Source organism: Micromonospora sp. NPDC048894 (assembly GCF_040649765.1).
GTDB lineage: Bacteria > Actinomycetota > Actinomycetes > Mycobacteriales > Micromonosporaceae > Micromonospora > Micromonospora antibiotica.
In genome coordinates this window covers 1-115343 of record NZ_JBEZFY010000018.1, presented here as the reverse complement: position 1 = coordinate 115343, position 115343 = coordinate 1, and the positions used below count along the sequence as shown (strand labels likewise).

The 115343-nt window shown below is 72.4% G+C and carries 96 protein-coding genes, 6 tRNA genes and 1 pseudogene; 44 read left to right on the top strand and 59 right to left on the bottom strand.

From position 1 onward, the window contains the following. Window positions 1-165 precede the first annotated feature (165 nt). From AB0C22_RS28545 to AB0C22_RS28530, 4 genes are all read right to left on the bottom strand, one after another. Window positions 166-1080: an NAD(P)H-binding protein gene (locus AB0C22_RS28545; protein WP_357538012.1), complete on the bottom strand. Its 915-nt coding sequence runs from the start codon at window positions 1078-1080 to the stop codon at window positions 166-168. A gap of 131 nt (window positions 1081-1211) precedes the next feature. Then, a complete protein-coding gene (locus AB0C22_RS28540; protein ID WP_357538010.1) occupies window positions 1212-4394 on the bottom strand; it encodes an AAA family ATPase in 3183 nt (1060 codons plus the stop codon). Window positions 4395-4522: 128 nt separating this feature from the next. After that, a complete protein-coding gene (locus tag AB0C22_RS28535; RefSeq protein ID WP_357538008.1) occupies window positions 4523-8227 on the bottom strand; it encodes a hypothetical protein in 3705 nt (1234 codons plus the stop codon). A 25-nt stretch (window positions 8228-8252) separates the two neighbouring features. Further along, the gene (locus AB0C22_RS28530) at window positions 8253-8684 is read right to left on the bottom strand and encodes a hypothetical protein (RefSeq protein WP_219468973.1); all 432 of its coding nucleotides are present in this window, start codon (window positions 8682-8684) and stop codon (window positions 8253-8255) included. A 441-nt stretch (window positions 8685-9125) separates the two neighbouring features. On the opposite strand from AB0C22_RS28530, the gene AB0C22_RS28525 reads away from it, so the two are divergent. Then, the gene (locus AB0C22_RS28525; RefSeq protein WP_357538006.1) at window positions 9126-10085 is read left to right on the top strand and encodes a class 1 isoprenoid biosynthesis enzyme; all 960 of its coding nucleotides are present in this window, start codon (window positions 9126-9128) and stop codon (window positions 10083-10085) included. 352 nt (window positions 10086-10437) lie between these two features. Continuing rightward, entirely contained in the window at window positions 10438-11016 is a 579-nt protein-coding gene (locus AB0C22_RS28520) for a hypothetical protein (RefSeq protein WP_219468968.1), read from the top strand. 19 nt (window positions 11017-11035) lie between these two features. Here the strand turns inward: AB0C22_RS28520 and AB0C22_RS28515 are convergent, their stop codons facing one another. From AB0C22_RS28515 to AB0C22_RS28500, 4 genes are all read right to left on the bottom strand, one after another. Next, window positions 11036-13102, bottom strand: a complete 2067-nt coding sequence (locus tag AB0C22_RS28515; protein WP_219468965.1) for a hypothetical protein — start codon at window positions 13100-13102, stop codon at window positions 11036-11038. Window positions 13103-13275: 173 nt separating this feature from the next. Further along, the gene (locus AB0C22_RS28510; RefSeq protein WP_219468962.1) at window positions 13276-13470 is read right to left on the bottom strand and encodes a helix-hairpin-helix domain-containing protein; all 195 of its coding nucleotides are present in this window, start codon (window positions 13468-13470) and stop codon (window positions 13276-13278) included. A gap of 139 nt (window positions 13471-13609) precedes the next feature. Next, complete coding sequence (locus AB0C22_RS28505) at window positions 13610-13906, bottom strand: hypothetical protein (protein WP_219468959.1); 297 nt, start codon at window positions 13904-13906, stop codon at window positions 13610-13612. A 491-nt stretch (window positions 13907-14397) separates the two neighbouring features. Beyond that, window positions 14398-15594: a helix-turn-helix transcriptional regulator gene (locus AB0C22_RS28500; protein ID WP_219468956.1), complete on the bottom strand. Its 1197-nt coding sequence runs from the start codon at window positions 15592-15594 to the stop codon at window positions 14398-14400. A 134-nt stretch (window positions 15595-15728) separates the two neighbouring features. Between AB0C22_RS28500 and AB0C22_RS28495 the strand changes: the two genes are divergently transcribed. Beyond that, window positions 15729-15911 carry a hypothetical protein gene (locus AB0C22_RS28495; protein ID WP_219468953.1) on the top strand — a complete coding sequence of 61 codons (183 nt, stop codon included), beginning with the start codon at window positions 15729-15731 and terminating at the stop codon, window positions 15909-15911. Window positions 15912-16048: 137 nt separating this feature from the next. On the opposite strand, the gene AB0C22_RS28490 is transcribed toward AB0C22_RS28495, so the two are convergent. Both AB0C22_RS28490 and AB0C22_RS28485 read right to left on the bottom strand, forming a co-directional pair. Then, window positions 16049-16120 (bottom strand) — tRNA-Val (locus AB0C22_RS28490). Between the two features lie 57 nt (window positions 16121-16177). After that, window positions 16178-16825 carry a TIGR02611 family protein gene (locus AB0C22_RS28485; protein ID WP_208569870.1) on the bottom strand — a complete coding sequence of 216 codons (648 nt, stop codon included), beginning with the start codon at window positions 16823-16825 and terminating at the stop codon, window positions 16178-16180. A 272-nt stretch (window positions 16826-17097) separates the two neighbouring features. On the opposite strand from AB0C22_RS28485, the gene AB0C22_RS28480 reads away from it, so the two are divergent. Continuing rightward, window positions 17098-17529: an SsgA family sporulation/cell division regulator gene (locus tag AB0C22_RS28480; RefSeq protein ID WP_053653619.1), complete on the top strand. Its 432-nt coding sequence runs from the start codon at window positions 17098-17100 to the stop codon at window positions 17527-17529. Window positions 17530-17696: 167 nt separating this feature from the next. Here AB0C22_RS28480 and AB0C22_RS28475 read toward each other — a convergent pair whose 3' ends face one another. Continuing rightward, window positions 17697-18473, bottom strand: coding sequence for a glucose 1-dehydrogenase (locus AB0C22_RS28475; RefSeq protein WP_219468949.1), 777 nt, complete (start codon window positions 18471-18473; stop codon window positions 17697-17699). Between the two features lie 158 nt (window positions 18474-18631). Between AB0C22_RS28475 and AB0C22_RS28470 the strand changes: the two genes are divergently transcribed. From AB0C22_RS28470 to AB0C22_RS28455, 4 genes are all read left to right on the top strand, one after another. Then, on the top strand, window positions 18632-19546 hold the full coding sequence (locus tag AB0C22_RS28470; RefSeq protein WP_357538002.1) for an AraC family transcriptional regulator: 915 nt from the start codon (window positions 18632-18634) through the stop codon (window positions 19544-19546). A 7-nt stretch (window positions 19547-19553) separates the two neighbouring features. Continuing rightward, on the top strand, window positions 19554-20009 hold the full coding sequence (locus tag AB0C22_RS28465; protein WP_208569873.1) for an Rrf2 family transcriptional regulator: 456 nt from the start codon (window positions 19554-19556) through the stop codon (window positions 20007-20009). Window positions 20010-20119: 110 nt separating this feature from the next. Further along, window positions 20120-20299, top strand: a complete 180-nt coding sequence (locus AB0C22_RS28460) for a DUF4236 domain-containing protein (protein WP_208569874.1) — start codon at window positions 20120-20122, stop codon at window positions 20297-20299. Window positions 20300-20425: 126 nt separating this feature from the next. Next, window positions 20426-20956, top strand: a complete 531-nt coding sequence (locus AB0C22_RS28455) for a potassium channel family protein (RefSeq protein ID WP_219468943.1) — start codon at window positions 20426-20428, stop codon at window positions 20954-20956. Here the strand turns inward: AB0C22_RS28455 and AB0C22_RS28450 are convergent. Beyond that, window positions 20916-21920, bottom strand: coding sequence for a hypothetical protein (locus tag AB0C22_RS28450; protein WP_357538000.1), 1005 nt, complete (start codon window positions 21918-21920; stop codon window positions 20916-20918). The genes AB0C22_RS28455 and AB0C22_RS28450 overlap by 41 nt on opposite strands. A 24-nt stretch (window positions 21921-21944) precedes the next feature. Beyond that, a complete protein-coding gene (locus AB0C22_RS28445; protein WP_208569876.1) occupies window positions 21945-22466 on the bottom strand; it encodes a VOC family protein in 522 nt (173 codons plus the stop codon). 50 nt (window positions 22467-22516) lie between these two features. Here AB0C22_RS28445 and AB0C22_RS28440 point away from each other — a divergent pair, with 50 nt between their 5' ends. After that, complete coding sequence (locus AB0C22_RS28440; RefSeq protein WP_357538033.1) at window positions 22517-22978, top strand: MarR family transcriptional regulator; 462 nt, start codon at window positions 22517-22519, stop codon at window positions 22976-22978. A 57-nt stretch (window positions 22979-23035) separates the two neighbouring features. Beyond that, window positions 23036-24883, top strand: a complete 1848-nt coding sequence (locus tag AB0C22_RS28435; RefSeq protein WP_357537998.1) for a tetratricopeptide repeat protein — start codon at window positions 23036-23038, stop codon at window positions 24881-24883. A 238-nt stretch (window positions 24884-25121) separates the two neighbouring features. On the opposite strand, the gene AB0C22_RS28430 is transcribed toward AB0C22_RS28435, so the two are convergent. Together AB0C22_RS28430 and AB0C22_RS28425 are read right to left on the bottom strand one after the other, a co-directional pair. Beyond that, the gene (locus tag AB0C22_RS28430; protein ID WP_255599173.1) at window positions 25122-26681 is read right to left on the bottom strand and encodes an ATP-binding protein; all 1560 of its coding nucleotides are present in this window, start codon (window positions 26679-26681) and stop codon (window positions 25122-25124) included. 41 nt (window positions 26682-26722) lie between these two features. Next, entirely contained in the window at window positions 26723-27379 is a 657-nt protein-coding gene (locus tag AB0C22_RS28425) for a response regulator transcription factor (RefSeq protein WP_208569879.1), read from the bottom strand. A gap of 94 nt (window positions 27380-27473) precedes the next feature. Between AB0C22_RS28425 and AB0C22_RS28420 the strand changes: the two genes are divergently transcribed. Continuing rightward, a complete protein-coding gene (locus AB0C22_RS28420) occupies window positions 27474-28658 on the top strand; it encodes a sigma-E factor regulatory protein RseB domain-containing protein (protein WP_357537996.1) in 1185 nt (394 codons plus the stop codon). Between the two features lie 375 nt (window positions 28659-29033). Beyond that, window positions 29034-31292, top strand: a complete 2259-nt coding sequence (locus AB0C22_RS28415) for an ATP-binding domain-containing protein (RefSeq protein WP_357538031.1) — start codon at window positions 29034-29036, stop codon at window positions 31290-31292. Between the two features lie 241 nt (window positions 31293-31533). On the opposite strand, the gene AB0C22_RS28410 is transcribed toward AB0C22_RS28415, so the two are convergent. Then, window positions 31534-31926, bottom strand: coding sequence for a hypothetical protein (locus tag AB0C22_RS28410; protein ID WP_219470819.1), 393 nt, complete (start codon window positions 31924-31926; stop codon window positions 31534-31536). A gap of 514 nt (window positions 31927-32440) precedes the next feature. Here AB0C22_RS28410 and AB0C22_RS28405 point away from each other — a divergent pair. Continuing rightward, complete coding sequence (locus AB0C22_RS28405; RefSeq protein ID WP_208569925.1) at window positions 32441-32725, top strand: hypothetical protein; 285 nt, start codon at window positions 32441-32443, stop codon at window positions 32723-32725. A gap of 171 nt (window positions 32726-32896) precedes the next feature. On the opposite strand, the gene AB0C22_RS28400 is transcribed toward AB0C22_RS28405, so the two are convergent. The 3 genes from AB0C22_RS28400 to AB0C22_RS28390 form a co-directional block, all read right to left on the bottom strand. Then, a complete protein-coding gene (locus AB0C22_RS28400; RefSeq protein ID WP_357537995.1) occupies window positions 32897-33877 on the bottom strand; it encodes a sporulation protein in 981 nt (326 codons plus the stop codon). A gap of 65 nt (window positions 33878-33942) precedes the next feature. Continuing rightward, window positions 33943-35208: a multidrug effflux MFS transporter gene (locus AB0C22_RS28395; RefSeq protein WP_357537993.1), complete on the bottom strand. Its 1266-nt coding sequence runs from the start codon at window positions 35206-35208 to the stop codon at window positions 33943-33945. A gap of 72 nt (window positions 35209-35280) precedes the next feature. Beyond that, window positions 35281-35949, bottom strand: a complete 669-nt coding sequence (locus AB0C22_RS28390; protein WP_357537991.1) for a TetR/AcrR family transcriptional regulator — start codon at window positions 35947-35949, stop codon at window positions 35281-35283. Window positions 35950-36002: 53 nt separating this feature from the next. Between AB0C22_RS28390 and AB0C22_RS28385 the strand changes: the two genes are divergently transcribed. Then, the gene (locus AB0C22_RS28385) at window positions 36003-36857 is read left to right on the top strand and encodes an alpha/beta hydrolase (RefSeq protein ID WP_357537989.1); all 855 of its coding nucleotides are present in this window, start codon (window positions 36003-36005) and stop codon (window positions 36855-36857) included. A 57-nt stretch (window positions 36858-36914) separates the two neighbouring features. On the opposite strand, the gene AB0C22_RS28380 is transcribed toward AB0C22_RS28385, so the two are convergent. The 3 genes from AB0C22_RS28380 to AB0C22_RS28370 all read right to left on the bottom strand — a co-directional run bounded on the left by AB0C22_RS28380 (window position 36915) and on the right by AB0C22_RS28370 (window position 38847). Beyond that, a complete protein-coding gene (locus AB0C22_RS28380) occupies window positions 36915-37256 on the bottom strand; it encodes a hypothetical protein (protein ID WP_357538029.1) in 342 nt (113 codons plus the stop codon). A gap of 130 nt (window positions 37257-37386) precedes the next feature. After that, window positions 37387-37947 (bottom strand): DinB family protein, encoded by a 561-nt coding sequence (locus AB0C22_RS28375; protein WP_357537987.1) that lies wholly within the window; start codon window positions 37945-37947, stop codon window positions 37387-37389. 126 nt (window positions 37948-38073) lie between these two features. Further along, window positions 38074-38847, bottom strand: a complete 774-nt coding sequence (locus tag AB0C22_RS28370; RefSeq protein WP_357537985.1) for a phosphotransferase — start codon at window positions 38845-38847, stop codon at window positions 38074-38076. Between the two features lie 101 nt (window positions 38848-38948). Between AB0C22_RS28370 and AB0C22_RS28365 the strand changes: the two genes are divergently transcribed. Next, the gene (locus AB0C22_RS28365; RefSeq protein ID WP_357537983.1) at window positions 38949-39380 is read left to right on the top strand and encodes an NUDIX domain-containing protein; all 432 of its coding nucleotides are present in this window, start codon (window positions 38949-38951) and stop codon (window positions 39378-39380) included. On the opposite strand, the gene AB0C22_RS28360 is transcribed toward AB0C22_RS28365, so the two are convergent. Both AB0C22_RS28360 and AB0C22_RS28355 read right to left on the bottom strand, forming a co-directional pair. Then, entirely contained in the window at window positions 39354-39788 is a 435-nt protein-coding gene (locus tag AB0C22_RS28360; RefSeq protein WP_357537981.1) for a hypothetical protein, read from the bottom strand. The genes AB0C22_RS28365 and AB0C22_RS28360 overlap by 27 nt on opposite strands. Window positions 39789-39845: 57 nt before the next feature. Beyond that, window positions 39846-40211: a DoxX family protein gene (locus AB0C22_RS28355; RefSeq protein ID WP_357537979.1), complete on the bottom strand. Its 366-nt coding sequence runs from the start codon at window positions 40209-40211 to the stop codon at window positions 39846-39848. 117 nt (window positions 40212-40328) lie between these two features. On the opposite strand from AB0C22_RS28355, the gene AB0C22_RS28350 reads away from it, so the two are divergent. Further along, a complete protein-coding gene (locus AB0C22_RS28350; protein WP_357537977.1) occupies window positions 40329-40706 on the top strand; it encodes a helix-turn-helix domain-containing protein in 378 nt (125 codons plus the stop codon). Between the two features lie 123 nt (window positions 40707-40829). On the opposite strand, the gene AB0C22_RS28345 is transcribed toward AB0C22_RS28350, so the two are convergent. From AB0C22_RS28345 to AB0C22_RS28325, 5 genes are all read right to left on the bottom strand, one after another. Beyond that, window positions 40830-43643, bottom strand: coding sequence for a hypothetical protein (locus AB0C22_RS28345; RefSeq protein ID WP_357537975.1), 2814 nt, complete (start codon window positions 43641-43643; stop codon window positions 40830-40832). A gap of 363 nt (window positions 43644-44006) precedes the next feature. After that, entirely contained in the window at window positions 44007-44318 is a 312-nt protein-coding gene (locus AB0C22_RS28340; protein WP_357537973.1) for a hypothetical protein, read from the bottom strand. Then, window positions 44275-44523 carry a type II toxin-antitoxin system prevent-host-death family antitoxin gene (locus tag AB0C22_RS28335; RefSeq protein WP_357537971.1) on the bottom strand — a complete coding sequence of 83 codons (249 nt, stop codon included), beginning with the start codon at window positions 44521-44523 and terminating at the stop codon, window positions 44275-44277. The genes AB0C22_RS28340 and AB0C22_RS28335 overlap by 44 nt, the downstream gene beginning before the upstream one ends. A 146-nt stretch (window positions 44524-44669) precedes the next feature. After that, window positions 44670-44897, bottom strand: a complete 228-nt coding sequence (locus AB0C22_RS28330; RefSeq protein ID WP_357537969.1) for a DUF397 domain-containing protein — start codon at window positions 44895-44897, stop codon at window positions 44670-44672. Continuing rightward, window positions 44894-45751 (bottom strand): helix-turn-helix transcriptional regulator, encoded by an 858-nt coding sequence (locus tag AB0C22_RS28325; RefSeq protein ID WP_357538027.1) that lies wholly within the window; start codon window positions 45749-45751, stop codon window positions 44894-44896. Before AB0C22_RS28325 ends, AB0C22_RS28330 begins: the two co-directional genes overlap by 4 nt. 305 nt (window positions 45752-46056) lie before the next feature. Between AB0C22_RS28325 and AB0C22_RS28320 the strand changes: the two genes are divergently transcribed. Together AB0C22_RS28320 and AB0C22_RS28315 are read left to right on the top strand one after the other, a co-directional pair. Then, the gene (locus tag AB0C22_RS28320; RefSeq protein ID WP_357537967.1) at window positions 46057-46305 is read left to right on the top strand and encodes a DivIVA domain-containing protein; all 249 of its coding nucleotides are present in this window, start codon (window positions 46057-46059) and stop codon (window positions 46303-46305) included. 29 nt (window positions 46306-46334) lie between these two features. Beyond that, complete coding sequence (locus AB0C22_RS28315) at window positions 46335-46565, top strand: hypothetical protein (protein ID WP_357538025.1); 231 nt, start codon at window positions 46335-46337, stop codon at window positions 46563-46565. A gap of 27 nt (window positions 46566-46592) precedes the next feature. Here the strand turns inward: AB0C22_RS28315 and AB0C22_RS28310 are convergent, their stop codons facing one another. After that, window positions 46593-47369 carry a DeoR/GlpR family DNA-binding transcription regulator gene (locus AB0C22_RS28310; RefSeq protein ID WP_357537965.1) on the bottom strand — a complete coding sequence of 259 codons (777 nt, stop codon included), beginning with the start codon at window positions 47367-47369 and terminating at the stop codon, window positions 46593-46595. A 40-nt stretch (window positions 47370-47409) separates the two neighbouring features. Beyond that, the gene (locus tag AB0C22_RS28305) at window positions 47410-49455 is read right to left on the bottom strand and encodes a beta-galactosidase (RefSeq protein ID WP_357537964.1); all 2046 of its coding nucleotides are present in this window, start codon (window positions 49453-49455) and stop codon (window positions 47410-47412) included. 276 nt (window positions 49456-49731) lie between these two features. Here AB0C22_RS28305 and AB0C22_RS28300 point away from each other — a divergent pair, with 276 nt between their 5' ends. The 4 genes from AB0C22_RS28300 to AB0C22_RS28285 all read left to right on the top strand — a co-directional run bounded on the left by AB0C22_RS28300 (window position 49732) and on the right by AB0C22_RS28285 (window position 55316). After that, window positions 49732-51057: an ABC transporter substrate-binding protein gene (locus tag AB0C22_RS28300; protein ID WP_219468873.1), complete on the top strand. Its 1326-nt coding sequence runs from the start codon at window positions 49732-49734 to the stop codon at window positions 51055-51057. A 22-nt stretch (window positions 51058-51079) separates the two neighbouring features. Next, on the top strand, window positions 51080-52039 hold the full coding sequence (locus tag AB0C22_RS28295; protein WP_208569901.1) for a sugar ABC transporter permease: 960 nt from the start codon (window positions 51080-51082) through the stop codon (window positions 52037-52039). After that, complete coding sequence (locus AB0C22_RS28290) at window positions 52036-52956, top strand: carbohydrate ABC transporter permease (protein ID WP_219468871.1); 921 nt, start codon at window positions 52036-52038, stop codon at window positions 52954-52956. Before AB0C22_RS28295 ends, AB0C22_RS28290 begins: the two co-directional genes overlap by 4 nt. 221 nt (window positions 52957-53177) lie before the next feature. After that, the gene (locus tag AB0C22_RS28285) at window positions 53178-55316 is read left to right on the top strand and encodes an alpha-galactosidase (protein ID WP_357537961.1); all 2139 of its coding nucleotides are present in this window, start codon (window positions 53178-53180) and stop codon (window positions 55314-55316) included. An 86-nt stretch (window positions 55317-55402) separates the two neighbouring features. Here the strand turns inward: AB0C22_RS28285 and AB0C22_RS28280 are convergent, their stop codons facing one another. Continuing rightward, the gene (locus AB0C22_RS28280) at window positions 55403-56794 is read right to left on the bottom strand and encodes a cellulase family glycosylhydrolase (RefSeq protein ID WP_219468868.1); all 1392 of its coding nucleotides are present in this window, start codon (window positions 56792-56794) and stop codon (window positions 55403-55405) included. A gap of 394 nt (window positions 56795-57188) precedes the next feature. Between AB0C22_RS28280 and AB0C22_RS28275 the strand changes: the two genes are divergently transcribed. Next, entirely contained in the window at window positions 57189-58151 is a 963-nt protein-coding gene (locus AB0C22_RS28275; RefSeq protein WP_219468866.1) for a TIGR03557 family F420-dependent LLM class oxidoreductase, read from the top strand. Between the two features lie 209 nt (window positions 58152-58360). Next, window positions 58361-59116, top strand: coding sequence for an alpha/beta hydrolase (locus tag AB0C22_RS28270; protein WP_357537959.1), 756 nt, complete (start codon window positions 58361-58363; stop codon window positions 59114-59116). Between the two features lie 509 nt (window positions 59117-59625). Here the strand turns inward: AB0C22_RS28270 and AB0C22_RS28265 are convergent. The 6 genes from AB0C22_RS28265 to AB0C22_RS28240 form a co-directional block, all read right to left on the bottom strand. Continuing rightward, on the bottom strand, window positions 59626-60486 hold the full coding sequence (locus tag AB0C22_RS28265) for an endonuclease/exonuclease/phosphatase family protein (RefSeq protein WP_357537957.1): 861 nt from the start codon (window positions 60484-60486) through the stop codon (window positions 59626-59628). A 10-nt stretch (window positions 60487-60496) separates the two neighbouring features. Beyond that, window positions 60497-61990: a phosphatase PAP2 family protein gene (locus tag AB0C22_RS28260; RefSeq protein ID WP_357537955.1), complete on the bottom strand. Its 1494-nt coding sequence runs from the start codon at window positions 61988-61990 to the stop codon at window positions 60497-60499. Window positions 61991-62072: 82 nt separating this feature from the next. After that, window positions 62073-63074: a YihY/virulence factor BrkB family protein gene (locus AB0C22_RS28255; RefSeq protein WP_219468857.1), complete on the bottom strand. Its 1002-nt coding sequence runs from the start codon at window positions 63072-63074 to the stop codon at window positions 62073-62075. Beyond that, window positions 63067-64074, bottom strand: a complete 1008-nt coding sequence (locus AB0C22_RS28250; protein WP_219468853.1) for a diacylglycerol kinase family protein — start codon at window positions 64072-64074, stop codon at window positions 63067-63069. Before AB0C22_RS28250 ends, AB0C22_RS28255 begins: the two co-directional genes overlap by 8 nt. Window positions 64075-64176: 102 nt before the next feature. Continuing rightward, window positions 64177-64758 carry a Clp protease N-terminal domain-containing protein gene (locus tag AB0C22_RS28245; protein ID WP_357537952.1) on the bottom strand — a complete coding sequence of 194 codons (582 nt, stop codon included), beginning with the start codon at window positions 64756-64758 and terminating at the stop codon, window positions 64177-64179. Continuing rightward, window positions 64755-64991, bottom strand: a complete 237-nt coding sequence (locus tag AB0C22_RS28240) for an HTH domain-containing protein (protein ID WP_219468848.1) — start codon at window positions 64989-64991, stop codon at window positions 64755-64757. Before AB0C22_RS28240 ends, AB0C22_RS28245 begins: the two co-directional genes overlap by 4 nt. A 115-nt stretch (window positions 64992-65106) precedes the next feature. On the opposite strand from AB0C22_RS28240, the gene AB0C22_RS28235 reads away from it, so the two are divergent. The 4 genes from AB0C22_RS28235 to AB0C22_RS28220 all read left to right on the top strand — a co-directional run bounded on the left by AB0C22_RS28235 (window position 65107) and on the right by AB0C22_RS28220 (window position 70293). Continuing rightward, the gene (locus AB0C22_RS28235; RefSeq protein ID WP_208569914.1) at window positions 65107-65940 is read left to right on the top strand and encodes a PP2C family serine/threonine-protein phosphatase; all 834 of its coding nucleotides are present in this window, start codon (window positions 65107-65109) and stop codon (window positions 65938-65940) included. 53 nt (window positions 65941-65993) lie between these two features. Beyond that, window positions 65994-66824, top strand: a complete 831-nt coding sequence (locus tag AB0C22_RS28230) for a universal stress protein (RefSeq protein WP_219468846.1) — start codon at window positions 65994-65996, stop codon at window positions 66822-66824. 126 nt (window positions 66825-66950) lie between these two features. After that, complete coding sequence (locus tag AB0C22_RS28225; protein WP_219468843.1) at window positions 66951-69353, top strand: phosphoketolase family protein; 2403 nt, start codon at window positions 66951-66953, stop codon at window positions 69351-69353. A gap of 73 nt (window positions 69354-69426) precedes the next feature. Beyond that, window positions 69427-70293 carry a universal stress protein gene (locus tag AB0C22_RS28220; RefSeq protein WP_219468841.1) on the top strand — a complete coding sequence of 289 codons (867 nt, stop codon included), beginning with the start codon at window positions 69427-69429 and terminating at the stop codon, window positions 70291-70293. Between the two features lie 167 nt (window positions 70294-70460). On the opposite strand, the gene AB0C22_RS28215 is transcribed toward AB0C22_RS28220, so the two are convergent. After that, window positions 70461-72800: a heavy metal translocating P-type ATPase gene (locus tag AB0C22_RS28215; protein WP_219468837.1), complete on the bottom strand. Its 2340-nt coding sequence runs from the start codon at window positions 72798-72800 to the stop codon at window positions 70461-70463. Window positions 72801-72984: 184 nt separating this feature from the next. Here AB0C22_RS28215 and AB0C22_RS28210 point away from each other — a divergent pair, with 184 nt between their 5' ends. Beyond that, the gene (locus AB0C22_RS28210) at window positions 72985-73995 is read left to right on the top strand and encodes a nitroreductase family protein (protein WP_255597936.1); all 1011 of its coding nucleotides are present in this window, start codon (window positions 72985-72987) and stop codon (window positions 73993-73995) included. 96 nt (window positions 73996-74091) lie between these two features. Further along, complete coding sequence (locus AB0C22_RS28205; RefSeq protein ID WP_219470809.1) at window positions 74092-75762, top strand: GAF domain-containing sensor histidine kinase; 1671 nt, start codon at window positions 74092-74094, stop codon at window positions 75760-75762. Between the two features lie 25 nt (window positions 75763-75787). Here the strand turns inward: AB0C22_RS28205 and AB0C22_RS28200 are convergent, their stop codons facing one another. Further along, window positions 75788-76426 (bottom strand): response regulator transcription factor, encoded by a 639-nt coding sequence (locus AB0C22_RS28200; RefSeq protein WP_219468831.1) that lies wholly within the window; start codon window positions 76424-76426, stop codon window positions 75788-75790. Window positions 76427-76732: 306 nt separating this feature from the next. Here AB0C22_RS28200 and AB0C22_RS28195 point away from each other — a divergent pair, with 306 nt between their 5' ends. Further along, complete coding sequence (locus tag AB0C22_RS28195; RefSeq protein WP_219468829.1) at window positions 76733-77707, top strand: nitroreductase; 975 nt, start codon at window positions 76733-76735, stop codon at window positions 77705-77707. Between the two features lie 46 nt (window positions 77708-77753). Here AB0C22_RS28195 and AB0C22_RS28190 read toward each other — a convergent pair whose 3' ends face one another. Continuing rightward, window positions 77754-78758: an NAD-dependent epimerase/dehydratase family protein gene (locus AB0C22_RS28190; protein ID WP_219468826.1), complete on the bottom strand. Its 1005-nt coding sequence runs from the start codon at window positions 78756-78758 to the stop codon at window positions 77754-77756. A 905-nt stretch (window positions 78759-79663) separates the two neighbouring features. Here AB0C22_RS28190 and AB0C22_RS28185 point away from each other — a divergent pair. Next, a complete protein-coding gene (locus tag AB0C22_RS28185; protein ID WP_219468823.1) occupies window positions 79664-80254 on the top strand; it encodes a hypothetical protein in 591 nt (196 codons plus the stop codon). 67 nt (window positions 80255-80321) lie between these two features. Here the strand turns inward: AB0C22_RS28185 and AB0C22_RS28180 are convergent. The 6 genes from AB0C22_RS28180 to AB0C22_RS28155 form a co-directional block, all read right to left on the bottom strand. Further along, window positions 80322-80396 (bottom strand) — tRNA-Val (locus tag AB0C22_RS28180). A 9-nt stretch (window positions 80397-80405) separates the two neighbouring features. After that, a tRNA-Gly gene (locus AB0C22_RS28175) sits at window positions 80406-80478 on the bottom strand. Between the two features lie 147 nt (window positions 80479-80625). After that, entirely contained in the window at window positions 80626-83055 is a 2430-nt protein-coding gene (locus AB0C22_RS28170) for a tetratricopeptide repeat protein (RefSeq protein WP_308291065.1), read from the bottom strand. A gap of 225 nt (window positions 83056-83280) precedes the next feature. Next, window positions 83281-83352: transfer RNA gene (locus AB0C22_RS28165), tRNA-Val, on the bottom strand. 13 nt (window positions 83353-83365) lie between these two features. Then, window positions 83366-83436, bottom strand: a tRNA-Cys gene (locus AB0C22_RS28160). Between the two features lie 34 nt (window positions 83437-83470). Continuing rightward, window positions 83471-83543: transfer RNA gene (locus AB0C22_RS28155), tRNA-Gly, on the bottom strand. 295 nt (window positions 83544-83838) lie between these two features. On the opposite strand from AB0C22_RS28155, the gene AB0C22_RS28150 reads away from it, so the two are divergent. After that, a complete protein-coding gene (locus AB0C22_RS28150; protein ID WP_219468817.1) occupies window positions 83839-84438 on the top strand; it encodes a TetR/AcrR family transcriptional regulator in 600 nt (199 codons plus the stop codon). A 119-nt stretch (window positions 84439-84557) separates the two neighbouring features. Beyond that, complete coding sequence (locus tag AB0C22_RS28145) at window positions 84558-87488, top strand: M36 family metallopeptidase (RefSeq protein ID WP_357537946.1); 2931 nt, start codon at window positions 84558-84560, stop codon at window positions 87486-87488. 49 nt (window positions 87489-87537) lie between these two features. Here the strand turns inward: AB0C22_RS28145 and AB0C22_RS28140 are convergent, their stop codons facing one another. Continuing rightward, window positions 87538-88410, bottom strand: a complete 873-nt coding sequence (locus AB0C22_RS28140) for a hypothetical protein (RefSeq protein WP_308291064.1) — start codon at window positions 88408-88410, stop codon at window positions 87538-87540. 193 nt (window positions 88411-88603) lie between these two features. Between AB0C22_RS28140 and AB0C22_RS28135 the strand changes: the two genes are divergently transcribed. From AB0C22_RS28135 to AB0C22_RS28125, 3 genes are all read left to right on the top strand, one after another. Then, window positions 88604-89272 carry a 50S ribosomal protein L11 methyltransferase gene (locus AB0C22_RS28135; protein WP_357537944.1) on the top strand — a complete coding sequence of 223 codons (669 nt, stop codon included), beginning with the start codon at window positions 88604-88606 and terminating at the stop codon, window positions 89270-89272. A gap of 9 nt (window positions 89273-89281) precedes the next feature. Further along, window positions 89282-90460: a cytochrome P450 gene (locus AB0C22_RS28130; protein ID WP_219468811.1), complete on the top strand. Its 1179-nt coding sequence runs from the start codon at window positions 89282-89284 to the stop codon at window positions 90458-90460. Window positions 90461-91103: 643 nt separating this feature from the next. Continuing rightward, window positions 91104-92594: a SulP family inorganic anion transporter gene (locus AB0C22_RS28125; protein ID WP_219468810.1), complete on the top strand. Its 1491-nt coding sequence runs from the start codon at window positions 91104-91106 to the stop codon at window positions 92592-92594. A 20-nt stretch (window positions 92595-92614) separates the two neighbouring features. On the opposite strand, the gene bioD is transcribed toward AB0C22_RS28125, so the two are convergent. Beyond that, window positions 92615-93319, bottom strand: coding sequence for a dethiobiotin synthase (bioD, locus tag AB0C22_RS28120; RefSeq protein ID WP_219470807.1), 705 nt, complete (start codon window positions 93317-93319; stop codon window positions 92615-92617). Between the two features lie 164 nt (window positions 93320-93483). Next, window positions 93484-94617 (bottom strand): annotated as a pseudogene (locus AB0C22_RS28115) (8-amino-7-oxononanoate synthase); the annotation flags it as partial. Window positions 94618-95045: 428 nt separating this feature from the next. Here AB0C22_RS28115 and bioB point away from each other — a divergent pair. Genes bioB through AB0C22_RS28100 form a run of 3 tightly spaced genes read left to right on the top strand, consistent with a single transcriptional unit; the run spans window position 95046 to window position 96804 of the window. Continuing rightward, window positions 95046-96041, top strand: coding sequence for a biotin synthase BioB (gene bioB / locus AB0C22_RS28110; protein ID WP_208570754.1), 996 nt, complete (start codon window positions 95046-95048; stop codon window positions 96039-96041). Between the two features lie 7 nt (window positions 96042-96048). Then, entirely contained in the window at window positions 96049-96294 is a 246-nt protein-coding gene (locus tag AB0C22_RS28105; RefSeq protein ID WP_255599156.1) for a hypothetical protein, read from the top strand. A 3-nt stretch (window positions 96295-96297) separates the two neighbouring features. Next, window positions 96298-96804 carry a GNAT family protein gene (locus tag AB0C22_RS28100; protein ID WP_219468803.1) on the top strand — a complete coding sequence of 169 codons (507 nt, stop codon included), beginning with the start codon at window positions 96298-96300 and terminating at the stop codon, window positions 96802-96804. Window positions 96805-96875: 71 nt separating this feature from the next. On the opposite strand, the gene AB0C22_RS28095 is transcribed toward AB0C22_RS28100, so the two are convergent. Next, window positions 96876-99347 (bottom strand): non-reducing end alpha-L-arabinofuranosidase family hydrolase, encoded by a 2472-nt coding sequence (locus AB0C22_RS28095; RefSeq protein ID WP_357537941.1) that lies wholly within the window; start codon window positions 99345-99347, stop codon window positions 96876-96878. Window positions 99348-99556: 209 nt separating this feature from the next. After that, entirely contained in the window at window positions 99557-102592 is a 3036-nt protein-coding gene (locus AB0C22_RS28090) for a glycoside hydrolase family 9 protein (protein ID WP_357537939.1), read from the bottom strand. 305 nt (window positions 102593-102897) lie between these two features. Here AB0C22_RS28090 and AB0C22_RS28085 point away from each other — a divergent pair, with 305 nt between their 5' ends. Beyond that, entirely contained in the window at window positions 102898-103302 is a 405-nt protein-coding gene (locus AB0C22_RS28085; protein WP_244253589.1) for a VOC family protein, read from the top strand. Between the two features lie 144 nt (window positions 103303-103446). Here the strand turns inward: AB0C22_RS28085 and AB0C22_RS28080 are convergent, their stop codons facing one another. Next, a complete protein-coding gene (locus tag AB0C22_RS28080; RefSeq protein WP_219468796.1) occupies window positions 103447-104604 on the bottom strand; it encodes a GNAT family N-acetyltransferase in 1158 nt (385 codons plus the stop codon). Window positions 104605-104693: 89 nt separating this feature from the next. Next, on the bottom strand, window positions 104694-105395 hold the full coding sequence (locus AB0C22_RS28075) for an amino acid-binding protein (RefSeq protein WP_219468793.1): 702 nt from the start codon (window positions 105393-105395) through the stop codon (window positions 104694-104696). Between the two features lie 151 nt (window positions 105396-105546). Here AB0C22_RS28075 and AB0C22_RS28070 point away from each other — a divergent pair, with 151 nt between their 5' ends. Together AB0C22_RS28070 and AB0C22_RS28065 are read left to right on the top strand one after the other, a co-directional pair. Further along, window positions 105547-106638 carry a phosphotransferase family protein gene (locus tag AB0C22_RS28070; RefSeq protein WP_357538022.1) on the top strand — a complete coding sequence of 364 codons (1092 nt, stop codon included), beginning with the start codon at window positions 105547-105549 and terminating at the stop codon, window positions 106636-106638. Beyond that, the gene (locus AB0C22_RS28065; RefSeq protein ID WP_219468788.1) at window positions 106638-107849 is read left to right on the top strand and encodes an acyl-CoA dehydrogenase family protein; all 1212 of its coding nucleotides are present in this window, start codon (window positions 106638-106640) and stop codon (window positions 107847-107849) included. Before AB0C22_RS28070 ends, AB0C22_RS28065 begins: the two co-directional genes overlap by 1 nt. 159 nt (window positions 107850-108008) lie before the next feature. Here the strand turns inward: AB0C22_RS28065 and AB0C22_RS28060 are convergent, their stop codons facing one another. The 5 genes from AB0C22_RS28060 to AB0C22_RS28040 all read right to left on the bottom strand — a co-directional run bounded on the left by AB0C22_RS28060 (window position 108009) and on the right by AB0C22_RS28040 (window position 113806). Then, window positions 108009-109055, bottom strand: coding sequence for a LacI family DNA-binding transcriptional regulator (locus AB0C22_RS28060; protein WP_208570746.1), 1047 nt, complete (start codon window positions 109053-109055; stop codon window positions 108009-108011). A gap of 91 nt (window positions 109056-109146) precedes the next feature. Next, a complete protein-coding gene (locus AB0C22_RS28055) occupies window positions 109147-110580 on the bottom strand; it encodes a GH1 family beta-glucosidase (protein WP_219468786.1) in 1434 nt (477 codons plus the stop codon). Next, window positions 110577-111419 carry a carbohydrate ABC transporter permease gene (locus AB0C22_RS28050; protein ID WP_204924033.1) on the bottom strand — a complete coding sequence of 281 codons (843 nt, stop codon included), beginning with the start codon at window positions 111417-111419 and terminating at the stop codon, window positions 110577-110579. The genes AB0C22_RS28055 and AB0C22_RS28050 overlap by 4 nt, the downstream gene beginning before the upstream one ends. Before the next feature lie 10 nt (window positions 111420-111429). Then, on the bottom strand, window positions 111430-112398 hold the full coding sequence (locus AB0C22_RS28045; RefSeq protein ID WP_204924032.1) for a sugar ABC transporter permease: 969 nt from the start codon (window positions 112396-112398) through the stop codon (window positions 111430-111432). A 115-nt stretch (window positions 112399-112513) separates the two neighbouring features. Further along, the gene (locus AB0C22_RS28040; protein WP_219468783.1) at window positions 112514-113806 is read right to left on the bottom strand and encodes an extracellular solute-binding protein; all 1293 of its coding nucleotides are present in this window, start codon (window positions 113804-113806) and stop codon (window positions 112514-112516) included. A gap of 543 nt (window positions 113807-114349) precedes the next feature. Between AB0C22_RS28040 and AB0C22_RS28035 the strand changes: the two genes are divergently transcribed. Further along, window positions 114350-115135, top strand: coding sequence for a pyrimidine reductase family protein (locus AB0C22_RS28035; RefSeq protein ID WP_357537936.1), 786 nt, complete (start codon window positions 114350-114352; stop codon window positions 115133-115135). The last annotated feature ends 208 nt before the right edge of the window (window positions 115136-115343 follow it).

The window sequence follows — 115343 nt, the reverse complement described above, 5'->3', positions numbered from 1 at the left end:
CCTAACGCGAACCTTGCGTGTGGCTGTAGCACCCCACCCGCCCGACGCGGGCCATCCTGCGGCGTGCCTGGGCGGCGGCGGCAACGTCCGATGCGCGGGCATGCCCACCGGCAGCGCACCCGGCGGTGGCGTGCCTGACCCCGGCGCCGCCGGGCGGCGGCGTGTCTAGGCGGTGGGGGCGAAGGTGGCGCGCAGCGCCGGTTCCAGCGACCGGCCGGTGGTGGGCGTGATGAACAGGTCGGCCAGCAGCAGGTCGGCGAGGTGGGTCGGGTTGAGGCCCGCCTCCCGGCGCGCGAGACCGTGCAGCAGGCCACCGCAGCCCAGCGAGGCGCGGACGACGGGGGCGGGCAGGCGGCCGACCCGACGGGGACGGCCGACCGCGTCGGCGATGCGGCCCATCATCGCCGCCCAGGTGAGATTCTCGTCGGCGACCGGGACGTCCCCGCCCCGGGCCTGTTCGAGCGCGTCGACGGCGACCTCGGCCACGCTGCGCGCCGAAGCGGCGGCCGTTCCACCGACGGGAACCGCCAGCGGTGCCCGGGACCGTGCCCACCGGTCGAGCGGACCGGCCCAGTTGGGCAGCCGGTCGCCGGTCCGGCCGAACACGAACGGCAACTCCAGCACGGTGACCGGCAGATCCGGGCCGGCGGCGGCCCGGCCCTCCCGGGCCTGTTCCCACCGACACCGAATGTACGAGTGGCGGGTCGTGAGACGCCACTGTGGATGCAACCGGTCGAAGTGGGTGTAGTAGGAGCCCATGACGACCCCCCGGGTGAGCCCCGCCTCGCGGGCGGCGGTGAACAGGCGCACCAGCGGGTCGACGAGTTCCCGACGCAGGAGCGGGTGGATCGGCCGGGGCAGCACCCGCTGCTCGTCCGCCCGGGTGGCGAGGACGACCCCGTCGTGGCCGGCGAGCAACGGCCGGAGGTCGTCGATCGCGGCGGACTCCAGATCGAGCAGGTGGTCGACGCCCGGCTGGGCGGTACGGGCCACCGTGGTGACCGTGTGGCCCCGCCCGCGCAGCACCCCGACCACATGGGTGCCGATCAGGCCACTGCCGCCCACCACGAGAATTCTCACGTCCCATCGTCCACTCCGGACGGGGCGGCTTGTCAAGCGGTGCACCGCCGCGAGGTGCTGTCAGGTGCCGAAACCGAACGGCACGTAGCGGTCACCGAGGACGTGCCGGAGGCCGTACGGCAGGATGCTCGCTATCGCGTGGGCAGGGTCGCCAGTTCGGCGAGGAGCCGTTCGGCGCGACGGGTGTGCAGGAACGCACCCCGCTCGGCGGACACCGCCCGTGCCTGCTCGGCGGCGGCGGTCACGACCTCGACCGGCTCACCCTGGGCCCGCAGGAGCCGGGCCCGCAGCAGGAGCAGCAGCCCTTCCGGATGGCGCTGACCGCAGGACTCCAGATAGAAGTCGGCCTGGTCGAGCGCCGTCGCGGCGGCGTCGACCGCCCCACCGGCGATGAGCATCTCGCCGAGCAGCCCGTGCCAGGCGGCGACGTCCGAGCGGGGCGGGTCGAGCAGGTGCGAGGCGATGAGCTGTCGCGCCCGGTCCGCGTTGCCGATCGGGTCCCGGCCGGTGACCGCCAGCGCCCAGTAGCGGGCCAGCCGCTGGTAGGTGCCGAGGAAGACGAAGGAGAACCCGGGATCGACCGCGATCCCCCGCCCGGAGGCGCGCAGCGCCAGCACCGGATCGCCGACGATCACCGCGATGCGGGTGGCGGCGCACGCCCACACCGTGACCATGTACGGGTCCTCGCCGGCCAGGTCTTCGAGCCCGTCGAGCAGGGCCCGCCCGTCCGCCACCGCACCGTGCAACGTGGTGACCTCGGCCAGCATCGCGGCCATCAGCAGCTGGAGGTCGTGCCGCACTGGGTCCCCGTCCCTGCGCGGGATGTCGAAGATCATGTCCCGGGACCGGTCGAGCCAGCGGATCGCCTCGCCGATCTCCCCGTAGTCCCACTGTTGCAGGCCCCAGGCGTGCAGACCGCAGGCGAGCACCCACGGATCGCCGGACTCCTCGCCCCGGCGCAGCAGCCGGCGGGCCAACGGGGCGCTGCGGTCGAGCTCGATCGCCTGGACCAGGGCGGCCCAGCGGGAGTAGAGGAAGCTGGCCGCCTCCCGTTCCAGGCCGAGGCCACAGGCCAGGTGTTCGGCCCGCTCCAGCAGGTCGGTCACCGAGAAGCCGTACATCGACCGCATCCCGAGGACCGCGGTGAGCTGGGCCAGCGCGGCCAGCTCCCACTCGGCGAGGCCCGCGCCGCGGGCCACCTGCACCGCCGCGCGCAGGTGTCGCTCGGCGACGTCGAGCGCCGACTTGCCCGCCGCGTGCCGGCCCGCGCGGATCAGCGCCCGGGCCGTCCGGGCCGGCTCGGCGAGCAGACCGGCGGACCACAGGTGGTGCGCGAGGCGCTCGGCCACCGTCTCGGCGTCCGGCCCGCCCCGTTCCAGCGCGTCCGCGATGCGCAGGTGCAGCTGCCCGACCTGTGCCGGTCGGGTCGTCGCGGCCACCGCCTCGCGCACCAGGTCGTGGGCGAACCTCAGCGAGAACGGATCGGCCGGCCGGCTCTCCAGCATGCCGAGCGCCTGCACCGGTTCCAACCGTTCGAGGCAGCCGTCGAGGTCGAGGCCGGCGGCGCGGGCGAGCAGTCCGAGTTCCACGTCCCGGCCGATCAACGCGGCGATCCGGAGCAGGTCGCGGGCGTCGGCGTCCAGCCCGGCCAACCGGTCGATGACCACGTCTCGTACGGTGGCCGGCACGCCGGCCCGCCCCCGGGGCCGGTCGTTGAGCAGGCGGGACAGCTCCCGGACGAAGAACGGGTTCCCGGCGGTGCGGGCGAGGATGCCGCGGGTCGCATCGGGGGTGGGCACGGCACCGGTCTCCCGGCGGATGAGTTCGGCCACCTCGGCTTCGTTGAGGTTGCCGAGGATGATCCGCTGGTGGCCGGGGAGCCGGCTGACCGTGGCGAGCATCCGGGACAGTGCGGAGCCAGGGGTGGGGGCGCGGTCGCGTAGCGCACCGATCAGCGTGGTGCGGTCGGGCAGGCGGGCCGCGAGGTGGCTGACCAGTTGGAGTGACGCACTGTCAGCCCATTGCAGGTCGTCGAGCACGAGCACCATCGGCCGCTGCGCCGAGGCCGCCGCGATGATCGCGACGACCTGCTCGAAGAGCCGGAACGGGAAGCCGTTGTCGGGCAGCACCGGCGCGGCGAGGACGTCCCGGCGCGGTTCCAGGAGGCTGCCCAGTTCCCGGCCGACCGAGGTGTGTCGTTGCCCGGCGGGCAGCCCGTCGAGGACGGCGCGGATGGCCTGCACCCACGGCCACATCGAGGGGGCGCCGCCGCCCTCGGGGCACTGCCCCCGGACGACGAACGCGCCGCGCTGCTCCGCCTCTGCGGTGGCCTCCCGGAGCAGCCGGGTCTTGCCGACCCCGGGCTCGCCCTGGACGACCACGAGCGCGGTGCCCCCGGCGAGGGCCGCCGTGGTCGCGTGGTGCAGTGCCGCAAGTTCGCCGGCCCGGCCGACCAGGCCGCCACCGGTCGGGGCCTGCGGCGGGGGTGCCACGGGCGGCACCGACCGCGTCGACGCCGGGCCGAACGCCCGGTGGTAGGCCTGCCCCAGGGCCGGGCCGGGGTCGACCCCCAGTTGCTCGGCGAGGTCGGTGCGGACGGCCCGGAACACGGCCAGTGCCTGCTCCTGCTGACCGGCGGCGGCCAACGCGGTGACCAGGCTCGCCTGCACCGGCTCGTGCAGAGGTGCCATCGTCGCCGCCAGGCGCAGGGGGGCCAGCACGTGGTGCGGCTGCCCCAGCGAGACGGCCAGATCGGCGGCGACGACGGCGGCGGCGAGGAACTCCCCGTCCAGCGCCGCGAAGAGGGCGACGGCACCCGGCCGGTGCACGTGCCCGTCACCGGCCGGCCCCCGCCACAACGCGAGCGCCCGCAGGTATGCGTCGAGGGCGGCCCCGCCCCGCCCTCCGACCCGGTGGGCGTCGGCGGCCACGACGTGCTCGCGGAAGGCGATCAGGTCGAGCATCTGCGCCGTGGCGGACAGCCGGTAGCCGGTCGGGTGCCGGTGCAGGTAGGAGCCGACCGCGCGGGGTGGTAGCTCGGGCTCCAGCAGGCGGCGCAGCGCACCGACATACTTGTGGATGACGTTGAGCGCGGTCGCGGGGGCGTCGTCTCCCCAGACGAGGTCGATCAGCTCGGTGGCGCTGACCGGCCCACCGGCGCGGGCCAGGAGCAGGGCGAGCAGGTAGGCCCGCTGGCGGGGGCCGGGGTCCAGCTCGACGCCGTCCCGCCAGGCCCGGAGCGGGCCGAGGATCTGCAGTCGCAGTGCGCCTGGCGACCGGATCCGGTGCTCGCCCCCGACGCCCTGTCCCGACATCAGCCCCGCCACACCTCGGTACCCCCGGCCGTCGACGACATCGACGGCCTTCAGCTTACGCGAAAGGCCGCAATGCCGACCGGAGAGCAGGGCGCGCCCGAGGCGGTGGCCGGCTGACCGGGCGTCACTCACCAACGCCAGCCGTCGCGCCCGTTGTCCGGCACGGACTCCACGCTCAGGTGCGCGTTCAGGCCGTGCCCGGTCAGGTAGGTCTGGACGAGTTGGCCCTGCACGACCGTGTTGTTGTAGATGCTCATCGAGGTGCTGTCCTGGTGGACGCACCAGAGCTGTCCCTCGCTGTGCGGGTCGTAGTCGTCGAGCACGACGTGGGCGCCGGGCCGGGGCAGGCCCCCGTCGGGGGTGGACGTCAGGTACTCGTCGCCGTGGAGCAGATAGAAGCACCGGTCGGCACCGCGCTGCCCGGCCGGCACCGGCTGCCACTCCCTGGTGCCGGTCGTGGTGGGCAGCAGTTGCACCGGCCGGCCCTCGACGCCGTCCGGGCCGGCCACCCCCAGCTCGGCCTCCGTGCCGGCGGGGGCGGTGACGGGCAGGATGTCCCGCCGCAGTTCGAGGTCCGTCGAGGAGGAGAGGAACCACCGTTGGTACGGCGAGTCGGTCGCGTCCCGGGCGGCCAGCAGGAAGTCGCCCGGCAGCGCGGTGAGCGCCTGGCCGGTCAGGTAGTTGAGCAGGGTGTACGTGCCGTCGCCGTTGCTCACCGGCCGCCACAGCTGGGCCAGCGACGGTGACCAGCCCAGTGCCGCGCGGGCGTCCGGGGCGGCGTCGGCCAGGCCCAGGTAGCGGTCGTCGGTCGAGTTGCCCTCCCGTACCCGTTGCAGGCGCAGGTGACCGGGGAACTCGTTGTCCCCTTCCAACCGCCACTGTTGCGCCCGCGACGGGTCGTACGCGGTGTCCACGACCAGCGGCCCGCCGTTAGGTTCGGCGTCGGCCACCCGGGTGGTGGCGGCGTTGCGCAGCAGGGCCTGGCCGGGCCTCGTCGGCGTGGACAGCGGCGGCACCTGCGCGGCGGCGCGCAGCTCGAAGCCGTAGGTCACCGGGTGGTGGTCGGAGTTGGTGATCGTCGTCTCCGTGTGGGCCTGGAAGAGCCGCGGCGCACCGTTGCCGAAGGCGGTGACGGCGTAGTCAAGCGTGCGTACCGGCCCGAGGGTCGGGTGGGTGTTGCCGTCCGGGGCCATCACGCCGTACTGGTTGGCCGGCAGGGCGTTGCGCAGATCCTGGGGCTCACGGTTGAAGTCACCGAGCACGATCCACTCGTACGGGCCGTTCGGGCCGGGGTTGTTCTGGATGTACGTGCGGATGTTCGCCAGCGTGGTCGGGATGTCGTTGCCGGCGCCGTTGCCCGACCAGCCGTGCACGGTGAAGAAGAACGTCTCACCGATCCGCACGCCGAGTGCCGGCCGGGCGCCCGCCTGACCGGGGACCAGGGCGATCTGGTCGGCCCGCTGGGCGGTGGCGATGGCCAGGTTGACCCGGTTCGGGCCCTGCGTCGAGGTGTCCGTGTTCAACCAGTACAGGTGACGGGTGGGTTCACCGAGCAGGGTGCCCAGGTAGTACTCGTACACTGGAGGGAAGACACCGTTGTTCTGGAACACGTTCTGGGTGTACTGGCCCCGCTCGTGCGCGCTGCCGGCCGGTGGCGACCCGGCCTCCTGGAGCGCCACCGCCAGCGCCCCCGCGCTGAGGAAACCCGTCACGGTCGCGTACTTGTTCTCGTAGGTGCCGCCCGCGCTGGAACCCGCGCCCTGCATGTTCCAGGTCACGACCGTCCGGCGGTTGCCGTCGCGTGGTTCGAGTTGGCCGACGTCGCGCAGGAACAGCGACGGCCACCGTTCGCCGGTGCGTACCGCGACACCCTGGCCGGCGTAGTTCACGGTCTCCCGGCCGGACCAGTCCTTGATCGCCGTACCGCCCTGGCTCAGCGGGGTGAACGCGCGCGGATTCGCCTGGTCGGACCCGAACTGGTAGATCGCCTCCGCATCGGCGCCGTCGCTGGAATACGGCTCGTAGGGCAGGTAGGGACCACCGGCGACGGACTGTTTGATCATCGTGTTGCGGTGGAAGACGTTCTGCGGGCCGGACGCGCCGGACCACTTGATCGCCTTCGCCGCCGCCGCCCACCAGATCGGGAACCAGGTGCCGTCCTCCAGTTCGCCGCCCTCGCCGCCGCAGTTGGCGGTGCAACTGCCGGACCGGTGCTCGTACGGGACGCGGACGGTGTTGCCCTCGAACAGGTTGTAGCGTTCCCAGCCGCCGTGCAGGTTGAGGTCGGAATCCAGGTCGTTGCCGAACGCCACGTTGCCGCTGGCCGACCACTGGAACGTGAAGTGCCGCAGGTTCCGGCTGGTGTTGTAGGCCCACAGCGAGTCCCAGACCCGGCTGCCGCGCAGGTAGCCGTTGCCGCCCTTGCCCTTGTTCCACGCCCCGTCGAACGTGTTGTGCTCGATCTGGAGGTTGCGGGCGACCTCGGTGACGATCGGGTGCGAGCCGGTCATCGACCCGGCCAACCCACGCGCCCAACTGTTCGCGGCCCACTTGAAGGCGATGCCGTGCATGGCGTACTCGGGGGCCAGGTTGCCGTAGTTGTGCACGGCGTCGGTCGGGCTCGGCTGGTAGACGCCACCGAGCAGCTTGGGCAGGCCGGACATCTCCTGGGAGAACGCGAAGTTCTCGAAGCCGACGCCCTCCACCGCACGCAGCGGGGTGATCTTGCTGGTGTAGACGTTGCCGGCGATCGGCGCGGAGCCGTCCGAGGTGGAGTCGACCGGCGCGTCGTACTCCAGCGGGCGGTCCAGGGTGACGGTCTTCGCCGACGTGTTCACGGCGGTCGCCCGGAACATCTGCTGGCGCATGTGCAGGTTCTCCCGGGTGCCCGGGTCGTCCGGCGCGAGCCCCTGCTGCTCGTAGAAGCGCAGGCTGTTGGCCACCCCGACCCAGACGTAGCCGCCGACCCGGAAGCCGTCCATCTTCGCCTTGGCGTCGAGCCGGATCACGTTCTGCCCGGCGCGGGCCGAGAACCCCGGGTCGGTGGAGGCCGATCCCAGTTTCTGGCCGGAGGCCCAGTGCTGGTTGATCGAGCCCTCGAACAGGTCCTTACGGTTGGCGGGGGCGGCGGACCACTCGTCGGCGTACCGTTCGGCGACCTCGCGGGTCTGCACCTTGAACAACGCCCGGCCCGGCCAGATCCAGCCCCCGGTGCCGGTGTCCGGTGCCGAGCCGAACGTCATGGTGTCCTGGTTCCACCGGCTGCCGTCGGCGGTCAGCGTGTCGTACCGGGTGTTGACGTCCGGCCGGAACACCACCCGGGTCCCGCCGCTGCCCGCGCCCTGGCCCCGCAGCACCAGGAAGTTCGCGTCGACGTAGATCTGCCGGGAGATGTCGATCCGCCCGGCCGGCAGCGCGATCAGCGAGAGCCGGCGGGCGTTGCCCGACGGCGAGCAGTTGGCCTTGATCCGGTCGATGGCCGACTGGAGGCCCACGCTGTCGTCCACCGAATCGTCCGCGCGGACCCCGAACTCACCGGCCAGCCGGGCCGGGTCGATCGTGCAGGCGCCGCCGGCCAGATCACCGTCGGTCGGCAACGACTGGCCGCCGAGATAGCCGACCCGGGACCAGTCGGGCATCCCGGCGACCCCGCCGATCCGGTTGCCGGCGGTCAGCTCGGCATCCCCCGCGACGCCCGCCACCAGCGACGCCGCCCCGCCTGTCGACGGCGGCACCCCCGCCGGCCGGGCCGCTGCCTGCGCCGACGACGGCGGGGGCACGGCGACCGTCGCGATGAGCAACAGCCCCAGCAGTACGCGGGCAGCGCGGACCATGAACGTCTCCCCTGTTCCGGGTGGGTCAGTACCGGTAGTAGTGCGCGTCCTTACGGCCACCGGAGGCGGTCGTGCCCTCGGCGGCGATGCCGATCCCGGTGACGCCGTTGTAGAACGTCTCGTACTTCCGGTTCGGGCCGATCACCAGGAAGGTGTCGGTGCTGGTGTTGAAGTGCCCGACGACCGAGATCAGGGTGGCCTCGCTGCCGGTCGGCACCGGCCCCCACCAGCAGTCGGCCCCCGGGTCGAGGACCGGGCCCAGCTGCACGGTCTGGTTGTTGAGGGTCAGGTATTCGAGGTGCACCCGGTAGTTGCCCCAGGGGCAGAGCTGCACCCACCCGTCGCGGATGGTGGAGGCCGAGGCGGGCGTCGTCGGTGCCACGACCAGCGCGACCGCGCCGACCGACGCGACGACCGTCGCCACCGCACGACGGAACTCGAAACGCTTCGATGTCATGCCAGGCAGGGTAGGTCGCCCCAGTGGACAGACAGTGAATCCCCGATTCAGTACGCCGCACCACCGGACCACCCGGCACAATCGGTGACGGAGAAGCCGAGAGTGGTCGTGGCGTCCCCCAGCTCACGACCGGGCCGTGTGCTGACCCCCTCCGGCCCGCGCCGAGGTCACCACTGCGAACCGGCGCGTCATCAGCCGAACACACCCGGTGATGTTCTTCGATAGTGTCGACACATGCCCCACAGTCGTGAAACAGCCCCTAGGCAACGATCGATCCCCGCAACGCACTCGCACCGGCCGCCCGGCAGGCACGGTGGCCGGCGGTGACGGGTCCAGAATCATCAGGGCCGTCCCGGTCGGCTCGGCCCGAGTGCACCGGCCGTGTCCACTGAGGTCGTCGCGGTACTGCGTCTCGCGCCACTGGCGCTGGGTTGGCCGGGCGTGTATCGGTTCGTCAGACGCGACGTCGACGGGATCATCGAGGTCTTCGACCGGACGGTGGGGCCGATCATCGACGCGAGCATCACCGGTGTGGGCCGACGACGGCAGATCTCGCGGATCCTGCTGGGCACCAGTGTCAAGGTGTGTCTGGCCATGTCCGGCTACGCGCAGGCCACGGGCATCGCCTTCCGGGCCGACCGGGCCGTGCTGGGAAGCTCCTTCACCCGGGTGTACGATGACCTGTTCGACAACTTCCGCGCCCCTGACCTGGACGAGCGGTTGACGGTCCTGTTCGACGGCGGTTCCTTCCAGCCACAGTCGGATGCCGAGACGATGCTGTTGGGGCTCTACCGCGCCATCGAGACGGTGCTGCGGCACGAGGATTCCGCACCGGTCCATGCGGCGCTTCGCCGGATGCACCGGTTCCAGATCCAGTCGCGGCAGCAGCGTGGGTCCGTCGTCTCGGGGCAGGCCCTGCGGCGCATCACCCGCGGCAAGGGCGGGCTCGGCACGACAGCGCTCTTCGGGCTGCTCCGGCCGGCGCTGCCACCGCTCGACCAGCGGCTACTCGTGGAACTCGGCGACGTCCTCCAGGTGTTGGACGACTACCACGATGTGGCGCTGGACCGCGCCACCGGCGTGACCACCGAGGTGACGCTGGGATCGATCACCCTGTTCGAGACCGGCCGACGAATCGGGCACCTACGCCGGGAGTTCCGCCACCGGTACCCCGGGGGCAGCCGTGACCGACTGTTCGGAATGCTGTTCATGATGCTGGCGGGTGGGCTGGTCCATCACCTGATCGACCGGCACCGGCAGCGAGCCGGCACCCTCGCCCGCCCGCGTCTCCCCGCAGCGGAACCCGACCCCACCGATCGCCGGCCCCACCGGTTGCTCTTCTGGCCGGCAGGGAACATCGGTCCCGTGGCGGAGAATCCCCATGCCGATGACAGCGGCTGACGCGCGGGTACAATTTAGCTTTTTGTCTTCACGTTCGGTGGGGGCGTGGTCGCGGCCGGTAGAGTGAACCGGAGAGAGCCGATCGCTCCCGGACGGTGGACCCGGGAGGCGAGCGGCCCGCGTGGTCATCGCGGCCGAGGAGCACGACGGCAGCGCGGGCAGGGGTGCCGGCGAGAGGCGGCAGGCGGTGAGGACAGCAGAGGGGATGCTGGCCGAGTCGGGCAGCGTACAGCCGGGTGTCCCGATACCCCCGGCACCACTGGGCTGGCCGGCCGCGCTCGTGCGGCGGTTCACCGTCGGCTCCCACCGGTCGTCCTTCGCCCACGCCCGTAACGTCACCCTGGGCTGGCTGGTGGCCGCCGCGCTCGCCGTGATCGCCGATCGTCTGCTGGTCGACCACGTTCTGGCGACCTGGACCGCTGTCGCGATGATCGGCTACACGCTCGCGCGTGCCGTCGCACTGGTGATCTTCGAACGGCGACAACAGGCCTTCGAACGGAGTTGGCTCGAGGCCCTGTCACAGCTGCTACGGCGACACCCCTTCGAGGTGGTCGCGCTCCGGGTACAGGTGACCGTCGAAGAAACCCGGTCCGCCGTCCGCACGGTGGATCTGACCGACCCCGCCGACGTGGCCTGGTTGCTTCACCAGCAGACCGACCTCGGTGCCGACGTCTCGCCGCAGGCGCGAATCGAGTTCGGCTACTGGGGCAGCGACGGTGCCGGTCGCGGCAGCGACAGCGTGCGGAGACGTCTGGCCGACCTGCAGATCCGCCCGGTGGACATACCCATCACCTGGGCGCGCATCCGGTTTCCGCAGGCCCGTTACGTCGCGGGCGTGGGCGACACCGGGTCGGGCGACCGGTGGCCCGGCCGGGTGGCGCACTGGTCCCTCAGCGGGCCGGTGCAACTCACCACGGCGCGGGCGACGTGATCCCCGCCCCACCCGACCGTCATCCGCGAACCGCCGGCTCCGCCTCCGGCGTTTCCACCGGCCCCGGTACCGGCCGCCCCAGACGGTCCTGGAGCAGCCCGTGCCGGAACTGGTAGAGCGGCCCCACCTGGCGCAGCACGCCGAGCTTGTGCGCGTCGGCAAGAAACGTCATCAGCCGTAGCGGCGTTCGGCCACGCCACGCCAGCCAGATCCGCGCCAACACGAGCTGAGCCCACGCGCTGGTGGCGTAGACCATCATCCCGAGGCCGGCAGCCCCGAGCAGCAGCCCCACCGAGGCGCCGAGGAGTCCCTCCATCACCGGGGTCAGGTGATAGATCAGCCCGTACTGTTCGGCCCCGACGATGCCCCCCATGAAGCCGCCGACCAACCCACCCGCCGTCGCCCCCAGGACGGTCCCGTACAGCACGGTGCTGCGGTCGCCGCGCAACACGTTGCCCGGACTGGCCGGTTCCTTCGTCTCGGTCGGCTCGGTGAACCGTCGCACCATTCCGAACACCAGGCCGAAGAACAGACCGATCAACACCCCGTATCCGGCGCTGAACAGCAGACCGACGATCAGACCGCCGACCAGCGCGCCCACCACACCGAAGCCGATGTCCCGAACCAGAAACTCCGGAGCCAGATCCGCGCGGCGGAGCATCCGAGGTACGAACCGACGCGGCCGCTTGTCCCGCAACCTTCCCAACGGAAGCGCGGCGAGGAAGCCCACCCCCAGGCCGAAGGCCGCTCCCAGGAAGGGCCGGCCGAACAACCCGAACATCACCCAACCCAGCAGACCGCACCCCAGCGTGCCCACCGTGACCCGTACGACCTGCGGGACCGGACGGGGCACCGCACGGGTGAGCTGCCACCAGGCGAGGTCACGAGTCCCCAGGGTCTGGAGATGCATGGCCAGGAAGACCAACGCCTGCTGGGCGACCGCAGGATCCCACCGACGGGAAACCCGGGCCGGATTCGGCACCCCACGGTACGGGCGGATACGGAACACCGTGGGAACGAACCGGTCCAGGAGATACTCCTCGACGTCGTGCTGCCGGGGAAACCGCTCCCTGTCGAGCAGCTCACCCGGCGACACGTCCTCAGCCTCGTAGACGGTACGTGCGAGCGCGAGCATCAGCGGATTGGTCAGGGTCCGTGCCAGGTCGTTCGACGGATGGGCGACCAGGTCGGCCAGGACCGGCTCCCACTCCTCCAACCGCGCGTCGGCGCTGGCGTCGAGCAGGAAGTTCGCCGCGGCCTGGGGTTCCAGCGGCCGAAGACGGACGACCAGCAGACCCGTGAGCAGGTTCTGTTCGTTGGCCGTCAGGAACTCCTCCGTACGGCAGGTCAACACGAAAGGCTGGTCGGACCAGTCGCTGTGTAGCGCCCGCAGCGCGACGGACCGCAGCGCCGGTGCCATCTCGTCCAGGCCGTCCAGGATCGGCAACACCAGGCGCTGGGTGACGATCTCACTGCCGGCGGTGGAGCCGAACCGCGCCTCGCTACCCAGGAACGGATAATCCTCCACCAGTCTCCGGACCATCCAGTTGTCGAGGTTCTCTGCCGGATCCCAGGAGGCGATCTGCAACAGCAGCGGAACTCGTTCGGCTGCTTCCTTCAGCAGGTCGAGGGCAAGAATGACGCACAGGCCCGTCTTACCCGAACCTGGTTCGCCGATGACCACCATGGCGCGGGGCTGCCCCACGAACTCGTCGATCAGCCGCGGCAGCTCCCCGGTGGACGGCAGCGGTGACTGGGCTTTCGGCCGTTCCGCCACCTCCCAGCGGACCGGCATCTGCCGCGTCTCCTGGAGCTGACGCCGACGAGACTCCTCGTCCCACTGCTTGCGCACCTCGATGGCGAGCACCCGCACGGCCTGGTCGACCTGCTCCGGGGTGCTCACGACGTCGCGTTCAGACCGGATTTCCTTGAACAACGGCAGTAGCGCGGCCGCCGTGGACAGGATCGTCAGCACCGTCAGCAGGGTGGAGCTACCGAACACTTTCCACGCGCCCGCGATGACGGCGCCCAACACCAGCCAGAGGAGTAGTGGATACGCCGCCCTACGCCGCCATATGTTCGCCATCGAACCCCGTCGACCTACCCTTCCCACCATGCTGAAACCGCACGCATCCGCACGCCTACGAAGCGTGCCATGACCATCGCAGGGCGTAAAGCGAGGCGATCGGTCCGGCCCGGCCGGAGGTTCCCGAACCGAACCGGCTGGCGGCAGCGTCGCGCACTTCCCCGGCCGCACCCCTACCCGAGACTGAGATCGTGCTGCTCCAGTGCGCTCTGAAGGATCCCGAGCGCTTTCGGCCCCACCCCGTGCAGTGCGGCCAACTCGGCGCGCGGCACACCCGCGAGGTCGCGCAACGTCGGGTAGCCGGCTGCGGTCAGCGCACGCGTTGCCGGCGCACCGATCGTCGGCAGGGTGTCGAGGGAGGCGTTCACGTCGCCGACCCTACGCACCCGCAGGCGCACCCGCAGCCACCGACGTGAACGTGTCACGAGGCCGGACGGCCACTACGGTCCCCGGCCGGACCGTTGCCCGGCCAGCAGACAGTGGACTCCCGGCCCGTCGGATCGGGTGTCATCCGGCCTGGTGGCGCTGGTGCCGGTCGGGTGCGGCTGGCACGGTCACCGCACTTCGGTGCTGCACCTCCGGCGGCTGCCTGGTCCAGCCGACGAAGCGGCGGTACAGGGGGCCGGCCGGTGCCCAGGGCATGTCCCCGGCCGCCCGGACGAAGCAGGCCCCGAGGTGGAGGGCCAACGACACCGGCGCGTCGGCGTACTCCGCGCGCAGTTCCTGCCGCCGGGTGGGGCACGGCCAGGGCCGGTCGCAGCCGCCGCAACTCCAGACCGGCGGCACCGGGCCGTGACTGGTCACTGCTCCTCCTCGGTCGGCCAGTGCCCACGGCTGATCGGAATCCGGTGTCGGACGTGGCAGGGCAGCTCGGCCCCGCACCGACAGACCCACCGCCATCGCCGCCAACACCAGACCGGTCGATGCCGGCGCGCGAGGGTCAGCGCCGTGGCCGACAGATACCCGTCGTACGGAACGCGCTGCTTCGACGAGATGGCATTCCCACCCGTTGCCGGGCGCGGTGGTACGCCGCGCGCGAGGTCCAACAACCGTCGCCGGGCGGCGTCCTGCTCCACTGCCTGGACGCGTTCTCCGACCCCGGAAACAACCGGCGACGACGGAAAGCACCGGCCAACAATTCGCCGCAGGAGTCCGCTGTTCACCGCCATGTGGCTGGCCCTCCGTCTTCAGGGCATGGAGGGCAGCACCCCACTGGTGTTCCTCGTTCCGTGCCCGGCTTCAGCGAGGTCCAGCCTCATGCTCCGCAGGCCACCGATCCAGAGGGTGAGCGTCCGCTAACCGGGTGTGCTGTCCGCTGATAGTCGCCGTCCCGGTGCGAACTCGGTGCACACATCGCGCAGTGTCACTGCCTCCGGCACTCCCGACTGCTCCACCTTCGCCAGCAGTTCCGCAGCACGCCACCAGTTCGACGGCACCACCCGTCCGGACGCCACCGCCTGCGCCCCCAGGGCAACCGCCTCGTCCGGCTGACCGGCGGCGACCAGGGCAAGACCGAGGTCGAGGCGGGCCGACGCGGACCGGCGGGGCCGCGCTCCCCCATCGCCGTACGGGTCCAGCTCGGCCAACACCGCCCGCGCCACCTGCTCGGCACCGGGGTCACCCGCCCACGCCAAAGTCGTGGCCGCGTACGCGGCAGCCTTGGCCGGGTCATAGCGATAGTGGTGCTCGGCCCGCTCAGGAACGGGCAGATTCGCCGTCAGCCGCTCCACCCGGTCCAACGCTCGGCGAGTCGCACCGACATCGCCGATCCGCGCCCAGGCGCGAGCCTCCTGAGCAGTCGCCTGAATGCGGGCGGAACTCCCCTTCGGAGCGACCCGCTGCGCTTGACGGGAGAGATCGAGTGCTCCCTGGTAGTCACCTTGAGTCAGCACATCCCAGGCCCGGGTTTCGAGGCACCACGCCTGGATCTCGCCGTGCTCAGCATGTTCGGCAAGGTCACGAGCGGCTCGCAGGTGGGCGACCGCAGCAGTCCGTTGCCGCAGGTCGATGTGAACCGTCGCCCGCAGCACCGCCAACCAGCCACCGGCAACCAACAACCGCCTCCGTTGCGCGAGCGTCACCCTCCCCTCCAACAACCGCCCGACGTAGGAGAGATGCCGCCGCACCAACGGCAGGAGACCCGTCGGTGTCATCGTCGGGTAGGCACTGGCGAGATCGTCAACGCCCTGCTCGATCCGGTCGAGCACGTCCGCGCTGACATCGCTGGCGGCGACTCTGGCCCTCAGCTCGCCGGCCTCGGCCGCATGGTCGGTCGGCGCATCCACCAACCGCGCGAGTGCACCTCCCGCGTCGAGAACCCGATCCAGGTGACAAGCCGTGTCGACTGTCGGAGCCTTGAGTCCCGTCTCCAACTCGTGCAGATGGCTCTTACTCCGATGAGCACGCTGCCCCAGGGAACGAAGCGACAGACCACGCTGCTCCCGAAACTCACGCAGAGCTACACCGAAGCGCGGGTCGGCAGACGAGACCATAGCGCCGCTCCAAGCTCACCGGGCCAGGCGACACCCGGTCGCCACCTCGTCGGACGGTACCCCGACCACCGGCCGGTTCGTTGTACCCGTCGTGCCCGAAGGGCGCAGCCCGCCGTACCACTGGAGGTCCGACCATGCACCGCCGCCTGGCCGCGCTACTCCCCGCGCTCGCCGCCTGCGGCACCGACTTCGGCCGGTGCGTCACGGTGGGCCTGGCCGACCCGCAGCGCGACGGCGCGAAGGTGCTCGCCCACTACCCCGAGGCGACACTGTGCGTGGAGCAGGGGTACGCCTCAGACCCGCTGACAGCGAGCTGAGCCACTGCCGTTGCACAGAAGGGCGTCACCGGCCTGCCGCCGGCACCTGCCTTCTCGCTGCCTCTCGACCGGTATTGATCGACAGAAACGACTCAAGGCCCCTCGATCGAGGGGCCTTGAGCTTTGCATATCGAGGGTGGGCGATGCTGGTATCGAACCAGCGACCTCTTCGGTGTGAACGAAGCGCTCTCCCACTGAGCTAATCGCCCTCAGCGCCGTTGACTCTACCCGATCGTGGGGCGGAGCCAAAAACCCGGGGTGCCCGTTCAGGTCGTGGCGAGGTAGCGGAGCAGTTGGGCGACCAAATCGATGCCGAGGCTGTACTTGAGCGAGAGCCAGAGCACCACGGCGACGAAGACCAGGCCGACGGAGCCGAGCAGGAACCGCACCGGCAGCGACCTGGTGGTGGCCCAGCGGGTCCAGGCGTGGACGTGGCGGCGGGTGAAGCCGAGCAGTCGGCGGGCCCAGTGGAACTCGACGGCCCAGATGGCGAGGCCGGCGATGACGATCAGCCAGCCGGGGCCGGGCAGCGGGATGAGGGCGATGCCGACGGTCACCACGAGCGCCCCGGCGACGGCGATGAATATCTTGAGGGCGACCCGGCCGGTGGGGTTGGCCCGGATCAGCTCAAGGGTGGTGCGCAGCCGCCAGCGCCAGCCGGTGGGACGGGCGGCCAGGGCGGTACGGCCCGACCGGCCCGCGCCGCCCCGGGCCCGACCGTTGGCGGCCGGTCGGGACCGGCCTCGGGCGGCGCGGGAGGCACCGGCGGTGCGACCGGTGTCGGAGGTCGTCCGACCGTCCCGGTCCGATGGTGTGATCGGCACCCTGTCACCCCGCCTTTTGGCTGCTCGGGCCCCTACTTTCGGCGACTCGGCCGTACTCACCGCATCCACTGAGGAACGTTTCGTGGCCATTTCACCCCCCAGTGTCGTCCTGGACCGTCACTTGCGCAGACCACTGGACGTTACCGGAGTAAGTCGACGACTGAACCACCCGACTTCGGACGGGCTCCCGACTGGGCAGAACCGGAAATCCTACAAGAATTCTCACATTCTCACGGCGATTCGGACCCCCTTCCCACCACTGGGTGAAGTCAGCGTATGGCGGAGCGTAGCCAGCAGTAGCACCTGAGTATGGGAAAAGCGGGACACGCGCGTTCCGCAGCGGTGCCGGGGGGAGAACGTCCATGAGTGTCATCCGACCGACGACCGTAGAGGTCGAGACGTCGCTAAGGCTCGTCGCGCCTGACGCCACCGCATTGCCGGTGCGTGCCAGCCTGCGTTACGACCCTGCTGACCCGTATGCGGTCCATGTCCTGTTCCACGCCGAATCGGCCGGGGGCGAGGCGGTGAGCTGGTCCTTCGCCCGCGAACTGCTGGTCACCGGCCTCGACGAGCCGGCCGGCATCGGCGACGTCCGGGTCTGGCCCTGGGCCACCCCGCGCGGCGACTTCGTCGCGCTGGCCCTGTCGTCGCCCGACGGTAACGCCCTGTTCGAGGTCCCGCGCAGCGTGCTGGTGCGCTTCCTGCGCCGGACCTACGTCGTCGTCCCGCGCGGCCGGGAGGCCGAGCACCTGGACGTCGACACGGCGGTGACCCGGCTGCTCGCCGGCCGCTGACCGACCCGTACCGGAGCCGCGCGGATCTGCCGAGTCCGCGCGGCTCCGGCCGTCCACTTCCAGTCCGCACCATTGCGACCCCCGCCGCCGGTACGCGACCTGGCCCGCCGGTACGCGGCCCGACCGCCGGCCCCCGGGCCCGGCCGGCCACCCGTCGGGTACGCCGGTCAGCCGTGGGTGGTGATGCCGCCGTCCACCGGGATCACCGCGCCGGTCAGGTACGCCCCGGCCCGCGACGACAGGTAGATCGCCGTGCCGGCCATGTCCTCGGGGCGGCCGATCCGACCGAGCGGCACCTGCTGGGCGATTGCCGCCCGCGACGCCGGGTCGTCCAGGGCGAAGGCCATCATCTTGCTGTCGAACGGGCCCGGGGCGATCGCGTTGACCGTGATCCGCTCAGCGGCGAGCTGGTGGGCCAGGCTGCGGGTGAGCATGTGCACGGCTGCTTTCGTCGCGGAGTACGCGTACACCTCCATGGCCGGCACCCGGAGGCCGTCGATGGAGCCGATGTTGATCACGCGGGCCGGGTCGTCGTCGTCGGCTGCCGCGCGCAGCAGCGGCAGCAGTGCGGTGGTGAGCCGGAAAACCGCCTTCACGTTGACCGACCAGAGCTTGTCGAACGCGGCGTCCGGGTACGACTCCAGCGGCGCACCCCAGGTCGCGCCCGCGTTGTTGACCAGCACGTCGAGCCGGTCGTACCGTTCGCCGACGGCGGTGGCGAGGGCCTCGGCGCCCGCGTCGTCGCTGAGATCGGCGGGGATCGCCGCGCAGCGCCCCTCGGCGGACAGTTCCTTGGCCACCGCCTCGCACACGTCTGCCTTGCGGGACGAGATGACCACGGTGGCCCCGGCCCGGACGAAGCCCCGGGCGATCATCAGCCCGATCCCCCGGGAGCCGCCGGTGACCAGGACCGTCTTGCCGTCGACCGAGAACAGATCCGTCATGAGCACCCCATCGCACGTCGCAGTCCTTACCGATCGGTAACGTAGCCCGGCCCCGGCGGGCGGACAACCCCGCGACGGTCGACCGGGCCACCCGGGAGCGCGACCGGGTCCCGTCGCCGGGATGCGACCCCGGCCGTCCCCGGTTACGGTCGAAGACGATGGTCCCTTCCGGTCAGCTCCCCCCGGCAACCCGTCCCGACCTGCCCAGCCCCGAGATCGACATCTTGGAGCTGGGCGACCTCACCCCCGGCGCCGGCCAACCCCGGCCGGTCCTGCTCGACAACGATCTGCTCATCCTGGTCACCGGTGGGCACGGCATCGTCGAGCTGGACTTCCACGCGCTGCCCTGCCGGCCCGGCACCCTGCTGCGGGCCACGCCCGGCCAGGTGTTGCGCTGTCCCGCGCGGCTCGACGCGATCGTGCTGCGCTGGCACGCCGACGCCCTGCACGGGCTGGACGTCGACCCCGCCGCGGTGCCGCACCACCACCAGCTGACCGGTGAGGACGAGGACGCCGTCATCAACGAGGTCTCCCAACTCGTGGTGGACCACCGGCGGCACCGGGACGACCCGGCCGCCCGCGCCCTGCTCCGGCACCAGCTCGCCGTCCTGCTCATCCGGCTGGCCCTGCTGCCCGGTGCCCGCGACTCCGAACGGGCACCCGACGACACCGATCCGCAGCGGACCGAGGCGGCCACGTTCCGCCGGTTCTGCCGGGAGGTGGAGGCGGGTTACCCGTACACCCGCCGGGTGGAGGACTATGCGGCCCGCCTGGGCTGCTCGGTGCGTACCCTGACCAGGGCCTGTCTGGCGGTGACCGGGCGCAGCGCCAAGCAGGTGGTCGACGAGCGGGTCGCGCTCCAGGCCCGCCGGCTGCTCGCCGCCACCGACGAGCCGGTGGCCCGGATCGGTCGCCAGCTCGGCTTCCCCGAGCCGACGAACTTCGGCCGGTTCTTCACCCGGGAGGTGGGGGTGAGCCCGGGTGCGTTCCGGGCCGCCCGGGGGCGGTCACCGCAGCGGATCGTCGCGCCACGTCGACCCGGCGACCCCTGCACCCCCGCCGGACGGGCATGATGGCAGGGTGCAGATCTCCGCGCGCGGCGACTATGCGGTTCGAGCGGCCCTGAGCCTGGCCACCGCCTACCCCTCCCTGCTCTCCACCCAGGCGATCGCCAGCGAGCAGGACATGCCGCGCAAGTTTCTCGAAGCGGTCCTGGCCGACCTGCGTCGGGCCGGCGTGGTCCGCGCGCAGCGCGGCGCCGAGGGCGGTTACACCCTGGCCCGACCGCCGCGCGAGGTCACCGTCGGGGCGATCCTGCGCGCCGTCGAGGGCCCGTTGGCCGGGGTACGCGGGCTGCGCCCCGAGGAGACCCGGTACGAGGGCTCGGCGGAGAACCTTCCCCGGCTCTGGGTGGCCGTCCGCGCCGCCGTCCGACAGGTGCTCGACGAGGTGAGCCTCGCCGAGGTGGTCAGCGGCCGGCTCCCGACGCACGTGCGGCGGCTGACCACCCTGCCCGACGCGTGGGAGCCGCGCTGAGTCACCGCGTCCGTCCAGCTCGGACCGGAGCAGGTTTCGGATTTGGTGGATGCGGGCATCTACCGGGTCGAGACGGCAACGACGACAGGAAACGCGAAGGGAGCGCCACGATGGGCCTGATGTTTCGTAAGCGCAAGAAGTACGGGCCGATCATCCTGAACTTCACCGAGAACGGCTTCTCGTCGTGGAGCATCAAGATCGGCCGCTGGTCCTGGAACTCCAAGGCCAAGGCGCACCGCGTCGACCTGCCGGGGCCGCTGTCCTGGAAGCAGGACAAATCCCGGGCGTGACGTCCTTCGTCGAACGGGGCACCGGTGGTTCACCGGTGTCCCGTTCGACGTCTGTGCCCCGGTAGGGCACCGGTCGGGTTCCGGATTCGCCGGGTCGGCCCCGCCCCTACGGAGCAGAATCGCCGCATGGCACGCGACGACGGGAGCTACGCGCGGGCACGCCGGCACACCCTGGCGGCCTGCGCCCTGCTGTTGGTCAGCTACTTCCTGATCCCGTTGGAGCCTGATCCGAACGGCCTGCGGCTGACCCTGCGCGCGGTGGGCACCCTGCTGTTGATCGCCGTGGTCACCTTTCTGGTGACCCGCCAGGTGGGCCGTCAACTCGGTGCCGGTGCCCCGGTCGGCGAGGACGAGGTCCGGTCGTTGAGCCGCCTGGTGGTGGCGCTGGTCGCCGGGCTGCTCGCCTTCGCGGTGGCCGACTACGTGGTGGCGGGCAGCGGGCCGGACCAGTTCTCCGGGCTGCACACCCGGCTGGACGCGCTCTACTTCGCCCTGACCACCCTCACCACCGTCGGCTACGGCGACGTACACGCCCAGGGGCAGCTCGCCAAGGCGATCGTCTGCGTGCAGATGGTGTTCAGCATCGGGGTGATCGCCACCGGGGCGTCCATCGTGGTCAGGCAGTTGACCGGGCGGCCGGGGCGGGGACCGCGCTGATCAGCACGTCCCCGCCGAGCCGCCCGTGCTCCGGGTCGCGGCTGACCGCACCGGTGTCGAGCAGCTCGGTGAGCGCGCGCCCGGCGTCCACCGCCCGGTACGCCGTCGCGGTCAGCGCGTGCCGCCGCAGCTCGGTCACCGTACGCGGGCCGTGCCGGGTCAACTCGGCGAGCAGTTCGCCGCACAACGGACCGGCCGCCGGTGGCCCGGCGACGTCGAGCAGCCCGCCGGCCGGGTCGCGGTAGCGGATCGCAGCGCCCCCGCCGGTCACCATGGACCCGTCGGCGGCCCCGGACCCGTCGGTGACCCTGGACTCGTCGCCCGCCCCGGGCCCGTGGGTGACCCTGGACCTGTCGGCGGCGCCGGACCCTTCGGCGGCCCAGAGGGCGTCCTTGAACGCCTCCAGGCTCCTGTCCAGCCCGGTGCCGAAGGCCACCCGGCTGGCCGGTGACCCGTCGACGGGCACCAGCTCGACCTCGGCGACCAGTGGAAACCCGGCGGCGGTCAGGGCCGGCCGCAGGGCGGTGGTCGTGGCGGCGGTGAGCAGCACCTCGGCCGGTCGGCCGGTGGTCGTGGCGGCCAGCAGCGCCCGGTCCGGCGGCACGCCGTCGACCAGGGTGAGCAGCGGTGCGCCCGCCGCGCCGGCCGCCTTGAGTGCCACCGGCAGCCGGGCCGGGTCGCCGGGCACCACGTGCACGGCCACGTCACCGGGCAGGCCGGCCTCGACGACGCCGAGCCGGGCGGGCAGTTCGGGGCCGCCGTCGGCGAGCACCAGCACGGTGAGCCGCCGGCCCCGGAGCCGGTCGGCGTGGCCGGCCACCACCCGCAGGGCCGCCTCGGCGCTGCCCGGATCACCGGCGTACGCCAGCGCGAGGGTGGCCCGCCGGGAGCGGTGCAGCGCCCCCGGCAGCCAGTGGTCGAGCTGGCGGACGAGCAGCTCCGGCAGGACGGCGTCGATCGACATGCTGTCGTTCTACCCTACGGCCGTTCAGACCGGGACGGAGATCCCCACCCCGCCCCGGGTCTGGCCGCCGTAGCGGGCCCGTTCGCGGTCGAGGTCGAGCCGGCCGATCCGCTTGCGGGCGGCGAGGGTGTCCTCGTCGAGCTGGTCGGCCGGGACGATCCAGACGATCTCGAACTCCAACCCGTCGGGGTCGCGGCCGTAGAGGCTCTTGGTGGTGCCGTGGTCGGAGGTGCCGACCAGGGCGTCGGCGGCGGCCAGCCGCTGCGCGGTCGCGGCCAGCTCGTCGAGGGTGTCCAGCTCCCAGGCCAGGTGGTAGAGGCCGACGGTGGCCCGGCCGGCCTGCGAGCGGCCGGCGTTCGCGCCGATCTCGAACAGGCCGAGGTCGTGGTCGTTGGTCGAGTCGGGGGCCTGGAGGAAGGCCGCGCCCCGGAACCCGTCCGGGGTCATCGGCACCGGGCGGAAGCCCAGCACGTCGCGGTAGAAGTCGATGCTGCGACGCAGGTCGGAGACGTAGAGCACGGCGTGGTTGAGGCGGTGGATTCCCATGCCGCCCACGGTAGCGCGTTTTGGTTGAGCGTTCAACTATTGCGGCTATGATGACGGTCATGACCCGCTGGCTGGACCACGACGAGCAGCAGACCTGGCGTGCCTTCCTGACCGCCTCCCGGGCGCTGAGCGACACCCTCGACCGCGAGCTGCAACGCGACGCCGGGATGCCGCACGCCTACTACGAGATCCTGGTCCGGCTCTCCGAGGTGCCCGACCGACAACTGCGGATGAGCGAGCTGGCCGACCTCACCGGCTCGTCACGCAGCCGACTCTCGCACGCCGTCGCCCGGTTGGAGACCGCCGGCTGGGTCCGCCGCGACGAGTGCCCCACCGACCGGCGCGGCCAGATCGCCGTCCTCACCGACGACGGTTTCGCGGCCCTCGCCGCCGCCGCGCCCGGCCACGTCGAGGGGGTACGCCGGCACCTGTTCGACGCGCTCAGCCCCGCCCAGGTGGACCAGCTGCGCCGGATCAGCGAGACGTTGGTCGCCCACCTGACCGGTTCTTGACCAAGTTGCCGACCGGCAAGGGTTGTACTAACGGTTGCCGGCCAAGCACGATGGGGCGTGTCTTCCGGCTTCGGTGAACTGACCCTCCAGGCGCAGCACCTGGTGTCCGCCGGCGACCTGGCCGGCGCCCAGCGTCTGCTGGCCGACGCGCTGACCGACGCGGACCCCCGTCCCGACCACGCCTCCCCCGAGCTGGCCGAGGCCGCCGGCCTCCAGGCCCGACTGCTGGTCACCCTCGGCGAACCACACTCGGCACGCGGCTGGGCCGCCTTCGCGTACGCGGCGTCGAGCCGGTTGTACGGCATCTCCGACCAGCGGACCATCTCCACGGCGGCCACCCTGGCGGCGGTGCTGCACCGGGTCGGCAGCGACGCCCGCGCCGCCCGGCTCTATTCCGAGGTGATCCTGGAGCTGACCGCCTGGGACGGCCCCGAGTCGCTGCGGGTGCTCGCCGCGCACGCCGACCTGGCCACCGTGGAGTACGCCCGGGGCCAGTGCGCCCAGGCCCGCGAACGCCTCCAGGACGCGTGGGAGCTGCACCGCGAGGTCTACGGCGACGGGCACGCCAGCGGGATCAAGATGCTCGCCCGGCTCGGTGCGATGCAACGCGACTGCGGCCGTTTCGACGAGGCGCACGACAACCTCGCTCTCGCCCGCGAGCTGGCCCGCCAGCACCTGGCCGCCGACGACCCGCTGGCCCGGCAGGTCGCCGCGCTGGCCCGGGCGGCTGCCGACCCGGATCACGTCTGCGACGACGAGCCCACCCCGGAACGCGACGCGCCGGTGGTGCCGGCCGCCCGTACCCCACCACCCGCCGAAGGGCCCCCCGACCTGTCGGCCTGGTCGGCCGGGGTGGTGCCCGCCGACGAGGCGTACCCGCCGACGGTGCCCGGCCAGCGGCTACCCCCCGACGACACCGGCTACCCGCAGGGCACCGGGCGGCCCACCGCTTTCGGTCACCCGGCGGGCTTCGACCCCCCCGACCAGCCGACCGGCGCCGGCTACCCCACCCGTGACGGCACCGGACACCCCGGCGGCACCGGCTATCCGGCCACGTCGGACCGTCCGGCGGCATCGGGTTATCCGACGACGCCTGGCTATCCGGCGGCATCCGGCCATCCCTCGACGTCCGACCATCCGGCGACATCGGAAACCTCGGCCGGGTCGGGCTATTCGGCAGGGTCGGGCTATTCGGCCGGGTCGGACCATTCGGCTGGCTCTGGCTATTCGGCCAGGTCAGGCTGGGGCGGGGACGACGGTCACTGGCCGCCCGAGTCGGCCACCACGACGGCCGGGTCCGGGGTGACCGGCGACCGGCGGGAATTCCCCTACGCCCCGCCGCCGGGCCACCCCGGGCAGGAGGCCGCCGGGGTACGCCGGGTCGTGCCGGCGGAGCCGCCGGTGGACCCGTCCCGACTGCTGCCCGTGCTGGTGCCGCGCCGGCACGCCCCGCCCCCACGCCGCCCGGGTGCCGTACCGCTGGTGGCGGTCGGGGTCGCGGTGGTGCTGCTGGGCGCGATCGCGGTGATCGCCGGGGTGTCCCAGGTGGGCAGTTCCGACGACCCGCCGCCCGTCGCACCGAGCGGGGCAACGCCGACCGCCGCGACGCCGAACGCCGTCCCACCCGCCTCACCGGGGACCCCACCAGGCAAGGTGACGCTGCGCGACCGACCCGACGGCATCACCCTGACCTGGACGTACCCGGCCGGGAGCGAGGGGCCGGTGATCCTCTCCGCCGCCAAGGCCGGGCAGGATCCCCGCCCGTTCCAGACCCTGCCGCCCGGCACCGACAACTTCGTCGTACACGGCCTGGACCGCACCACCAACTACTGCTTCACCGTCGCCGTGGTCTGGTCCACCGACGTCGTGGCCCGAGCCAAACGCATCTGCACCACCCGCCGCTAACCCCCTCCCCCCTCCCGCCTCCCCCCTCCCCGCCCCCGCCCCCGCCCCCGCCCCCGCCGGAGTTGATCAAGAGCTTTACGTCACCCCACCCTCGATCTTTGACGCAAACCTCTTGATCACCCAGGCAATCGGTTGGACGCGGCGGTGATCAAGAGGTTTGCGTCACCCACAACGAAAATCCTGACGCAAACCTCTTGATCAACTCGGGTGGGGGTGGGGGTGGGGGTGGGGGGGGTGGTTAGTCGGGGTCTGGGAGGGTCGGGAGGTGGAGCCGGACTGTCAGGCCGGGTTTCGCGTCGGTGAGGTCGACCGTGCCGCCACCCCGGCGGACCAGTTCCCGGACGATGGCCAGGCCGAGCCCGGCGCCGCCCGCGTCCCGGGCCCGGCCCTCGTCCAGCCGGGTGAACCGGCGGAACACCCGGTCCCGGTCCGCCACCGGGATGCCCGGCCCGTCGTCGGTCACCGTCACCAGGTGGTACGCCCCGTCCGTCGTCGACTCGACGGCCAGCACGACCCGGGTACGCGCGTGCCGGACGGCGTTGTCGACCAGGTTGCCCAGCACCCGGCGCAGTTCGTCGGGGACGCCAACCGTCCATACCGGCCCCGACGCCGCAGCGACGAGCACGACCGGCGGCCCGGACGGATCCCCGACACCCGGCGGGACGGTCGCGCTGCCCCCACCCGACAGCACCGATGAGCTGCCCCCACCCGACGGAACAGGCGGAACGCCGACACCAGCCGGAACGCACCGGCTGACCACATCCGACGGGACAGACGAAGGGCCGGCCCCGGGTGGGGTGGACGGGTCGTCCCCGTCCGGTGGCTCCGTCGCGGGGGAGGGCGGTGGGCCCGGCCAGCGGGCGGCGACCTCGGCGAGCAACCCGCCCAGCTCCACCGGCCCCGCCTCGCGGGCGTGACCGGCCCCCGGTGTCGGCTGCTCGTCGAGTCGGGCCAGCAGCAGCAGGTCGTCGACGAGCCGACCCAGCCGTTCGGTGTCGGCGAGCAGGTCGGTGGCGACGACCGGCCAGTCGGTGCGGTCGCCGAGGCGCTGGGCCACCTCCAGCTCGGTACGCATGTTCGTCAGCGGGCTGCGCAGCTCGTGTGCCGCGTCGGCGAGGAACGACCGTTGCCGGGCACGGGCCGCCTCCAGCCGGTCCAGCATGTCGTTGAGGGTGACCGCCAGCCGGTGGATCTCGTCCTGGGAGGCGGGCACCGGCAGCCGGTCGGCCGCGTCCCGGCCGGTGATCTCGGCTGCCCCGCTGCGCAGCGCCTCGACCGGCCGCAGGGTCGCCCCGACCACCCGCCAGGCGACCACCGCGAGCAGCCCCACCAGCAGCGGGAAGGCGACCAGCAGCACGGTCCGGGCGGCCTGGGTGGCGTGTCGGATGTCGACGGTGGAGCGGCCCACCAGGACGGTCAACGGTTCCCCCGCGGACTGGGCGGGCACCGCCACCACCCGCACCGGCCCCTCCCAGCCGAGGCGTTGGCCGGGCACCACGGTGCGTTGCCGGCCGGTGCCGGTGAGCTGGTCGGGACGGACCATCGGCACCAGCCGGTCGGCGTCGATGGAGGCGGCCCGGATCCGCCCGGCGGAGTCGACCACCTGTACCCGGAGCTGCCCGCCGGCCACCGGCAGCGGGTCGGGCAGGGCGTTCTCGCCGGCCAGCCGGGCGACCGCGTCGGCGGTGCGGAACGCCTCCTCGTCGACGGTGCGTTGCAGCGTCCAGCCGAGCGCGACCAGCAGCACCACCCCGCCGAGGGCCAGCCCCACGGAGAGGCCGGCCACGCCGAGCACCATCAGTCGGGCGCGCAGGCCGAGCACCGGCCAGCGGGGGCGTCTCACGAGGTCAACCGGTAGCCGGCACCCCGGACGGTCTCCAACCGGTCCCGGCCGATCTTGCGGCGGAGGTAGCCGACGTACACCTCGACCGCGTTGGGTGCGGTACGCAGACTGGCGTCCCAGACGTGGTCGAGCAGTTCGGTCTTGGAGATCACCTCGCCGGGGCGGCGGATCAGGTACTCCAGCAGTGCGAACTCCCGGGCGGTGAGCACCACCTCGGTGTCGGCGCGGGTGACCCGGCGGCGGGCCGGGTCCAGTCTCAGGTCCCCGACGGCGAGGACGGTCGGCCGTTCCGGGGCGCCCCGGCGCAGTAACGCCCGCAGCCGGGCCACCAGCACCACGTACGAGAAGGGTTTGGTCAGGTAGTCGTCGGCCCCGCAGTCCAACCCGTCGGCCTGGTCGTACTCGCCGTCCTTGGCGGAGAGCATCAGCACCGGCAGCCAACACTCGTCGGCGCGCAACCGGCGGACCACCTCGTAGCCGGACAGGCCGGGGAGCATCACGTCGAGGATCATGGCGTCGTATCCGCCGTGCCGGGCGGCGTCCAGCCCGGCCGGCCCGGTGCCCGCCGTGTCCACCACGAACCCCTCGGCGGTCAGGCCGCGCTGCAACGCCGCCGCCAGCCGCGTCTCGTCCTCCACCACCAGCACCCGCATCATCCCAGCGTGCCACCCCGACGCGACCGACCGGGACGCCGTCCTCAGCCGGCTCACAGCACCCGACGGGCAGGATGGTCCCAGGAGGTGCCCCATGTCCGTACTGAAGAACCGTTCCACCCTGCGGTGGCTGGTGCCACTGGCCGCCGCGGTCACCGTCGTGGGCGGAGGTGCCGCGATCGGCACGTTCGCCGCGAACGCCGAACCCGCGCTGCCGCCGCGCAGCGCCGCCCAGTTGCTCGTCGACCTGCAGACCGCCCGGTTGGACGGGCTCTCCGGCACGGTGGTGCAGCGCGCCGATCTCGGGCTGCCGAAACTGGTCGGCCTGGCCGGTGGGGATGCCGCGCTGCTCAGCGGCACGCACACCCTGCGGGTCTGGTATTCGGGTCCGGACCGGCAGCGGGTCGCGTTGCTCGACACCCTCGGTGAGCGGGACGTCATCCGTTCCGGCCGGGACGTGTGGACCTGGGACAGCAAGGCCAACACCGCGACCCACCGGACCCTGCCGGAGTCGACCGGGCGGGCGGCGGAGGGCGCGTTGCCGGTCACCCCGAAGGAGGCCGCCGAGCGGGCGCTGGCCGCCGTCGACCCGAGCACGCTGGTCACCACCGGCCGGTCGGCCACCGTCGCCGGTCGGGACGCGTACGAGCTGGTGCTGACCCCGCGTGACCAGGCGTCCCTGGTGCACCAGGTGCGGATCGCCATCGACGCGACCGAGCACGTGCCGCTGCGGTTCGAGGTGCTCGCCAACGGTGCCGACCAGCCGGCCTTCGAGATGGCCTTCACCCAGGTCGACTACCGCCGGCCGGACGCCGACCAGTTCACCTTCAACCCGCCGCCCGGGGTGAAGGTGACCGAGGCGACCGGCGACCTCCCGGGTCCGGAGGCCGGGTCGAAGGACGGGGCCGGGTCGAAGGACAGGGCCGGGTCAAAGGCCGACGCGCACCGGAAGGCCGGGGCCGCGGCGAAGCCCGGGGCGGGCGACGACACCGGTCTGCGTACGGTCGGGACCGGCTGGACCACCGTGCTGGTGGCGCGGACGGACGCGGCGGACGCGGCGCGCACCCCGGTCGGTGACGCGGCGAAGCCGGGACCGGCCGACGGACCCGGCGCGGCGCAGGCCCTCGACATGCTCAACGGGTTGCCGAAGGTCAGCGGGGACTGGGGCAGCGGCCGGCTGTTCGCCGGGAAGCTGTTCAGCGTGCTACTCACCGACGACGGGCGGGTGCTCGCCGGGGCGGTGACCCCGGAGCGGCTGTACCAGGCCGCGCGGGGCTGAATCCTGCACGCTACGACCCTCGGGGGTCCGGGCCGGCGCGAGCCGGTACGGGCCCCCGTCGGCGTGTGCCGGTACAGGCCCCCGTCGGCGTGTCCGACCCCGGCAGCGCCGACCTCGCCTGCCGGGAGGGTGGCAACACACCGGGTGGGACGCCCTGCGGTGTGCCACGGGAAGGTGGCGTCGGCCGGGGCAGGGTGAAGGCTTGGTGGAGTGCCGACGCAGGCGGTATCTTGAACAGTTCCCGAAATACAAAAAGGAATGGCACAAAGCCATTCCAGAAGCGATTTTAATCGACGAGGAGACGGCTTGTCAACGCACCCGGACGAGCTGCGGCAACCCGACGACGAGATCGGCCGCGAGCAGGAGTACGTCTCGATGCTCTACGGCCGGCTGGACGACCTGCGTGAGCAGGCCACCCGACGGCTCACCGACGAGCTGCGCACCGGCGGCGGCACCCTGCAGGACCGCTCGCAACGTGACAGCGCCGTGCGGATGTACGCCGACCAGGTAGAGCAGTTCTCGGCGGTCGAACAGGGGCTGGCCTTCGGTCGGCTCGACGGGGCCGACGGCAGCCGGCACTACGTCGGCCGGATCGGCATCTTCGACACCGACGGCGACTACGAACCGCTGCTGATGGACTGGCGCGCTCCCGCCGCCCGGCCGTTCTATCTCGCCACCGCCGCCAACCCGCAGGGTGTCCGGTTGCGGCGGCACCTGCGTACCCGGGAACGGAAGGTCACCGGCCTCAACGACGAGGTGCTCGACATCGAGACCGCCTCCCCCACCGGGCACGAGGAGCTGACCGGTGAGGCGTCCCTGCTCGCCGCGCTCAACGCCGGCCGGACCGGCCGGATGCGGGACATCGTCGAGACCATCCAGGTCGAGCAGGACCGCATCATCCGGGCCGACCTGCCCGGGGTGCTGGTCGTGCAGGGCGGCCCCGGCACCGGCAAGACGGCCGTCGCGCTGCACCGCGCCGCGTACCTGCTCTATACCCACCGCCAGCAGCTCTCCACCCGGGGCGTGCTGCTGGTCGGGCCGAACGCCACCTTCCTGCGCTACATCTCCCAGGTGCTGCCGGCCCTGGCCGAGACGGGGGTGCTGCTCAGCACCCCCGGCGACCTCTTCCCCGGGGTCAGCGCCCGCCGCGCCGAACCGGCCCGCACCGCCGCACTCAAGGGTCGGTCGGTGCTGGCCGAGGTGCTCGCCGCCGCCGTCCGGGACAGGCAGTGGGTGCCCGACGCGCCGCTGGAGATCGAGTTGCCCCAGCGGGAGGTGCTGCGGCTGGACCCGGAGACGGTACGCCTGGCCCGGGACCGGGTCCGGCGCACCGACCGCCCGCACAACCTGGCCCGTGCCCTGTTCGACATCGAGGTCGTACACGCCCTCGCCGAGCAGGTCGCCGAGCGGATCGGGGCCGATCCGCTCGGCGGGGACAACCTGCTGGAGGAGGCGGACCGCGCCGAGATCCGCCGGGAACTGCGCGAGGAACCGGAGGTCACCGCCGCGCTGGACCAGCTCTGGCCGGTGCTCACCCCGCAGCGGCTACTCGCCGACCTGTACGCCTCGCCGGAGCGGATCGCCGCCGCCGCGCCGATGCTCACCGACGACGAACGTGCCCTGCTGCACCGGCCGCCGGGCGACGGCTGGACGCCGGCCGACGTGCCGCTGCTGGACGAGGCCGCCGAACTGCTCGGCGAGGACGAGCGGGCCGCAACCGCCCGCCGGGAACGCATCCGCTCCTTCCAACGCGAGTACGCCGAGGGTGTGCTGGAGATCGCCCGGGGCTCCCGCTCGATCGACGTGGAGGACGAGGCCGAAGGCGGTGAGATCCTCGGTGTCACCGACCTGATCGACGCCGACCGGCTGCTGGAACGGCAGGAGGAGACCGACCGGCTGACCACCGCGCAGCGGGCCGCCGCCGACCGGAGCTGGGCGTTCGGGCACATCATCGTGGACGAGGCGCAGGAGTTGACCCCGATGGCCTGGCGGCTGCTGATGCGCCGCTGTCCGAGCCGGTCGATGACGATCGTGGGGGACGTGGCGCAGACCGGTGCGCTGGCCGGCACCCCGTCCTGGGCCGAGGCGTTGGAACCGTACGTGGCGCGGCGCTGGCGGCTGGAGGAGCTGACCGTCAGCTACCGCACCCCGGCGGAGGTCATGGCGGTCGCCGCCGAGGTGCTCGCCGGGATCGACCCGCAGCTGCGCCCACCCCGCTCGGTACGCCACAGCGGGGTGCCGCCGTGGGACCGGACCGTCGAGCCGGGCCGGCTCGGCGTGGAACTGGTCGAGGCGGCCCGTCGGGAGGCCGCCGGGCTGGACGGTGGCGGTGCGGATGCCCGCCCGGATGACCGGGAGGGGCGGCTCGGGGTGATCGTGCCGGTCGGGCGGGCCGACGAGCTGGCGGGTGTACTGCTGGCCGCGCTGCCCGAGGCGGCGGTCGGCGAGCAGCCCGAGCTGGAGAGCCGGGTGGTGCTGCTCACCGTCGGCCAGGCCAAGGGGTTGGAGTTCGACTCGGTGCTGGTGGTCGACCCGGACGGGATCGTCGCCGAGTCCCCCCGGGGCCGCAATGACCTCTATGTCGCGCTGACCCGCGCCACCCAACGCCTGGGGGTGCTCCGCCCGACCCCTTGACCCCCACCTCTCGAAGAGGGCCACCGCGTTCACCGGGCGACCGCCGTGGGGTCCGCCCGATCCCTCGACGCCCACCCTTCGATGCCCGACCCCTTCGACGCCCGACCCCGGCCCCGACGCACCGGGCCCGTGATCGGCAAGACCGTGCTGCAACATGGATGTAGTGGCCTCCCGGCGAGAGGAGACCACTACATCCATGTTCGAGCGTGATCATGGGGCGGGTGCCCCTCCAGCAGCGCGGTCAGTCGTCGGAGAAGTCGCCGATCTCGACGGCGCTGGCCGACTGGTCACTGACGGGGCCGCCGGTCGGAGTGCTCAGCCCGCCGGTGGTGGCGTCGCCGGTGGTCGTCGGTGCGACCGTGCCCGGGTGTCGTCCGGGCTGCCGGGCCACCCGCCGAACACTGGCCGGGCCGGCGGTGCCGCCGGTGGTGGTCACCGCCCCCTGGCCCCGGGTCGGGCCACCGTCGCGCAATACCTCCGGGTCGATCGGCACGTCGGCCACGTCGTCCGGGTCGTCCTCCTGGAGGGCTCTGGTCACGTCGACCCGGGGCACGGTCACCTCGTCGAGCGCCCCGGGGCCGTACACCCCGGCGGTGAGCCGCTCCTCGGCCTTACGGGTGGAGTTCCGCATCATGTCGTCGTCGCGCACGTCCATCACCTCGCAGAGTCTCGGCGGAACCCGCTGCGTGCCCGTGGCCCGCACGACCAAACACCGCATCCAGCCCCGGGGACCAGGTCAGCAGCAGGCGGTCGAGACAGCGACCGCACCCCGCCCCGCCCCCGGGCGGACCGCACCCGCCCCGACCACGCGTGGGCCGCACCCCGCTTCGGCCCGGGCGGACCGGAGCTGGGTCGGCGCGGCGTCGCCGCGTACCACGGTCGGGGCACCGGAGGGCTGGCCCGGCGGCGGCGGAATTTCGGCCGGAGCCGGTGTTACCTGCTCGCCGTCGGGGGGTAGACCCAGGGTGCCCCCGCCACAGCAGGCGAACCGTGCCGTGGCCGACCGCGGTAGCGGGGTGAGGGAGCGCAGGTACTCATCAAATCCTGAGGAGGACCAGATGAGCACGCAGGCTGCATCCACCAGGCCCATGAACCGGCCGATGGACACCGCCCAGCGCAACGCCATGATGAACGAGCAGACCCGGCAGATGCCGATGATGCACGACGGGCACCGGGAAGCGATGCCGTCTCCGGGTACGGAGACCAAGCAGTCGTTCCTGACGACCGAGTTCTGGGTGTACGCCGCCGCAGTCGCGGTCGTGGTGATCTCCGCCTTCTGGCGTGGTACCGCCACGAACGGCCTGAACATCAACAACCCGACGCAGGCGTGGTGGTTCCTGACCGCCCTGACCGGCGCCTACCTGGTGAGCCGGGGCCTGGCGAAGGCGGGTTCGGCACGGCGTTCCGGCGCGGAGCGCAAGGGTCGTCGCTGACCGTAGCTGACCCGAGCAGCGCGAGCTGCGCGGGACGATGGCCCCCGGGATTGCTCCCGGGGGCCATCGCTGCTCTGGGGGACCGCCGAGCAGGGTCCGGCCGTCCCGGTGTGTCCACACCGGACCAGGGACCCGCCCGGCGACGGCCCGTCCGCCGGACGTGACCTCAGTTCACTCGTCGCCGCCGAAGTCGCCGCCGTCGTCGTCGCCCTCGAAGGCGTCCTCGATCAGTTCACCGGCGACCAGGCCACCGGCGACACCGAGCGCCGCACCGGCCACCACGCCGCCCATCCCCGGGCCCCGGCCGTGGTGGCCGTGGCCGTGCATCGGGTAGCCGTGGGTGGGGGCACCGTATCCGGAGGAGGCGCGCAGGTTGCCGTACGTGGAGGTGGTCTCGCGCAGCCAGCCGTCGACGACCTGGACCCAGTCGACCCGGTCGACGTCGGTGTGGGAGACGGTGTAGCGGCCGAAGACGTCGTGCCCGGAGCTGAGGAAACCACCCCGCTTGTCGCACTCCAGCACCACCTCGACCCCGTGCGGGCCGGTCACGAAGGTCAGCTCCAGCTCGGTGATGGCCTGCGCGTACTGGGGTGCGGCGAAGAACTCGATCTCCTGGTAGAACGGCAACGTCTGCTGGGAGCCCCGGATGTGACCCCGCTCCAGGTCGGCGTGCTTGAACCGGAAACCGAGCTGCTGGAACGCGCCGAGGATGTGCTCGTGCACCGGCAGCGGGTGGACGTTGACCTGGTCGAGGTCGCTCTTGTCGACCGCGCGGGCGATCGCCAGCTCGGTACGCAGCCCCATGGTCATGCCGTGCAGACGCTGACCGTATACGTCGGTGATCGGGGTCTCCCACGGCACCGGCAGCTGGAACGGGAGGGCGAGCTGCTGCTTCGGCGCGAGCTGGAGCGGGCCGCTGACCACCATCCGGTGGAACTCCATGACGCCGGCGTACTCGCTGTCGCCGCCCTCGATCTCGACCCGGGTGACCAGGCCGATGACGACCTGCTCGATGTTGGCGGGGGCGTCCCCGCCGACCAGGTTCACGTTGCCGTCGAGGGTCAGGCCGGGCCGGGTGTTCGGGTTGGCCAGGACGGTGTCGACGCTGGGCCCACCGACCCCGAACGCGCTCAGCATCTTTTTGAAGACCATCGGAACTCCCGCTTCACGGTCGGCGCGTACTCCACCGTGGAGCACGCACGGTTACCCGCCGCACCCTAATTGCCAGGACTGTGAAGTGCCTGAAAGGACGCACCGGGGCGGGCCAGCAGCACCAGCATCACGCAGGCCACCACGAAGAAGACCGCCATGGCCGCCGCCATCGGCAGCAGGCTCGCGTACCCGAGGAGGCCGGTGAGGGGTGTGACCAGCGCGCCCGCGAGGAAACCCAGACCACCCTGGAGCGCGGCGGTGGTGCCGGCGGAACGCCGGCCGGCCTCCTGCGTCAGCGCGGTGCTGGCCGGCAGGGTCAGACCCATGCCGGCGACCACCACGGCGAGCAGCGTCCACGGCACGGCCAGCGGCCACCCGGCCTCCCGGTCGACCAGGGCGACGACGAGCAGCACGAGGGTGGCCACGGTGGACGCGGCGAGCCCGGCGGCCCGCAACCGGCCGGCTCCTACCCGCCTGACCAACACCCGGAACAGCAGCCCGGCGGCGGCCATGCCGGCGGCGTTGGTGGCGAAGATGAGGGTGTATCGGGACTCGTCCACCCGGTAGGCGGTCTGGAAGACGAACGCCGAGCCGCCGATGTAGGTGAAGAACCCGGCGATGGCCAGGCAGAGCACGATCAGGTTGGTGAGCACCGTCCGGTCGCGCAGCAGGCCGGCCATCCGCGCCAGCGCCGGGCGTGGGCCGCCGTCGTGCCGGCGGTGCGCGGGCAGCGTCTCCGGCAGGCCGACCAGCGCGGCCACCGCCATCGCCGCCCCCAGCCCGGTGAGGGCGACGAAGACGGTACGCCAGGTGCCGTGGTCGAGGATCACCCCGCCGACGGCCGGTGCCAGCACCGGGCCGAGGAACGTCACCGAGGCGATGCTGCCGAACCGGGCGGCGGCCTGGTCGCCCTGCCACGCGTCGGTCACCATCGCCCGGCCGAGCGCCACCCCGGTGCCGGCCGCGATCCCCTGCCCGAGCCGGGCGAGCACCAGCACCCCGGCGGTCGGGGCGGCGGCGCAGAGCAGCGACAGCAGCACGAAACTCACGGTGCTCACCAGGACGATGCCGCGCCGGCCCCGTACGTCGCTGACCGGGCCGAGCAGGAGCTGACCGGCGGCCACGCCGATGATGAACGCGGTCAGGGTCAGCTGCGCCATGGTGGCGCTGGTGTCCAGGGAGCGCCGCAGTTCGGGTAGGGCGGCGATGTACGCGTCGGTGGCGAACGGCCCGACCCCGGTCAGCAGCACCAGCGCGATCATGGAGGGCCTACCCGCCACCCGGCCGGGCCGGTACGACGTGGACGGCGTCTCGACCCGCGGAGGTGTCACCCATGGACCGTAGTCCCGTGACCGGGCGGGCGCAGGGTTGTGGTGTCGGGCCGCCATCAGGCGCGTCCGAGCCTATCCGGCGTCGTCGACGAGCAGGCCGCGCAGGACGCTGCGTACCGTCGTCGCGAAGAGGTCGCGGGGCGCGGACGGTGACGGGTCGGTGACGGCGGCGACCAGGTTCGGGTAGGCCGCCAGGTCGGTGCCGGCGAAGCCGACCGGCGGGGCGGCGGACTCCTGCCGGGCGAACAGCGACGTCACCCCGGTCATCATGGCGATCGCCTCGAACTTGGTGGTGGTCGCGGCCGGCACCGGCCGCAGGACGGCCAGGCAGTGGTCGAACCAGGCCAGGCTCTGCGGGCCGGGGGCGGTCGGCCGGGGCAGAACCTCCACCAGCCAGGGGTGCCGGCGGTAGAGGTCGAGTTGCCGCCGGGCGAGGCGCAGCATGGTGTCGAGCCAGTCGTCGCCGGCCTCCGGGTAGGGGCGCAACTCCCCCGCCGCCCGGTCGACCATCAGGTCGAGCAGGTCGTCGCGGGAGGACAGGTAGCGGTAGAGCGAGCCGGCGCCGGTGTGCAGCGCGGCGGCGACCGCCCGCATGGAGACCGCGCCGATGCCGTCGGCGTCGGCGGTCGCGATCGCGGCGGCGACGATCTCGTCCCGGGTGTGTGTCGGCGCGGGCCCGCGCTGCCCACGGGCCGGCCGGGACCAGATCGGGGTACGCGCTGGCTCGTCGGGTGAGGTCACCGCTACACTCTAAAACTGCAAACGGTGTTCGCAGTTTTGTTGGGGAGGACGACATGCAACAGCACTGGACCGAGCAACGGGTACCGGCGGCCGACGACGCCGAGATCGTGCTCCACTCCACCGGCAGCGGGCCGGGCATCATCGTGGTGCACGGCGGTGGCGTCACCATCGAGGTCTACCGCCGACTGGCGGTGCGGCTGGCCGACCGGTTCACCGTGCACCTCTACAACCGTCGCGGCCGGGCCGACGCGGCGGCCCGCGCCGAGCCCTACGACGGCGAGCAGGACGTCGACGACCTCGCCGCGCTGCTGACCGCCACCGGGGTCGGCAACGTGCTCGGCCACAGCGGCGGCGGCTTCGTGGCCCTGCGCGCCGCCGCCCGTGGACTGCCGATCGACCGCCTCGCTCTCTATGACCCGGCGGTCCAGGTCAACGGCCTGTTCCCCCTCGACTGGGTGCCCGCCGCCCGCGCGGCGGCACACGCGGGCGACATCGCCCGCGCCCTGGCGATCACCGGGGCCGGCCTCAACACCCAGTCGGCCACGTCGCGCCTGCCACTGGCCGTCCAGGTGGCCATCTGCCGGCTGTTCCTGCGTACGACGATCGGGCGCACCATGGGCGACCTGCTGCCGACCACCCTCGACGAGAGCGCGCTGATCCAGCAGCACGACAGCTCGCCGCAGCGGTGGGCCGGCATCACCGCCGAGGTGCTGCTGGCCTACGGCGGCAGTGGCCCGCCCTATTACCGGCCGATCAACGAGGCGCTGGCCGGGGCGCTACCGCACGCCCGCACGCTGGTGGTGCCGCGCGCCGGTCACGACGCCCTCAACCGGGCCCCGCAGCACCTGGTCGACGCGCTCGCCGACTTCTTCACCACCCCGGTCACCTCGCAGCGGGCCCGCTCCTGACCAGCCGGCGGACAGCAGGCGGGCCGGCCTCAGCCGGTCACGCCGACCCGCCCGCCCTCACCGACCGGTGAGCACCGGCGACGTGATCACCGACAACTCCAGCACGGCCGGCAACGCCGCCACACCCGGACCACCGGCCCGAACCCAGGCGACCAGATCAGCTACCACGGCACCGTCGGCGACAAGTCCGAACCAGACCGGCCGCGCCCCGTGGCGTCGCGCGGCCGGACTGGGCTGCACCACCATCACGTTGGACTGCGCGCACACGTCCAGGCACAGACTGGTCCGCACTCGATGATCCGGCTCCAGAGCCTCTCGCAGACCGTCGAGCTGCGCGTCGTGATCGACCGTCGGGTGCTTGGTCCGGCTGCCGCAGCAACAGTCCCGGCACACCGTCACCGTGCACCCCTCGGTCAAACCCGTTCCTCCCGTAGTGCCCCCTCACCACGGTAGCCGCACCTCCGCCTTCGACCTCGGCCCAGAACTCGTCCGCGACGATCCACGGGGTTGCGCACCCCTCGTCGGGCGGCTACTGGCCCGTACGTCCATCGATGCATTCGCGGAGCAGGTCCACGTGGCCACAGTGCCGCGCGTACTCCTCGACCATGTGGATCAGGATGTCGCGGACGCTGACCTGCTCGCCGTTGGCCATGCTGACCATCGCGCCGAGATCGGTCACCGAATCCAGCCACCTGTCAGCCATGGCGATCTGTTCTCGCCAGGTGGTGAACGCATCGTCCACGACGTTCGGGTCAGCCACCGCACCGTCGAAGTCCCGGTCGGGTTCCTCGGTGGACCAGTAGAGCGGCGGCGCGTTCAGGTTGCCCTGCAGGATCCGGTAGAACCAGTTGTGCTCCACGGCGGCCATGTGGCGGAGCAGGCCGAGCAGGCTCATCGTCGACGGCGGCACCGACCGGGAGGCCAACTGCTCCGGTGAGAGGTCTTCGCACTTCATGCCCAGCGTCAGGCGGTAATTGGACAGGTAGCCACGGATGGTTGCCAGTTCGCCCTCAGGGCTGACGGCGGACCTGGGGTCCGCTTCGGGTTCCGCCCACATGCCGTGGTAACCGACGTGCCGCTGACCGGTCATGCGTGCACCCTTCCCGATGGCTGCAATCCTGCCAAACCCGTTTCCGTGGGCGTCCGTGTTGTTGTCGACGCGCTCACCTCGGCAAGAGCGAGTCGCTGGTGGTGGCGTCTCCGCCCACGAGTGCGGTCACCGCGTCCAGAAGGCCGCCGGAAGGGCCTCGACGTCGGTCGCGGACCGTTCGAGCAGTGCCGCGATGGGCAGCAGGGCGGTCGCCGCAGCATCCCCGGCGTCGGCCAGGTGACGGATCACGTCCGCCTGCCGCCGGGCCCGCTGCGGCACGGCGGCGGCGAACCCACCCCGGTCGCCCCCGTAGCCGTACGCGTCGAGCAGCAGACGCAACCGGCGGGCCCGCTCGCGCAGGTCGCCGTCGGTCAACGGGCTGCCGTCGCGCGGTGATGCCAGCGGCACCCAGGTCAGCGCGGAGAACGCCAGGTCCCACTCCCGCGACGACGGGCCGGCGGTGTCCCAGTCGCAGAACCCGACCAGCCGGTCACCGTCCACCACCGCGTTGTAGGGGGACGCGTCCTGGTGCCCGACGACCAGCCCGGGGCCCATCGCGCGGCCGACGAACCAGCACTCGTCCGGCGGCGGCGTGAAACCGGCGGTCAGGTCGTGGACCCGGCGCAGCCACCGGCCGACCTGCACCAGCATCACGTCGGCCGACGCCCAGTCGGGCCAGGGCTCCCGGCCGCCGATCGTCTCCCCCGGCAGATAGCTGAGCATCTCGCGGCCCTGGTCGTCGAAGCCCAGCGCGCGGGGGGCGGCGTCGAACCCGGCGTCCTCCAGATGCCGCAGCACCGCGTGCACGGTGGTCGTCCACCGCGACGCCCGCTTGTGTACGACACCGTCGATCAACACGGCACCCGTGGTGTTGCCGCCGGGAAGCACCTCTTCACGCATCTGCCGGGTATACCGTGCGTCACGACGCCGACGACACCGAATTTCCTACGGCCGGACCCGACCACGGCCCGACTGTCCCACCCCTGTGGTCGAATCCCGGCATGCACATCGTCGTCTGCGGCGCACTCGTGGTGAACGACGCGGCTCTGCTGGTGCACCGCAGTCCGGCCCGCCTGGCGTACCCGGATCTGTGGGATCTGCCCGGGGGTCACGTCGAGGCGGGCGAGTCCGAACGCCAGGCCCTCGCCCGTGAGCTGCGCGAGGAGGTCGGCGTCGAGATCGTCGCGGAGTCCTGCTCCCGGCTGGGCGAGCTGCGGTCCGGCAGCGGCAAGGACGCCGTACACGTGGGTGTGTGGCACGTCGGAGCCTGGCTCGGCTCGCCCACCAACCGTGCGCCCGACGAGCATGACGACCTCGCCTGGGTCGGGCTCAGCGAGCTGGGCGGGCTTCCCCTCGTGCACAGCGGCCTACCGGCGCTGCTCCGCGCCCTGGACCGGCCGCCCGCCTCACGCCTGATCGAGGAGGTGGCGTGACGGCAGGTAGTCGATCTTCGTATCGGCGTAGACGCCGAGCGTGCCGTCGTCGAGGCACCTCAGGCCGACGCTGAGCCAGCGCACCTCGCCGTCGGCACCGAGCGCGTAGCCGACCGCGACGGCGAACTCCTCACCCCCGCAGGGGCAGGAGCAGGAGTCGTGACCCGTCTCGTCCCAGTAGTCGGCGCTGTCGCCGATGAAGGCGACCGTGCCGCAGGCGAGGCAGGTCCGCCGGGTCGCCTCCTCCTCGTCGATGTCGACGCGGAAGGCACGGCCGTCGCACCCGGCGCACCGGGACTCCACCACCGTGGCGACCGGGTAACCGCCCGCCGCGAAGTAGCGGAGGTAGTCGGCGAGGTCGTCGACGTTCTCCCCGCGCCACAACTCCCCGGACCTGTCGAGTGCCATCCCGGCATTCTGCCTGGTGCGGGCGGCGCGTCGGCGAGCGGATGAACCTCGTCCGACTCAAACCCAGGTGGTGGCCAGCCAGGTGGCGACGGCGGCGGTCACCAGCAGGACGATGTTGAGCCCGATCTGGCGGTTCTCGCCCCGGGACAGGTGCACCGCGATGCCGCCGACCTGGATCAGGACGAACCCGACGGCCGCCGCGACCGCGAGCCAGGGTGCGATCCCGGTCAGCGGCGGCAGGATCAGGCCGGCCGCGCCGAGCACCTCCAGCACCCCGATGGCCCGGACCAGTGGCATGGGTACGCGGTCGACCCAGCCCATCATCGGTTGCAACTGCTCCCGGCTCTGGGCGACCTTCTTGCCCCCGGCGTAGAGGTAGAAGACGGCCAGCAGGGCGGCGACGATCCAGTAGGCGAGTGTCATGACGGGCCCCTCCGACTCTGAGCGCGATGGTTACGGGAAGGAAGTAGCCACATCATGTGTCAGTATCGGAGGGCTTACAAAAGGCACACGGGTGTGCGTAAGGCACAGGGGGTGGTCATGTCGCAGTACGAACACACCTGCATGATCCGGGGCGACGGCGGCCGGACGATCCGGGCGATCCTGGACCGGATCTGCAACAAGTGGACGTTGCTGATCGTGGCGACGCTCGACGCGGGCGCACTGCGCTTCACCGAGCTGCACCAGCAGATCCCCGGCATCTCCCAGCGCATGTTGACGCTGACCCTGCGCCACCTGGAGCACGATGGTCTGGTGTCGCGGACGGCGTACGCGGAGGTCCCGCCCCGGGTGGAGTACGCGCTGACGCCGACCGGCAAGAGCCTCATCCCGCCCGCGCTGGCCCTCGCCGGCTGGGCCATCGAACACGTCCCCCACATCGAGGCGAGTCGGGCCCTCCGCCGGACCGGGACAGGATGACTCCGGACGTCAGGTCCACTTCGGCCATGCTGAAGTGGACCTGCCTTGCCCGGAGCGAGCTTCACCGGGCCCTGGACACCGCGAAGGCCGCCTACACCTCCGAGTTCTGTCCTCGTACCGGCGTCAGGTGCCGTTGGAGACGTAGATGCTGTAGCGGGTGGCGTCGGTGTCCGTGCCGTCCGCCTTGTGGCCGGTCACCGACAGGGTGTACGTCTCGAAGTTCTGCGCCGGCGTGTAGGTGATCGACGCCCTCCCCTGGCTGTCAGCCGCCACGTCGGTCGAGGGGCCGTCGTCGACCTGCCAGGAGAAGGACACGATTCCCGCAGTGCCGCCGCTGAACTCGAAGGTGCCGGGGACACCTGCACCGCCAGACCAGACGCCGTCCGGATACTGGGCGCTCACGACGTAGGGCGCATTGCCGACCGTGAAGTCGTAGTCCGTCACGGGCGAGAGTTCACCGCCCGCCGTCAGGCTCCGCACGTGCAGCGTGTTCGTACCGTTGCGTTCGAACGGCACCGCGACCCGCGTCGCCGTACCGTCGGCGCTCGCCGGCAGGATCTGCTCCGGACCGTCGTTGACGCGATAGTGGTACTCGGTCACCTCGCCGAACAGTTGGGTACTGAAATAGAAGTACCCGGTCCAGCCGATCCCCACACGTGACCAGTCGTAGGTGCTGTAGACAGAGACCTTGTTGTCCCGAACGCTGAACGGCGCGATCCGCAGGTCCGATTCGGTGCCGTCCGCGCCGACGCTCGTGACCCGCACGTCGTTGTAGCCCCACGACCCCGGCGTGTACGTGACCGTCGCGGTGCCGTCGGGACCGGCCGCGACGGTCGCCTCGTCGGCGCCGTTCAACGAGTAGCGGTAGGAGGCGACGTCCGGCAGCCCCGGATGGAAAGTGAACGTCACGGTCCGACCGACCGTGCCGTCGCCCTCCGGCGTCTGCGTGACCACGGGACCGGACCAGATGCCGAACGTGTAGGTGGTGGCGGGCGAGCGCGTACCGTCCGACAGCAGCGCCTGAACGACCACGGTGTTGTCGCCGGCGTGCGTCGGCGTGACCGTGATGAGAGCGTACGGATTGCCCCCGGTGGGCACGGTCTGCTCGGCGCCGCCGTTGAACCGGTAGACGAACCCGGTCAGGTTCGGCAGTTGGCTCTGCAACTCGACGCTCAGCGGCACGCCGACGCCGTCCCGGCGCGGCCAGCTGCTCAGCTCGTTGGCGTAGGCGGTCGGGCGGGTGTCGATGATGTTGAACTGATGGTCCGCTTCCATCGACGTGGAACCGTCCGCCCTCACCGACCTGACGACCATCGAGTGCCAGCCCGGCGTCGCCGTCCACGGCAGTACGGCGGTGTCGTCGTCGGCTGCCGGAATGGTCTTCCACTCGTCGTCGAGGTTGTACTCGTAGGCGACAACATCGTTGCTGTGCGGGGTGAACCGGAACGAGCCGACCTTGCCCGCGACCTGGTCGGTGTCGAGGTTGAACTCCGCCGACTCGATGCCGGGAGCGTCGGTGACCCAGACCTGCAGGGTCTCCTGCCCGATCAGCTTGTTGTCGGCGTAGCTCCGGACGGCCACGTCGATCAGGCCGGTGGTGGTGAACGTGACAGGGCCGGTGGCCCTGCCGTCGACCGCCGGGAGGCGGACCTCCGCACTGTCCTTGAGCTGGTACCCGAACGCGGTGGTCTCGGGCTTCGACGCGATGAACGTGATCGTGCTCGGCAGGCCGACGCCCTGCACGACGACATCGACGCGCGGTGCCGTCTCGGCGACCCGGAACCGGTAGTTCTTCTCGGGCCCCCGGTTACCCGCCGCGTCGACGGACGCGACATAGAGGTCGGTGATCAACCGTAGCTTGGGGGTGTACTTCAGGGTCGCCCTGCCGCCCGGGTGCCGGGCCGGAACCTGGCCGGAATACCCCATGGAGTCACGCCAGGTGAACGCCACCACGTCGCGGTCGCCAGCCCCGTCGAACCGGAACGTTCCCTCGATGCCGGTGCCACCGCCCGGGGAGTCACCCTCGGGATAGGTCCGCGACGACACCTTCGGCGGATCGGCCGGTGCGGTCAGGTCCATGACCAGGTAGCAGGTCCTGCTCCATGGGCCCTGGTCGTAGTAGTCGCTGGCCTGTGCCTGCCAGGCGAGGACCGTACCGTCGGCGTACTGGCTCAGGTCGGTGCCGTAGTAGTCGTGGAACTCACGACGCTGGTCGGGGTGGTCGACCGGCCAGATCGCGTACAGCACGGTCGGGTGGTCGCCCTCGTCCGCATCACTGGGGGTGGCTGAGAAGACCGTGTTCCGCGCCGCCGGTGACGGCTTGGCCAGCGTGCCGCACGGCCGGTCCGGGTACTTCAGTTTGAGGTCCGTGACCGTGGGCGGGTGGTTCACCGTCGCACTGAGCACCGGCTTGTCGAAGGTACGACCGGTCCACCCGACGCCTTCCTGATCGGCGGCGACCCGGAACTCCAGGGTGATGCTCTTTTCACCTCGGCTGAGCGCCGCGTTGAGCGTGGCAACCATGTCGAAGCCCAGGTAGCCGGGGCAATAGGCAGCACCGGCACCACGCTTGGCGGTCAACAGCTTCTCGATCTCGGCCGGCGGACGCAGCCAGGTGGTGTTGCTCTTGACCGGGCGGGTCCGCCACACCTCGATGGTTGCCGGGGCGGAGCAGTCGACGACCGTCTTCTCGTTCGTCCACAGGTATGAGCTGTGGACGACCGTGCCCTTCAGCGTGGCCAGGTCGTAGGTGAAGTAGGAGCGGTAGATGTGCGTCCGGTCGGCCTCGTCGCGGGAGGTGCCGACCGGCGGCGCCACCGCCGCATCGACGACCTTGGCGTCCGGATTCTGCGAGTCGAGATAGGCCCAACTCTTCAGCGTCACATCGAACGAGTCGGCGGCTGAGGCTGGAGAACCGGTGGTCACCGTGGCTGCCACAACCGCGAGAATCGTCAGCGGTATGGCCGCTCTGAGGCGTCTCATATGGACTTGTACCCTCCCCCGTGGCGGCGTCTCTGTCGACGCCGAGGGCGTCATCGTAGCGAGGGGAGCGCGATCCGTAGGGGCGGTTTTCGACGCCCTCTGAGGTGCGGGATCAGGCAGCTCAGGTGGTGGCCGGCCCCAATGACATAGCCGGCGGGTGTCGGGGGATGGCCGATCCCAGGACGACGAGTCCCCGGAGCGGCTCATGTCAAATTGTGCGGATCGTGATGAGGTCGTCGAGTCCTGCGAGATCGCTGGCGTTGCGGGTGTAGACGGCGGCGACATGGGCGTGTGCGGTCGCGGCGATGAGCAGATCCATCACTCTGGCGCGCGGCTGACGGCTGGTCTCGACGACGCGGGCAGCCAGTCGTGCGGACTGTCGGCGACCACGTCGACGATGGGCAGCGGATCAAATCGGCGCTGGATGGCACTCAACCGCGCCAACCGGAGTGCCCTCGCCTCGGCGGTCTTGGCGACCAGGACACCGAACTGGAGTTCGGCAAGGCTGGCGACGCTGATGGCCAGCTCACCCGGGATCGGTGTTGCGTCGTTGGCGATGAGGACGCTGATGTCGAGATGCCCCGACTCACCGTTCTGCCCGTGGGTCGGTGACGGCGCCGTCCAGGACATCCCGGTCGTCTGCCCACGCGGGGTCCGCAGGTTGGTCGAACACCCCGGCCAGGTCCTCCCACTCCCGCCAGGGCCGTGGGCTGACCGGGCCGAGCACGGCTGCCGGACGGCCGGCGACGGTGATCGTCAGACGTTCACCCGCCTGCGCACGACGCACCAGGTCGCTGACGTTCCGCCGCATCTCCCGCAACCCCACCTCGTGCATACGGCATGCGTAGCACATATGCCTCGCGTGTCTGGCGAACCTCGCTACGGACAGGGTGCACCGCGATGCCACGGCGGCGGAGGATCTTGGCGGCAAATGGCCCCCTGGAGGGCCGGAATCCTCCAAGATCCTCCTGAGGTCTGGCGTCAGTGGGAGGCGTCGGTGAAGTCGAACTCGCCGTCCTTGACGCCGCCGACGAAAGCAGCCCACTCATCAGCCGTGTAGACGATCGTCGCCGCGTCACGCGCCTTGCTGTGTCGCACGGCCACCCGACCCGAGCCGTCGAGCAAAGGCCCCGCTTCGACACAACTCCCGCCGTTGTCGTTGCTTTTCGTGCTGATGTGCCAGGCCACCGCCGGCAGACTCTCGCTCATGACAACCCCTCCACGACGCTTGCGATCAACTGACCCGACTCGCCGGTGCTCAGCGCAGCATCTCTCAGCCGATCGTATACGCGAACGAACTTCATTGATCTTGGCGCTTCCACGTAGAGTCGCCCGGCGAGGTTCTCCACATAGGCGACTGCCGGGTAGGGCTTCGGCAGAGTGAAGACCGTGAAGGCTCCGTCCATGCCCGCATGGAGAGCCTTTGCAGACGGCAACACCGAAATCTCCACGTTCCGTCGCACGGCCAGTTGGAGAAGATGTTCAAGCTGTGCGCGCATGGTCGAAGGTCCACCAACCAGCCGGCGTAGGACGCTCTCATCCAGCACCGCACCGACCTTCGTCTTTCCGTCGAGCACCTTCTGCCGCTCGATACGCAACTCCACCCACCGTGCAACCGTCGCGTCAGGAACACCGGGCTCCTCCGCGTTGCGGATCACCGCTTCGGCGTACTCGCGGGTCTGCATCAGACCGGGCAGCAGCATCGTGTTGTACGAGCCGATGTGCTCCGCGCGGCCCTCCAGCCACGGGTATTCGATGAAGGACGAGTCGACGACGTCGCCGTAGTCCTCGTCCCAGCGGTCGGTGCGCCACACGTCCTCGGCCAGCGCCAGCAGGCGGGCCCGCTCGGCGGCGTGGTGGAAGCCGTAGAGGTCGAGCAGTGCGACGACGTCGCCCTTGCGGATCGGCCAATCCGCCCGCTCGTATCGCCCGAGCGCGGACATGTCGCGTTGCAGGTGTTCGGAAACCAGTTTCAAGGTCATCCCGCGTTCTTCCCGGAGGGCGCGGAGTTGTTGGCCGAGCCACTGCGCGCGCAGGGTCCGTATGAACGGCTTGTGCGGCATGATCCACCTCTCGAAAAAGTTGACGAGGCCCGCGAAGGAACCATTGCTCCAGTTCCAGCCCACTGGAAATGTGGCCTTCGGGTGAGGGTGATCACCGGCCCCCGGGGACGCCCGGTGCAAGCGCAGTAACCGCGGCTGTGCCAACAGCCGAGAAGGTGACGAAAGCCGGCCTCGCGGGTGGCAGCCGCATACCGGATCTCGTCGGGTCTCAACATGAAGCCGAATTCCCGGCTCCGACCGACTTGCTGAATACCTATCACGGCGGCGCGGGTTCCCGCGACCCCGTACCCCCCAGGAGGCGACGAATGATCCGCGACGACGGCACGCTGCCGGCCCGGCTGCATCCGGTCCTGGTCCGCGACCACCAGTTTCCCGCCGCCGGCTTCGGCCGGCGCGGCCTCGACCCCCGGGAGGTACGCCGGTTCCTGCTCCGGGTCGCCCTGGAGCTCGCCAGCCTGCACCAGGAGGTCACCCGGCTGACCGGGGAGAACACCAGGCTCAAGCGGCTGCTGCGGGACCGCCGCAGCGCCCAGGCCAACCGTCCCCCGTGCTGAGTCACGACCCGACGACCGGTCCTCGCTACGTGCTGCACCTGCCCGTGACGGTCCCGACCGAGGATCAGGCGTTGCGGTTCGCGTACGCGCTGGCGCGGTCGTTGGCGTTGGTGCCGGGGGTCGACGTCGCCGGGGCCACCGTCTCCGCCGAGGACGCCCAGCACGTACGACGGTGGGTGTTCTGTGATCGGATCATGGCTGACCGGCGGCGCTGCCTGGCGCGGGCCGACCACGACGGGCCGTGCGACCCCGAACGGTGACCGAGGTCGGCGGGGACGCGACGGCGGTCAGTCGACCTCGACGACGACCAGCTCACCGACCTGTTCGCCGATCTGCTGGCGGCCGTCCGCCGGCAGCCCGGCGTCGGTGATCAACAGGTCGGCTTCGGCCAGTGGAGCGATGGTGGCGATGCCGATCGTCTCCCACTTGGTGTGGTCGGCCAGCACCACCAGGTGCCGGGCCGCCCCGATCAACCGCTTGTTGACCGCCGCCTCCAGCAGGTTGGGGGTGGTGAACCCGGTGCGCGGGCTCATCCCGTGCACGCCGAGAAAGAGCAGATCCACATTCAGGGTACGGATCGCCGCCTCGGCCACCGGCCCGGTCAGCGCGTCCGACGGGGTACGGATGCCGCCGGTCAGCACCACAGTCTGGTCGACGCGCGGGTTCTGGTAAAGCGCGTCGGCGACCGGGATCGAGTTGGTCACCACGGTCAGCCCGGGCACGTCGCCGAGCAGGGTGGCCAACGCGGCGGTGGTGGTGCCGGCGGACAGCGCGACGGCCATGCCGGGCTCGACCATCCGGGCGGCCCGGCCGGCGATGGCCCGTTTCTCATCCTGCTGACGGATCGACTTCGCGGCGAAGCCGGGTTCCTCGGCCGACCCGGGGCCGGCCAGGGTCGCCCCGCCGTGCACCTTGTCGACCAGCCCCCGCTCGGCCAACACCTCCAGGTCGCGGCGGATCGTCATGTCGGAGACGCCGAACCGGGCGACCAGGTGGCTGACCCGCACCCCGCCGCGCTGCCGGATCAGCTCCAGGATGGCGTTCTGCCGTTGCTGAGCGAGCATCGAACCTCCCAACCGCGCGGACGAGGGAACGGTACGCAGGTCAGGCCGCTGCGGCCGGGGGCGGTTCAACCGCTGGGACCGCCTCCGTCACCGCCTGATCCTCCCGGACCACGGCCACCTCCCCGGCGGGCACCCGCAGCGTCCCGCCGCAGGGCTGACCGGTGAGCAGGTCGGTGCCGGTCGCGTCGAGGGTCACCTCGGCGTCGGTGTGGTTGACCACGAACAGCCAGGACCGGTCGTCGGCCCGGCGGCGGACCACCTCGACGCCCGTCGGGGCGACGACCGGTGGGCGTACCCCGGCCTCGGTGAGCAGCCGGCCCACCAGGGCGTCGGTGGCCGCCTCGTCGAGCCGGGTGGCCAGGTACCAGGCCGTGCCGTCGCCGACCCGGTGCCGGGTCAGCGCGGGCACCCCGGGCAGCGGCCCGTCCTCGTATGACGCCACCACCTCGGCACCCTCCGGGTGCAGCCACTCGGTCCACACGTCGGCGGTGGACCCGTCGTCGAGGACGACCCGGTCGCCGGCCAACAGCGGGAAGAACTCCTCGGTACGCACCCCGAGCAGCTCCCGGAACGCCCCCGGGTAGCCGCCGAGCCGGATGTGGTCGTGCTCGTCGACGATCCCACTGAAGTAGGTCACCAGCGCCGTCCCGCCCCCGGCGACGTACCGGCGCAGCGCCACGGCATCGGCGTCGCGCACCAGGTAGAGGGTGGGGACGAGGACCAGCCGGTAGCCGGACAGGTCAGTCGACGGGTGCACCACGTCGGCGGTGACGCCGGCCCGCCACAGCGCGTCGTAGAGCGCCCGCACCCGGTCGGCGTAGGTGACGTCGACGCTGGGGTGGGAGTCCAGCTCGACGCCCCACCACGCCTCCCAGTCGAACAGGATCGCCACCTCGGCCTCGACCCGGCTGCCGCGTACCTCGGCCAGGGCCTTGAGGTCGGCGCCGAGCCGGCAGACCTCGTCGAAGACCTTGGTGTCGGGGCCGGCGTGCGGGACCAGTGCGGAGTGGAACTTCTCCGCGCCGGCCCGGGAGGCCCGCCACTGGAAGAACAGCACCCCGTCGGCGCCGCGCGCCACGTGGGTGAGGCTGTTGCGACGCAGCTGGCCGGGGGTCTTGGCGACGTTGCGGGGCTGCCAGTTGACCGCGCTGGTGGAGTGTTCCATCAGCAGCCAGGGGCCACCACCGGCGACGCTGCGGGTCTGGTCGGCGGCGAACGACAGGCCGAGGTGGGCGTACGGGTCGGTGGCCATGAGGTAGTGGTCGTTGGACACCAGGTCCACGTCGGACGTCCACGAGTGGTAGTCCATGTGCTTGGCCATGCCGATCATGAAATTGGTGGTGACCGGCTGGCGGACCCGCCGCTTGAGCACCTCCCGCTCGGCGCGGAGCTGGGCGCGCTGCTCGTCGGAGGAGAAGCGGAGGAAGTCGAGCTGCTGGGTGGGGTTGGCGATGGTCAGCGTCGCCCGGGGCGGGTTGATCTCGGCCCAGTCGTAGTAGTGCTGGCTCCAGAAGGTGGTGCCCCAGGCGTCGTTGAGCCGGTCGAGGTCGCCGTAGTGCTCCCGCAGCCACTCCCGGAACGCATCGGCGCTGACGTCGCAGTAGCAGTGCACGTTGTGGCAGCCCAGCTCGTTGGAGACGTGCCACATCACCACGGCGGGGTGCTCGGCGTACCGGTCGGCGACCGCCTCGACCAGGGCCAGCGAACGCTGGCGGAAGATCGGCGAGCTGGGGCAATAGGCCTGCCGCCCGCCGGGCCACCGCACGGTGCCGTCGACGCCACGCGGCAGCGTCTCGGGGTGCCGGTGGGCCAGCCACGGGGGCGGACTGGCGGTGGCGGTGGCCAGGTCGACGTGGATGCCGCCGGCGTGCAGGACGTCGAGGGCGCGGTCGAGCCAGTCGAACTCGTACCGCCCGGGGGACGGTTCGAGCAGGGCCCAGGAGAAGATTCCGACCGAGACGAGGTTGACGCCGGCCCGGCGCATGAGCGCGACGTCGTCGGCCCAGACCTGCTCGGGCCACTGCTCGGGGTTGTAGTCGGCGCCGAAGTAGATCCCGTCGCCCTGCCAGCTGCCGTGTTGCCGCATGAGAGCAGAGCGTGCCCCTAGCGGTCGATCAAGTCAACACTTTCCAACACGAGCGGATTTTCCAACGTTTACCTCCCAGGCCACCTGCCAACGCTCCGATACCGATCCGGAGCTGCCCTCTTGACAGGGCCGCACGGACGGGTAGCTTCAAGCGCCACCGGGAGTTTGTGTTGGCCAATGTTCATTCTCGGTGGATCTATGTTGGCATTCCCCACTCCCTCCCCCACCACTGACGGCCCTCGGGCGCAGCGCACCTCTTCATCCGCAGGAGGCACCATGTCCCGTCCCCGCACCGAAGCCGAGTACCTCTCCCGGCTCGTACCGTCCTCCGTCGCCGGCATCGGACGACGCTCCCTGCTCACCGGGGTCGGCGCGGGCGCGCTGCTCGGCACCGGGCTGCTCGCCGGCTGTGGCTCCGACTCCGGGTCGGGCAGCGACAGCAAGGAGGTGTCGCTCGGCTCCAACCAGTCCGACCCGCAGCCCAAGGGGGTCATCGCCAAGGTGATGGACGGGTTCAAGACCTCGTCCGGCATCACGGCCAGCATCAACACCGTCGACCACAACACCTACCAGGAGAACATCAACAACTACCTCCAGGGCAAGCCGGACGACGTGTTCATGTGGTTCGCCGGCTACCGGATGCGCTTCTTCGCCGCGAAGGGCCTGGCCGGCGACATCAGCGACCTGTGGGGCAAGCTCTCCGGCTACTCCGACGCGTTCAAGAAGGCGTCCACCGGGGACGACGGCAAGCAGTACTTCGTGCCGTCGTCGTACTACCCGTGGGCGATGTTCTACCGCAAGTCGGTCTGGAAGCAGCACGGCTACCAGGTGCCGACCACACTCGACCAGCTCACCGCCCTCAGCGCGCAGATGAAGCGGGACGGGCTCACCCCGATCGCCTTCGCCGACAAGGACGGCTGGCCGGCGATGGGCACCTTCGACATCCTCAACCTGCGCATCAACGGCTACCAGTTCCACATCGACCTGATGGCCGGCAAGGAGGCGTGGACCTCCGACAAGGTCAAGAAGGTCTTCGACACCTGGGCCGGGCTGCTGCCGCTGCACCAGCCGGACAGCCTGGGCCGCACCTGGCAGGAGGCCGCCCAGTCGTTGCAGCAGAAGAAGAGCGGCATGTACCTGCTCGGTCTCTTCGTCGCCCAGCAGTTCGGCAACGACGAGCAGGACGACATCGACTTCTTCACCTTCCCCGAGATCGACCCGGCCATCGGGGCCAAGGCGCTGGACGCGCCGATCGACGGCTACATGCTGGCCCGCAAGCCGAAGTCCGAGGCCAACGCCAAGAAACTGCTGGAGTTCGTCGGCTCCAAGGAGGCCGCCGACATCACGGTGAAGAACGACCCGACCACCCTCGTCGCCAACAGCGGCGCGGACACCAGCGGCTACACCGCCCTGCAGAAGAAGGCCGCCGAGCTGGTCGGCTCGGCCACCGAGATCGCCCAGTTCCTCGACCGCGACACCCGGCCGGACTTCGCCTCCACGGTGATCATCCCGGCGCTCCAGCAGTTCATCAAGAACCCCAAGGACATCGACGGGCTGGTCAACAGCATCGAGAACCAGAAAAAGTCGATCTTCACCAGCTGACGGCGAGAGGGGGAGGACCGTCGTGTCCGACCTGCCCCTGATCCAAGCGGATCACGCCGTACCGGCACCGACCCCGGCCACCCCCACCCGGGGTGGTCGTGGTCGGCGGCTACGGCTCCTGTCCCGCACCGACCGCGTGGTGATCACGCTGATGGTGCTCGTACCGCTGCTGCTGGTGGTCGCCCTGGTCTGGTTTCCCGCGCTGGCCACCGTGGCGCTCTCCGGCACCGACTGGGACGGCATCGGCCCGCTGAGCGAGATCGACTGGGTCGGTGGCCGGAACTACTCCGACGTGGTCAACATCTACCCGCCGTTCGTGCCGGCGATGCAGAACAACCTGCTCTGGCTGGCCGCGCTGTTCGTGGTCGCCACCCCGTTCGGGATGTTCCTCGCCGTGCTCCTCGACAAGGAGATCCGCGGCAGCCGGTTCTACCAGACCGCGCTCTACCTGCCGGTGGTGCTGTCGCTGGCGCTGATCGGTTTCGTCTGGCAGCTCATCTACTCCCGGGACCAGGGTCTGCTCAACGCCGTCCTGGGCAGCCAGACCGACTGGTACGGCGACCCGAACGTCAACATCTGGGCGGTGCTGGTCGCGGCCGGCTGGCGGCACGTCGGCTACATCATGCTGCTCTACCTGGCCGGGCTCAAGGGCGTCGACCCGTCACTGCGGGAGGCTGCCTCGGTCGACGGGGCGTCGGAGACCAGCACCTTCTTCCGGGTGATCTTCCCGGTGCTGCGGCCCATCAACATCATCGTGCTGGTGGTGACGGTGATCGAGTCGCTGCGCGCGTTCGACCTGGTCTGGGTGATCAACAAGGGGCGCAACGGCCTGGAGCTGATCTCCGCCCTGGTCACCCAGAACGTCGTCGGCGAGGCCAGCCGGATCGGCTTCGGCTCCGCCCTGGCGACGATCATGCTGGCCGTCTCGCTGGTCTTCATCACCGTCTACCTGGCCGTCGTCATGAGGGAGAACCGGCGATGAGCGCGTCGACCACGACCCGTCCGCCGACCTCGGAGCCGGCGTCCGAGGCCGCCCCGCGCCGTCGGCCGCTGCGCCCCGCCCGGGTGGCGCTGCACCTGTTCCTCGGCGCGGTCGCCGTCGGTTGGCTCTTCCCGATCCTCTGGGCGGTGCTGACCTCACTGCGCTCCTACGAGTACACCGCCGCCAACGGGTACGTCTCGTTCGGCGGCTGGACGCTCGACAACTACGTCACCGCCTGGCGGACCGCCGAGTTCGGCAAGCACTTCCTCAACTCGGTCTACATCACCGTCCCGGCGGTGCTGCTGACCCTGTTCCTCGCCTCGTGCGTGGCGTTCGTGATCGCCCGGTTCAGCTGGAAACTCAACATCGTCCTGCTCGGGCTGTTCACCGCCGCCAACCTGCTGCCCCAGCAGGCGTTGCTGATCCCGCTGTTCCGGATCTTCACCGAGGTGCCGCTGCCGGAGTTCATGAGCGACTCCGAGCTGCTCTACGACAGCTACTGGGGGCTGATCCTGGTCAACGTCGCCTTCCAGTGCGGCTTCTGCGTCTTCGTGCTCAGCAACTACATGAAGGCGCTGCCCCGCGACCTCTACGAGGCGGCCATGGTGGACGGGGCGAGCATCTGGCGGCAGTACTGGCAGGTGACCATGCCGCTGTGCCGGCCGGCGCTGGCGGCGCTGGCCACCCTGGAGGTGACCTGGATCTACAACGAGTTCTTCTGGGCCACCGTGCTGATGCGCACCGGCGACAAGTTCCCGGTCACCAGCTCGCTGAACAACCTGCGCGGCGAGTTCTTCACCGACAACAACCTGGTGTCGGCCGGCTCGGTGCTGGTCGCCATCCCCACCCTGGTGATCTTCTTCCTGTTGCAGAAGCAGTTCGTCAAGGGCCTGACCCTGGGCGCGTCCAAAGGCTGACCCGACCGTCCCGCCCCCACCGGCACTGGCCCGGCGCTGGGGTATCCGACTGCGCGGGGGGACATGGATTTACATGAGAGCGATATGCCTGTCAGGCATAAATATGACCGCCAGGCATATCGCTCTCACGCGAATGATGTCCCCCTGGCCGCCGCAACGACAGTGACGACGCCGCCGACGTGCCCGTACCGCCGACGTGCCCGGATCCGGAGATGAGCGCCATGACCCTTCCCACCGTGCTTCACCTGCGCCGGGGCCGCACCAGCCTGGTGCTCGACGCGCGCGGCCCGGGACTGCCCCGGATCGTGCACTGGGGGGCCGACCTCGGTCCGGTGCCCGCCGACGACCTGCCGGCCCTGGTCGACGCCACCGTGCCGCCGGTGGTGCCGAGCAGCTTCGACGCGCCGACCGTGCTGTCCCTGCTGCCCGAGGCGAGCGCCGGCTGGAGCGGCCGGCCCGGCCTCGCCGGCCACCGCGCCGGCCACGACTGGTCCACCGCATTCCGGCTCGACAGCCTCGACGTCGACGACCCGGGTGGGGCGGCGCGGGTGAGCGTGCGGGCGACGGACCCGGGCGTCGGGTTGACCCTGACCGTCGAGATCACCCTCGACCCGGTCGGGGTGCTGACCGTGCGGCACCGGCTGCGCAACGACGCCGACCAACCCTACGAGGTACGCGAGCTGACGCCGGTGCTGCCCGTGCCGCCGGTCGCCACCGAACTGCTCGACCTCACCGGGCGCTGGTGCCGCGAACGCGCACCGCAACGGCACACATGGTCGCAGGGCGCGTGGGTCCGCGAGGGGCGGCACGGCCGCACCGGGCACGACGCCACCCTGCTGCTGGTCGCCGGCACCGCCGGGTTCGGCTTCGGCCACGGCGAGGTGTGGGCGGTGCACACCGCGTGGAGCGGCGACCACGTGACCGTCGCCGAACGCCGCCCGACCGGGGAGTCCACCCTGGGCGGCGGGGAGCTGCTCGCCCCCGGCGAGATCGTCCTCGGCCCCGGCGACGAGTACGCCACCCCGCTGCTCTACGCGGTGCACTCCCCCGCCGGGCTGGACGGGCTCAGCGACCTGCTGCACACCCACCTGCGGGCCCGACCCGGCCACCCCCGCACGCCGCGCCCGGTCACCCTCAACGTCTGGGAGGCGGTCTACTTCGACCACGACCTGGACCGGTTGCGGACCCTCGCCGACCGGGCCGCCGAGGTGGGGGTCGAGCGGTTCGTCCTCGACGACGGCTGGTTCACCGGCCGCCGGCACGACCGGGCCGGCCTGGGCGACTGGCAGGTCGACGCCGACGTCTGGCCCGCCGGCCTGGGGCCGCTCATCGAGCATGTTCGCGGGCACGGCATGCAGTTCGGGCTCTGGGTCGAACCGGAGATGGTCAACCCCGACTCGGAGCTGTACCGCGCCCACCCCGACTGGGTGCTCGCCGCCCCCGGCCGGCTACCCCTGCCGTGGCGGCACCAGCAGGTGCTGGACCTGGCCAACCCGGCGGCGTACGCGCACCTGCTCGGTCGGCTCGACGCGCTGCTCACCGGGAACCCGGGGATCAGTTACCTCAAGTGGGACCACAACCGGGACCTCACCGAGGCCGGGCACGCCGGCCGGCCCGGGGTGCACGCGCAGACCCTGGCGGCCTACCGGCTCTTCGACGAGCTACGCGCCCGGCACCCGCACCTGGAGATCGAGAGCTGCTCGTCCGGCGGGGCCCGGGTCGACCTGGAGATCCTGCGGCGCACCGACCGGGTCTGGGCCAGCGACACCAACGACGCCCTGGAACGGCTGTCCATCCAACGCTGGACCGGCCTGCTGCTGCCCCCGGAACTGGTCGGCACACACATCGGCCCGGGGCGTTCGCACACCACCGGCCGGGTGCACACCCTGGGCTTCCGGGCGGTCACCGCGCTCTTCGGCCACCACGGCATCGAATGGGACATCGTCGCGATCGACGCCGAGGAGCGGGCCGAGCTGACCGCCTGGGTGGCCCTGCACAAGCGGCTCCGGCCGCTGCTGCACACCGGGCGGGTGGTGCGGTTCGATCATCCGGACCCGGCCGTACAGGCGCACGGCGTGGTCGCCCACGACCGCTCCCGCGCCGTGTACGCGGTGTCCCGGGTGGCCACCTCCGGCACGCAGACCCCCGGCCCGGTCCGCCTGCCCGGCCTCGACCCGACCCGCCGCTACGCCGTCCGCCCCGCCGATGGGGTGCCGCAGCCGGCGGCGATGCAGATCACCGAACCCCGCTGGCTGCCCGGCGTGACGCTGGGCGGCGCGGTGCTGGCGACGGTGGGTCTGCACCTGCCGGCCCTGCACCCGGAACAGGCCCTGCTGCTGGAGGTCGACGCGGTCGACTGACCGGCCGCCGGAGGCAGGGCGCCACCCCGGCGAGGACGGTGGTGGCCGGGCCCCAGGGGACCCGGCCACCGGTGCTGCGGAGGCGGTCAGCTCGCGGTGCAGGTCACCGTGGGGGCCGGGTTGCTGCCGGTCCAACTGCCGATGAAACCGAAGGCCGCGCTGGCCCCGGCACCGAGCCGGCCGTTGTAGTCGACGTTGCGCGCGGTCACCGTGCTGCCGCTGCTGCTCAGCGTCGCGTTCCAGGCCTGGCTGACGGTCTGGCCGTTGGCGTAGGTCCACTTCGTCGTCCAGCCGTTGATGGCCGCGCTGCCGGCGGTCACCTTGACCTCACCCTGGAACCCGCCCTGCCACGAACCGATGATCGTGTACGTCGCGGTGCAGCCACCGGTCGCCGGCGGGGTCGTGACCGGCGGGGTGGTGGGCGGCGGGCTGGTCGGCGGGGTCGTGGGCGGGGTGGTCGGCGGCGTGGTGGGCGGCGTCGTCGGGGTGGTGCCGGAGTAGACCGACGCCTCCTTCGCGGTCGACTTGATGCCGTTGACGCCGTTGAAGATCCGCTGCCCCCAGGTGGTCAGGGCGGCCGGGTTGAAGTTGGTGGTCATGTCGAGGTACTCCACGCCACCGCCGTTGCCGCTCCACGACCAGCCGAGGTAACCGATCCCGTTGGCCTGGGTGTACGACAGGATGGTGTCCTCGTCGGGGTTGCCGTCGGAGTGGTCGAAACCGAACTCGCCGACCACGATGGGCAGCTTGGCGGTGCGGAACCGGCCCAGGTAGTCGCTGATCTCGGCGGCGGTGTCGAAGACGCCGTACATGTGGATCGAGAAGACGGTGTTCTTCTGCGGGTCGGCGGCGAACACCCCGGCCGCGTTGTCGCGCATGGTGAACGACCAGTCCTGACCCCAGTTCGGGGCATCCACCATGATCGTGTGGGTGATGCCGCCGGCCCGCAGCCGCTTGATCGCGTTGGCGTTGTCGGTGGCCCAGGTGGCGTAGCCCTGGTTGCCGTACGGCTCGTTGCCGATGTTGACGATGACGTACCGCTCCTGGCCCTGCAGGGCGCTGGCGATGCTCAGCCAGTAGTCGACCGCCCGGTCCAGGGTGATCGCCCCGGCCTGCTCGCCGTAGCCGGTGGTGTCGTGCACCTCCAGCACGCAGATCAGCTTGTTGGCCTTGCAGAGCGAGATGACGTTGCTGACGTCGGCGGCGGTGTTCTTGGTCCAGCGGTCACCGCTGGCCAGCACCACCCGCACGGTGTTCGCACCGAGCGCCTTGATGTTGGCGAAGGAGGTGGTCTGCTGCGGGTACCAGGTGTGGGCGTGGTTGACACCACGCATGATGAACTCGTTGCCGTTCGCGTCGTAGAGCTTGCCACCGGAGACCGTGAAACCGGCTGCGGCCTGGGCCGGCTGACCGAAGGCGAACACGGCGGCGAGGACGGTGAGCAGGGCGACACCGGCGACGGAAAGTCGCTTCTTCATGGGTTTCCTCAGGAAGGGTCGACCCCGTTGCCCTGGCGGGGTGGCGATGCTGGTGGGTGGCGCTCGGCTGCAGCCCGACAGCCGCCGCCGGAACTCCCTGGCCGCGTGCGGATCAGCGTATGCCGATGGAGCCGGGAAGGCAACCGGTTAAGTTGCTGACGCGTTTCCCGCCGGGCCTGTGGCGACCCACACCGACCATGGGCCGCCACAGGGGGCAGTCATCCCCACCACAGGATGTGACACCACCAGCCTGAACCGGTTAAGTCGGACCCTAGACCCCCCTCCCGGGACCGTCAAGGGTCACCCGGTCGGGCGAGCCGGCCGCACCGGCGAGGTTGACCGGCGTCGCGCAGGGGTATCCGGTGACGATCGTCGCCCGGGAGGAGAAACCAGGATGGTCCGCGTCGGCTACACCCTGATGTGCGAACAGACCGGCCCCAAGCAGTTGGTCGACCACGCGGTACGGGCGGAGGCAGCCGGCTTCGACCAGCTGGTCATGTCCGACCACTACTACCCGTGGCTCGACGCGCAGGGCCACTCCCCGTACGCCTGGTCGGTGCTGGGCGCGGTCGCCCACGCCACCAGCCGGGCCGAGCTGATGTCCTTCGTGACCTGCCCGATCCGCCGCTACCACCCGGCGGTGGTGGCGCAGAAGGCCAGCACCATCGGGGTGCTCTCCGACGGGCGGTTCACCCTCGGCCTCGGCGCCGGGGAGAACCTCAACGAACACGTGGTCGGCGGCTGGCCGCACGTGCAGCAGCGGCACGAGATGTTCTCCGAGGCGCTCCAGATCATCCGTCCGCTACTCAACGGCGAGACGCTGACCTTCTCCGGCAACCACTTCGACGTCCCCGACGCCTACGTCTGGGACCGGCCAGGACGCCCCGTACCGATGGCCGTCGCCGCATCCGGACCGTCGTCTGCCGCCCTCGCCGCCGAGTACGCCGACGGCATCGTCGCCACCGAACCCGACTCCCGGATCATCCAGCTCTATGACGACGCGGGCGGCGCCGGGCAGCCCCGCTACGGCCAGGTGGCCATCTGCTACGGCCCCGACGAGGCCGAGTGCCGCAAGATCGTGCACGACCAGTTCCGCTGGTTCGGCAACGGTTGGAAGGTCAACGCCGACCTGCCAGACCCGGATGCCTTCGCCGCCGCCACCCAGTTCGTCCGGGAGGAGGACGTCGCCGACGGTATCCCCTGCGGTCCGGACGTCGAACGGCACGTCGAGGCGTTCCGCGCCTTCGTCGACGCCGGTTTCACGCACGTGGCGATCGTGCAGGTCGGCGGGGACAGCCAGCCGATGTTCCTGGACTGGGCGCAGGAGAAGTTGCTGCCCCGACTGCGCGACCTGTGACCTCCGTGGCGGGTCGGGACGGGTCGCGTACCCGTCCCAATCCGCACCCGACCGGCGTCGGCCCCGGCGCGTTGCGGCGCGCCCTCGCCGCGCCGCGCCCGACGGCCGGCCTGGATCGGCACCCCGCCCACACTCCCGGCCCCGCCCACACGTCCTACCCTGTCACCGCGCCGGGCCCGGAGGTTGCCGGGCCCCGGGTGCGGGCGGCGTTGACAAGCGAGTTCCGTCTCGTCGACCGGCTCCGCACGCACACCCGGCGCTCCGCCGACCCGGTGGACCCCGACACACCCCCCGTGCTGCTGGTGCACGGGCTGGCCGTGTCGCACCGCTATCTCACCCCGCTGGCCGAGACGCTCGGCACCACCCACCCCGTGTACGCGCCGGACCTGCCCGGCTTCGGGCTGAGCGCCCACCCCGGCCACGCCTACGACCTGCGGCAGCACGTCGCCCACCTGCTGGCCTGGCTCGACGCGTACCGGATGCCGCCCGTCTGCCTGGTCGGGCACTCGTTCGGCGCGGAGGTCGCCGCCGCGCTCACCGTGGCCCGCCCCGGAGCGGTCCGGGCACTGGTGCTGGCCGGGCCGACCAGCGATCCGACCGCGCGGTCCCGCCGGGGGCTGGTCGGGCGGTGGCTGGTGGACACCCTGCGGGAGCCGCCCTGGCAGGTGCCGATCCTGTGCCGCGACGTCCTCGACGCCCGGCCGTGGCGGGTCGCCACCACCGTCTCGCACTCGGTACGCCACGCGGTGGAGGCGGACCTGGCCCGGATCACCGCGCCCACCCTCGTGCTCGCCGGGGAACGCGACCCGATCGTGCCGCCCCGGTGGCGTGCCCAGGTCACCCGGCTGGTGCCCGACGCCCGACTGGTCACCGTGCCCGATGCCGCCCACAACGTGCTCACCACCGCCCCCGGGCCGGTGGCCGGGGCAATCCGCGACCTGCTCGACCCGAACCCGGGAGGGTGAGCCATGCGCTTCGGTAACACACAGATCCGACCCCTCGGCGGCGGCTTCGGCTGCCTCCTGATGATTCTCTTTTCGGTGCTCGCCTCCATCGCCCTGACCGTCCTGGTCAACCTGCTCCTCTGACGATGGCGGAACCGGCTCGGGTGCCGCACCCCGACGTAGTGCCCCACCGCGCCGAACGACAGGAGGACCGCCGAGCGGCGGCTGCCGCACATGCGGCATGGTGGGTACCACTTGCCCGGAGTAGACATGCCTGCTTGTCATATTTATGCCCCAGCGGCATAAGGGCATGCCGAGGTGGTGGCTCCGCTCCCCCACCGGACAGGGTGCCGCGTCGCCGACCGGACAGAGTGCCCGCGTCGCCGACCGGGCGGGCCACCCAGCCGCAACGGCACCGGGACGAGCGCGGCCAGGGCGGTGACCAGCGCGGCTCGCCGCAAAGAACAGCACGGCTCGGTGCGATGAACAGCACGGCGGCGTGCAGCCGCCAGGCATCCGCGACGAGCCCGTCAGGCCGGATCGAGGTCCAGCTCGGCGACGACCGGGTAGTGGTCGGAGGCGTACTCGGTGTCGCCGCCGCGTACCACGTGGACGTCGCGCAACCGGGCGGCGAGCGCCGGGGTGCCGAGGAGGTAGTCCAGCCGCATGCCGGAGAACTCGACGCCACCGCCGTGCCGGGTCGGCGCGGTCAATCCGACCTCGGCCGGGCCGGCGACGTGGGTCGGATCGGCAGGCCCGCCGACGCGGGGCAGCTCAGGCGGCCCGGCGGCGTGGGTCCAGAGGTCGACCAGGCCGGCGGCGAGCAGCCGGGCCACCGCCCGGGTGTCCACGGTCCGCCCGTCGCGGCGCAGGTGCCGCCGCCGGTACGCCGCCGGCAGCCGGGCCACCCGGTCGGCGTGGTCGGTGCCCGGGTCCAGGGTGTTCAGGTCACCGGCGAGCAGCGCCAACTCCCCCGGCACGCGGCCTACCGCACGGGCGAGCCAGCCGGCCTCGATGCGCCGCCGCAGCCCGGTGTACGGGTCGAGGTGGGTGCCGAACACGGTGAGCGGGCCGGCGGTGGTGGCCAGCTCGACCCGCTGCGCCGCGTGGTGCAACGGCCGACGGACCGGCCCGGCGGAGCGGATGCGCCACGGCGGGCGGACCAGCACCGCCACCGGCTGACCGAAGCAGCTGCGGGCCAGGTGGGGGCGCATCCCCACCCGGTCGGCGAACCCGGCCAGCACCTCCGGCCGGTCGAAGCCGCGCAGCTCCTGCACGGCCAGCACGTCGGGGGCCTGCGCGGTGACGACCCGGCACACCAGGTCCCGCCGGTCGGGGCCGGCCCGGTCCCGACCGCCGGTCCTGATGTTCCAGGTCATCATCCGCAGCACGGTGGCCGGCTCACCCGGGACGGCCGGCCTTGGCCAGCTCGTCGTCCAGCTCGTCGACCTGTTCCGACTCGATCTCGGGCCGGTTGCCCTCGTAGACGTCGGCGTTGGGTCGGATCACCCAGTAGAGCAGGCCGATCCACAGGCCGCTGAGGATGAGCGCGCCCATGAAGTCGGTCGGGTGGTGCATGCCCCGGTACATCCGGGAGACCGCCACCCCGACCGGCATGATCACGGCCATCGCCACGAAGAGCCACCGCCACCAGCGGTCGGTACGGACGAACACGATGATCGCGATGACCAGCCAGAGGCAGGTGGTCGCGGCGATGTGCCCGGACGGGAAGGACGAGGTGGGCATCTGCCCGTCGAGGTTCTCCACCGCCGGGCGGGGCCGGTCCACCACCCGGGCCGAGGCGAGGAACAGGCTCAGCTCGCCGAAGAGCGCCAGCACCACGAAGAGCACCGGCCGCCACCGCTTCCAGATGGCCAGCACCAGCGGGCAGAAGACCAGCGAGACGATCAGGATGGCGTGGGTGTCGCCGAACTTGCTCCACCACCAGCTCAGCTCGGTGAGGAAGTCGGTGTGCCGGGCGGCGAACCAGCGCGGGACGTCGGTGTCCAGGGTCTCGAAGATGGTGCCCTTGGCGTGGTAACTGACGTAGCTGCCGAAGGCGTAGAGCGCGCCGAAGACGATCACCCAGCCGACCAGCAGCTCGGCTACGGCGGAGCGCGGGTGCTCCAGCACGTGCTCCTCGGCCGGGGCGGGGGTGATCTTGTCACCGGCCTCCGGTTCCAGCCCCTCGCTCAGCGGCGGCACCGGCCGGCCACGCTCGCGCCGCCACACCCGGAAGGCGTACGCGGTGACACCGAGCCAGGCCGCGCCGAGCAGCCAGCCGCCGATCACGTCGGAGACGAAGTGCACGCCGAGCGCGATCCGGGTCAACCCGATCAGCGCCACCAGCACGGCGACGATGGCGATCGCCGGCTTACGCCAACGGGGCGCCATGGCGGGCAGGAAGACCAGCAGCAACGCCCCGTACGCGACGAACGAGCCGAGCGCGTGCCCGCTGGGGAAGCTGTTGCCGGGTGCGCTGGCCACCGGGACGTCGACCACCGGGCGGAGCCGGCCGACCAAGGCCTTGAGCGACGGGTCGAGGATCAGCCCGCCCACCCCGGTCACGATCAGGTAGACCGCCAGCCGGGACTGGCGACGGATCAGCAGGGTGACCACGGCGATCGTGACCAGCCAGATCAGCACCGGTCGGCCACCCAGGTCGGTGACCGCCTGGAGCACGGTGACCAACGCGTGGTGCGGCGCGACGAGCCCGTTGAACCATTCGGCCGCCTCGTGGTCGGCGTGGTACATCGGGCTCCACTTGAACCGGACGAGCATCAGCAGCAGCCCGAAGGCCACGCCCGCGCCGGCCACGGCCAGCAGGCCGGCGACGCTCCGTTCGGCGAAATGGCCGAGCGGCCGTCGGGCCGTCGTGTCCTTGACCGCGGTCACCCCGCACCTCCCTGCGTCAACGTGGCGAGGCGCGCTGTACCCGATTCTGCCGTCCCGTACACGCCCGTCCGGTGTGGCGGGCTCAGAGTGCGGTCATGTCACCGGTGTCGAGCAGTTCCTCCCGCTCGGCCTCGGGCTCCCACAGGTCCGGCTGGGCCGGCTCCGGAGCGCCGATCCGCATCGCCTCCAACTGGGCGGCGAACGACAACCCGCCGAACAGCGCCATGCCGGTGAGGTTGGCCCACAGCAGCAACGCCATCATCCCGGTCAACGCCCCGTACGTCTGGCCGAAGCCGCCGCTGAACTTGACGTACGCGGCGAGCAGCAGGCTGGCCAGCCACCACAGGGCGGTGGCGATGCCGGCGCCGAAGTAGAGCCAGGACAGGCCGGGCTGCTTGCGTCGGGGCGCGTGCCGGAAGATCACCGCCACCGCGACCACGGTCAGCACGAGGCTCAGCGGCCAGCGCACCACCTCCCAGAGGCCGGCGGCGAGATCACCCCACTCGTAGTGGCGCTGCACCGACTCGCCCATCGCCCCGCCGCCGACCAGGATCAGGAACCCGGCCAGCGCGGGCAGGCCGGCGACCACGGCGAGCACCGCCGCGCGCAGGTACTTCCACAGCGCGGGGCGGTCCCGTTCGACGCCGTAGATCCGGTTGGCGCCGCGCTCGATCTGGGCCATGGTGGTGGTCAGCGCCACCAGGCCGGTGATCAGGCCGAGGGTCAACGCCAACTCGCCGGTGCTCTCGGTGCGGTCCCCGTCGCCGAGGAGATCCTGCACCACCTGCTCGCTCTGCCCGGGGGTCAGCGCCAGCACGGTGTCGGCGACCACCCGGCCGCCCTCCTCGACACCCAGGTCGCTGATCAGGCCGGTGAGCGCGATCAGGAACGGGACCACGGCGAGGCAGAGTTGCAGGGCGAACGCGCGGGAGTGGCTGAACCCGTCGCCGTAGCGGAACCGGATGAACGCGTCCCGCAGCAGTTGCCAGCCACCGAGCCGGCGCAGCGTACGCCAGGCGTCGTCGGCGGAGAGTGCGTCCGACGCCATCAACCGGGTCTCGGGGACGAGCTTGGTGCTACTCACGGCGGGCTTCCTCGATCAGCTTCTCGCCGCGCTGCGCCGCCGCGTCGGCGTCGTACGCCAGATCCGGGTCCTGGGCCGGGCGCGGCACGCAGAGCCAGAGCGACCCGGGTCTGATCTCGGCGGTCAGGGTCCGCCCCGGTGCGATCAGGTCGCCGTCGAGCTGCCGGGGCTGGGCCCGGTTGCTGGTGATGACGACCTTGCGGGCCCGCTGGACCTCCATCTGCGGGACGCTGCCCTGCCGGCGGACCAGTGCCCAGCCCATGGTGAGCCAGTGCCGCAGCGTACGCGGGGTGAGCACGGCGACGTCGAGCCAGCCGTCGTCGGGCTCGGCCTCGGTGAGCAGGCGCACCCCACCCTGGAGCCGCCCGACGTTGGCGATCAGCACGGAGCGGGCCCGGCGACGCATCGGCGGCCGGTCGTCGATGCGGATGGTGACCCGCATCGGCCGGTCCCGCAGGTGTTTCGCGGCCCCCACCACGTACGCGGGCCAGCCGATCCGGGCCTTGGTGGTCTCGGAGGTGTCCGCCAGCATCTGCGCGTCGAAGCCCATCCCGGCCATCACCGCGAAGCATCGGTCGTCGACGACGCCGACGTCGAGCCGGCGTCGTCCGCGCTCGACGGCCACCTGGAGGCCGGCGGCCAGGTCGTTGGAGAGCCCGAGGTTGGCGGCGAGCAGGTTGCCGGTGCCCTGGGGCAGCACGGCGAGTTCGACGTCGGTGCCGGCGAGCGCGGTGACGCAGGCCATCACGGTGCCGTCGCCGCCGCAGGCGAAGACCAGCTCGGCCCCGGCGGCGACGGCCTGCTCGGTCTGGCCCCGGCCGGGGTCCTCGGCGGTGGTCTCGTACCAGGTCGGGGCCGGCCAACCGGCGGCGGCGAGCGCCTCCTCCACGGTCGCGCGGAACTCGTCGAGATCAGTCACCTTCGTCGGGTTGACCACCACCGCCGAGCGCGGGGCGCGGTCGCCGTCGGTCACCGTACGCTTCTGCTCTGCACCGTCCACGGCGTCAGTGTGCAGCACCCCGGCCGGGTCAGCGACCCGACGACGACCGACGTTGCATTGACCGCAAACAGGTTTGATCCGGGTTGGGACCTACTCGACCGGTCAGGCCGCCGTCCGCAGCGCCAACTCGACCCGTCGGCGCAGGTCGTCGAGGTCCACGCCCGCCTCGGTCAGCACCACCGCCCCCAGGCCGCCACCCTCGCGGAGCACGCCGAGCAGCAGGTGTTCGGTGCCGATGTGCCGGTGCCGCAGCCGGAGCGCCTCGCGTAGCGCCAACTCCAGCGCCTTGCGGGAACGGGGCGAGAAGGGCCCGCCGACCGGCCGGCGCAGCGGCCACCGTCGACGTGGGGCCGGGGCCGCCTCGCGCAGGGCGTCCGGGCCGAAGTTGTCCTCGATCCGGGCGACGATGGCCGCGAGGTCGATGCCGATCTCGCGCAGCGCGGCCGCGTCCGCCTCGCCGAGCCCGAGCCCGCCATCACCGACGTGCCGCCGGATCCGGGCGCGAAGGTCGTCGGCGTCGACGCCGGCGGAGGTGAGCACCCGGCTGGCGAGCGCATCGGTGTCGGCCAGGACGGCGAGCAGCAGGTGTTCGGTGCCGACGGGACGTCGCCCGTCGCGCTGGGCCTGTTCGACCGCGCTCCGGACGACGGCGCGGGCCCGATCGGTGAACCGCTCGAACATCATTCCTCCCAGGTTCCTCGGACCGCCGGTCGCCCGGCGTGCTTCTTGTGGACCGCCTGCCGGCTCACCTCGAGCGCGTCGGCGATCTCCTGCCAGGACCAGCCCTGCCGTCGGGCGTTGTCCACCTGGACCACCTCCAGCCGTTCGAGGAGCCGACGCAGGGCGAGCACCGCGCGCAGGCCGACCCGGGGGTCGGTGCTGCCGGCGGCTGCCGCGAGTTCCGTTGCCCGACTCATGCTGTCAACTTACGTTGACAATTCGGCCCTGTCAACCATAGTTGACGCACCCGACCTGCGCCGACACGACGCCGGACACCCCGGTCCAGGCCCGCGACGGTGCTACCGTCCGCTGGTGTTCCGTCGCCGCACCACCGACCAGCCCATCGAGGCGGCCCGCCGGCTGCCCGTCGGCCGGATCGAGTGGGAGATCGCCGGCGGCACCGTGGCCGGTCACCGCTACTCGGCCAACTTCGACGTCCTGCACGTCGACCCGGAACTACCGTTCGCGGTGGTCGTCGACGGCATGGGCGAGGGCGAGGGCAGCCGGGTCGCCGGCAGCACCGCGCGGGACACGCTGCGCGAACTGGTCCACGCCGGCTGGCCGGCCGTCGGCCCCCGCGAGCTGCGCGCCGCCGTCACCGAGGCCCAGATCCGGGTACGCCGGGCCGGCGCCGCCGTCGACGAGCTGGCCGGCTGCACGCTGACCGCGCTGCTCGCCGCGCCCGACGGCGAACTGGCCTGGATCGTCCAGCTCGGCGACTCCCGGGCCTACCGGCTGCGCGACGGGCTGCTGGAACTGGTGACCGTGGACCACACGATGGCCTGGCTCGGGGTGCTGCACGGCTGGTGGCCGGCGAACTCCCGGGAGGCGTCCCGCGCCCGCTACCAACTGCTGCGTTACCTCGGCCACCCCGACCGGCCCGACCCGGACCTGCTCGGGGTGCCGCTGCGCCCCGGCGACACCTGGCTGCTCTGCACCGACGGGGTCAGCGACCAGCTCGACTACCACCGGCTACGCGAACTGCTCGCCGAGCCGGACCCGACCCGGGCGGTACGCGCCCTGCTCGCCGCGAGCCTGGCCGAGGGCGGCAGCGACAACGCCACCGCCGTCGTGCTGCGCGTACACCCGGGGACCGGACCGACCCGTCCGGCTGATCGGGCTCCACCGCCCCCCCGGCGCGACTAGCGTCGGTGGGGACGGCGCGGGGCGTAGGTGCGGGCGCCCGGGAGGTGAACCGGATGACCGGGTCCACGGGCGGGCCGGTGGTGGTCGGTGTCGGGCCGGCGCCGACGGACCTCACGACGGTCCGGCTGGCCGCCCGGGAGGCCGCCGCGCACGGCCGGGACCTGGCCCTGCTGCACGCCTTCGACTGGGAGGCCGCGTTGGCCGGCCCGTCGGTCGCCGGCAGCCGCGACGCCGCCGAGGAACTGGTCGCCCGGGCCGCCACGGCCGCGAACGATGTCGAACCAGGGCTGCCGGTCAGTGGGGAGATCGTCGAGGGGGCACCGGTCGAGGCCCTGATCCGCCGTTCCGGGACGGCGTTCCTCGTGGCCATCGGGGACGGCGGGATGGCCGGCCGCGGCGGCTGCGTACCCGCCGACGCGCCCGCCGTGCAGCTCGCCGCCCGTGCCGGCTGCCCGGTGCTGGTGGTCCGCCGCGACCCACCGCCCCCGGGCCCGGTGCTGGTCGGCGTGGACGGCTCGCCCAGCTCCCGGGCCGCGCTCGCCTTCGCCTTCGGCTGTGCCGCCCGCCGCCGGGCCCGGGTCATCGCGGTACGGGTGATCGAGCCGGGACGACCCGACGACGGCGACGACGTGCTCGGCACGCTGGTCGGCCAGGCCCGCCGGCACCATCCGGACGTGCCGGCGGAGTGCCACACCGTACGCGGCGATCCGGGGACCGTCCTGGTGGAGCAGTCCCGGTCGGTGCAGGTGGCGCTGGTCGGCGCCCGGGGCGACCAGCCGGGGCGGGGGATGCTCGGCGAGGTGAGCCAGACCCTGCTCTACCACGCGCCCGCGCCGGTCATCGTCGTCCGTGGGTTGGTTTCCGCCGGGGCGGGCGGGGCATGACGACCCGGCGAGGGCGGGACCAACGGCCCTGACCGGTGACCGGGCAATCACGAAGACTGGGTCTGCCCGGGGCGAATCGGCGCTTCCGGGTGCAGAACTCCCCGACCCGCGAGAGGCTTTGGCAGCATGGACACCGCTCTCGACCTGCACAGCCCCCTGACCGACGACGAGCTGCGCCGGCTGGACGCCTACTGGCGGGCGGCGAACTACCTCACCGTCGGGCAGATCTACCTGCTCGACAACCCGCTGCTGCGCGAGCCGCTCGCCCCCGAGCACGTCAAGCCCCGGCTGCTCGGCCACTGGGGCACCAGCCCCGGCCTGAACCTGCTCTACGCCCACCTCAACCGGGTCATCGTCAACCGGGACCTGTCGGCGATCTTCGTCACCGGCCCCGGCCACGGCGGCCCGGCGCTGGTCGCCAACACCTGGCTGGAGGGCACCTACAGCGAGCTGTACCACTCGGTGAGCCGTGACGAGACCGGCATGCAGCGGCTGTTCCGCCAGTTCTCCTTCCCCGGCGGCATCCCGAGCCACGTCGCACCGGAGGTGCCGGGCTCGATCCACGAGGGCGGCGAGCTGGGGTACGCCCTGAGCCACGCCTACGGCGCCGCCTTCGACAACCCGGACCTGCTGGTGGCCTGCGTCATCGGCGACGGTGAGGCGGAGACCGGCCCGTTGGCGGGCAGCTGGCAGTCCAGCGTCTTCCTCAACCCGGCCCGCGACGGCGCGGTGCTGCCCATCCTGCACCTCAACGGCTACAAGATCGCCAACCCGACGGTCATGGACCGGATCCCCACCGAGGACCTGCTCAACCAGATGCGCGGCCACGGCTACCAGCCGTACCTGGTCGCCGGGGACGACCCGACGCAGGTGCACCAGCTCCTCGCGGCCACCCTGGACCGGGCCTGCGACGAGATCGCCGAGATCCAGCGGGTGGCCCGCTCCGGCGGCCACGTCGAGCGCCCCCGCTGGCCGATGATCATCCTGCGGACCCCGAAGGGCTGGACCGGCCCGGCCCAGGTCGACGGCAAGCAGGTCGAGGGGACCTTCCGCGCCCACCAGGTGCCCATCGCCGAGGTGCGCGACAACCCGGAGCACCGGGCCGAGCTGGAGCGCTGGCTGCGCAGCTACCGTCCGGAGGAGCTCTTCGACGCCACCGGCGCCCCGGTCGCCGAGCTGACCGCGCTGCCGCCCAAGGGCGAGCACCGGATGAGCGCCAACCCGGTCACCAACGGCGGGCGGGTGCTGCGGGACCTGACCCTGCCGGACTTCCGCGACTACGCCGTCGACGTCAAGCAGCCGGGTGAGCCGGTGGTCGGCGCGGCCGGGGTGCTCGGCACCTGGGTCCGCGACGTGATCACCGCCAACCCGCAGACCTTCCGGCTGTTCGGCCCGGACGAGGTCGCCTCCAACCGGCTCGGTGCCGCGTTCGAGGTCACCGACCGGGCCTTCGACGGCCGGATCGAGGCCACCGACGACCACCTCTCCCCCGACGGCCGGGTGATGGAGGTGCTCTCCGAGCACCTCTGCGAGGGCTGGTTGGAGGGTTACCTGCTGACCGGCCGGCACGGCATCTTCACCAGCTACGAGGCGTTCATCCACATCGTCGACTCGATGGTCAACCAGCACGCCAAGTGGTTGAAGGTGACCCGGGGCATCCCCTGGCGGGAGCCGATCGCCTCGCTGAACTACCTGCTGTCCAGCCACGTGTGGCGACAGGACCACAACGGTTTCTCGCACCAGGACCCGGGCTTCATCGACCACGTGGTCAACAAGAAGGCCGAGGTCGTCCGGGTCTATCTGCCGCCGGACGGCAACACCCTGCTCTCCACCATGGACCACTGCCTGCGCAGCCGGCACTACATCAACGTGGTGGTGGCCGGCAAGCAGCCCGCCCCGAACTGGCTGACCATGGACGAGGCGGTCCAGCACTGCCGGCGCGGCCTGGGCATCTGGGACTGGGCCAGCACCGACGACGGTCAGGAGCCGGACGTGGTGCTCGCCTGCGCCGGTGACGTGCCGACCCTGGAGACCCTCGCCGCCGCCGACCTGCTCCACCAGCACCTGCCCGAGCTGAAGGTGCGGGTCGTCAACGTGGTCGACCTGATGCGGCTCCAGCCGTCGTCGGAGCACCCGCACGGCCTGCCGGACAACGAGTTCGACACCATCTTCACCCGCGACAAGCCGATCATCTTCGCCTACCACGGCTACCCGTGGCTGATCCACCGGCTCACCTACCGCCGGGCCAACCACGACAACCTGCACGTGCGCGGCTACAAGGAGGAGGGCACCACCACCACGCCGTTCGACATGGTGATGCTCAACGACCTGGACCGCTTCCACCTGGTCATCGACGTCATCGACCGGGTGCCCGGCCTGGCCGCCCGCGCCGCCCACCTGCGGCAGGAGATGGTCGACACCCGGCAGGCCTGCCGCGACCACACCCGCCGCCACGGTGAGGACGACCCCCGGGTCGCCGAGTGGCGCTGGATCCGGGAGACCCAGCCGCAGCAGCTCGACGGGCAGTGACACCTCCGGGGTCCGTGGTGGGCCGGTCACCGGCCGGCCCACCACGCCCCACCAGCCAGGAAAGGACGAGACGATGAACTCCGACGAGATCCTGGTCGGCTACGACGGTTCCGCCGACGCGGGCGTCGCCGTGGACTGGGCGCTGGCCGAGGCGCGGCGCAGCGGACGCCCGGTCCGGCTGGCGTACGTCTTCGAGTGGATGACCGTCGCCGGCTGGGTCGGCCCGGGGGTGGCCCCCGGGGTCTGGCCGGACGACGACGCCCGACGGCAGGTCGAGGAACTGGTGCACAAGGCCGCCGCGGACGCCACCGCCGCCTGGCCCGGCGTCACCGTGCACGGCGAGGTCTTCGACGGCCCGCCCGCGCTGGTGCTGGAGGAACGCTCCGCCGAGGCCGGGCTGCTGGTGCTCGGCAGCCGGGGCCACGGCGGCTTCACCGGTCTGCTCGCCGGCTCCACGGCGGTGTCGGTGGCCGCCCACGCGCACTGCCCCGTGGTGGTGGTGCGGGAGGCGCAGGCCAAGGTCGACGGGCCGGTGGTGGTCGGCTACGACGGCTCCGATCAGGCCGTCACCGCGCTCGGGTTCGCCGTGGAACGGGCCGCGCAACGCGACGCCCCGCTGCGGGTGCTGCGGGCCTTCGAACCGCCGGACGACCGCTGGCGGCCCTCCGACCCGGACGCCGAGGCCCGGCTCGCGGCGGACCGGGCCGAGATCGACCAGGCCCTCGCCGGGTGGCGGGAGACCTTCCCGCAGGTGCCGGTCACGGTGGAGATCGCACCGGCCCGGCCGGCCGCCGCGCTCGTCGAGGCGAGCCGGGACGCACAGCTCGTGGTGGTCGGCAGCCGGGGACGGGGCGGGCTGCGCGGGATGCTGCTCGGCTCGGTCGGCCAGCAGCTCATCCAGCACGCGCACTGCCCGGTAGCGGTCGTCCGCGAACGCTGACCACCCCGACCGGGGCGGCTTTGCGTGATCAACTTGCGGGCCGATGTCGCGGTGTCCCGAACGACCTGACACCGCGACATCGGCGGCCGAGGGCCGCGAGGGCGTGGCGGCGTTCCGCGAGCGGCGGGACGCCGCCTGGGTACCGACGGTTTGAGCCGGCGAGTGGATCAGGACCCTGGGGTGGGCGGGGCGGGATCGAGGGAAAGGTAGTCCTCCTCTTCCCCGGCCAGGTGCAGGCGCAGCACGGCGTCCAGTCCGTAGAGGCTGGCGAGCAGGTCGGGCACCTGGTCGGGGCGCAACCGCCCGTCGGCCCGGGCCAGGTGACCGCCGATCCGGTCCACCAGCCCGTGGATCTCCACGTGTTCCCGACTCATCGTGGCCGTCGCCTCGTCGCCGCCCAGCGGGCCGGCCAACGCCGGATAGAGCTGCCGCTCCTCGGCGTCGGCGTGCGGCAGCACCTCGTCGGTCAGCCGCCGGTGCGTGTCGCGCAGCGCCGGCAGGCACCCCTCGGCGGTCGGCCGGGTCGCCACCAGGTCGGCGGTGTCACGTACCCGGGCGAGCACGTCGCGTACGCCGGCATGCTGGCCGGCGTACCGGTCGAGCAGGGCGCGGGTGGTCGGCGGCACGTCCCGACGGCGCAGCCCACCACGCAACGCCCGCAACGCGTTGAGGATGACCAGCACGTCGATGCCCTCCTGGAGGAAGGCGCCCGCCACCGGCGGCAGCCGACCGGCGGCGGCGACCAGCATCGCGAGCACCGCCAACCCCATCCCGACGGCGGCGCTCTGCACCGCGATCCGGCGGGCGTGGCGGGCGATCTCGACGGCGTCGGCGAGCCGGTCCAGCCGGTCCACGGTGATCACCGCGTCGGCGACGTCCGCCGACGCGGTCGCCCCGGTCGCCCCCATCGCCACCCCGACGTGCGCCGCCGCCAACGCGGGCGCGTCGTTCACCCCGTCACCCACCATCACGGTGACCGCCCGCCGCGACTCCCGCCGGACCCGGTCCACCTTCTCCTGCGGCGAACAGCGGGCCAGCACCTCGTCCACCCCCACCAGCCGGGCCACCTGCTCGGCGGTACGCGGCCGGTCCCCGGTGAGCAGCAGCAACCGGGACAACCCGGCCTCCCGCAGCCGGCGTACCGTCCGGCGGGCATCGGGACGGACCGGGTCCGCCAGCAGGATCGCGCCGAGCGGGCCCTGGTCGCCGCTCACCCACACCGTCGACCAGCCGGCCAACTCGGCCCGGTCCCGGGCCAGCTCCGCCCAGCCGGGCAGGTCACCACCGAGCTGCCCGACCCGCACCAGCCGGCCGTCGACCCGGCCGCTCACCCCGCGCCCCGGCTCCTCGGTCACCTCCGTCGGCGTGGCCAACGCCAGCCCCCGCTGGCGGGCCTGCCGCACCAGCGCCACGGCCAGCACGTGCGGGGAGAGCTGCTCCACCGACGCGGCCAGCCGCAGCACCTCGTCCCGGTCGCCGCCGGGAGCGACCACCGTCTCCGCCGCCCAGGGCCGGCCCGCCGTCAGCGTGCCCGTCTTGTCGAGCAGCAGGGTACGGGCCCGGCCGAGCAGCTCCAGCGAACCACCGTCGCGCACCAGGACACCCCGCCGGGCCACCCGCGACAACCCGGAGACGATCGCGATCGGGGTGGCCAGCAGCAGCGGACACGGCGTCGCCACCACCAGCACCGCGACCGCCCGGACGAACTCCCCCGACCACACCCCGGCCACCGCGGCCAGCACCAGGGTGAACGGGACGAACGCCGCCGCGTACCGGTCGGCGAGCCGTACCGTCGGGGCCCGGTGGGCGGTCGCCTCCCGCGCCAGCCGGACGATCCCCGCGTAGGTGCTGCCCGCCGCGTCCCGGGTGGCCCGCAGACCCACGGCGGCACCGGCGTTGACGACCCCGCTGGGCACCTGTTCCCCGGCGGCCCGGCCCACCAGTTGCGACTCCCCGGTCACCACCGACTCGTCCAGCATCGCCGGGGCCGTCAACACACCGTCCACCGGCACCACGTCCCCCGGCCCGACCAGCAGCTGGTCACCCACCGCGACCCGGTCCAGTCCGATCACCTCGACGCCCCCGTCGGGGGTACGCCGCCGTGCCCGCCGGGGTGCCCGCTCCAGCAGGGCACGCAGGTCGCGGGTCGCCCGCCCCTGCGCGTACGCCTCCAGTGCCCGCCCCGTCGCCACCATCACCGCGATCACCGCACCGGCCAGGTACTCCCCGACGAGCAGCGCACCGGCCAACGCCAGCACCGCGATCACGTCCACCCCGAACCGCCGCCGCCACAGCTGACGCAGCACCGCCCAGACCGCCGGCACCAACGCCACCAGGGTCGACGCCGCCCAGACCACGTCGGCCGTTCCCCGCCGACCGGCCGCCCACAGGACCGCCCCGACCAGCACCGCCCCGGCGAGCAGGGTCAGCGGCGTCCACTCACGCCAACGCGCCCGACGCCGGCCGACCGGTCGCCCCGGAACGCACTCCCGCTGTTCCGTGCCCACCTGCGGATCGTCCCAACGGCACCGCGTCAGTGGCGCCGAACGGGAAAACGACAGGCCGAAGTGCCCGTCCGGGTGGGACCTGCCGCCGTGTCCGTACCGGGGCGGACGGGGCAGGATGGGACGGTATCCCCGCCCGTGGACCGACCGGGTGGGGCACGATGGGAGAAACGGAAAGGTCGTGCCGATGAGCCACCAGACGCCCGCGACGGACCGCCCGCTGACCACCGCGCTCGCGGAGGCAGCCGCGACGGCCGGCCACGCCCCGTCGGTGCACAACACCCAGCCGTGGCGCTGGCGGGTCCTGCCGGACGCCCTGGAACTGCGGGTGGTCCGGGACCGGCAGCTCACCGCCGCCGACCCGGAGGGCCGCCTGCTGGCGCTCAGCTGCGGCGCGGCCCTGCACCACGCCCGGGTGGCGTTGGCGGCCGAAGGCTGGACGGCGGTGGTCGAGCGGCTGCCCGACCCGCAGCAACCGGACCTGCTGGCCCGGTTGACCGGCCTGACCCCTGCCGGGGCCGACCCGGACGCGATGCGGCTGGTGCAGTGCATGCAGGTCCGGCACACCGACCGCCGGCCGGTCAGCGACGAGCCGGTGCCCGCCGAGGTGGTCGACGACATCACCCGCGCGGCGGACGACGAGGGCGCCCGGTTGCAGATCCTCGACGCCGACCAGGTGATGGAGCTGGCCGCCACCGCCTCGCACGCCGGCACCGTGGAGGCGGAGGACCCGCAGACGCGCGAGGAGTTGCAGTACTGGACCCACCGGGCCGACACCGGCACCGGACTGCCGCCGGAGGTGCTGCCGCAGGACCAGCCGCAGACCACCGTCCCGGCCCGCGACTTCGGCAGCCCCGGCAACCTCCCGGTGGGGCCGGGGCACGACAAGGCCGCCGTCTACGGGCTGCTCTACGGCGACGAGGACGAACCGGACAGCTGGCTGGAGGCCGGTGAGGCACTCTCCGCACTGTGGCTGACCGCCACCCGGCACGGGGTGTCGGTGGTGCCGCTGTCCGGCGTGGTCGAGGTGCCCGGCACCCGGCAGAAGCTGCGGCAACTGCTCAGTGGGCTCGGCTACCCGTACCTGGTGCTGCGGATCGGGCTCGCGGACCCGGCGCACGCCGGCCCGCCGCACACCCCGCGGCTGCCGGCCGCGCAGGTGGTCGACACCTCCGCGGTACGCGACCAGCGGTCCTGACGATCTCGTGCCGGGCGGTCACCGGGCGCTAAACTCGCCCGCGTGGCCGCCAGCACCCCTGCTTCCCGCAATGACCATCCGGTCCCCTCGTTGGGGCTGAGCCCGTTGTCCCGGGTCCGCCTCGACGAGCTGCTCCAGGAGATGCTCGACCGGGTCGGCGACGTGGTGACCAGCCGGGAGCGGCTGCGGGCGCTGCTCGACGCGGTGGTCGGCATCGGCACCGACCTCGACCTGCGCAGCACCCTGCGACGGATCGTGCAGGCGGCCTGCGAGCTGGTCGGTGCGCGTTACGGCGCGCTCGGCGTGATCGGTCCCGACCGGCTGTTGCACGACTTCATCACCCACGGCATCGACGCCGAGCTGCACGCGAAGATCGGTGACCTGCCGCACGGGCGGGGGGTGCTCGGCCTGCTCATCGACGAGCCCCGCCCGGTCCGCATGCCCGACATCACCCAGCACCCCCAGTCGTACGGCTTCCCGCCGAACCACCCGCCGATGCACAGCTTCCTCGGCGTGCCGGTGCGCATCCGCGACCAGGTCTTCGGCAACCTCTACCTGGCCGAGAAGCAGGGCGCGGCGGAGTTCACCGAGGACGACGAGGAGATCGTCGTGGCGTTGGCCGCCGCCGCCGGGGTGGCCATCGAGAACGCCCGGCTCTACGCGCTGGCCCACCGTCGGGAACGCTGGCTGGCCGCGACCGCCGAGATCACCTCGGTGCTGCTCGGCGAGGTACGCCGGACCGACGCGTTGACCCTGGTGGCCCGCCGGGCCCGGGAGGTCGCCGAGGCGGAGCTGGCGCTGGTGCTGCTCTACGACGACGACGCCGGGCAGTTCACCGTCGAGGTGGTCGACTCCGCCGACGGTGACGCCGACGGGCTGGTCGGCGCGCTGCTGCCGGCCAGCGAGACCAGCTTCGCCGGCTCGGTCACCGAGCGTCGCCGGGAACTGCTCGACAACCTGGCCGAGGCGGCACCCTGGCCGGTGCCGGTGGTCGCCGGCCCGGCGGTGGTCTCCCCGCTCGCCGCCGCCGACACCCTGCACGGGGTGCTGGTGGTGGCCCACCGGCCCGACGCCGGCCGGGCCGCCGACGCCGACGTCACCCTGCTGGCCAGCTTCGCCGGCCAGGCCGCCCTGGCCATGGAACGGGCCCGGGGCCAGGAGGAACGGGAACTGCTGGTGGTCCTGGAGGACCGCGAACGCATCGCCCGGGACCTGCACGACGTGGTGATCCAGCGGCTGTTCGCCACCGGCCTGCAACTGCAGAGCGGCGCGATGCACGCCCGCCCCGACGTCGCCAAGCGGATCAACGCGGCCGTCGACGACCTCGACGCCACCATCCGGGACATCCGCCGCACCATCTTCGAGCTGCGTACCCCGATGAGCGCGGCGCTGCGTACCGAGATCCGGGAGGCGGTCGACGTGGCCGCCGGGTCGCTCGGCTTCCGCCCCGCCGTCGAGTTGGACGGGCCCATCGACAGCGCCGTGCCGGAACCGGTCCGCCCCGACCTCACCGCCGTGCTCCGTGAGGCGCTGTCCAACGCGGTACGCCACGCCGAGGCCAACCGGGTCGCCGTCGCCGTCCGGGTCGACGCCGGCCGGGTCACCGTGACGGTCACCGACGACGGGGTGGGCTGTGACCCGGCCGCCGCGCGGGGTGGCCTGGTCAACCTGCGCGAACGCGCCGAACGGCACGGCGGCGAGTTCGAGGTACGCCGGATCGAGCCGCACGGCACCCAGCTCTACTGGTCGGTCCCGCTGCGCGACTGACCCCCGGGCGGCCGGGGTCGGTGGGTCAGAGGCGTTGGCCGAGCAGGCGGGTGGCGAGCACGGCGGCCTGGGTGCGGCGCTCCAGGCCCAGCTTGGCCAGCACACTGGAGACGTAGTTCTTCACGGTCTTCTCGGCGAGGAACATCTTGCCGGCGATCTCCCGGTTGGTCAGCCCCTCGGCGACGTACTCCAGGATGCGGCGTTCCTGCTCGGTGAGGCTCTTCAGCTCGCGCGGCTGCTCGACGCCGCTGCGGATGCGCTCCAGCACCCGGGTGGTGATCGCCGGGTCGAGCAGCGACTGCCCGGCCGCGACCCGACGGACCGCGTCCACCAGGTCGGTGCCCCGGATCTGCTTGAGGACGTAACCCGCCGCACCCGCCATGATCGCGGCGAACAACGCCTCGTCGTCCTCGTACGAGGTGAGGATCAGTCCCTTGATCGACGAGTCGACCGCCCGGACGTCCCGGCACACGTCGATGCCGTTGCCGTCGGGCAGCCGGGCGTCGAGGATCGCCACGTCGGGGCGGAGGGCGGGAATCCGCCGGGACGCCTCCTGGGCGGAGCCGGACTCGCCGACCACTTCGATGTCGCCGCTGCTCTGCAACAGGTCGGCCAGGCCACGGCGGACGACTTCGTGGTCGTCGAGGAGGAACACCCGGATCATCCCTCGTTTCTACCCGCCCGGACGCGCTCGTGCACGGGCCGAAGGTCCCTAACCTGGCACGTCGCACCATCCTCCCTCGCGTGTCACGCCGACTGGGCCGGCCTGGCGGGTCGGGCACGGGGCGCTCCGCCAGTGGGAAGGGCGGCCCGGTGGGTCGGGACGTCCGGCCCTGCCCGGCCCACCTGCCGGTGACGGACCGTGGAGGGGAACCACCACCGGGAACCGGGGGCGGCGTCGGCCGGCCGGGGGCGACACGTTCCCCGCTCGGGGTGGAGCGGCACGAACCGCCACGGAAGGAGCACGACCATGGGCACCGGGTACACCGAGACGCAACTGCGGGCCGCCGTCGCGGACGCCGTCCGCGCGCCCTCCCTGCACAACACCCAGCCGTGGCGGTTCCGACTGCGCGACGGCGGAATCGAGGTGTCGGTCGACCAGACCCGCCGGCTGCCGGCCACCGACCCGAGCGGTTGGGGCACCCGGATCTCCGGCGGGGCGGCCCTGTTCAACCTGCGGTTGTCCCTGGCCGTGGCGGGCACCCCGGCGACCGTACGGCTGCGACCGTACCCGGCCGACCCGGACGTGCTGGCCCGACTGGTCCCGGAACTGCCGCGCCGCCCCACCCCGACCGAGCAGAGCCTCTACGCGGCCATCGGCCGCCGGTTCAGCAACCGGGCGCCGTTCTGGCCCGACCCGGTGCCCGCCGACGCCCGCTGGCGGCTCGGCGAGGCGGCCCGCGCCGAACAGTGCTGGCTGGAACTGGTGATCGGGGTGGGCCCCGTCAACGCCTTCGCCGAGGTCGCCCGCAGCGCCCACCGGGTACTCGAACGCGACCCCGCCTACCGGGCCGAACGCGCCGACTGGGTCCGCACCGAGCCCGCCCCCGACGGGGTGCCGGCCCGCGCCGGTGGTCCGCAGACCGAGCCGCAGGACCTGCTGCCGTCGCGGGGCTTCGGCGGCCTCGACCGGGCCCCCGGCCGCGACTTCGAACCGGAACCGCTGGTGGCGGTGCTCGGCGCGGCCGGCAACACGGTCGTCGACCAGGTGCTCGCCGGGCAGGCGTTGCAGCGGGTGCTGCTGACCGCGACCGACGCGGGGCTCGCGGTGTCGCTGCTGTCGCAGCCGATCGAGGTGTCGGGGGCGCGGGAGGCACTACGGCTGTCGCTGGGACGTTTCGGCACGCCGCAGATGGTGATGCGGATCGGGTACGGCCAGCCGGGGGTGGCGACACCGAGGCGGAGCGTGGACGAGGTGTTGGACGTGGCGGTGGCACCCGGCTGAACCCCCGCCGCCCGGCCTGTACCACGCTCGACTTGCGCGGTCCGGGTCATCCGGGGCGGTGCGCGGTGAGCAGGGCGGCTTCCCGGGCCGGGTCGAGGCCGACGGTCGCCCGCGCCGGCCGCCCCGCGCGGGGCGGGACCGACCCCACCCGGCCCAGCCAGCGCCAGGTGTCACCGACCGTCTCGGCCACCGGACGGCAGGTCAGCCCCGCCGCGTACGCCTTCTCGACGCCACGCTCCTGCAACCAGCGGTACTCGTGGCCCGGCGGAATCCAGATCGGCAGGTCGTTCCACGGTTCGATCCCGGCGGCGAGGAGCACCTCGGGGTCGGTCCACCGCAGTCGGGCGCCGGCCCCGGTCGTCGCCACCGCCTCGGTGAGCAGTTCGCCCATGGTGGTGTGCCCCGGGCGGCTGATCACGTTGAACGCGCCGCCCACGCCCTCGGCGGCCCGGTCGAGCGTGAAGGCCGCCAGGTCCCGGACGTCGACGTACTGCACCGGCAGGTCGGCCGGGCCGGGTGCGAGGACGTCACCGCCCCGGGCCACCCGGCGCAGCCACCACGGCAGCCGCCCGATGTCCTCCCCCGGCCCGAGGATCAGCCCGGCCCGCACCAGCAGGGCGCGTTCCCCGAACACCTCGGTCGCGGCCAGTTCCCCACCGGCCTTGCACCGGGCGTAGTCGTCGTCGCCGGTGTCGTCGGCCGCCGACGCCACCACCGCCGATTCCTCACCGACCCCGGGGCGCACAGGCGGGGCGTAGACGGAGCCGCTGGAGACGTAGGCGTAGTGCCCGGCGCAGCGCAGCAGCGTGGCGGCGTCGCGTACCGCGCGGGGTGCGCCGTCCCAGGTGTCGACCACCACGTCCCACCCGCCGCCGGCCAGTTCGGCCAGCCCGCCCGGCGCGGTCCGATCACCCCGCAACCGGTGTACGCCCCGCGGGGTGCCACCGTGTATCCCCCGGTTGAACACCGTCACCGTCCAGCCCCGGCGTACCCCTTCGGTCACGATGGCGGACCCGACGAACCCGGTGCCGCCCAGCATCAGCAGTCTCATCCGTCCCACCCTGCCGGTCGGGGGCACCGATGCGGCACCCTGTTCACCGGCAGCGGATCTGCCGTCGGCAGAACCCGGGCCAGCGCACTGCTCGACTTCCCCCGCCGGTCCGTCGTCGACCGACATACGGGTCGGTTCCGTCCACGTCACGCGCGGCCCGGTGCACCCGGTGTGGGTGGGCAGGGGCGGTGGCGTGTCGACTGGCGTCACGACGGTGCAAGTGCGGTGGCGGCGGGCTCGTCCCCGCTGACCGAGTGGCGAGGGCATCCCGCCGGTCACCGGGCCATCCGGCCGGTCGGACCGGTGAGCGGCTGAAAATGGTCCACGGGACGGGCAACTCCTCGGGCTCCGTTATGCCTGTCAGGCATATTTATGACGCACAGGCATATAGCTTTCCGCGCAACAGTGATGCAGGGGACGCCGCACCCAGCACAGGCATAAGGGCAGCCCGGCAGCCCGCCAGCCCGCCAGCCCGGCGAAGAATGTCCGAATCTGGCGGTCCGGAAAGCGGACGGAGGTGACGGCCGTGAGCCGCCTGACGGAATCCCGGCCGGCCCGGATGCGTTACACCCGGTGGACGGCCGCAGCGGCAGCCCCGCCACCGGGCCCGATGCAGCCACCTCCGGCAGAATGACCCACCACCGCGACGCGGAATGACCGACCACTGCCGGTCGTTACACCCGGTGCACGACCGCACCCACCCGGCCCGGCCACCCGCCGGGAATGACCCCGGGACCCCGGTCGTTGTATCTGACTCCGGCCCGTGCGGCCACCGCGTCAGCGGCAGGCCCCGACCGGAACCCCTCGGACTTTCCCCCATGAGCGCCCCGACGTGGTGCCCGCATCCCCAGCCGCCTGTCCCCACGGGCGCCCGGTGGGTGTCAACCCCCCGAAGGAGCTTCCCCATGACCACGATCCTGCGTAAGAGTGTCCTCGGTATCGCCGGTCTCGCCTTCGCCGGTGGCCTCGCCGCCGGCCCGCTGCACCTCGGCGACACCCCCACCATCGACACCAGCCCCGTCGCCGTCGTCCAGGCCGACAAGCCGGCCGTGGACAAGGGCAAGCTGATCCCGCACGGTGTGCAGGGCGAGCAGTCCCGCATCGACCTGAACGACGAGCAAACCGGCAACGTCAAGGCGATAATCGCCGCGACGAAGAAGGCCGGCATGGACGAACGCGCCGCCGTGGTCTCCATCGCCACCGCCCTACAGGAGTCGAAGCTGGAGAACCTCGGCCACCTCGGCGACCGCAACGACCACGACTCCCAGGGCCTGTTCCAGCAGCGCCCGTCCTCCGGCTGGGGCACGGTGGAGCAGATCACCGACCCCGAGTACGCCACCCTGGCGTTCCTCAAGGGCCTCAAGCAGGTCGACGGCTGGCACGACATGCCCCTGACCAAGGCCGCCCAGACCGTCCAGGTGTCGGCGTACCCCGACCACTACGCCCAGTGGGAAACCCAGGCCGCCGACCTCGTCGCCCAGCACTGGAACAGCTGACCCGCACCCGAACAGCTGACCAACGCGAAAGCCCCGGCTCAGTGGAGCCGGGGCTTTCGTGATTCTCTGGTGGGCGATACTGGGTTTGAACCAGTGACCTCTTCCGTGTCAAGGAAGCGCGCTCCCACTGCGCCAATCGCCCGTGGTCGAGAGCGGACGACGGGATTCGAACCCGCGACCCTCACCTTGGCAAGGTGATGCGCTACCAGCTGCGCTACGTCCGCGTGCCGCCCGGTTTCCCCGGCGACGGGGTGAACTCTACCCGATGGCAAGATCGCCCGCCCCGCCGACCCCGCCCCGGCATGCCGCACGCTCCGGCCATGTCACCCGACGCCACCCCGCGTCCCGCGGGTGTCCTGCGCCGACGGCCCCTACTGCGGGGCCGGTGGACCGGCGAGCCGTTCCCGCACCTGGGCGGCGTCGGGGTGACCGAGCCGGTCGAGCACCTCGAGGGCGTGCCGCCAGGCGACCCGGGCGACGTCGGGCTCGGCGGCGGCCTGCCGGCTGTCGCCGAGGTGCATCAGCGTGACGGCCTCGAAGTACCGCTCGCCGGCCTCCCGCCACAGCGCGAGCGCGTGCCGGTAGCAGTCGATGGCCTCACGGTGCCGGCCGAGGTGGTGGTGCGCGTAGCCGAGGCTGTCCCAGGCGTGCGCCTCCCAGTACCGGTTCCCGGTCTGTTGCTGCTGCGCCAGGGCCCGCCCGCAGTAGTCCAGGGCGCGGGCATGGTCACCGAGTTGGATGTGGTACCAGCCGATGTTGTTGAGCGCGTTGGCCTGCCCCTGCGCGTGCCCGGCGGCCTCGAAGAGCCGGTGCGCCCGCTGCGCGTGTTCGAGTGCCCGCCGGTGGTCGCCCTGCCGTTCCGCGAGGATGCCGAGGTTCAGCTCGGTCCGGCCGCCGCCGACCCGGTCACCGAGCTCGGCGTACAGGTGCCGGGAGCGTTCCAGGTGGTCGTGGGCCTCGTCGTACGCGCCGAGGCGCAGGCAGGCGACGGCCCGGTTGCGGTGGGCGCGGGCCTGACCGTCGCGGTCGACCGCTGCGGTGGCGGCCCGTAGCGCCACCTCCTGGACGCGGGACTGGTCGGGCCAGGCCCCCACCCGGTCGAGATAGGTGTTGACGCTCCACGCCAACTGCCAGGCGTGGGTCGGCCAGCCGTGTTCGGCCGCCAGATCGATCGCGGCGAGCAGCGCCCGGTGTTCGGCGGCGAGCCACGCCCATGCCTCGTCCCGGTCGGCCGGCTCGACCACCGTCGCCCCGGGTAGCGCCGCCGGCAGGTCGATGTCGTCGCGATGCCGGTGCAGCAGCCGAGCTGCCGCGTAGGCGGTGTGCAGGTAGTGGTCGAGCAGCCGGCCGAGCGCCGCCCGGCGCAGACCGGCGGAGTCGGTCTGCAGGGCCGACTCGACCGCGTACGCCCGGAGCAGGTCGTGCAGGGTGTACCGGCCGGGGGTGTGCTCGGTGAGCAGGTTCGCCCGGGTCAGCACCGCCAGTGGCCGGCGTACCTCGGCCGTCGACAGGGCGGCGAGGCTGGCGGCTGCCGCCACCGACACGTCGGGGCCGGGGTGCGTCCCGAGCGCCCGGAACAGGCCGGCCGCCACCGGGTCCAGACCCCGGTACGACCAGGACAGCACCGCCCGCACGTCACTGCCGGCCTCGCCGCCGCTGAACGCGTCCAGGGCGCCCCGGGTGGCGGTCAGCTCGGCGGCGAGTCGGGCGAGCGGGAAGTCCGGGTGGGTGGCGGCCCGCGCAGCCACGATGGCCAGCGCCAACGGCAGGCCGGCCGCTGCGGCGACGATCCGGTCCACCGCCTGCGGCTCGGCCGCGACCCGCACCGCACCCAGCCGCCGGGACAGCAACTCGCGTCCCTGCGCCGGGGACAGCAGGTCCAGCAACAGTGGACGGGCGCCCTCGGCCGTGACCAGCCCCGGCAGCTGGTTACGGCTGGTCACCAGGACCAGGCAGCCCGGGGAGCTGGGCAACAGCGGACGCACCTGGTCGGCGTCACGGGCATTGTCCAGCAGCACCAGCATCCGCCGGTCGGCGAGCAGGCTGCGGTACAGCGCGGCCTGCGACGCCAGCCCCACCGGGATGCGCTCCGGGGGCACCGCGAGCGCCTCCAGGAACCCGGCCACCGCCTCCGCCGGGGCCAGTGCGGGCGCGTCGGGGTCGTACCCGCGCAGGTTGACGTAGAGCTGCCCGTCGGGGAAACGGTCGGTGACCTGGTGCGCCCAGTGCACGGCGAGGGTCGTCTTGCCCACCCCGGCCGTGCCGCAGATGGTCGAGATGGGCACGGTGCCCGGCGGGCCGGCCGGCTCGGCGAGCAGCGCGGTCAGGGTGGCCAGCGCCGCGGACCGACCCGCGAAGTGCCGGACCGTCGCGGGGAGCTGCCGGGGGACGAACTCCGGGGTCCGCCCGCCCGGTTGCGGTGGCGGGGTCCCGGCGGGTGCCGGTCGGTCCCGGTCGGTGGGGGCGACGGCCCGCCGGCCGTCGGCCCGTGCCGCGTCCGCCGCGCCCCGCAACCGCCAGTAGGCCGTCTCCCACCTGGCCGGGTCGGTCAGGTCGGCGGGCAACCGGGTGCCGGCCTGTTCGGCGTACGCGACGCAGGCGCCCAGGTAGCCGGTGACGAAGTCCCAGTCGGGCAACGACTTGGCGTTGAGCTTGTCGCTGAGGGTGGAGCGGGCCAGTGGCCTGCCCCGCCGGGCGGCGACCGCCACCAGGGTGTTCAATGACGGCCCGCCGGCGAGCTGGCGTAGCCGTCGCAACTCCTCGGCGAACGCGAGCAGCGCCTCCCGACCGGTCTCCCCCACACCACACCCACCCGGCGTCGCGACGTCCCTTGGCAGAGTCGGAGCAAGGATAGACATCGCATCGACGCTGAGCGCTGACCTCCCACGAGCCGGGAGGCCGCCCGGACCGGGTGTCGGCTTCCCCGGCATCCGGCGGGGTGCGGTACGTCCCGGCCGGCGGCAGGGCCGGCGGGGAAAAGCAGTAGGACCACCTTCCGGACGCGGAAGGTGGTCCTACTGACCGTGTGGGCGATACTGGGTTTGAACCAGTGACCTCTTCCGTGTCAAGGAAGCGCGCTCCCACTGCGCCAATCGCCCGTGCTTGTTACCGAGGTGGGGACGGGATTTGAACCCGCGTACACGGCTTTGCAGGCCGTTGCCTCGCCTCTCGGCCACCCCACCGAGGTTGCCCCCGTCGTGCGTGGCGGCAGCTCCGAGCGGACGACGGGATTCGAACCCGCGACCCTCACCTTGGCAAGGTGATGCGCTACCAGCTGCGCTACGTCCGCTTGTCTCCGGGACACACCCGGTGACGGATGGAAACTCTAGCCGAGCGGTCGGACCGATGCCAAATCGGGTCGACGGACGGCGCGTCCGGGGCGGTGGGGTGAGCGCCACCACCACCTCCAGAGCGTCCTAGGAAAGTCGACTGGTGGCGGTGCCCCGATCTGTCGCACCGTCACCGAACAGGTCGGGAAGCCATCCGACGCGCCGGAGGGACGCTGTCCGGCTTCCGACTGCCACCTGCCCGATCGGTCGGGTCGGTAACTCCCTGTGGTCGTGTCGATGGGTTACCGTAGCGGCGTGACGAGACGTGCCGCCGCCGATGTCCGCCTGGATTCCCTGCTGCGCACAGCCTGCGACGTGATCGTCGAGCGTGGACTCGCCAACACCCGCACCGCCGACGTGGCCGCCGCCGCCGGGGTCAGCCAGGCCTTGGTCTTCTACCACTTCGCCACCAAGGAACGGCTGCTCGCCCAGGCCTTCGCGTACGCCGTCGAGCAGGAACTGTCCCGACTGGACGCGGTGCTGCGCTCCGCCACCCCGCCGCTGACCAAGCTCCGGCGCATCCTGCGCCTCTACACCCCCACCGGCCGCCCCTGGGCGATGTGGATCGACGGCTGGGCGGAGTCGCTGCGTACCCCCGAGTTGGAAAAGGTCTGCCGCCGGCTGGACCTGCGCTGGCGGCAGGACCTGGCGGCGGTGATCTCGGCCGGGGTGACCGACGGCACCTTCCAGTGCGCCGACCCGGCCGGGGCCGCCTGGCGGATCAACGCGGTGATGGACGGGCTCGCCGTCCAGCTCGCCGTGCACGAGCGGGTGATCTCCCGGCGACAGTTCGGTGAGTGGATCCGGCTGGTCACCGCCCGGGAGCTGGGCCTCGAGCCCGCCCAACTCGTCTGATCCGCGCACCGCGCGCCATTGCCCCCACCCGATCCGCCTGGTATCCACGAATGCGCATGCGTAACCACGCCTGCGCCGGGCCGGCGTCGCGCCGGTCCCCGCTCCCACAAGGAGGTTCCGTGCCCAGACCGGAGTGGACACCCCGAACGAGCCGGCACCGACGCCGGCTCGTTCCCGTACTGGCGACCGCCGCCGTGGTCGCCGCCCTGCTGCCCGGCGGAGGCACCGCCACGGCCGCACCGGGCGACACCGCGGCCCCGGCCCCGGGCCGCTCCGGCTCGTTCGCCGACGACCGCCACCAGGGCGCCGACGTCGACAACCGCACCGGTACGGCCGCACCCGACGCCCGCCAGCGCAGCCTGGCCCGGGCCACCGGCGTCCCGGTGCGGTGGAACCGGCTCGGCACCCCGCACGCCCTCGGCCCGGCCCGGCTCGCCACCGGCCTGCCCGCCGACCCGGAGGCCGCCGCCCGGCGTTACCTCACCCAGCAGCGGGACCTGTTCGGGCTGGACGCCGACGCGGTCGCCGCCCTCGACCGCCTCCTGGTCCGCCCGGTCGGCGACGGCGCGGTGGTCACCCTGCGGCAGCGCTTCGGCGACCTGCCCGCCGGCCACGACGGCCTGGTCACCGTGGCGGTCGCCGACGGCACCGTGCTCTCGGTCAGCTCCTCGCTGTCCCGGGACACCTCCGCCCCCGCCCCGGCCACCCGCACCGCCGCGCAGGCGTACGACGCCGCGCTCGCCGACGCCGGCCTGGACGCCGCCGGGGTGGCCAGCCACCAGGTGCGGCCGGTCGCCGTGCCCACCCCGCTCGACGGCAACCGGACCGCCTACGAGGTGACCCTGATCGGCCGCGACAGCGACCACCCGGCGGCCTTCACCACCTACGTCGACGCGATCAGCGCAAAGGTGCTGCTCCGCGAGGACCTCGTCGACTTCGACTCCGACAACCCGAGCTGGGCGGTCTACCCGGCCACCCCGCCGCAGGACCTCGCCCCCGGGCAGGACCCCCGGGTCCGCTGGTGCGCCAGCCCCGCACCCGACTGTGTCGCCGCCTTCCGCGACCCGGCGAGCGGGCAGCCCTGGGACGTCGACCTGGCCACCGGAGCCCCCACCGGCACCACCCGGGGCAACTCCGCCAACACGGTGGTCTCCTGGGGCGCCGGCAGCCCGCTGGTCAACGCACCCGCCCGCCCGGACCGGCGCTACGAGTACCCGTTCACCGACCAGTGGCACCAGTCCCGCTGCAACCCGGCGGCGTTCACCTCCGCCCAGCGCAACGACGCCGACGCGGCCACCGCCAACCTGTTCGCCATGCACAACCGGATGCACGACTGGGCCTGGCACCTCGGCTTCACCGAGTCCACCTGGAACCTCCAGGCGGTCAACGTCAGCGGTGCCGGCCTGGGCGGTGACGCCGAGCAGGGGCGGGCCCAGCAGGGCGCGCTGAGCGGCAACCGCAACAACGCCAACCAGTCCACCCCGCGCGACGGGCTGCCGCCCACCACCAACATGTACCTGTGGCAGCCGCAGGCCGGTGGGCCGTACCCGCCGTGCGTGGACGGCGACTACGACATGACGGTGATCGGCCACGAGTACACCCACGCCATCACCAACCGGATGATCGCCGGCCCGGACAGCGGGATCAGCGGGCACCAGGGCGGGGCGATGGGTGAGTCGTGGAGTGACCTGCTCGCCGCCGAGTACCTCTACGAGCACGGTCTGCGCGCCCCCGGTGAGACGCCCTTCGTCACCGGCGGCTACGTCACCGGCAACCTGGTCAGCGGCATCCGCAACTACGACCTTAGCCGCAGCCCGCTCAACTACTCCGACGTCGGCTACAACACCGCCGGACCGGCGGTACACGCCGACGGGGAGATCTGGGGCGCGACCAACTTCCGCATCCGCGCCGCCCTGGTCAAGAAGTACGGCCTGGGCACCCCGCAGCGGCAGCTCGACTGCGCCCAGGGCCGGGTGGCCGCCGAGAACTGCCCCGGCAACCGGCGCTGGGTGCAGCTGGTCTTCGACTCGTTCCTGCTCCAGGCGGCCAGCCAGGTCAGCATGCTCGACATGCGGGACAACCTGCTCACCGCCGACCGGCTGCGCTTCGGCGGGGCCAACCAGGAGCTGATCTGGGCCGAGTTCGCCCGTTCCGGGATGGGCCGCGACGCCGCCACCGTCGGCGCCGCCGACACCGACCCGACGCCGAGCTTCGCCAGCCCGACCGGCGGCAACGCCACGCTGACCCTGCGCCCCCGGGGCGACAGCACCGACGCGCCGATCCGGCTCTACGTCGGCGACTACGAGGCGCGGGCCACCCCGGTCGCCGACACCGACCCGGCCACCCCGCTGCCGGCCACCTTCGAGGCCGTCGCCGGGACGTACCAGGTGCTGGCGGTCGCCCCCGGGTTCGGCCACCAGCGGTTGGAGGTGGTCGCCAAGGCCGGCCAGCAGGGGTACGTCGACCTGCGGCTGAGCCGAAACCTGGCGTCCACCACGTCCGGGGCGACGATCACCGGCGACGGGGTGAACCTGGACCGGATCGGCGACGACACCGAGGCCACCAACTGGGCGTCGTTGACCGGGGTCGCCGGTAAGGGGGTCACCGTCACACTGCCCGGCGGCACGCCGCAGCCGGTGCAGCGGGTCAACGTCAGCGCCATGCTCCGCCCGGCGATCACCGGCGACGCCGACCCCGGCGCGCAGAACGCCCTGAGCGCGCTGCGGTCGTTCGCGGTGTCGACCTGCGACGCGAGCACCACCGACTGTGCCGACCCGGCCCGCTGGACCCGGGTCTACACCAGCGCCGACGACGCGTTCCCCGGCGGGAAGTACCGGGCCTACAGCCGGGACATCATCCTGCGGTCGTTCCGGGTGCCGACCACCGTCGCCACCCACGTACGGCTGGAGGTGCTGGCCAGCCAGTGCACCGGCGGCCCGGCGTACGCCGGTGAGCAGGACGACGACCCGGCCACCCAGACCGACTGCGCCACCGCTAGCCCGGCGCGCGACCAGGTACGCGTCGCCGAGTTCCAGGTGTTCGGGAAGTGAAACCCGCCGGGGCCGGGTGGTGGCGCCACCCGGCCCCGGCGGCCCCCGATCACCGTCGGACGGTGGTCCACCGGACCGGTCGACGGACCGGGCGGGCATCGCCCTCCACCCCGTCGGCGGCGGTCCGGGTCAGCTGCCGCAGCCGCATCAGCAGGCCGACGCCGAGGAAGAGCAGCAGCCCACCGAGCAGGAAGGCCGCCTGCACCAGACCGAAACCGCCGCTCTGGTTGGCCGAACGGTTCGCCGCGGGCGGTGGCGGCACCTCGGCGAGCGCCTCCTCGGTCGGCTCGGTCTCCTCCGCGGTCGGCTCCAGCACCTCCTCGGTCGGCTCCGGCGACGCGGTGGTCGGCTCGGGTGCCGCCGTGGTGGGCGCAGGTGCCGTGCCGACGACCTGCCGGGTGGCGCTCTGCCGGGCGAGCAGCCGCAGGTTCGGGTCGTACGCCTCGGCGGCCAGGGTGATCCGGCCCCGGGTGACGTCCTCGGCGAAGGCCACCCGGTAGGTGGCGGTGACCGTGCGGTCCGGGCAGAGGGTGCCCGGGTCGAGTTGCCGGTCGGTCAGCCGGGCCACCGCCCCCTCGGCCCGGATGTCGAGCGGGAACGAGCCGGTCTCCTCGATCCGGTCCATCTTGACCTGGTCCAGTCGTAGCCCCTGCACCGAGAGCACCATCGACCAGCGGACCTTCACACATCCGCCGTTGCCCTTGCGGGACACCACCGCCGAGACCGTTCGTACCTGGTCACCGGCGGTGAACTCGTCGGGCAGGCCGCTCAGCTCGGTGGCGAAGCGGTCCGCCGCCGATGCCGGTGCCGGCCCGGCGAGCCCTGTCCCCGTGAGGCAGGCCAGCACCGCCCCGACCCGTAGCGCGTTCCGCCACACCATCACCACCGCCTCGTCCTCCCGTCGGTCTTGTCCACTCGCCACGCTATGAGCAGGATGGGGAAGCCGGTAGACGGGCGTGTTCGCGCCGAGCGGCAAGTGCGGGTCGGGTTAACACCGACAGTGGTGAACCGGTCACCCGCACCCCACGACACGCCGAAAATGGGTGTGGGGAGCACCATCGGCCGGCGGTGAGGGTGCGCCGGGCCGGCCGACGTGCGGCTGACATCCTGGGCGGGTGTCCGAACTCTCCGCCGCCTTCGTCCGGCTGCACGCCCGGCTCGCCCCGGTCGCCTTCGTACCCGAGGTGCTGTTGCACCAGGCCGACGAGCCGATCGGCCTGTGGGAGCTGACCGAGGGCGAGTTCCGCAGCGCCCAGCCGCCGCCGTTCTGGGCCTTCGCCTGGGCCGGTGGGCAGGGGTTGGCCCGGTACGTCACCGACCACCCGGAGGTGGTCGCCGGCCGCCGGGTGCTCGACCTCGCCTCCGGCTCCGGCCTGGTCGCCATCGCCGCCGCGCGGGCCGGCGCGGCGACCGTGCGGGCGGTGGAGATCGACGAGCGGGCCGTCGCCGCCGTCGCCCTCAACGCCGCCGCCAACGGGGTACGCGTCGACGCCGAACTGGCCGACGTCCTCGACGGCAACGCCGGGGACGCGCAGGTGCTGCTCGCCGGGGACGTCTTCTACAGCGAGGCGATGGCCCGTCGGGTGCTGCGCTTCCTGCTGCGGGCCGCCCGCTCCGGCGCCCGGGTGCTGGTCGGCGACCCGGGCCGGGCGTTCCTGCCCCGGGAACGTTTCCACGAGCTGGCCGGCTACGACGTGCCGGTGCCGGAGGCGCTGGAGAGCGTACGGGTGAAGCACACCACGGTGTGGGAGCTGGATCCCGCCCCGCCGGGGGCCGCCCGCTAGCGTGACCGGGTGCTGTTCCGGGGGTGGGAGGGGGCCGTCGACGGGCCCTGGCCGGACGTGGCCACGGTCGTCGACCGGGTCGGCGGCAGCCATCTGGTGGTGACCCGGCACGCGCTGGTCCGGCAGGTGCTCGCCGACGCGGTGACCTGGCGACCCGACAACGCCCTGGACGCGGTGACGCCGATCCCGGTGGCCGCGCTGCGGGTGCTCACCGCGCACCGGTTCCGGTTGCCGCCGACGCTGGCGAACAACGCCGGCCCCAGCCACCCGGAGATCCGGGCGATCGTCGCCGAGGCGCTGCACCCGGACCGGGTGGCCGCCCAACGGCCGTGGTTGACGGCCCTGGTACGGGACCGGGTGGTCGGGATCGCCGCCGACCTGGCCGCCGGTCGGCCGGTCGACCTGCACGCCCGGCTCGCCGCCGACCTGCCCCTGCTGGCACTGGCCCGGCTGGTCGAGCTGCCGGACGCCCCGGTGGGCGCGGTGAAGGACTTCGCGCGGGCGGCCCTGGAGCTGTTCTGGGCCCCGCTGGACGTCGACCGGCAGCAGACCCTCGCCGTCGAGGTGGGCCGCTTCCACGCCGTACTACGGGAGTTCGCCGCCGTCGGTGGCGGGTTGGCGGCCCGGCTGCGTGCCGCCGGGCACTCCCCCGACGTGGTGGTGGGGGCGCTGTTCTTCCTGCTGGTCGCCGGGCAGGAGACCACCAGCCAGTTCCTGACCCTGCTGCTGCACCGGCTCACCGGCGAACCCGGGGTGCGCGCCGGGTTGCGGGCCGGCACCGTCGCGGTCGCCGACGTGGTGGAGGAGGGCCTGCGGCTGGAGCCGCCGATCGTCACCTGGCGACGGGTGGCCGCGACGGACACCACGCTGGGCGGCACACCGGTGCCGGCGGGCAGCTCGATGCTGCTGTGGCTGGCCCGCGCCGGCCGCGACCCGGAGGTGGTGGCCGAGCCGGCCGGGTTCCGTCCCGGGCAGCGCGGGTCACGCCGGCACCTGGCCTTCGGGGCGGGGGCGCACCGCTGCGTCGGCGCGCAGCTGGCCCGGCTGGAAGCGGCGGTGGTGGTCGCCGAGGCCGCACCGCTGCTGGACGCGGTGACGGTGGTCCGTCCACCGTGGTGCCCGGACAACCTCACCTTCCGGATGCCCGACGCCTTCGTGGTCCGCCGCGCCCACACCCGCCCGACCTGAGCCCCGCCCGGGCCCGCCGCCGGTGCAGGTACGCCGGCCCCGCTGTACGGGTGAACGGGGCAGGTACGCCCGGCCCCGCTGTACGGATTCGCCGACCCTGCTGTGCGGATGAGCAGTCACGGCCTCCCGCCCCACCCGACCCGCCTCGGCCCGGCTCCCGCTCCACGCAGCAGCTCCGCCCGGGGCGGCCCCGACCTGGAACATCTCCGGGGTGGAGCACCTCCGGTCCAAGACACCTCCGGCCCGGACCGACCCCCGCCCGGCACGGATTCGCCGGCACGGATTCGCCGGCACCGGTGTCCCAGTCGGCCCCTTTCGAGCTGATGACGTCCACGCATCATCCTGCCGACCTGCCCAAACAGGCGTAACCGTCACTCACCACAACGGGTTGAACCCACGTGACGCCCAGCGCCACACCAACCCGGGAGGTCAGCGTGCACCCCACCCCAACCCCCCACCACTCCCCCACCCCACCCAAACCCCCGCCCTCCTGGGTTGATCAAGAAGTTTTGGTCAAAACGGAGATCAACGGTGACGCAAAGCTCTTGATCACCGGGGCGAGGCGGGTGGGGTGGGTGGGGTGGGTGGGGTGGGTGGGGTGGGTGGGGTGGGGTGGGCAAGGCGCGTGGAGGGGTGGGGTCAGGTGAGGTGGGCGGCGGTCCGCGGAGACCTGCCGGCGTCGCTGGTGGTGTTCCTGGTGGCGTTGCCGCTGTGTGTGGGGATCGCGGTCGCCTCCGGCGTACCGGTCGAGCTCGGACTGGTCACGGGGGTGGTGGGTGGGCTGGTGGTGGGGGTGATGCCGGGCAGCAGTCTCCAGGTGAGCGGACCGGCCGCCGGGCTGACCGTCCTCGTCGCCGAGGCCGTGGACCGGTACGGGCTGGCCGGCCTCGGCACCATCGTGCTGGTCGCCGGCCTGCTCCAGATCGGGTTGGGGCTGCTACGACTCGGCCGGTGGTTCCGGGCCATCTCGGTGGCCGTGGTGCACGGCATGCTCACCGGTATCGGCCTGCTGCTGATCGCCGGTCAGCTCCACGTCCTGGCCGGCGCCGACACCCCACCGACCGGCCTCGCCGGCTTCACCGGGTTGCCCCACCTGGTCGGGGACCTCACCGGCTCCGGCACGGCACAGGTGTCGCTCGCCGTCGGAGTGGCCACGATCGTGGTCATGCTGCTCTGGGACACCCTGCCCGGCCGGCCGGGCCTGGTCCCCGGGGCGCTGGTCGCCGTCGTCGCGGTCGCCGGGGTGAGCGCCGTCCTGCGGCTACCGGTCGCCACCATCGAGGTGGAGGGCCTGCTCGCGGCGATCCAACCGTCGTTCGGGCACTGGACGGCCCTCACCGACCCGGGGCTGCTCGCCACCGTCGTCACGTTCACCCTGGTCGCCTCGGCGGAGAGCCTGTTCAGCGCGGCGGCCGTCGACCGGCTGCACCAGGGGCCGCGCACCGACTTCGACCGGGAACTCGTCGCCCAGGGCACCGGCAACACCGTCTGCGGCCTGCTCGGCGCGTTGCCGATGACCGCCGTCATCGTACGCAGCTCCGCCAACGTCCGGGCCGGGGCGCGGACCAAGGCGTCCCGGGTGCTGCACGGGGTGTGGCTGCTGCTCTTCGTCGCCGCCGTGCCCGGCCTGGTGGGGCTGATTCCGATGCCCGCGCTCGCCGCCGTGCTCGTGCACGCCGGATGCAAGCTGCTGCCGTGGCGGGCCCTGCCCGAGCTGTGGCGGGAGCACCGGGGCGAAGCTGTGGTGCTGGTGGTGACCGCCGTCGCGATCCTCGGCACCGACCTGTTCACCGGCGTGCTCGTCGGCCTCGGCCTGGCCGTGGTCAAGACCGCCTGGGAGACGTCCCACGTCCGGGTCACCGTGCACGACGACGTCGACCCGGTGCACGTGACGATCAGCGGCAACGCCACCTTCCTGCGGCTGCCCACCATCCTGACCACCCTCGACGGGCTGCCCGACGACCGGCGGGTACGGCTGGACCTCGGCGGCCTGCGGCACGTCGACCACGCCTGCCGTACCGCCCTGGATTCCTGGGTCGAGGCGCAGAACCGCGACGCCGCCGTCAGCGTGCAGGTCGTCGCCCCACGGCCGGCGCAGGACGACCAGCCCCGGCCCGTCCCCGCCACCGAGTGAGGGCACCGGCGGCGGACCGCTCAGCCGGCGTCCTCGGCCCAGGTGCGCCAGTCGTCGAGCACCCCGTACAGGTCGGGGGTGAGCCAACCCGGGGCGGACCGGCGGAACACCCCCGGGTCCATCGACCCGGCACCGGTCGGTAGCGCGCCGAGCAGGTTCGGCACCAACTCGGTCAGGTTCGCCCAGTGCACCAGTTGCGGCTCCGCCGGCCAGGCACCGATCACCACCCCGGCGGGCACGGCCCGACGCTCCAACGCCTCCAGGGTGAGCGCGGTGTGGTTGAGGGTGCCGAGCCCGGCCCGGGCCACCACCACCGCCGGAGCGCCCAGCGACACCGCCAGGTCGGCGACCGTCCACGCCTCGCCCGACGGGCGCAGCCCCATCGGCACCAGCAGCCCACCGGCTCCCTCGACGAGCACCAGGTCGTGCTTGTCGACCTCCGCGCGGATCGCATCGACGGCCGTGTACAGCTCCAGCGGCTCCAACTCGGCGACCCGGGCCGCCGCCAGCGGGGCGAGCGGGTCCGGGTAACTCGACAGGGTGCGACCGGTCAGCGGGGCGGCCAGCCGGGTCACCGAGTCGATGTCGCCGGGCTCGCCGGTGGCCGTACCCGTCTGGCCCGGCTTGACCACCGCGACCCGCAGGCCGGCGGCCTGCGCGGCAGCGGTGATCGCCGCCGTCACCACCGTCTTGCCGACCTCGGTGTCGGTCCCGGTGACCAGCACCGCACCCTTCCACCCGCTCACGGCAGAATCTCGGTTCGCGACTGCGGGGCTCGCAAACCCGGCTCACTCCTCGCACTCACGGGAACCACCTCAGCTCGCGACTGCGGGGCTCGCAAACCCGGCTCACTCCTCGCGCTCACGGGCACCACCTCAGCTCGCGACTGCGGGGCGCACTCCACGATGGCCTCCAGGGCGTGTTCGAAGTCAGCTCGGGTGACCCCGGCCGAGAGGGTCAGGCGCAACCGGGAGCGGTGGTCCGGGGTGGACGGCGGGCGGAAGCAGCCGACGGCGACGCCCCGGTCCCGGCAGTCGGCCGCCCAGGCGGTGGCGGCCTCCGGGCCGGGGGCGGTCACCGAGACCACCGCGCCGTCGGGGGCGGACACGGTCAGCCCGGCCGCGCCGAGGCGGCGTACCGCGTGCCGGGCCCGGTCGGCCAGCTCGGCCCGCAGGTCGTCGGCGGCCCGGGCCACCGCCACGGCGGCCCGCACCCCGGCGGCGACCGACGGCGGCGGCGCGGTGTCGAAGATGAAGGTACGCCCGGTCTCCACCAGGTGCCGGACGAACTCGGCCGGACCGGCGACCACCCCACCGGCCCCACCGAGCGCCTTGGACAGGGTCGCGGTGACCACCACGTCCGACGCACCGGCGAGCCCGGCGGCGGCCACCGCGCCGGCCCCGGCCGGACCGGTGACACCGAGCGCGTGCGCGTCGTCGACCAGCAGCAACGCACCGTGCTGCCGGGCCACGGCGTGCAACGCGGCCAGCGGGGCGAGGTCACCGTCGACGGAGAAGACCGACTCGGTGACCACCACCGCCGGGCGGCCCGGCGCGGCGGCGAGTGCGGCGGCCACGGCGTCGACGTCGACGTGCGCGGTGACCACCGTCTCCGCGCCGGAGATCCGGCAGCCGTCGATCAGCGAGGCATGGTTGTGGGCGTCCGAGACGAGCAGGGTACGCGGCTGGACCAGGCCCCGGACGGCGGCGAGGTTGGCCAGGTATCCGGAGGAGAAGACGAGTGCCCGGTCGACGCCGAGCCAGTCGGCCAGGTCGTCCTCCAACGCGTGGTGCACGTCGGTGGACCCACGCACCAGCCGGGAACCGGTGGCGCCCAGCCCGTACCCGGCGAGGGCCCGGCCGGCGGCGGCGACCACCTCCGGGTGGGTGGCCAGCCCCAGGTAGTCGTTGCCGGCCAGGTCGATCACCCGGTCGCCGGCGGCGCGGGGGCGCAGGGTGCGGGTGAGTCCCGCCTTCGCCCGCAGTGCGGCGCGGCGGTCCAGGGCCGCCAGCCAGTCCGCCACCGGTCATCGCCTCCGTCCGCCGTTCGACCCGCTCCGCCCGGCCCGTACCGCCCGGCGTGCCGTCCCGCCCGACGCCTGTTGCCGGACGACCGACCCCGCCCGGCTCGTACCGCCGGGCGGGTGGGCGGCGCTGTCGCCGCCGGGCGAAATTACCATCCGCCGGGCCGGCACCGGCGTGGCGGCGGGCCCGCCGCACCGACGTGCGGGGGTGGGGACGGAGCCGGTCGAGGGGGTCGGCGGGGCCGGGACCGGGGCGGCCGGCGGGCAGCGGCTCGGGGTCGGCGGAGCCCGGTCCGGGGCAGCGGCTCGGGGTCGGCGGGGCCCGGTCCGGGGCAGCGGCTCGGGGTCGGCGGGGCCCGGTCCGGGGCGGTGGGTGGGCGGCGGCTCGGGCGTTTCCCGGCCCGGGGCGGCCTTGTAGGGTACGACCCATGCCAGAGATCCTCGACCAGGCCCGGACCCAGGTGCTGGGCGACGGCGTCGGCCTCGACCAGGCTGGTGTCCTCGCGGTGTTGACCCTGCCCGACGAGCACGTCCCCGCCGCCCTCCAGCTCGCCCACGAGGTGCGGATGCGGTGGTGCGGCCCGGAGGTCGAGGTCGAGGGGATCGTCTCGCTCAAGACCGGCGGCTGCCCGGAGGACTGCCATTTCTGTTCGCAGTCCGGCCTGTTCACCTCCCCCGTGCGCTCGGTCTGGCTGGACATCCCGTCGCTGGTGGAGGCGGCGAAGCAGACGGCCGCGACCGGGGCGAGCGAGTTCTGCATCGTGGCCGCCGTACGCGGGCCGGACGACCGGTTGATGAAGCAGATGCGCGAGGGGGTCGCCGCGATCCGCGCGGAGGTCGACATCCAGGTCGCCGCGTCGCTGGGCATGCTCAGCCAGGAGCAGGTCGACGACCTGGTCGAGATGGGCGTGCACCGCTACAACCACAACCTGGAGACCTGCCGTTCCTACTTCCCGAACGTGGTCACCACGCATTCCTGGGAGGAGCGCTGGGAGACCCTGCGGATGGTCCGCGAATCCGGCATGGAGGTTTGCTGCGGTGGCATCCTCGGCCTCGGCGAGACCGTGGAGCAGCGCGCCGAGTTCGCCGCGCAGCTGGCCGAGCTGGACCCGCACGAGGTGCCGCTGAACTTCCTCAACCCGCGTCCGGGCACCCCGCTCGGCGACCGGCCGGTGGTGGAGGGCAAGGACGCGCTGCGGGCCATCGCCGCGTTCCGGCTGGCCATGCCGCGCACCATCCTGCGGTACGCGGGCGGCCGGGAGATCACCCTCGGTGACCTGGGCACCCGCGACGGCCTGCTGGGCGGGATCAACGCGGTGATCGTCGGCAACTACCTGACCACGCTGGGTCGGCCGGCGACCGACGACCTGAAGCTGCTCGACGACCTGAAGATGCCGGTCAAGGCCCTCTCCGCCACCCTGTGAGGTGATGATGACCGACGCGGGTGACCCGACCACCGACGGCCGTACGGCGGAGTCCGCCGTGCTGACGTCGGACGCGACCTGGTGCGACCGCTGTGGTGCGGACGCCACGGCGGGCCCGCACCCGGGGTGCGCGACGGCCCGGGTGCTGGAACCGCCCCGCTACTGCGGGCACTGTCGACGGCGGATGAAGGTGCAGGTGCTGCCGGTCGGCTGGTCGGCGGTCTGCGTCGAGCACGGCGAGCGGCGGGGCTGAGGCGTGCTGCGCGGGCGGGCGGTCACGCTGCGGCCGGTGACGGAGGCGGACGTGCCCGCCCTGGCCACGATCCGGGCCACCCCGGAGGTACGCCGCTGGTGGCGCGGCGGTGACGACCTGGCCGCGTCGGTGCGGGCCGACCTGGCCGACGACACGGTGACGGTCTACGTCGTCGAGCACGCGGGCCGGCTGGTCGGGGCGATCCAGTGGTACGCCGAGACCGACCCGGACTACCGGCACGCCAGCCTGGACGTCTTCCTCGATCCGGCGGTACGCGGCAACGGGCTGGGCGGGGACGCGGTCCGCACCCTGGTCCGGCACCTGGTCGACGAGTACGGCCACCACCGGTTCACCATCGATCCGGCGGCGGCGAACACGGCGGCGATCCGGGCGTACGCGAAGGTGGGGTTCCGCCCGGTGGGCGTGATGCGGCGGTACGAGCGGGGCGCGGACGGGCACTGGCACGACGCGCTGCTGATGGACCTGCTCGCGGAGGAGCTGGCCGACTGAAACCGGGCGGGGCGTGCCCGGCACCCTCAGGTGCCGGACACGCCCCGGTCGTTGCGCGGGCGCAGGTGCGCCTAGCGCTGGAGGGTGAGGACACCCGGCCGCCACGGCAGCAGGTTGTAGTCGGTGTTCGCGTTGGGGTCCTTGCCCTGGTAGAGCAGTTGCAGGTTGCAGGCGTCGATGGTCTTGGTCTGGTCGGGGTTGGTGCGGACCAGGTCACCGTGGCTGATGTCGTTGGTCCACGTGGCGCCGCTGTTGGCCTTGCCGGCGAAGGGGTTGCTCTCGCTGGCCGCCTGCGGGGTCCACGAGCCGCCCAGGCTGTTGGACGTGAACGACCGGAAGTAGCGCCCCTGGCTCCCGATCGCCTCGACGATCATCAGGTACTGGTTCTGGCCCTGCACCTTGTAGACCTCGACGCCCTCGAACAGGTTGTTGGTCGAGTCCGTCATGATCGTCGTGTAGCTCGAACCGAAGCTGCCCGGAAAGTTCCCCAGCGGCATGCTCGACCGGTAGATCTTGCCGTTGTCACCGGCGAAGAACAGGTACATGTTCTGGTCGTCACCGATGAGGGTCTGGTCGATCACACCGTACGGGGCGTCCGGGAGGGTGGCGGTGGACAGCGTCTGCGCCGAGGACCAGCCGTTGGCGTTGGTCGGGTCGCTCGACGTCTTGTAGCTGAACGAGGTCGGCCCCCACTGGTACGCCAGCACCCAGATGTTCTTCGGGGCGAAGTAGAGCAGCGTGGGCGCCACGGTGCCCTGGCTCATGCCGTTCTGGCTGGCCGAGGCCATGTCGGACCAGTTGGTGAACGTGCCGAAGTTCATCGAGCTGTACTGGCCGCTGCTGTTGACGTACGAGCCGTAGACCAGGTGCTTGCCGTTGTAGACGACGTTGGTGAAGTCCTTGAGCGAGACCCAGCCGTTCTTCGGGCTGGTCAGCGCGCCGGTCGACGACCACCGGTAGGTCGACGGGAGCGCGCAGCCACCACCCGGGGGCGGCGTGGTGGTCGGCGGCGGCGTGGTCGGCGGCGCGGTGGTGGGCGGGTTGCTGCCACCGAAGTCGGTGCGCCACTGCTGGTTGGTCTGCCCGTGGCAGTCGTACAGCTGGACCTGTTGGCCGTTGCCGGTGCCCCAGACGTCCAGGCAGCGGCCGGACTGCACGCCGCTGATGGTGCCGTTGGAGTTGATGTTCCACTGCTGGTTGGCCCCGCTGTTGCAGTCCCAGATGATGATCCCGGTGCCGTTGGCGGTGGCCGCGCCGTTCGCGTCCAGGCACTTGGTGCCGTAGACCCGCAGCTGCTTGTTGCTGGTGTACGTCCACTGCTGGTTGGACTGGCTGTTGCAGTCGTAGAGCTGCACCCGGGTGCCGTTGGTCTGGGTGGAGTTCGGCACGTCGATGCACCGGTTCGACGCCACGCCGACGATCCGTCCGGCGCCGCCGCTCGGCGGCGGGGTCGTGGTGGGCGGGGGCGTGGTGGGCGGGCCCGTGGTCGGCCCGGAGGTCGGGGGCGCCGCGTTGAGCGCGTTGAGGACCGAGTTGTACGCGGCCTTCTTGTTGCCGCCGCCGTCGAACAGCAACGGGTTCTCGTTGGAGCGCCAGGAGTCGCTGTCGCGCACGCCCCACACGGTGATGCCGATGCAGCGCGGCACGTTCAGGCACGCCTGGGTCAGCCCGGCGTACTGGGTGGTGGAGGAGTTCGTGACGTCGACCTCGGTCAGCGCCACGTCCACCCCGAGGGCGGCGAAGCTGGACAGCGTGGTCTGGAAGTTGCTCGGCAGCGAGCTGCCGCCGGTGAAGTGGGTCTGCAGACCGACGCAGTCGATCGGCACGCCCCGGGACTTGAAGTCCTGGATCATGCGGTAGACGCCCTGCGTCTTGCCGTACGACCAGTTCTCGATGTTGTAGTCGTTGTAGCAGAGCTTCACCGACGGGTCGGCGGCCCGCGCGGTGCGGAACGCCACCTCGATCCAGTCGTTGCCGGTGCCCTGGAGGTTCGACGACCGGCGGCTGCCGTCCTCGTTGAACGCCTCGTTGACCACGTCCCACGCGGCGAGCTTGCCCTTGTAGTGGCCCATCACGCCGTTGATGTGGTCGATCATCGCCTGGCGCAGCGTGCTGCCGCTCAGGTTCTTCATCCAGTCCGGCTGCTGCGCGTGCCAGGCCAGGGTGTGCCCACGGACCTTCAGGCCACGCTGGGTCGCCCAGTTGTAGATCTGGTCACCGGAGTTGAAGTTGAACTGGCCGCGCTGGGGCTGCGTCGCGTCCGGCTTCATCTCGTTCTCGGCCGTGATCATGTTGAATTCGCGGCCGGCGATCGTGCTGTACGTCGAGTCGCCGAGCCGGCCGGCCGCGATAGCCGTGCCGAAGTACCGGCCCGACTGCGCGGCGGCCGCGCCCAGCGTGGTCGCGGCGGCGTTCGCCGACGGCATCATCACCGCGACTGCTGCCACCGTCACGACGCTGACCGCGCCGGCGAGCAGCGCCCGGACGGCGGGTGGTCGCCGTCGCCGGCTCCCGCCGTGGTGAACGGATGGGCTTGTTGCCATCGTGGCCTCCTTGCTGGCCAACAGCCGGGCCGTCGGGACGGGACGGCCGGACGTATCGGTTGTCACATCTAGTGCCGTCGATGTTTCCATCATGTGCCGGCCGGAACAAAGATGTTTCGGAAAAGTATCGGAATATTTTTGGCCGCGCCCGGCCCGACGAGACGTGGCCGGTCACCCAGGGTGCGGTGCCGGCCACGTCACGTCGATGATCAGGAGACCGTGCAGGCCGCCCCGTTGAGGGTGAAGGTGGTCGGCTTCGGGTTGCTGCCGGTGTGGGTGCCGTTGAACCCGATGCTGGTGGACGCGCCCGGGGCCAACGCCCCGTTGTAGCTCATGCTGGTCGCCGTCACCGCCGCCCCCGTCTGGGCGAACGTCGCCGACCAGCCCTGGCTGACCTTCTGACCGCTGGTCGGGAAGGTGAAGGCCAGGCTCCAACCGTTGAGCGCGGTCGTACCGGTGTTGGTGATGCTGATGCTGGCGGTGAAGCCGTTGGTCCAGTCGGTGGTGGTGTAACCGACCTTGCACGACGAGGCGGGCGTGGTCGGGGTCGGGGTGGGCGTCGGGGTGGAGGTCGGCGTCGGGGTCGGCGTCGAGGTGCCCGGCAGGGTCTGCACGGTGAGCGTCTTCGACGGGGTGGACGGGTTGCCGGCGGCGTCCACCGCCACCACGTAGAACCCGTACGACGTGTCCGGCGTCAGTCCGGTCACCTGCTGGGTGGTGCCGGGGCCCGTGCTGACGACGAGATGGGCCGGCCAGGACGTCTTGTAGACCCGGTAGCCGGTGACCCCGACGTTGTCGGTGGACGGCGTCCAGCTCAGGGTGACCCCGTTCGCGCCGATGTTCGACGCGGTCGGGGTGCCGGGCGGGGTCGGACCGCTGGTGTCCGAACCGGTGCCCGCCGGGGTGGCCACCGCGAGCGCCGACGACCACAACGAGCTGTTGCCGGCACCGTCGCGGGCCAGGACCGAGAACCGGTAGTTGCTGGCGGGCGAGAGCGTGGTCAGGGTCAGGCTGTTGGTGGTGGTGCGGAAGGAGGAGCGCACGTCGCTGCCGACCGGCTCCATGGCGACGTCGTAGCCGGCCACGCCGCTGCCACCGGTGTCGGTGGACGCGGGCCAGGTCAGCGTCAGGCCGGTGGGCGTGATCGCGGAGGCGACGGGGGTGCCGGGGACGGTGGGCGGGGTGGTGTCGGTCGGCGTCGAGGTCGGCTCGTCACCCCAGACCCGGGTGGTCCCGGCGTACAGCGGCACCTTCGGGTTCGGGCCGGCGGTGGCCTGGTACGACGGGTCGTTGGTCGGATCCCAGGTACCACCCTCCGGTACGCCGATCTTGAACTGCACCTCCATCCGGTGCTGCGACTGCCCGGCCGGGGCGATCGTGTAGCCGGTGCAGTCCACCTCGACGTACCAGATGTCGCCGGAGAGCTGCTTGGCGGTCGACGGCGACGGGCACCCCTGGGTGTAGCCGGGGGTGACCTGCACGGCGGTGCTGCCCTCGGGCCGGAAGTAGTAACGGAACTTCCCGTTGGTCAGCGCCCGCGCCGGGAACGCCGACTTGTTGTAGACGACCGCCTTGAGCCCGGTCGCCCGGGGCTCGGCCTGCATCACCGTGGTCTCCACGGTCAGCTCGGCGATGTCCGGGGTCTCCGCGGTGGGGAAGTTGGCGAGCGGGGTGCCGCCGTACTCGGAGGAGAGCCGGGCCAGCGCGGAGGTGAAACCGGCGTTGTAGTCGGTGGCCACCTCGTTCATCACGTAGTCCGACCGGCTGTCGGAGTAGGCGTCGTTGGCCGCCGACGGGCCGCCGACCAGCGCGCCGTAGAGCACGTGCCGGGTCTCGACCGGCACCGTCTGGCTGTCCCACCAGGAACCGTGGGCGGTGCGGTGGTGCGGGTTCTTCGGCGCGTTGGCGCCGAAGCCGATCATGTAGCTGGACTTGCGCGGGTTGTCGCCGAGCGCGTAGTTGACCTGCCGGACGGCGAAGTCGTGGAACCGGGCCTTGCGGGTGGCGTCGGTGGTCTTGTCGCTGTAGACCAGCGCCGCGAAGCTGGTGTTCGCCGCGTACCGCAGCGCGCCCCAGGAGTCGAGGACGGCCATCCCGCCCGGCGAGTAGGGCACCTTCTGGCCGTTGACGCCGACCGTCCAGTAATCGAGCCACCGGTTGGCGTCGTCGACGTACTTCTGCTTGCCGGTCAGGTTGGCCAGCAGCACGTACGCCCCGAACTGCTTGTTGTCCCAGGCGAGGGTCCACTTGTAGGACCGGGTGGTGGACTGCGGCTCGGTGCCGAGCTTGTCGTACTCGCTCTCGGCCTTGGCCAGGTAGGTCGCGTCGCCGGTGGCCCGGTGCAGCCAGATCGCCCCCCAGACCAGTTCGTCGGTGTAGCCGCTCCACGACTTGTAGAAGCTCGTCGCGTCGGTGATGCACTCGTGGTAGCTCTTACGCACCGTGTCGGCGAACGTGTAGAGCTGCTTGGCATGGGTGAGCAGCTTGTCGGCGTAGGCGGCGTCGGTGGGCCGGAACACCATCGACGACGCGGCCATCGCCGCCGCCGTCTCCCCCGCCAGGTCCGCACCCCCACAGCTCGCATCGATCTTGTACGCGGGCCGCGCCATCGGCAGCACCTCGGCCGGACCCCACCACTTGTGGTCGTCGTCGCCCTTGCCGACCTGCCCGTAGAGCACGTTGGCCGAGGGGTGCGCCTTGATGAAGTAGTCGTTGACGAAGCGCAGGTTGTTCAACAGCGGGGTGAGCTGCCCTGAGGCGACGTACCCGTCGCGGTACTCGACCGCACCCCAGGCGAGCATGGTGGCGCTGAACGCCATCGGAAAGCCGAACTTCACGTGGTCACCGGCGTCGTACCAGCCGCCGGTGAGGTCCACCCCGACGTCCGCCCCGTCGGTCAGCGCGGAGTCGCCCCGCCAGGAGACCCGGTTCCAGGACGGCTTCTTGCCGGACTGCTGCGCCTCGTAGAACAGCAACGACTTCTGCAGCGCCTCGGGGTAGTTGAACATGCCGGTGCCGGCGGCCTCGGCAGCCGTGGTGCGCTCGGCAGCCGCGCGCTCGGCAGCGGCGGGAGCGGCCCCGGCGGCAGCGGCGCGCTCGGCCCCAGCGGGAGCGGCGCCGGCGGTGAGCGGGAGGGCGCTGACGGCGAGGGCCAGCCCGCTGGTCAGGGCGACACCGGTGGCGAACAGGCGGCGGAGCCGAGGTCGGCCCCCGCCCGACCGGCCCGGCCGGTTCGGGTGCTGCATGGCGAAACTCCTGTCGGTGGTGCCTCCGGCGGCGCCCACCGGACGCGGGGACGGGGGCGTCGCGGGTGGTGAGCGCCGCCGGAGGCGGGTGGTGGTGAGAGAACCGAAGGAGTCGCGGGAGCGCTCCCATGGATGTGCGCCAATGTAATCGTTCGGTCATCGGTTTGTGAAGGGGCCAACCCCCACGACACCCGGAAGAGCCCGCGGAAAACACGCAGGGCGCGGAGGGACGGGGCGGGGGTGCGGAGTTGGGGGCGGGGGATGTTCGTACCGGGGCTGGGCGTCGACGTGACTAGCCTGGATCGATGTCGATGATCGAACAGGTGTCGTTGGGGGTGACCGACGACCGTCGCGCCGGCCGGTTCTGGGCCGAGGCGCTGGGTTACGTCCGTCGCCCACCCCGCTACCCGGCAGACGAGTGGATCGTCCTGGAGCCGCCGCCGGGTACCACGGGGGTGGCGCTGGCCATGGACGTCAGCGAGAGCCCGGTGGCGGAGTTTCCCCGTATCCACCTCGACCTGCACGCGGGTGACCGGGACCTCGACGACGAGGTGGACCGGCTGCTCGGGCTGGGTGCCGACCGGGTCGACTGGCCGCACTATCCTGCCGTACCGGAACCCGGCCAGCTACCGTACGTCGTGCTCGCCGACACCGAGGGGAACCGGTTCTGCGTCTCGGGGCACCGCCGGGCGGGCACCTTCTTCGGCTGATCCGGGGCATCGCGCCGGACATGGGCAGGGCCCCCGCACCGGGGGCCCTGCCTGTGCACCGTCCCCCGCATCGGAGTTCGGCCTTGCACCGGGAGGAATGCCCCCCGCCCGGTGCCGTACGGGTCGTCTCGATGGTCGGTGGGGTCAGCAGATCCCACCGTTCGTGCTGGTCGGCCGGGTGCCGCCCACGCTCGTGCTGGGGCGCGGGATTCCGCCGGTGACCGGGACGCCGGTCGCTGGAACGCCGGCCAGCGGGACGCCGGTCGCCGGTACGCCGGCCAGCGGGACGGTGACGGTGAGCACGGTGCCGTCCCGCTCGACCGTCGCGGGCCGGCCCAGCCGGGCCAGTGTCCGCACCATCGGCGTGTTTTCGGCCTGGGTGTGCAGGACCAGCGCCGCGTAGCCGGCCCGCTCGCCGTGGGTCAGCAGCCGACGCAGCAGCGCGGTGCCCAGACCACGTCGCTGCCAGTCGTCGCGGACCAGCAGCGCCACCTCCGCCTCGTCGCCCTCGGCGAGCAGGTTGGCCAGCGCGACGACCGACTCCGCCGCCCCGTCGGAGCCGGTCGTCGTGGCCACCAGGGTCAGCCCCCGGGCTGGTTCCAGCAGGCGGCGCAGCCGGGTCGGCGAGGGCAGCGCCGCGCCGCTCAGATACCGCCGTTGCCGGCTCCGCGCCGAGCACCCCTCGTGCAGCTCCAGCACCCCGGCCAGGTCGTCGGCGGTCGCTGGCCGGAGGGACAGTTCCGCCCCGTCGGGCAGCACCAGGGTCACCCGGTCGGCTTCCCGCCGGGCCACCGCCGCCGCCAACTCCACCAGCGCCTGCGCCCGCGCGTATTCCGCCGGGGTGAAGCTGGGTGCCTGCCGGCGCAGTTCGTAGGAGCCGCCGGTCGGGTCGGTCAGCAGCATGGTCGTGGTGCCCACCGCGTCGTGCCCGGTGGCGGACGTCGGTCGCCAGGTCACCTCGTCCGCGCCGAGGGTGGCCCGGAGCACCTCACCGGCCTGTTCCGGGTCGCCGACCAACCGGGTGGCCAGGCCGAGCACCCGGGTCGGCTGGTCGGCCAGGCCACGCGCCTCGCTGCGCGCCACCCAGCAGTTGCGACCCCGGCCCCGCTCGACGGCGGCGATCAGGTCCGCCTCGTCGAGCGCGTCCGGCGCGTCGACGAGGAAGTCGTCCACCGCACCGACCTCGGTGGTGTGCACCTGCACGGTGAGGATGTTGACTCCTCGCAGCGCGAGACTCGCGGTGAGGACCGACAGGTAACCCGGCCGGTCGTCCACGGTCGCCCTGACTCGCCACAGCGCCATGCCCACTCCCTTCCCCACCACGAAGCCTGCCCGGGGCCTGTTGCCGTGGCGTTGCCCGGTGGTGTCGCACCGGCAACCGTTCGCCCAGGTCAGGTGACGGTGGTCACCGACCGCGGGCCGACCAGGTCGAGCCGGTCCCCGAGGATCACCGCGCTGGCCCGGACCAACTGGGCGAGCCGGTCGACCTCGGTGGCGTGGAACCCGGCGGCGGTCAACGGCTCGGTGTGGTCCCGGGCCACCACCAGCACCAGCCCGGCCCGGCCGAACGGCGCGATCGCGTAGTGCGTGCCGTCGGCCATGGTCAGGGTGCGGGCCCGCAGCGGGGTCACCTCGGGCAGCCGGGGCGGCTCCGGGGCACGCCAGCTGGCGTGCCCGACGGTGGCCGTCCCCGCGCCGGCCCGCGAGGCCCAGTCCAGCGGTACGACGGCCGCCACCGCCCAGTCTGCGGCGAGCAGCCCCGGTACCGCGTCGACCAGGGTGGCCACCCCGTCGGTGGGGTTCGCCGCCACCTGGGCGAGTAGTTCGGCGTCCTGACCGGTGGTGGTCGGTGCCCCGATCGCCCGCCACACCCCGTCGACGCGCACCCCGGGGATGGCGGCGAGACCGGCGAGCAGGCCCTCGACCCGGGCGGCACCCGGCCAGACCACGGTGAAGTCGTCGACCGCGCGGCCACCGAGCCGCTCCAGCACCACGACCTGGACGATGTCGGCACCGGAGACGCCGAGCGTACGGGCCACCTGGCCGAGTGTCCCGGGGCGGTCCGGCAGGGTCACCCGAACTCTCAGCAACATGTCAGTCCCTCCGCTCGGCGGGCCGGCCACACAGGGCCGGCAGGCTGTTGCCAGCCTGCCGGTTGACCATTTCGCCCCTGTTGCCGTGGCATGTCCCCGGCGGAAAATGGCTGACCTTGACAACCCGGCTGACCTGCCCTCAACTATTCGGATGACCGAGCCGGCCGTCGACGCGTCCCCCGGCAGCCGGCCCGGGCCGCCGTACGCCGCGCCACCGGGGCTGGACCTCGACCGGTTGCACGGCTGGCTGGTCGCGCACCGGCCGGAGCTGGTGGCCGACGGGCCGCTGCGGGCCACCCTGATCACCGGCGGCAAGTCCAACCTGACCTACCTGCTGCACTGCGGCGGACGCGAGGTGGTGCTGCGCCGCCCCCCGCTGGGGCACGTGCTGGCCACCGCGCACGACATGGCCCGCGAGCACCGGGTGATCGCCGCGCTCGCACCGACCGCCGTGCCGGTGCCCGAGGCGCTGCTGCTCTGCGCCGACCCGGCGGTGATCGGCGCACCGTTCTATCTGATGCAGCGGGTGCCGGGCGAGGTGCTGCGCACCCGGGCGCAGACCGATCCGCTCACCGACGGCCAGCGCCGCGACCTGGCCTGGGCGATGATGGACACCCTCGCCGCGCTGCACACCGTCGACCCGGCCGAGGTGGGGCTGGCCGACTTCGGTCGTCCCGAGGGCTACCTGGGCCGGCAGGTGCGGCGCTGGGCCGGCCAGCTCGACCGGTCCCGCAGCCGGGAGTTGCCCGGGGTGGACGAGTTACGCGACGCGCTGGCCGCCTCGGTGCCCGAGGGCGTCAACGCCGGTCGGATCGTGCACGGCGACTACCGGCTGGACAATCTGCTCACCGCGGTCGACCCGGTGTCGGTGCGGGCGGTGCTGGACTGGGAGATGGCCACCCTGGGTGACCCGCTGGCCGACCTGGGGCTGCTGCTGACGTACTGGGACGTGCTCGGCGACAGTGATCTCGCCGAGGGCAACCCGGTCGCCGACGGGCTCGGCCCGCGCGCGGGTTTCCCCACCGGCGGCGAGCTGATCGACCGGTACGCCGGGCGCAGCGACGTCGACGTGGGGCCGCTGCACTGGCACCTGGCCCTCGGCTGTTTCAAGCTCGCGGTGATCTGCGAGGGCATCCACTACCGGCACACCCTGGGGCAGACCCTCGGCGGTGGGTTCGACCGGATCGGCGAGATGGTGCCGCCGCTGGTCGAGCACGGTCTGCGCGCGGTCGGGGGGAACTGATGGACTTCGGGTACGACGAGCGCACCGTCGAGCTGCGGGAGCGGCTCGGCGCGTTCCTGGACGAGTGCGTCCTGCCGGCCGAGCCGGTGCACGCCGCACAGGTCGCGGCGGCGGGTGACCCGTGGGCCCGGCCCCCGGTGCTCGACGAGCTGAAGGCCGAGGCCCGCCGTCGCGGCCTGTGGAACCTCTTCCTGCCCGATCCGCGCTACGGCGCCGGGCTGACCAACCTGCAGTACGCCCCGCTCGCCGAGCTGACCGGGCGCAGCCCGCACCTGGCCCCCGAGGCGGTCAACTGCGCCGCCCCGGACACCGGCAACATGGAGCTGCTGGCCGAGTTCGGCTCCGAGGCGCACCGCGACAGGTGGCTCGCCCCGCTGCTGGCCGGCGAGATCCGTTCGGCGTTCTGCATGACCGAGCCGGAGGTGGCCTCGTCCGACGCCACCAACATCGCCACCCGGATCGTCCGGGACGGCGACCACTACGTGGTCAACGGGCGCAAGTGGTGGTCGTCCGGGGCGATGGACCCCCGGTGTGGGTTGTTCATCGTGATGGGCAAGACCGACCCCACCGCCGACCGGCACCGTCAGCAGAGCATGGTGCTGGTGCCCCGGGACACCCCGGGGGTGCACGTCCGGCGGGGCATGACGGTCTTCGGTTACTCCGACGCCCCGCACGGCGGGCACGCGGAGATCGACTTCGTCGACGTCCGGGTGCCGGCGGAGAACCTGGTCGGTGGCGAGGGGGCCGGGTTCGCCATCGCCCAGGCCCGGCTCGGTCCGGGCCGCATCCACCACTGCATGCGGCTGGTCGGGATGGCCGAGCGGGCCCTGGAGCTGCTCTGCCGGCGGGCCAACGAGCGGATCGCGTTCGGCCGGCCGCTGGCCGAGCAGGGGGTGGTCCGGGAGTGGATCGCCGAGTCCCGGGTGCGGATCGAGCAGGCCCGGCTGCTGGTGCTCAAGACCGCCTGGCTGATGGACACCGTCGGCAACCGGGGCGCACACACCGAGATCCAGGCCATCAAGATCGCCACGCCGGCGATGGCCGAGTGGGTGATCGACAAGGCGATCCAGGGGTACGGCGGCGCCGGGGTCAGCCAGGACACCCCGCTCGCCGGGCTCTGGGCCCAGGCCCGCACCCTGCGGCTCGCCGACGGCCCCGACGAGGTGCACCGCTCGTCCCTGGCCAAGCGGGAGCTGCGCCGCTGGTCCTGAGCCTGCGCCTGCGCCGCCGGCCGTCGGCCCGGATCGGGAGCGGGCCACCAGCCGCACAGCGCGGCTGCCCGTGCCGCACGGCGGGTGCCGCCTGCGGCGAACCGTGCCATCGCCGGTCAGGCACGGCCCCGGGGTGGAGGCCGGAACTGTCGAAGCGCTTCAGGTGGAGGCACGCTGGATGAGCTCGGTGTCCAGCAGGATGTGCGGGGTGGGGATCTCGTCACCCCGGATGCGGGCCACCAGCAGCCGGGCCATCTGCCGGCCCATCTCCTCCACCGGCTGGAAGACCGTGGTCAGCGGCGGGTCGGCCTGCTGGGCGACCGGGGAGTCGTCGAAACCGATGATCGCGACGTCCTCGGGCACCCGGCGACCCGACTCACGCAGGGTCCGCAGCGCGCCGAACGCCATCAGGTCGGAGGCGACGAAGACCGCGTCCAACTCGGGGCAGGCGTCCAGCAGCCGGCGCATGCACGCCGCGCCGCTGCCCTCGCTGAAGTCCCCGTAGGCGATCATGCGCGGGTCGAGCCCGCCGATGGTGGACTCCACCGCCTCCCGGTAGCCCACCAGGCGGGCCAGGCCGGCGCCCATGTCCTGCGGGCCGGCGATGGTGGCGATCCGGCGTCGGCCCCGCCGGGCCAGGTGCTGCACCGCGTTGCGGGCCCCACCGACATTGTCGACGTCGACGAACCAGGACGGCCGTGCCCCGGGGCGCAGCATCCGAGCCGGCCGACCGCCGAGCACGGTGGGCAGGTCGCGCTCCTCCAGCAGGGTGGGCAGCGGGTCGGAGTCGTGCAGCGACAGCAGCAGCACCCCGTCGACGTGCTGGTTGGTCAGGTGGTTCTCGACCCGTTCCCGTTCGATCGGGGACTGCACCATGGCGAGCCAGAGTTGCAGCGGCGTCTCCAGCAGGCCGGAGCTGACGCCCCGGACGATGCCGGCGAAGAACGGTTCGGTGAAGACCCGCTCCCCCGACTCGGAGACCACCAGGGCCACCGAGTCGGTGCGCTGGGTGACCAGTGCCCGTGCCGCCCGGTTCGGGACGTACCCCAGCTCGGCGATGGCCTGTTGGACGGCGGCCCGGGCCTCCGGGCTGACCTGGGGTGAACCGTTGACCACCCGGGAGACCGTGCCCCGCCCGACACCCGCGCGGGCGGCGACCGCGTCGAGGGTCGGGCGCCCGAGTGACCGGGTGCGTTGCGTTGTCATCGTCTCTCCTCCGACGTCGGACGGTCCCCGCCGTCCGCCCCCGGGGGCGGGCGGCGCGGCGGGGCCGTCCGGAATGCTGGCTGGCCTCTGCCTATTGTGCGGCCAGACCGTTGCGTCGGATCACCTCGGCGTACCACCTGGCGCTGGACTTGGGGATACGGGCCTGGGTGTCGTAGTCGATCCAGACCATCCCGAAGCGCTTGGTGTAACCCCAGGCCCACTCGAAATTATCCATCAGCGACCACGCGAAGTAGCCCCGCAGGGGCACTCCCGCGCCGATCGCCTCGTGGGATGCCCGCAGGTGTGCGTCGAAGTAGGCCAACCGGTCGACGTCGTCGACCCGACCGTCCTGCACGGTGTCGACGAACGCCGAGCCGTTCTCGGTGACGTAGAGCGGCAGGTCGGTGTACTCCTCGTGGACCCGCCGCAGCGTCTCCACGAGGCCCGGGGCGTCGATCTCCCAGTCCATGTCGGTGACCGGGACACCCCGGGTGACGAACCGGACGTCCTCGCTGCCCGGCCAGCAGGACGGTGCCCGCCAGTACTTCTCCGGCTCCTCACCGGCGACCGGGGCGGCCACCACGTGCCGGCTGTAGTAGTTGACGCCGACCAGGTCCAACGGGGTGGAGATGATCTCCAGATCGCCGTCCCGGACGTGTCCGAAGTCGGTCACCTCGGCCAGGTCGGCGGTCAGGTCCGCCGGGTACGACCCGCGCAGCAGCGGGTCGAGGAAGAACCGGTTGGCCAACCCGTCGATCCGGCGGGCGGCGTCGACGTCGGCGGGCGCGTCGCTGGCCGGGGTCACCGGGTAGAGGTTGACCGTGACGCCGAGCTGGGCCTGCGGCAGCTTGGCCCGCAGGGCCTGCACGGCGAGCCCGTGACCGAGCATGAGGTGGTGCCCGGCCCGGACCGAGTCCGCCCCGTCGGAACGCCCGGGGGCGTGCGCCCCGGAGCCGTAGCCGAGGAACGCCGAGCACCACGGCTCGTTGAGGGTGGTCCAGTACGTCACCCGGTCACCGACGGCGTCCGCGACCAGGGACGCGTAGTCGGCGAACCGACCGGCGGTGTCCCGGGCCGGCCAGCCGCCCGCGTCCTCCAGCGGCTGGGGCAGGTCCCAGTGGTAGAGGGTGAGCCACGGCTCGATGCCGTTGGCCAGCAGCTCGTCGATCAGCCGCCGGTAGAAGTCCAGACCCTGCTGGTTGGCGCCGCCGGTGCCGCCGGGCTGCACCCGCGGCCAGGAGACCGAGAACCGGTACGACTTGAGGCCCAGCTCGGCCATCATCCGGACGTCGTCGGGCATCCGGTGGTAATGGTCGCAGGCCACGTCCCCGGTGTGCCCGGAAACCACCCGCCCTTCGGTGTGACTGAACGTGTCCCAGATCGACGGGGTCCGGCCGCCCTCGGCGGCGGCCCCCTCGATCTGGTACGCGGCGGTCGCCGCGCCCCACAGGAAGCCGGGCGGGAAGGTCAGTTCCGGCCCCTGGTCGAGTACGCCGACAGCGGGCGGGTGGGTCGGGTTGCTCACGACTTGACGGCGCCTTCCATGATGCCGCCGATGATCTGGCGGCCGAACACGATGAACACGATCACCAGGGGCACGGTGCCGATGGCGGTCGCGGCGAACACCTGCGAGTAGTCGGTGTAGTAGGCGTAGGACAGGAACGCCAGCGACACCTGCAGGGTCGGGTTCTCGGGGGTGAGCACGGCGTACGGCCAGAGGTAGGAGTTCCAGGTCTCCATGAAGGTGAGCAGGCCGAGCACGGCGGCGGCGGGGCGCAGCGCCGGCAGCACGATGTTCCAGAAGATCCGGAAGGTGCTGGCGCCGTCGACCCGGCCGGCCTCGATCAGCTCGTCGGAGATGGCCTGGATGGCGTACTGCCGCATCATGAACACGCCGAATGCGCTGACCAGGAAGGGCACGGTCACCGCGTAGAGGGTGTCGTACCAGCCGAGGTCCTGGATCATGCCCCAGAGCGGGATCAGGCCGAGCTGGGTCGGGATCATCATGGTCACGATGATCGTCAGCAGCAGGGCGTTGCGGCCCCGGAACCGCAGCTTGGCGAAGGCGAACCCGGCCAGCGACCCGGTGATCACCACCGAGACGGTGACCACGGCGGAGACGATCACCGAGTTGAGCAGGCCGGTGAGGAAGTTCGCCGCGTCGTTGTCGAGCACCCGGCCGAAGTTCGCGCCGAACTCGCCGGCCGGGGTGAACGGCGGCGGCACGTCGTTGATCTGGTCGAGGCTACGGGTGGCGATGACCACCATGTAGTAGAAGGGGTACACCGAGAAGAGCACCGCGACGACGAGCGCGATGTAGAGCAGCGGACTGGTGCGCCAGAGGCGCTGGGATGCCTTGTTCACGGCGCGGTCCTCACTTCACCGAACGGCGGACGAGCAGGAAGTTCACCAGCGAGACCAGGGCGATCATGACGAACATGGCCCAGGCCACCGCTGCGCCGTAGCCGGCGGAGCTGAGGTTCTCGATGCCGAGTTCGTACATGTACATCGCCAGGGTCTGGAACTCGCGCTGGTCGCCACCGATGATGTTGCCGTTGCCGAAGACCAGCGGCTCGGTGAAGAGCTGGAGCCCACCGATGGTGGACAGGGTGACCACGAAGACGAAGGTGGGGGTCAGCATCGGCAGGGTGATCCGCCAGAACTGCTTCCACTGGTTGGCGCCGTCGATCGCGGCGGCCTCGTAGAGGTCCTTCGGGATGGCCTGCATGCCGGCCAGCAGGATCAGCGTGTTGTAGCCGGTCCACCGCCAGTTGACCATGGAGGCGATGGCCGTCCAGGAGCTCCACTTCTGGGCGTCCCAGTCGACCGCGTCGACGCCGACCAGGCTGAGCACCCAGTTGATCAGACCGAAGTCGCGCTGGAAGAGCATCCCGAAGACGATCGCCACCGCGGCGACGGAGACCACGTTGGGCATGAAGATGGCCATCCGGAACAGCGTCCGGGCCCGCAGGAAGGTGCGGTTGAGCATGGTGGCCAGGAAGAGTGCCAGGAGCAACTGCGGGATCGTCGACAGGATGAAGATGCCGAACGTGTTGATCGTGGCGTTCCAGAAGTATTCGTCGGTGAACAGCCGGGTGTAGTTGTCGAACCCGATGAAGCTGTGGTCACCGATGAGGTCCCAGTCGTGCAGCGACATCCACGCGGTCCGCAGCATCGGGTAGAACCCGAAGATGCCGAAGATCACGAAGAACGGCGCGATGTAGAGGTAGGGCGAGAGCTTCAGGTCGAGGCGGTTCAGGGTGATCGCCCGGCTGCGCCGCCGGGGAGGTGTGGGGGGTGGTGCGCTGGGCGACGGCGGCGCCGTCGTGGCCGAGAGGCTCATGCGGGGTCCTTTCCCGGCTCCGGCGGGGCCGGTGAGGCGGGCGGTACGTGGAACGGGACGCCATTGGTGGCGCCCGGGACATGCCCGGACGCCACCGCCGGTGGTGGTGCAGTGATCAGAAGGCGCCCTGGGTCTTGGCGTCCTTGAGGAACTGCTCCCAGGCCTTGTCCTTGGGGGACTGCCCGTTCTCGTACGAGCGCAGGGCCGGCTCGAACGCGTTCTCCTTGATCGCCTGGTGCTTCGGGCCGAGGTGCAGCGGCTGGATCTTCTCGACGCTCTCACCGAAGATCTTGCCGGTCGGGGCACCGCTGAAGTACTCGTTGGTGTAGCTGGTGAAGTCCGGGTTCTTCAGCGCCTCGAGGTTGGTCGGCAGCGGGCCCTTGAGCTTGAACGCCTCGACCTGGCTCTTGGCGTTGGTCAGGTACTCGGCGAGCTTCGCCGCCTCCTTCGGGAACTTGCTCTGGGCCGGCACGGCCAGCCACGAGCCGCCCCAGTTGCCCGCGCCGCCGGGAACCGGCGCCACGTCCCACTTGCCCTTGTTCTCCGGGCCGGAGTTGTCGGCGACGATACCGAGCATCCACGACGGGCAGAAGGTGGCCGCGAAGGTGCCCTGCTTGAAGCCGGCCGACCACTCGGGCGACCAGGTGGCGCTCTTCGAGGAGATCTTCGCGTCGGCCATCGCGACCGAGGTCTCCCAGGCGGTCTTCACGGCCGCGCTCTTGTCGGCGACGACGTTGTCTTCCTTGTCGTAGAAGAGGTCACCGCCCTGCTGCACCATGACCGCGCTGGCCGCGGTGGTGACCGAGTCGATCAGGCCCTTGTTGGTGGCCGCGCGGTACTTCTTGCCGGTCTCGATGAAGGCGTTCCAGTCCGGCCAGAGCGCGGCCACCTGGTCCCGCTCGGTCGGCAGCTTGGCCGCGGCGAACAGGTCCTTGCGGTAGCAGACCGCGAGGCTGCCGACGTCGGTGGGCAGGCCGATCAGCCGCCCGTCCGCCGCCTTGCCCAGCTCCCACTTCCACGGCAGGTATTCCTTGCTGTGGTCGGCAATCAGCGGCGCCAGGTCGGCCCAGTTGGCCGGGTTGGTCTTGAACTCGTTGAGGATGCCCTCTTCGAGCGCGGTGACGTCCGCGGCGCCCTTACCGGTGGCGAGCGCCCGGACCACCTTCGGCCGGTACTCGTTGAGCTGCGCGGTCTTGCGCAGCTCGACCTTGATGCCGGTGTCCTTCTCGTACTGCTTGATGATCTCGTCGTATCCGAACTCGCCGAAGGTGTCGACGACCAGCTTGCTGGGCTTGCCGCCGGATTCCTTGGCCTCATCGTCCTTGCCGCAGGCCGCGAGACCGCCGATGGCGGTGACCGCGGCCAGGGCGGCGACCGCGAAACGGTTACGCCGCGTGGTGACGCTCATCCTGACCCCTTTTCGATGGTGAGGCTGGGTTGGTGTGGTGGGGGTGCCGTTGCATGTCCCGGGCCGGTCCGACGTCTGCCGCCGGTCCGTCGGAGGTGGCCGCGGGTGATCCGCACCACGCCCTTGGGAACGCTCCCATGAGATTGCCGGGAGGTGTCGGGGGTGTCAATAGACCGTTGGGAGCGTTCCCAGATCGTTACCAGGTATCGCGTTTATGCCCCTCCACCACCGGGACGCAGGTCGCCGGACGTGGCGCAGCGGGCTGGTCGCCCCGACCCGCTCGGGCGACGACGGGGCCGGCCGGAAGAGCAGCCACCGGGGGCCCGCACCGGCCGCCCGATCGGTGTGCCGACCCGGCGCGGACACCTTCGGCGGCAAGAGCCGAGGGTGGCCGGCAGCCGCCCGCCCCACCGCATAGGCTGCCCGCATGATCTGCCGAGCGTGCCGGCAGCGCAGGCACGACGACTGCCCCGGCCGGACGTGGTGCGACTGCCAGCACCGTACCCCCGCGCCCACCCCCGTGGTCACCGGTCCGGCCGGCGAATGAGCGACGAGATCCCGATCCGGCGGATCTGGCCCGCGCCGGCCACCGGTCCGCTGGACGACGCCGCGCTGACCGCGCTCTACGCCCGCGCCGACACCCCCCGGCTCCGGGTCAACTTCGTCGCCAGCGCCGACGGCGCGGTCACCCTGGACGGTTACTCCGCCGGGCTGTCCGGCGCCCCGGACAAGCGGGTCTTCGGTCTGCTCCGGATGCTCTGCGACGGGCTGCTGGTGGCTGCCGGCACGCTGCGGCACGAGGGCTACCGGGCGATCCGGCTGAGTGCGCCACGGCGGGCCTGGCGACGCGCGCAGGGCCTGGCCGAGTACCCCACGCTGGCGGTCGTCTCCGGGTCGCTGCGGCTCGACCCGGCGCAGGCCGCCTTCGCCGACGCCCCGGTGCGCCCGGTGGTGCTGACCACCGAGACGGCCGTCGCACCGCCCGGCCTCACCGACGCCGTCGACCTGGTGCGGGTCGGCCGGGACACCGTCGATCTCGCCGCCGGCCTGGCCGCGCTGCGTCGACGCGGACTGGGGCAACTGCTCTGCGAGGGTGGTCCGCACCTGTTCGGCGCGCTCACCGCGGCCGACCTCGTCGACGAACTCTGCCTGACCGTCGCCCCGCTGTTGGCCGGGGCCGGCCCGGGGCGGATCACCGCCGGACCGCACAGCCCGCCCCGACCGCTGCCGCTGCGGCACACGCTGGCCGCCGGGGACGGCGTGCTCATGCTGCGCTACGCCCGCGACCCGGCGGACACGCCGTCCGCCGGGGCCGCACCCGCCGGCTGAGGCCGGCACCCTGCGGCGGTCCGCCGGGCGCGCGCCGCCCGACACCACAGGCAGCCGGGGGTACGCCGCCGAGTCCGGCCCGGGTGCGACGGCCCGGCCGGTCGACCGGCGGGGCGGGACCCGCACGACACGGGGCGCACCGGCAGCGGGGCACCGGCTACCGGGTGTACGACGTGGCCGAGTGGCGGGCGGCGCAGGTGGTGGCGCT

Excerpts from the sequence above, each read along its gene's own strand:
- AB0C22_RS28540 (WP_357538010.1), bottom strand. The coding sequence starts at position 4,394 with ATGTCGGGACAGGGCGTCGGGGGCGAGCACCGGATCCGGTCGCCAGGC.
- AB0C22_RS28535 (WP_357538008.1), bottom strand. The coding sequence starts at position 8,227 with ATGGTCCGCGCTGCCCGCGTACTGCTGGGGCTGTTGCTCATCGCGACG.
- AB0C22_RS28530 (WP_219468973.1), bottom strand. The coding sequence starts at position 8,684 with ATGACATCGAAGCGTTTCGAGTTCCGTCGTGCGGTGGCGACGGTCGTC.
- AB0C22_RS28515 (WP_219468965.1), bottom strand. The coding sequence starts at position 13,102 with ATGGCGAACATATGGCGGCGTAGGGCGGCGTATCCACTACTCCTCTGG.
- AB0C22_RS28500 (WP_219468956.1), bottom strand. The coding sequence starts at position 15,594 with ATGGTCTCGTCTGCCGACCCGCGCTTCGGTGTAGCTCTGCGTGAGTTT.
- AB0C22_RS28495 (WP_219468953.1), top strand. The coding sequence starts at position 15,729 with ATGCACCGCCGCCTGGCCGCGCTACTCCCCGCGCTCGCCGCCTGCGGC.
- AB0C22_RS28485 (WP_208569870.1), bottom strand. The coding sequence starts at position 16,825 with ATGGCCACGAAACGTTCCTCAGTGGATGCGGTGAGTACGGCCGAGTCG.
- AB0C22_RS28480 (WP_053653619.1), top strand. The coding sequence starts at position 17,098 with ATGAGTGTCATCCGACCGACGACCGTAGAGGTCGAGACGTCGCTAAGG.
- AB0C22_RS28475 (WP_219468949.1), bottom strand. The coding sequence starts at position 18,473 with ATGACGGATCTGTTCTCGGTCGACGGCAAGACGGTCCTGGTCACCGGC.
- AB0C22_RS28470 (WP_357538002.1), top strand. The coding sequence starts at position 18,632 with ATGGTCCCTTCCGGTCAGCTCCCCCCGGCAACCCGTCCCGACCTGCCC.
- AB0C22_RS28460 (WP_208569874.1), top strand. The coding sequence starts at position 20,120 with ATGGGCCTGATGTTTCGTAAGCGCAAGAAGTACGGGCCGATCATCCTG.
- AB0C22_RS28455 (WP_219468943.1), top strand. The coding sequence starts at position 20,426 with ATGGCACGCGACGACGGGAGCTACGCGCGGGCACGCCGGCACACCCTG.
- AB0C22_RS28450 (WP_357538000.1), bottom strand. The coding sequence starts at position 21,920 with ATGTCGATCGACGCCGTCCTGCCGGAGCTGCTCGTCCGCCAGCTCGAC.
- AB0C22_RS28445 (WP_208569876.1), bottom strand. The coding sequence starts at position 22,466 with ATGGGAATCCACCGCCTCAACCACGCCGTGCTCTACGTCTCCGACCTG.
- AB0C22_RS28440 (WP_357538033.1), top strand. The coding sequence starts at position 22,517 with ATGACGGTCATGACCCGCTGGCTGGACCACGACGAGCAGCAGACCTGG.
- AB0C22_RS28430 (WP_255599173.1), bottom strand. The coding sequence starts at position 26,681 with ATGGTGCTCGGCGTGGCCGGCCTCTCCGTGGGGCTGGCCCTCGGCGGG.
- AB0C22_RS28425 (WP_208569879.1), bottom strand. The coding sequence starts at position 27,379 with ATGCGGGTGCTGGTGGTGGAGGACGAGACGCGGCTGGCGGCGGCGTTG.
- AB0C22_RS28420 (WP_357537996.1), top strand. The coding sequence starts at position 27,474 with ATGTCCGTACTGAAGAACCGTTCCACCCTGCGGTGGCTGGTGCCACTG.
- AB0C22_RS28415 (WP_357538031.1), top strand. The coding sequence starts at position 29,034 with ATGCTCTACGGCCGGCTGGACGACCTGCGTGAGCAGGCCACCCGACGG.
- AB0C22_RS28410 (WP_219470819.1), bottom strand. The coding sequence starts at position 31,926 with ATGATGCGGAACTCCACCCGTAAGGCCGAGGAGCGGCTCACCGCCGGG.
- AB0C22_RS28405 (WP_208569925.1), top strand. The coding sequence starts at position 32,441 with ATGCCGATGATGCACGACGGGCACCGGGAAGCGATGCCGTCTCCGGGT.
- AB0C22_RS28400 (WP_357537995.1), bottom strand. The coding sequence starts at position 33,877 with ATGGTCTTCAAAAAGATGCTGAGCGCGTTCGGGGTCGGTGGGCCCAGC.
- AB0C22_RS28385 (WP_357537989.1), top strand. The coding sequence starts at position 36,003 with ATGCAACAGCACTGGACCGAGCAACGGGTACCGGCGGCCGACGACGCC.
- AB0C22_RS28375 (WP_357537987.1), bottom strand. The coding sequence starts at position 37,947 with ATGACCGGTCAGCGGCACGTCGGTTACCACGGCATGTGGGCGGAACCC.
- AB0C22_RS28370 (WP_357537985.1), bottom strand. The coding sequence starts at position 38,847 with ATGCGTGAAGAGGTGCTTCCCGGCGGCAACACCACGGGTGCCGTGTTG.
- AB0C22_RS28365 (WP_357537983.1), top strand. The coding sequence starts at position 38,949 with ATGCACATCGTCGTCTGCGGCGCACTCGTGGTGAACGACGCGGCTCTG.
- AB0C22_RS28360 (WP_357537981.1), bottom strand. The coding sequence starts at position 39,788 with ATGGCACTCGACAGGTCCGGGGAGTTGTGGCGCGGGGAGAACGTCGAC.
- AB0C22_RS28355 (WP_357537979.1), bottom strand. The coding sequence starts at position 40,211 with ATGACACTCGCCTACTGGATCGTCGCCGCCCTGCTGGCCGTCTTCTAC.
- AB0C22_RS28350 (WP_357537977.1), top strand. The coding sequence starts at position 40,329 with ATGTCGCAGTACGAACACACCTGCATGATCCGGGGCGACGGCGGCCGG.
- AB0C22_RS28340 (WP_357537973.1), bottom strand. The coding sequence starts at position 44,318 with ATGTCCTGGACGGCGCCGTCACCGACCCACGGGCAGAACGGTGAGTCG.
- AB0C22_RS28335 (WP_357537971.1), bottom strand. The coding sequence starts at position 44,523 with ATGCACGAGGTGGGGTTGCGGGAGATGCGGCGGAACGTCAGCGACCTG.
- AB0C22_RS28330 (WP_357537969.1), bottom strand. The coding sequence starts at position 44,897 with ATGAGCGAGAGTCTGCCGGCGGTGGCCTGGCACATCAGCACGAAAAGC.
- AB0C22_RS28325 (WP_357538027.1), bottom strand. The coding sequence starts at position 45,751 with ATGCCGCACAAGCCGTTCATACGGACCCTGCGCGCGCAGTGGCTCGGC.
- AB0C22_RS28320 (WP_357537967.1), top strand. The coding sequence starts at position 46,057 with ATGATCCGCGACGACGGCACGCTGCCGGCCCGGCTGCATCCGGTCCTG.
- AB0C22_RS28310 (WP_357537965.1), bottom strand. The coding sequence starts at position 47,369 with ATGCTCGCTCAGCAACGGCAGAACGCCATCCTGGAGCTGATCCGGCAG.
- AB0C22_RS28305 (WP_357537964.1), bottom strand. The coding sequence starts at position 49,455 with ATGCGGCAACACGGCAGCTGGCAGGGCGACGGGATCTACTTCGGCGCC.
- AB0C22_RS28300 (WP_219468873.1), top strand. The coding sequence starts at position 49,732 with ATGTCCCGTCCCCGCACCGAAGCCGAGTACCTCTCCCGGCTCGTACCG.
- AB0C22_RS28290 (WP_219468871.1), top strand. The coding sequence starts at position 52,036 with ATGAGCGCGTCGACCACGACCCGTCCGCCGACCTCGGAGCCGGCGTCC.
- AB0C22_RS28285 (WP_357537961.1), top strand. The coding sequence starts at position 53,178 with ATGACCCTTCCCACCGTGCTTCACCTGCGCCGGGGCCGCACCAGCCTG.
- AB0C22_RS28280 (WP_219468868.1), bottom strand. The coding sequence starts at position 56,794 with ATGAAGAAGCGACTTTCCGTCGCCGGTGTCGCCCTGCTCACCGTCCTC.
- AB0C22_RS28275 (WP_219468866.1), top strand. The coding sequence starts at position 57,189 with ATGGTCCGCGTCGGCTACACCCTGATGTGCGAACAGACCGGCCCCAAG.
- AB0C22_RS28245 (WP_357537952.1), bottom strand. The coding sequence starts at position 64,758 with ATGATGTTCGAGCGGTTCACCGATCGGGCCCGCGCCGTCGTCCGGAGC.
- AB0C22_RS28240 (WP_219468848.1), bottom strand. The coding sequence starts at position 64,991 with ATGAGTCGGGCAACGGAACTCGCGGCAGCCGCCGGCAGCACCGACCCC.
- AB0C22_RS28230 (WP_219468846.1), top strand. The coding sequence starts at position 65,994 with ATGACCGGGTCCACGGGCGGGCCGGTGGTGGTCGGTGTCGGGCCGGCG.
- AB0C22_RS28225 (WP_219468843.1), top strand. The coding sequence starts at position 66,951 with ATGGACACCGCTCTCGACCTGCACAGCCCCCTGACCGACGACGAGCTG.
- AB0C22_RS28220 (WP_219468841.1), top strand. The coding sequence starts at position 69,427 with ATGAACTCCGACGAGATCCTGGTCGGCTACGACGGTTCCGCCGACGCG.
- AB0C22_RS28210 (WP_255597936.1), top strand. The coding sequence starts at position 72,985 with ATGAGCCACCAGACGCCCGCGACGGACCGCCCGCTGACCACCGCGCTC.
- AB0C22_RS28200 (WP_219468831.1), bottom strand. The coding sequence starts at position 76,426 with ATGATCCGGGTGTTCCTCCTCGACGACCACGAAGTCGTCCGCCGTGGC.
- AB0C22_RS28195 (WP_219468829.1), top strand. The coding sequence starts at position 76,733 with ATGGGCACCGGGTACACCGAGACGCAACTGCGGGCCGCCGTCGCGGAC.
- AB0C22_RS28190 (WP_219468826.1), bottom strand. The coding sequence starts at position 78,758 with ATGAGACTGCTGATGCTGGGCGGCACCGGGTTCGTCGGGTCCGCCATC.
- AB0C22_RS28185 (WP_219468823.1), top strand. The coding sequence starts at position 79,664 with ATGACCACGATCCTGCGTAAGAGTGTCCTCGGTATCGCCGGTCTCGCC.
- bioB (WP_208570754.1), top strand. The coding sequence starts at position 95,046 with ATGCCAGAGATCCTCGACCAGGCCCGGACCCAGGTGCTGGGCGACGGC.
- AB0C22_RS28105 (WP_255599156.1), top strand. The coding sequence starts at position 96,049 with ATGACCGACGCGGGTGACCCGACCACCGACGGCCGTACGGCGGAGTCC.
- AB0C22_RS28095 (WP_357537941.1), bottom strand. The coding sequence starts at position 99,347 with ATGGCAACAAGCCCATCCGTTCACCACGGCGGGAGCCGGCGACGGCGA.
- AB0C22_RS28090 (WP_357537939.1), bottom strand. The coding sequence starts at position 102,592 with ATGCAGCACCCGAACCGGCCGGGCCGGTCGGGCGGGGGCCGACCTCGG.
- AB0C22_RS28085 (WP_244253589.1), top strand. The coding sequence starts at position 102,898 with ATGTCGATGATCGAACAGGTGTCGTTGGGGGTGACCGACGACCGTCGC.
- AB0C22_RS28080 (WP_219468796.1), bottom strand. The coding sequence starts at position 104,604 with ATGGCGCTGTGGCGAGTCAGGGCGACCGTGGACGACCGGCCGGGTTAC.
- AB0C22_RS28075 (WP_219468793.1), bottom strand. The coding sequence starts at position 105,395 with ATGTTGCTGAGAGTTCGGGTGACCCTGCCGGACCGCCCCGGGACACTC.
- AB0C22_RS28070 (WP_357538022.1), top strand. The coding sequence starts at position 105,547 with ATGACCGAGCCGGCCGTCGACGCGTCCCCCGGCAGCCGGCCCGGGCCG.
- AB0C22_RS28065 (WP_219468788.1), top strand. The coding sequence starts at position 106,638 with ATGGACTTCGGGTACGACGAGCGCACCGTCGAGCTGCGGGAGCGGCTC.
- AB0C22_RS28060 (WP_208570746.1), bottom strand. The coding sequence starts at position 109,055 with ATGACAACGCAACGCACCCGGTCACTCGGGCGCCCGACCCTCGACGCG.
- AB0C22_RS28045 (WP_204924032.1), bottom strand. The coding sequence starts at position 112,398 with ATGAGCCTCTCGGCCACGACGGCGCCGCCGTCGCCCAGCGCACCACCC.
- AB0C22_RS28040 (WP_219468783.1), bottom strand. The coding sequence starts at position 113,806 with ATGAGCGTCACCACGCGGCGTAACCGTTTCGCGGTCGCCGCCCTGGCC.
- AB0C22_RS28035 (WP_357537936.1), top strand. The coding sequence starts at position 114,350 with ATGAGCGACGAGATCCCGATCCGGCGGATCTGGCCCGCGCCGGCCACC.